Genomic DNA, 98,694 nt, shown 5'->3' on the forward strand with positions numbered 1-98,694 from the left:
TTGCACAATTTTCTGCACTACTGCTATTGATCCAGGAACCTCGTTCCCGAAAGCCAACGCGACATGCTGACCGATGTATTACTGATTATTTTTGCCGGATTGCTGGTGTTGTTAAACGGATTTTTTGTGGCCGCAGAGTTCGGCCTGGTCAAACTCCGTGCAACCCGCGTGCGCGCCATGGCCAAGACCTATGGCTGGCGCGGCCGCATACTCACTCGCGTGCATGGGCAGCTGGATGCCTATCTCTCGGCGTGTCAGCTGGGCATTACCCTGGCCTCGCTGGGCCTGGGCTGGGTAGGCGAACCAGCGTTTGCCGAGCTGCTTACGCCATTACTGCAGGCAGCAGGCATTGAGAGCCCGCGCATTGTCCATCTGGTGGCATTCTCGCTTGCGTTCTTCATTATTTCCTTCCTGCATATCGTGGTGGGCGAGCTGGTGCCCAAATCACTGGCGATTCGCTCCGCTGAAAAGATTGGTCTGTGGACGGCACCTGCGCTGTATGGGTTTTACTGGGTCATGTACCCGGCAATCTGGATACTCAATCACAGTGCCAATCTGGTATTGGGTGTGCTGGGGCTGCAAAGCGCAACCTCCCACGACTCGCATTATTCGGCGGATGAGCTCAAGGTCATCCTGCGCAGCTCGCGTGCCGACGATAAATTCAGCCGCAGCGAGTGGCGCGTGCTGGCACAGGCCATCGACTTCCGTGAGCTGGATGTGGCGGATGTGATGCGCCCCTTCCACGAAGCCGTGGTCTTGCATGAAGGCGACAGCCTGGAAGCCAATCTGCAAAAAATCGTGCAGCAGCGCTACAGCCGCTATCCCTATATGGAAACCTCCGGTGAGGTCATCGGCATCATCCACCTGAAAGACCTGTTTGTGGCCCAGCACAAAGGCCGCCTGGAAGATATCGAAGACCTGGTAAGGCCGATTGCCATGGTGTCGCCCGAGCTGCCTGCGACGGAGCTTTTCAGGCGCTTTCAGCAGGGTGCGCCGCACTTTACCGTGGTGGGTTATGAGGGCAGCCCGCCGGTCGGCTTTGTCACGCTGGACAACCTGCTCAGTGCGCTGGTGGGCGAGATACGCGATGAATTCAGGCAATCGCTCAGCGAATGGACCAAACTGGATGATGGCTCGCTACTGGGCAAGGCCAGCCTGCCCATCCCCACGCTGGAGCGCACGCTGGGCATCGATATAGATTCCAACGCGGCCGATAGCGTCGGCGGACTTATCCTGTGGAAACTGGGGGATTTGCCCGAGGAAGGACAAAAGATCGAGTTCGACCAGTTCAGCATCGTCGTCAAGAAGATGGTGGGGCCGCGCATATTGCTGGTGCGGGTGTACCCCAAATTTGATGATGAGCTGGGGTTGGGTGGCTAACGTGAATATGGCTGGGGAATCAGCCGCCAAGACGTTGGCGTAGCGAACAACAGGCAATAAAAAACGGAGCACTAGGCTCCGTTTTTCACATCAAACCTAATACAGGATTAGGCTTTTTGAATGTTCGATGCTTGCTTGCCTTTAGGGCCATCGATGACTTCGAAAGAAACGCGATCGTTGTCTTTCAGGCTCTTATAGCCGGTGTCGGCAATTGCCGAGTAGTGCGCGAACAGATCGCTGCCACCGTCATCGGGAGTAATAAAGCCGAAGCCTTTAGAATCATTGAACCACTTCACAATACCTGTTGCCATTTTGATACTTTCTAACTAAAAGGGAGGCTCCCCGAAAGTTTGAATAAAAACCATATAAAACAAATTATTAATTCTTAATTACAAACGCCTGAAAAAGGTTTTACGCAGTAATCAGCACCCTGTCAATCAATATTTAAATTTATTTGCCTGAGCGCGAATCAAAAACGGCTTAATAAGTACGACGGCGCGGCACGAATGCACCACGGTTTTCAATGTGACGGAAGGTGATACGGCCCTTGCTGACGTCATAAGGCGACAGTTCCAGCGTCACCTTGTCGCCCGCCAGAATGCGGATATTGTTCTTGCGCATCTTGCCGGCGGTGTAGGCCACCAGTTTGTGACCATTTTCCAGAGTGACCAGAAAACGGGAATCCGGCAGGATTTCGGCGACTACGCCGCTCATTTCAATTAGTTCTTCTTTTGCCATCGCTGACCCATCCTTTTAGTAAATTAAAGTTCGTGTTGTGAAAATGTTGTCGACCGATACAACATCCGGGACAAACACGCGAGGCAAGAAAGCGAAGACATGTGCACCAGAAATGGCAACGCACAAGGAAGACTATTTTTTACCAAGTGCAGCACTATGCGCCAACTTGACTACTTAAGCAATGAAAAAAGCCATGACAGCTTAAATAATCAGCAGCTTAGCCGCATAACCCTTATGTTTTCATGGGGTTTGCGGCGGGCTTGCGCTAGAATGGCGACTGGATTATTGGCCGGACTGATTCCGGCTTTCACTTGACTATCTGACACGCCGCCATGAGAAAAGAAACCTTTATATTCCTGTCCAGTTCCGCTGTGGTCCTGATCATCATCGGCATCATGCTGGAGCTGGGTGTAGCCCAACAACGCGCATCCATCATCACCACCCGCTATGCCCATTGCGAAGAAGCACCTTCGCTGCCTGGCACGCCGTCGAGTGAGGGTTGCCAGCTGGAGGTAAAGGACTATACGAAAAATGGCGACCTGCTGGTTTTTCTGGACAAGGACAACAAGCAGGGCATGCTGCCCAGCAGTGCAGTTAAATCCATCGTGGCGCAAGCTGCACCACCATTCAGCATTTTCCGCAACATCTACCTGTTGATCGGCGTGCTGCTTCTGCCGCTGAGCATTGTCTTATATCTGGTGAGCAAACGCGGAAAATCCCGCGCCTGATGCCCTGCCATGGCAGTATGGGCGCCATTTCATGGCCCATTTAAAGTGGCACGCACTCATCGTCGAAAATCATCTTTAACCTGACTGTCATCAATCTGGCACAAAGTCTGCTTATGCTTAAGCGTCATCCACGTTTAAGCAATGTCAGTTAGGAAGGAGTGATCATGATTATTACCCACACCTATAACGGCTACGAACTTAGCGCTACGTTTTACCAGAAAGCCGAACGTTACTATCCCTCTGTCAGCATCATGGCGCTGCATGACAGCCAGCGAAGCTCTGTCATGGCACCTCCATGCCCGGGCAACGGCTTTGGCAACAAGGACGACGCCTTGATGCTGGGCATTGGGTTTGCGCGAGATGCGGTCGATGGCAAAGTGAAGAACTTTTGCATGGAAAGCCTGCAGTTCAAGAAATCTGCCTGAGCGTCCTGCTCTCACCCTTGCCTGCGACATTATCCGTCGCCGGCTAGCGACTACGCGGAAAAAACCCAACAAGCGGGCTGCCAAAAGGCAGCCTTTGTTTTTTCACTTTAACGATCACGCCTAAGTTAGCATTTTGTAACATTTTTACACACGCTCGAAAAAACTCTTACAAAGCGTTACACCGCTGTCATCGTTAAGCAATAACCCCCCGCTAATATGCATACATGGTTTCAGTTGGTTAAGCATCCAGCAGAAACCGGCTGATCTGGCCATGTCATCCAAACTGACTACAGATCACCTGATTGCTTATCTCTCTCTTCAAGTTGTTTGTTCCACGCCTCCGCCCGGGTTCCCGGGCATTTTTTTGCCTGTCGTCCGCGTAACGAGCCAGGTTAACAATGAAGTTCACATCTTCAAATGGCTCTGTTTATAATTAAAGCCGTTCATCACCCTGGATTCCCATCATCAGCTCGCTCCCCGACCATATCTGGAAAACACTGGCCCTCAGCGCTGACCCGGACAGCTCTGACCGCCCGGTGGTGGCGCTGAGCGTGGATCACGCCAAAGGCCAAAGTGTGCAAACGCACACGCACGAGCGTGGGCAACTGATGTTTGTGGTGTCGGGCAGCATGCGGATTACAACGCGAGAAGGCACCTGGGTAACCCCACCGGGGCGGGCATTCTGGATACCAGCGGGGATACACCACAGTGTTGTCTATCCCCAACCAGCCCGGCTGCATACGGCTTATATCCGCCACGATCTGCTGCATGGCCTGCCCGCACGCTGCCGGGTGCTCAAGCTTTCGCCTTTATTGCGCGAGCTGGTGATACGGGCCGCGGCTTCAGGATGGGAATATACCGACGACAGCCCGCAGGCACGGCTGATGCAGGTGCTGATAGATCAGATTGCAGAAGAAAAAGAAGCGCCACTGTTTCTGCCGGAGGCGCGTGACCATCGCGTACGTCGCGTCACGCAAGCCTTGCAGGAAAACCCCGGCGATACACGGCCGCTGGAGCAATGGTGTCATCTGGCCGGGGCCAGCTCGCGCACGCTGTCGCGCCTGTTCCTGCAAGACACCGGCATGACCTTCACCGCCTGGCGCCAGCAGCTATGCCTGATTAGTGCTGTTGAGCTGCTGCTGGAAGGGCAGAGTGTCACGCAGATTGCCTTGCGGCTTGGTTACGCCAGCACCGGCAGCTTTACCAGCATGTTCAGCCGTGTGATGGGCGCGCCACCCACGGCCTATCTCAATCGCTGGGAACAGGCTTAGCCCGCCTTCTTTTCGGAGGCGGCAGCATCCTGCTTGATCAGCACCTTGGTACCGTCGGCAATGCCATCTGGCGGGTTGTCGATGATCTGATCAGTCGCCGATATGCCATCGCTGAGCTCCAGCGCACTGCCCAAATCCCGGGCGACGGTAATCGCTTTGCGCTTGACGGTGCCATCAGCATCCACCACGGCAACCTGCATGCCTTTCGCATCAAAAATCAGGGCACTGGCAGGGATGCTGAGCCGCGATGCCTGACCTTGCAGATTAAAGCTGACGCGTGCGTAACTTCCTGGCAGCAGCTTGCCATCGGCATTGTTCAGGCTGAGCTGCATCAGGCTGGTACCTGAACCAGCATCTACCGATTGAGAAGCAGACACCACTTTTGCCTGAAATACCTGGCCTGGTTGCTCCGGCACCGTCACATCCGCACTATCCCCCGGCTTGATGCTGCCCAGATAAGCCTGCGGCACACTCACATACAGGCGCAGGCGACGATTGTCAGACACCACAAACAACGCAGGCCCGGTGCCACTTCCGACATTGATCAGTGCGCCGGTATCGGTATTCCGCGAGGTCACCACACCATCGAACGGGGCCACAATCCGCGCAAATGCCTTGGTCGCCACCAGGCGATCGAGATTGGCCTGCGCCGACTGCAACAGCGCCTGCTTGGCAGCATAGTCGCCCACTTTCTCATCCACTTCCTGATGCGATACCGAGTTGGTATCCAGCAAGGATTGCAAACGCTTGGCCGTGATCGCAGCCAGATCGGCATTGGCCTTCGCTGTTGCCACTTCCGCCCGTGCCTGTAACAGTTGCTGATCCAGATCAGGCGTTTCAATTTCGGCAATCAATTGCCCGGTTTTCACGGGCGTCCCGATATCAGCCTTCCAGGATTTGAGATAGCCACTGACACGCGCATACAACGGCGCAGCAGCATAGGCCTCAAATCGTCCGGGCAATTCCAGGGGTTTGCCGCCTGTGATTTCGGTCGCGTTGATCACGCTGACTGAAATCGCTGCCTGCTGCTCGGTCCAGCTCTTGAGCGTGCGTGCGTTCTGCGCACGGGCGGTAATACCAACGATCAATACGCCCAGCAAGACAACGCCGACAATGACGGCGCCTATGCGTAATGAGGGTGGCGTCTTATGAGTTTCAGATGACATGCGGCTCTCCATTTACATGTGGCTGGGACGCAGCAGGTTTAAACCGTGCGTGCACCATGCTAAATACGACAGGTACAAAAATCAGGGTAGTGGTGGTGGCAAACAGCAAGCCACCAATCACGGCACGGCCCAGCGGCGCATTCTGCTCACCGCCTTCACCCAGGCCCAACGCCATGGGCGCCATGCCTATCATCATCGCCAATGCGGTCATCAGCACCGGACGGAATCGTACAAAACCGGCCTCAAGCGCGGCAGCCGTGGCATCGCCCAGCACCTCCAGACGCTCGCGGGCAAAGCTGATCACCAGCACACTATTGGCCGTGGCAACCCCCATGCACATGATCGCCCCGGTCAGCGCCGGAACGGACAACGGTGTAAAGGTCGCAAACAGCATCCAGATAATGCCGGCAATTGCCGCTGGCAAGGCGCTGACGATCACGAATGGATCGCTCCACGACTGGAAGTTGACCACGATGAGCAGATAAATCAGCACGATGGCGCCGAGCAGACCGAACAACAGCCCGTTGAATGAGCGCTCCATGGTCTGCACCTGGCCCATCAGCGCCACGGTGCTGCCTTTCGGTACATCCTGCGCGGTCTCGTCCAGTATCTTGCGGATATCGGCGGCCACGGCACCCAGGTCTCTATCCTGTGTGCTGGCATGCACCTGGATCATGGGCTGGATATCGTACTGGCTGACGATGGCATTGGCCCGATCGCGGGTAAAGGTGGCTACACCACCCAATATCGGCGTGACTTCACTCGCGCTGCCACTCATGGGCAGATTTTCCAGCTTTGAAAGCGAATTCATCTGGTACTGCGGCGTCTGCATCACAATCGGGTACGACACGCCATTGGCAGGATTAAGCCAGTAGGTAGGCGCCACCTGACTGCTGCCGGCCAGATTGACGATGACGTTATTGGTGACATCGCGCGCGGTCAATCCAAGCTCCTGTGCCCGCGTGCGGTCGACATCGATCTTGAATACCGGACTGCTGCGCGACTGCTGAATGCGCGCATCGGCAATGCCGGGCACCTGGCGTATGCGCTCCAGCAGCTTGTTGGCATAGTCAAAATTGGCCTCGCGGTTGGCCCCGCGAATCTGTATATCCACCGGCGCCGGCGATCCAAAATTCAGGATCTGGCTGACGATATCGGCAGGCGGGAAGGAAAAGGTGGTGCCCGGGAACTGCCGTGGCAAGCGCTCACGCAGGGCTTTCACATAGTCCGCCGTTGGCTGGTGGCCTTCTGCCAGCGCAATCTGGATATCGCCATCCTGCGCGCCAATGATGCCGGTATTGTTGTAGGTCAGGTTGATCGAGCTGATCGGCTGGCCGATGTTATCCACCATGGTCACAATCTCATGTGCCGGAATCACCTCGCGGATAGCCGCCTGAATATCGGCAAACTGCGCAGCGGTTTCTTCCAGGCGTGTGCCTACCGGCACGCGCACGTGCATCAGTATCTGGCCGCCATCCACCGCCGGGAAGAAATTGCGGCCGAGGAAAGGCACCAGCGCAAATGACAGCATGACAAAGGCCATAAAGCCAATGACGAACTTCTTGCGGTTGCGCATGGCAACATGCAACCAGCCGTGATACCCCTCGCGCACGCGCTCAAAGCGCGCCTCAAACCCACGCTGAAACCTGACCAGCGGATTGCGTGATGGTGGCAGGGTGGCATGCGTACCGTGCAAATCCGTATGCGGAGCATGTGGCTTGAGCAAGTACTTGGCCATGGTAGGCACCAGCGTGCGCGACAGGATGAACGAGCTGACCATGGCAAAAATCACCGCCTCGGCCATAGGCACAAACAGGAAGCGCGACACGCCTTCGAGCAGGAACATCGGCACAAACACGATACAGATACAAAGCAGCGACACGAATGCGGGCGTCACGATCTGCGCCGCACCATCGAGAATGGCCGGCTCCACCTGCTTGCCTTGTTCCAGGTGCCAGTTGATGTTTTCGATGGTCACCGTCGCATCGTCCACCAGAATACCTACCGCCAGCGCCAGGCCGCCCAGCGTCATGATATTCAGCGTTTCGCCAAAGGCATTCAGCGCAAAAATGGCGCCAAGAATGGACAGCGGAATAGACACCGCAATAATCACGGTAGAGCGCCAGCTGCCCAGGAAAAGCAGGATCATCAGGCTGGTCAGCACCGCCGCAATCGCGCCTTCAAACGCCACGCCCTTGACCGCCGCGCGTACGAAGATGGACTGGTCATTGATAGGCACCGCTTCCAGATTATCTGGCAAGGTTGGCTTGATTTCCTGCAAGCGTGCCTTGACCCCGGAGACAATATCCAGCGTGGAAGTCGCGCCGTTTTTCAGCACCGACATCAGCACGGATTTGGCGCCATCCACGTGCACGATATTGCTCTGCGGCGGGTTGCCATCGCGCACGGTGGCGACATCGCGAATGTACACGGTCGCGCCATTGACCACCTTGATCGGGAAGTTGCCAATATCGTCCATGGCACCCGCAGCATTATTCAGCTGCAAGGTGTATTCCTGCACACCGATTTTCTGCGTACCGACTGGCAAGATCAGGTTCTGGGCAGCCAGCGCATTGGCAACATCCTGCGCTGCCAGGCCACGCGCCTGCAAGGCGGTCGGATTCAAGTCGATTTGCACCTGCCGCGTCTTGCCGCCGAATGGATACGGCACCGCAGCCCCCGGCACGGTTACCAGCCGCGTACGTATGGTATTCAGGCCAAGATCGCCCAGCTGCTGCTCGGACAAGCCCTTGCCGGAAAGCGCAATCTGCAGGATAGGCACCGTGGAGGCGCTGTAGTTGAGGATCAGCGGCGGAGTTACACCCGTGGGCATCTGGCGCAATATCACCTGCGATACGGCCGTCACCTGCGCGTTGGCCGTGGCGATGTTCACCCCGGGCTGGAAGAAAATCTTGACGATGCCAAAGCCGTTATAGGAATTGGCTTCGATGTGCTCAATGTCATTCACCGTCGTGGTAAGCACGCGCTGATACACCGTGGCGATACGCCCTGCCATTTGATCTGGCGGCATGCCGGTGTATTGCCAGGCCACCGCAATCACCGGAATGCGAATCTCCGGGAAGATATCCGTCGGCATGCGCAGCGCAGACAGAATGCCCATTATCAGCAGCAGGATAGCCATCACGACAAACGTATACGGGCGCTTAAGCGCAATCTGAACAATGCTGAACATACGAACTTTCAAAACGCCCGGAGGCGTCTACACAAGTGATCAATAGGAAATACCACGAGAATAATGCCAAGATTCCATGACAGGATGAGCATTACCGCAGCTGAACATTATGCGGATTCAGCCCGTCTCGTGCTTGGGCAATCCTGCCATATTATTCAACTTTTACGCTAACTATTATCGTTACGCGCTGAATTTTGGATGGGGAGTGTTTTATTGCGCGAGGCCGGCCTCTTGCGGAACCAGCTCCTGCGCCATGTCAGGCGACAAGGCCTGCAATTGGCTAAGCAGAGTCAGCATGCGATTGGACTCGCCCTGCTGGCGCGCTATCCGTGCATCCGCCAGCAGGCTGGCGCTATGTCGGGGATTGGCCTGCAGCACCTGCCGGTACAAAGCATCGGCCGCCTTCAAATCGCCCAGGTGCTCTTCAGCCAGCGCCTTGTAGTAGATGGCTTCTACCGTCTGCGGCTCCTGCACCGCCCATTCACTGGCGATTCTCAGCAAATCATCCCATTCCTCGTTTTGCATGGGGATCACTACCCGCATGAGGTAAGGGCGCTGATTTTCAGGCGCATCCCATAAGGGTCTGCCGTTCTGGCTGACATGCTCCGTCTCGGGCGCCTGCAACAATGCCTTGATCCATTTCACCGGCATGCTGTAGTAATAGCTATTACGCCCAGGGCTTTTGAAGGTATTGAGCCCGATCAGCTTGCCTTCACTGTCAAACAGCGCGCTGCCGCTGGCGCCCAGCACAAAGGAAGACGACGTGCGGATAATGGCTGCATCATCCAGCGGATAGAGGGCCTTGATGGTACCGAAGGTGGTTTGCGGTTTGGGTGGCCCGCCGGGGAAGCCGATGGCAAAGACATCCTGCTCGTATTGCAACTGCTCGTCATCGCCGAGCACTACCGGTTTTAATGGCAAATACTCCACGCGCAACACGCAGATGTCGTGACGCCAGTCCTCGCGGACTGACACGGGCGCATAGGTTTCACCCCGGGCCGCCACGTTGATGCCATTCGCATCTGCCAGCACGTGGCAGTTGGTCGCCACCAGATTCTCGGCAACAACCACGCCGGAACCTATGCCATGACCGCCACTTTTGGTCACGGTATGTATTTTGACGATGGATCCTTTAAGCGCAAAAATCAGCTCGGCGGGAGGCTCGGCATCCGCCCAGGATGGCAGGCTGACGAGCGTTAATAGCACGCACAGGGATTGGTAAATTCGCATGGTCGCTCTCCAGCCATACTGCGCATTTCAGGGCATGCACGCCGCTCAACTGGGAGAGCGTGGTTGCAGTCTAAGGGATTATATTTATGTTATGAGGCCGCCCCATCCTGCAATCAACGCATGAGATGAGGCGGCCTTGAAGCCGCTGGCCGCAGAACCGGGGAGACCGCAGCTAGCGACTACATTGTTATGGACTACCTGCTGACTCCCAGGTTCAATTTAAGCGGCACCTGCCCGCTATCCCCGCTCACTGCATCGATAGCACTTTGTGCAAGCCGCGACGGCGCCAGGCCGGCTGATTGCTGCAAATATTGTTGCACACTGGCGGCACGTGCATTCGCCAGGTCTTGCAAGGCACTGTCCGGAATATTCACGCCATCTTTCAGTTGCTGCAGCATGCTGTCATAAGCCGCGGGGTCTTCCGGTTTGGCGATTTCCAGATAATCCTTGAGCTTGCCCAGCACGCCGCGCTTTTTGGCATCCGGACCGCGCTCTTGTGCCAGCTGGAATACCGCCGACTGCACTTTGGGATTATGCAGATCGACTGGACCTGGCTGCTCATTCGGCGCCAGTTTCAGCCCCATGCGCTGCGCCACGTCCCGGCGAATCGCCTGCTCCTGCAGTGCCTTGCGGTCGGCTGCCGCGTCATAGGCGGGAGTCACGGTCAGCGTCAATGCCGGGCGTTTTGCCATGGCATTTGCCACTGCCTGCAATTTTTCCTGCTCGGGGGGCGCCAGCACCGCACTGGCAGGATCAAACACCACCGCCTCCAGCTTGTCAGACTTGATGCCCAGCAAATTGCCGAGCGCACGGAAGGGAGCCGTGGCAATTTTGCCCAGCACATTCACAAACGCTTTCCAGACGACCTTGCCGTAGCTGAACTGCGGATCATCTAGGCTGCCCGATACCGGCAAATTAAGATCGATGATGCCATCACTGTCTTCCAGCAGGGCAATCGCCAGATCCAGTGGCAGATTGACTGCGTCCGGGCTATCCACATGCTCCCCGAGTCGGAGCTTGTTGATGACAAACTTGTTTTCGCCGGTCATCTGCCGCTGTTTGATCTTGTATTCCAGATCCACCGACAGCTTTCCCGACTCAATGCGGCGCCCGGCAAATTTGCCGGAATACGGCGTCAGGCGGTTCATTTCCAGATTGCGGAATGTCAGCTTGAGATCGGTAAAGTCGGTCGCCTTGAATGGCTGCAAGGAGCCACGAATGCGGGCCGAGCCATACTCATCCACCTTGCCGTCCAGCTCCACCTGCGCGGTGGTATTGGCGTCTGTCGACAGGCCATTGATCACGCCTGACAGGCTGTTGATATAGGTACCAAACTGTGGCTTGAGCGAGTAATCCGCAAACTCCAGACGTGCGCGATCTATGCGTACCCGCGAAATGCTGACCGGGAAGGTGGATGAATCCTTTGCACCGGCTGACGCCGTTTTGCTTGTGGCCTTGGCTGGCGCTTTACTTATGGTGGCTGGGGGCGTATTCGCTTTTGCCGTCGCAGGCGGATTCACAGGCTGAGTGCGCATCATGCGCTGCACATTCAGCGTTTTGTCTTCATGAATAATGAATTTGCCCTGCGGCTCCACAATCCGCAGTTCGTCCATATGCAAGCGGTCTGGCCCCAGGCTGAGCTTGAGGCTATCGCTACCCAGGGTTTTCCAGGCGAGGAAGGTCGCGCCGCCGTTTTCTTCGGCAATCGCCAGCCTGTCCACGGCAAAGCCGCCTTTGAATTGCGCACTGAATGCCTGGTCGGTCTTGAGGCCGAGCTGGCCATTCAGCCTGACGGCACCGTCATTCAGCCGCAAGAGGGCGAACTGATTGATATAGGGCGCCAGCGGCTTCAGCGACAGGGCATCCAGACCCAGTTTGAGGTCGGCCTTGAACGGCGTCAGCGTGAGCTTGCCATCCGCATTGAACTGCCCGCCCTGCTTGATCTTGAAGCCAGCCTTGACAGGGATGCTGCGGCCAAGATCCAGCGACACATCCTGCAGCTCTATCCCTGCACGCTCAATATCCAGCACCACCGGCTTGCCGGGCGTGTTGTCTTCCACGTGCACGCTGGCATCCTGCAATGCCAGCCTGGGCAGGCTCAATTTCCAGGCAACGTTTGCTTTTTCTTTGGAACTCGCATGGCTGGATTTATGTTTGACCGGCGCTGATGTGACAGCCGGTGCACTGGCAGCCGGAATGCGTGTTTCCAGCATGGCCTGCCAGTTCAGCGGCTGACTGGTGGAGCGCAAGACCTGGGCCTGCAAACCACTGAGTACTACCGCACCAAGCGTGACCGATTTCGCATCCACGTCGACGGCACCATCGTGCACCTGCAGGCTGGACAATGTAGCTGCTGGCTGAGCATAGAGCGCCGATTTGAGTTGCACCTGCCCTACCCGGCTTTGAATATCCCGTACCTGAAGCTTGCCATCTTTATTCCCCAGCCCCAGCTCCAGATTAAACGCATTGAGCGCCACATCCATGGGGTGCACAAAACTGGCATCGTGGTACTCGGCCCGCCAATCCGCCAGATGCAGATGGGCGATATCGAATGTAAATGGCTGCTTGGCGGCAGCGGCATCGGGAGCCGGGCTGGACCTTGGCACGGGTTCACCAGAAGCGGGGGGTATCAGCGATTGCCAGTCCAGGCTGCCATTAATGCTGCGGGCGGCCTTGATATGCCCTGCATGCAGAACAGCATCCGCCACCTGCAAATGCTGGCGTGCAAGGTCGTAATCGATACCTTGTACATCAATGGCATCGAGTTGAAACAGGGGTGTTTTTGCCTGCTGCAGCACCAGTTTTTGCAGGCCCAGACGCATGTTCTTGAATGTCAGCTCCGTGCCTTTGCGCATAGAAAAATCCAGGCGCGGGATGGCCACAGATACCTGTTTCAGATGCAACTGCGCAGGTCCATGCTGACCTTGCACTTCAGCTGCTACATTTTCAAGCGTGAGGCTGAGGTCCTGCACGATGGCTTCTGGCGTTGGATCCTGCTGATCGGCGCCTTTTACCATGGCAAAGCTGTAGGTCAGCCGGCTTTGCAATTCGCCCTGCGTGAGGCGCACGGGCAGTGCCTGATGTTTGACGATCTGCATCAAGGGCGCGAGCTTGATGCCTTGCAACTCCAGCACGCCCTGCGACACCAATGGATTAAGCCCGATATCGCCCTTCCATTTCAGGCTGCCACCGTCGGCAGGCAATTTCGCCACGATCAGGTAGTCGCCTCTATCTTCAGGCAGGGTAGACAAACCATCCAGTTCCAGCCCCAATGGTTGCAGGGCCAGTTCAAATGGCTGCGGACGGTTGCGTTCCACATAGGCCACATCCCCGCCTTCGATCAGAATATGATCAATCAGCAAGCGCGGCATGCTGGTGGATGGCGTGTCATCCTTGTCTTCATTCAGCCTGGCAATGAGATCCGCCCAATTCAGCCGTCCATCGGCGCCAACCTCAACGGCCACATGGGGAGCGGTCAGGCGAATATCCTTGATACGCCATGCAAAGCGAAACAGCCCGCTGGTTTCAAGATTGATATAGAGACGGTCAAAGCTTGCCAGTGGCGCGCCATTTTTCTGGTTCAGTTTGAGTTGATCGATCGTGAGGATCAATCGCAAAGGATCAAACTTTACGTGCTCAACACTGGCCTGACTGGCCAGCTTGTTCTCGGCAAACCAGGGCAAGATGCGGCGTGCCAGAGGATCTACAGCCAGATAAGCAAACAGCAGGTAGGCGATAATGACGCCAGCAAAAATCTTGAATGGGGTAGTGAGCAGTAGCGTCCTGATTCTGCTTAACATGGCAGTCTCCTTCTTTTTCGGCAGTATAAAACATGCACCGGTCTGGGGCGACCTTGCTTTTGCAGAGGGAAGCGCGCGGCTTGAGGATTCCTGCTCATCGCCGAAAGCGTTGACGCCTGATGCTGGCAACCATAAAATGAGAACCATTCTCATTAAACGCCCACCGCATGTCTGCCCACCATCACGCCACCCTGCACGCACTTTATCGCGACCATCATGGCTGGCTTTCCCATTGGTTGCGAAACAAGCTGGGCTGCACCCAGCAAGCGGCAGACCTCGCCCAGAACACCTTCATGCGTGTACTGCAGTCGCGACAACTCATGCAATTACAGGAGCCACGGGCTTTTCTTACCGTATTGGCCAAGCGCGAACTTTATACCTTCTGGCGACGGCGCGAACTGGAGCAAGCCTATCTGGACGCGCTTGCCCAGCAGCCTCAGGCCAACCAGCCATCTCCTGAAGACATGCTGCTGATTCGCGAAGCTATCGCTGCATTGGATCAGCTATTGAATGGCCTGCCGCCCAAGGTTCGGCAGGCTTTTTTGCTGAGTCGGCTGGATGGCCTTACGCACGTCCAGATTGCTGACACCATGGCCAAATCGGTCGCCACCATTGAGCGTTATATGAAGCAGGCGCTGCTGCACTGCTATCTGGCGGCTCGATGAACAACAGAAAAGCCTTGGCCAGTGAGGCGGTAGATCCCTTGGTGCTGACGGCCATCGACTGGATGGTGAGGCTGGACAATGGTCATGCCCCGGCAGACGTGAAAGCGGCGTTTGAGCGCTGGATAGCGGCGAGCGATCGCCACCAACAGGCCTGGCAGGAGATGACGCGCGCCTTGCAACCAGCCAGTCAATTGCAGTCAACCCAGCATCAGTCACCTGCGCAGCTTGCTGTTATTCGTGAGGTATTAAGCGCGCCAACATCGCCTCAGCGCCGACGCCTGCTTAATGGCATGGCCCTGGTGCTTGTCGGCCTGGGAACCGCTTATCTGCTCAAGCGCTCGCCAACAGGCATGGCGCTGACTGCCGATATCGCGACTAGCACGGCAGAACGAAAAACCGTCATTCTGGGGGATGGCAGCCAATTGACGCTGGATGCCGAGTCGGCCATCGACATTCACTTCAGCGCAGGCAAACGATGGCTCACACTGCATGCTGGCGCCTGCATCGTACAGGTCGCGGCAGATCCGGCTCGCCCCTTCACCGTCGCCACATCTCACGGCTCTGTCACGGCTCTGGGCACTCGCTTCATGGTACGCCGCCAGCCAGATCGCAGCCTCGCCGTGGTGTTGCAGCACAGCGTGCTGCTTGCCGCCGGACCGCACCAGCAAGTCCTGTCAGAAGGCGAGTCCGCCTGGTTCGACAGTAACGGAATTGCACCAGCACGCGAGGACATGCGCTCTTATGCGGCATGGGAAGATGGCGTGCTTGATGTACGCAACCAATCACTGGGCGAAGTCGTGGATGCGCTGCGCGCCTATCGCAAGGACTATCTGCGAGTATCGCCTGCGGCATCGAAACTGCGGGTATTCGGGGTATTTCAGTTGGATGACCCGGAGCGCAGCCTGCGTACGCTGGCGCAAGCCCTGCCTGTACGTATCACGCATTATGGGCCATGGCTGACGCTCATTGATAACCGTTGATTGCAACATTCTGATGTCTTTTTGAGGGGTTTTGCCCGGCTCGCTGGACATGGTGTTTGTAAATCCAAATCACCAATCGCTTCAGGGAGCTATACATGACACTATCTATTTTCAAGCCCAGGCTAATCCCGCTGGCCATCTCGCTAACCCTTGCAGGCATGCCTGCCTGGGCCGAGCCTCACAGTGCCAATCAAACGACGGGCCTGCACGCCACACATCAGTACGATCTGCCAGCGGACAAACTGGATGAAACGCTTATCCGTATTGCCCGGCAAAGTGGAAAGTCCATCGCCGCCGACCCGGCCTTGCTAAAAGGCAAGTCAGCCCCCGCCATTCATGGCGCGATGACTGCCGAGCAAGCGCTGGACAAGGCGCTCTCCGGCAGTGGATTGCAAGCCGTGACAACAGAGGCTGGTTTTAGCCTGAAACCGGTGGTTACAGACGCAGGTGCTGCCGTCGAAACCCTGCCAGAGGTATCGGTGCTAGCGGCGGCGGAACAAACCGCCACCACCGAAAACAGCCATTCCTACACGTCCAACATGGTGTCCATCGGCAAAGGCGAACAGCGCCTGCGCGACATTCCGCAATCGCTGAGCATCGTGACGCGCCAGCGCATGGACGATCAGAACATGACCACCGTGGCAGATGCCATGCAACAAACCACCGCCATGACGGTGGTGAATTACGGCAGTAATACCGCGGGCATTTCCGTACGGGGTTATGGGCTGGACGTGATTCAAATAGATGGCATTCCGGTGCAGGATAGCCAGGGCGCATGGGGAACCAGCTCACTCGACCTGACAACGTACGATCGTATTGAAGTGTTGAGAGGCCCGGCAGGGATGCTGCAAGGAACCGGCGAGCCCGGTGGCACGGTGAATCTGGTACGTAAACGCGCGATGGCAGACTACGCGATCAAAACCAGCGTGCAAGGCGGCTCCTGGGATAATTATCGCGGCGAATTTGACGTGACGGGTGCGCTAGATAGCGAGGGCAAAGTGCGAGGGCGCCTGGTGGCCATGTATCAGGACAAGAAATCCTTCATTGATCATGACTATGCACGCAAACCGCTTATCTACGGCACGCTGGAATTCGACCTGACGCCGAGAACCACGCTATCCATGGGTGCCACCATTACGAGCATGGATTCCCGTCCGACCTTTGGTCTTCCCACTTATGCGGATGGGCGTGTGGCCGATATCAGCCGTTCAACGTATATCGGCTCCGGTTGGGATAACAAGCACGAGAACAGCAACAGCTATTTCCTGGAAGCGGAGCATAAACTCGTCAGTGGCGGAGAGCTCAAGATACGCGCCAGCGCCCTGGAGCGCCGTTACGGTCTTGAAACCAGCGCCTTTGGCGACTCCTATATAGACGCCGCAGGTAACTTTGACCGTGTTTTGCTGGCCAGCAAAGGCAAAACCAGCGATTACGGTCTGGATGCATACCTCACCCAGCCATTCACGGCGCTGGGTAAAGAACATAACCTTCTCGTCGGCCTGAACTCGCGCGTGTTTAATGCCAACACCGCCTATGCCCAGGTGTATGGAGCGACACAAAATATCTTCACTCCAACGCGCAGTGTGGCAAAACCCGATTTTATCTACGAACCTGCCGATGTTTACCAAACCAGCCAAACGGGTATTTATGGTCAAACCCGCTTGCAAGTGCTCGACAACACCAAATTGATACTGGGCGGACGTCTGAGTAACTGGAAAAACGAAAGTAAAAGTTCGGCCGATGGCGATGCCAGCATCACGCATGAGTTCACCCCTTACGCCGGGCTTGTCTTTGATATCAACAAGCAATACTCCCTGTATGGCAGCTATAGCGATATCTTTCAGCCACAAACCGCCTTGAGTGCTGATAAAAAAATCCTGAAACCACGCACGGGAAAACAGTACGAAGTCGGCATCAAAGGCGAATTGCAGGATGGAAAGATTAACCTGCACGCTGCCCTGTTCCGCATTAACGATGAAAACCGCGCCATGACGGATCCTAACAATCCGAATTATTCCATTTCGGCGGGAGAAGTCCGCAGTCAAGGCTTTGAGTCCGAGATTAGCGGTCGCCTGCGCTCAAACTGGGATGTCATGGCAGGCTATGCCTATACCGAAACCAAATACCTGAAAGCGGATGAAGCCAACCAGGGCCTGGTCTTCGCCACCTCCACACCCAAACATAACTTCAAGCTCTGGAATAAATATCGGCTTTCAGAAGCATGGGCCCTTGGCGGTGGTTTGAATATCAGCAGCGGTGTTTATGCATCTGATGGCACCACGAAATGGGAGCAGGGAGGATATACACTGGCCTCAGCCCAGGTCAGCTACCGTATTGATCCGCACTGGGAGTTAAGCCTGACGGGGAATAACCTGTTCGACAAATCCTATTATTCACGCATGGAAGGCTGGTCACGGCAGAGCTATTTTGGCGACCCACGGAATGTGATGTTGACCTTGCGGGGCAATTTCTAGCGCCTAATGCTTGCAATTTAGGGTAATAAAAAGTCGACTGCAAAGCGTGGTAAGCAAGAATTTTTCACAATCTCAACTATGCAATTGACAATCATTCTCAACTGGAGCATGATGAATTCACCAAGACATCATCTCCCGTCAAGGTAAGTCAGAAACTGGCTGGTGACCCTTAAACGCCAGCCAGCTTTCTGATCCTCTTTACTCTCTGGCAAAACACTTCCCGGGTACATTTCCTGTTTAGCACCCGAAAATTCCATTTTTTATCTCATGAAAATCATGAGCCATGTTTCATGAGTTTGTCTCTGCCGCAGGTACCCTGGTCCAGCACATAATGGTTTCGTCAAACGCCCAAGCGTTTAACTCTCCTAAGTTTGAATTTCAACGGTTACAAGGGCTATCAATATGTGGATCAAACCAGAAGTAACAGAGATGCGTTTTGGCTTTGAAGTGACCATGTACGTTTGCAATCGCTAATCTGCCAAAGAGCAGGGACATAACTGGCACATTGTTGCCGGCGTGGAACAGGAGCCTAGGCTCCTGTTTTTTTATCTGAAAAAACGCCATTCTCTTGCATTTTAATTTTCCGAAAACCTGTCTCAGCAAGCTAAAATAAAGAACATTACATAAAAAACCGTTTTATTACTTTAGCTGGAGGATTCTCATGCTGATTCAAAGCCACATCGTTGACCTGCCTACACCCACCGGTGTGATGCGTACCTATGTACACCGTCCTAAAGGCGAGGGTCGCTTCCCGGCTATTCTGTTCTATTCAGAAATTTTCCAGCAGACCGGCCCGATTGAACGCGCGGCCAAAATCATGGCAGGCCATGGTTATGCCGTGTTGGTGCCCGAAGTGTTCCATGAGCTTAATCCGATTGGCACCGTGCTGGCCTACGACGATGCAGGTCGCGACAAAGGCAATGCAGACAAGTCAGCCAAGGATGTCCAAGGCTACGATACCGATAACGCAGCGATGATCAGCTACCTCAAGCAACAAGCGTGGTGCAGTGGTGACATTGGCGCCATGGGCTTCTGCATTGGCGGCCATCTGGCATTCCGTGCAGCCCTTCAGCCTGAGATCAAGGCAACCGCCTGCTTCTACGCCACTGATCTGCATACAGCGGTTATCCCCAACAAACCAGGCCAGCACAGCATGGAGCGCCTGGCCGATATCAAGGGTGAACTGCTGATGATCTGGGGCAAGCAGGACAACCATATTCCGACCGCTGGTCGCGCCGAGGTATATCAAAAACTGACCGAAGCCAACCTGTCCTTCACCTGGCATGAGTTCAATGGCCAGCATGCCTTCATGCGTGATGAGGGCGAGCGCTATGACCCACAACTCGCCAATACAGGCTACCAACTGGCACTGCAGCTGTTTGGCAATACGCTGAAAAAAGCCTGATGCCACCACTGGGCTGGCATAGCAAGCGGTAGAAATTGACAGTCCATAGATGAAAGGCCGGGAAATCCTGAGTGGTTTTCCGGCCTTTTATGCATGGTCACAAGCGCATGTGACATTTTTTGACCACTCCTGATTTTTTGTACTTCCCCTCATGGCGATAAGACATCGGCGCGCCACATACTGAGAAGTTCGAAAAAAAATATTTAAAAATCATTAATTTAATAAATACTTATGCAAAAAGAAGAGCAATTGCTGGTTTGCATAAGTATTCACCGGAAGTGGCTTGCGCTTCGCAAAAATATTCAATGTGAACAATCACAGGAAATTTTAAAAAAATTTGTATATGAAGTGCCGCAAAGCTTGCCAGACTAGGTTAAGATAGGCGCTCCATCCAACAACCTTGATTGAAAACACTATGAACAAACAAGAATTGATTGAAGAAATTGCAACAAGCGCTGGTATTAGCAAGGCTGCCGCTGGCAAGGTGATTGATGCATTCACCAGCAGTGTGACTGGCGCTTTGAAGAAGGGTGACTCCGTAACCCTGATCGGTTTCGGTACCTTCGCAGTTTCGGAACGCGCTGCCCGTACTGGCCGCAATCCGCAAACCGGTAAAGAAATCAAGATTGCTGCACGCAAGGCTCCAGCCTTCCGCGCCGGCAAGGCTTTGAAGGATGCCCTGAACTAAACTGAACCACGGTTCTTTCAGTCAGGTAAAAACGCCAGCATATGCTGGCGTTTTTTTATGGGCGTGATGCATGGGAATTGATCAGAGCTTGCCGGCCGGTTTTGTACACTTCTCTGTCTTCTCGCTTTCGATTTCTTTAGCCAGTCCGTTCTTGTGTTCCACCTCCACACAAGCGCCAATGGCCAGCGGACCATGGTCGTCCTCAAGTTTGGTTTTTTCATTCACCTCAATCTGCTGGTCACCGATCACCCAGACACCCAGGTTGTTATCCGGCTTGCTCTGGATGGTGCCATAGAACTCGGTATCGGCCATGGCGGCCATGGGCAAAGCCAACAGACCTGCGATCACAAGACACGATTTCATCATGGTCTCTCTCCTTATTTATCGGTATGAATGTATTTGTAGGTGTATGCGCTGAGCGATTAAGTTCCACCCAGCGTCAATTGCCGCTCGCGATGTTTAATGAAAATCATGAGGCGTGAATCATGAATGGCAGCAGGGGTTTAATAAAACCGCAGGCGCATACTGCAGTCATACGAATACAGCAAGTTATCGCTGATTCATTACCCGGATGACTTAACCAAACCAATGAGGAGAACTATCATGTGGACCAAACCAGAAGCTACCGAAATGCGTTTTGGCTTTGAAGTAACGATGTACGTTTGCAATCGCTAAACGTTACTCACATCCAGGCGCCCGCTTGTAGCGCCTGATGAGAATAAAAAACGGAGGTTTCCCTCCGTTTTTTTATGGGCGAAAGCTACGTAAGGCTAGGACTGCACGAAACGATCCAGTATGTGCTTGGTCATGCCCTTCGCCAGCTCCTCCTCGCCATAGAACACTGTGCCTACGCCATCTTTTCTGAGCAGGGTAGATTCCTCTTCATTATGGGTGCGCACCACAATTTCAATGCTGGGTTGCAAGGTGGAAGCCGCCTCGGACATTTTGCGGAAATCGATGGTTTCCGGCGTGGCAATCACCAGCATGGACGCATTCTGAATATGCGCCTGCACCAGAACGGCAGGATCTGCGGCATTGCCCGACACGGCAGCCATGCCTTTTTTGCGCAGACCTTCCACAATCTCGCGGTTCTGCTCGGCAATCACAAACGGTATGCCTTGCTCGGTCAATGCCTGGGCAATACGCCGCCCGACACGGCCATAACCCACCAGCACCACCTGGCCTTCAAGCAGCTTGCGTTCGGTGCTCATGGGCAGTTCGGCAAACGGGTCGGTACGGCGATCGAGATGCCGCGCCAGTTTTGAAAAGCTCAGCAGCCATTTTTCGATGGGTTTTGCCAGAGAAAATACCAGAGGATTGAGCGCAATCGAAATCAGCGCCCCCGCCAATACCAGGCTCATGCCCTCGGCGGGCAGGATACCCAGACTCATGCCAAGCCCGGCGAGAATGAAAGAAAACTCGCCAATTTGCGCCAGACTGGCAGCCACCGTCAGCGCCGTATTCAGCGGATAGCGGAATGCCAGCACGATCGCCATGGCGGCAATGGATTTGCCGACAATAATAATCGCGACCACCGCCAGCACGCTGAATGGCTCCTTGACCAGAATCGCGGGGTCAAACAGCATGCCGACCGACACAAAAAACAGCACGGCAAACGAGTCGCGCAAGGGCAGAGATTCTTCTGCGGCACGATGACTGAATTCGGATTCGCGCATCACCATGCCCGCAAAGAAAGCGCCCAGGGCAAAGGACACACTAAACAGCTTGGCTGCGCCAAACGCAATGCTGATGGCAGCCGCAATCACCGCCAGGGTGAATAACTCACGTGAGCCGGTCTTTGCCACATGCCACAGCAACCAGGGCAACAAACGCTTGCCGGCCACCAGCATGAATGCAATAAAAAATGAAACCTGCAACAGGGTAAAGCCTATGGTTTGCCAAAGCGGGGCGGCGCTTTCCACCTGAGCGGTACCGCCCAGTATGCCGGCCAGCGGAGGCATCAATACAAGGACCAGGACCGTGGCAAGGTCTTCCACTACCAGCCAGCCCACGGCGATTTTGCCGTTCATGCTGTCGACGATGCCCCGCGCTTCCAGCGCCTTTAGCAGTACCACCGTACTCGCACAGGACAGCGCCAGGCCAAAAATCAGCCCCTCGCCCAGAGTCCAGCCCCACCAATAGGCCACACTGGCGCCCAGTACGGTTGCCAGCGTCATTTGCACGACCGCACCAGGCAAGGCAATGCGTTTGACCGCCATGAGATCCGCAATCGAGAAATGCAGGCCCACGCCAAACATGAGCAGCATGACGCCGATTTCAGACAATTGGGAAGCGATGCCGGTATCGGCAACAAAGCCGGGCGTGGCCGGGCCAATCAGAATACCGGCCAATAGATAGCCCACCAGAGCGGGCAACTTGATTTTTTCAGCAATAAAGCCGAACACCAGCGCCAGGCCGAAGCCCGCCGCAACGGTGGAGATGAGAGTGATGTTATGGTCCATAGCGCAGTTTTTTGTGAAGATTGTTATTGAACATCACTGCATTGAAAATCAGCTACAGTGCGGTAAGCGGGGCCGCATTTTATCGGTGAAGGATCCCATTGCATGCAAAAAAGCCTGTATTGACCAGCCCGCCAGGCAAAGCACTCGCAGAGCCTTACTCTGCTGTCTTCCCGTTTTTTTATTGATGATGCTTCACTAAAAAGTGATTCCCCAACATAAGGGAGTCTCATCATTAAAAATGGTTCGCATCTAATTCAAGGATTATGAACGATGAATAGCAGGGCGCCCCAGATCATGGCTCTGCCGCGGGCTACCACTGGAAATCTTTGATCAGAAAATCTTCCAGGCCATCATTGTCTTGGGGACGTGCAGACAAAGTCACCACCCGCCCGAGACGCTTGGACTCCCAGGTGAAATCCCCTTTGTAATCACGCCGGATAATCTCGATCATACGCTTGACCACCGCCCGGCGGATATCGCCATCAGGTGGAGCTTCCACCTCGATATATTCGGTGCGCGGATTGCTGAAGTAGCGCCAGCCGCGGAATACAAATTTGGCTCCGCGTGAGCTCATCTGGGTAATCTGGAACACACCGCCGCCGGCTTCCTTCAGGTTGCGCTGAATATTGGCCTCGCGAATCTCGTCCGCTGTCGGTCCACGATCCTTGGCCGCGGCGTCTTCATTCAGGATGGAAGGATCGCCCTGCGCACGTCGCCTGTCCTGCTGCTGTTTGACGTAGCTCATCATGTCGGTCGGCGGAGGCGACATATCCGGCTCCGGCGCAGGCTGGGGTGGAACGCGCCTATCCAGCGGAGTTGGAGCTTGATTGCGTGCAGGCGGCTGCGCCGCCATGACGGGAGGCGATGTGGGTTTGCTTGGCTTGCTTACCGGTTTGCTGACAGCCTTGGGGGGTGCTTTGGGCGCCGGGGCGGGCTCAGGCTCCGCCTGCGTACTGGGTTGCGGCGTCTCCGCAGCTTTGGGCGCCGCCTTGGGGCCCAGCTGCATCACAATCTGGCTGGATTCGGCAGGCTCCGCTTCCGGGCCCGAATCCAGGGGATGAATGATGACGGTAAACAGCAGAATCGCGTGTATCAGCAGCGAAATCACAATCGCGATCAGCGTATTGCGGCTGATACGAATCTGCAGCATGCGATCACCCTTGGGACGTTTATCCCAGGAAAAAGCGGCCGCGGCAGAGGTGGGCAGTTGCGAAGAGGGCTGTTTGTTAATCAACACGGGTTCTTGTGAGCTTGATGCTGGTCTAAATCGCCATATTGGAGCCATGCCACCCGAGATGGTTGCATGAACGACCATAAGCTTAACATCAAGCGTAATAGCGTAATGTTAAAAAAAGTAATCATCACTTAGTGGCAGATGGCGCCATATTCGTTTGCGAGCTTGGGTTCGTGTTGCCTGCTTTTAAAAAAAATCGAAACTTTGCCGCCCAAAAGCCTACTAAAAGGTAACAGGGGAAACTTACAACACCCTGACCATCCCACCATGTCAGGAGTGGCTGAATGTAGATTATCTTTTAAAAACAACAGCAAAAGGGAACTCCATTGCAATTACAACCTCACCATAAAGACATGGGCTCATGCGTTGCCTTGTTTGGCGAAGTATTAGCCGATGTTTTTCCTGATGGCCCTATTCTCGGCGGCGCTCCTTTCAATGTGGCGCGGCATCTGCAGGGCTTTGGTCTCAACCCCGTGATGATTTCCCGCACGGGAAACGATGCCCTGCGCGAAGAATTGCTGGCCGAGATGAACGCCCGCGGCATGGATACCTCGGGTATCCAGTGCGATCCCCAATATCCCACCGGCCAGGTCACTGTGCATATGGATGCCGGTGGTCATCGCTTTGAAATCCTGCCTTATCAGGCATACGACTATATCCACGCGGGTGTGACGCACATGCTGACCATGTCCATCAAGCCTGACCTGGTCTACTTTGGCACGCTGGCCCAGCGCAATATGGAGTCGCGCCTTGCCCTGGATAATTTTCTCAACGACGCCCGCAGCCCGCGCTTTCTTGATCTCAACCTGCGTGCGCCCTGGTATGACAAACATACGGTGCGACGTTCGCTGTTGCGTGCCGATATCGTCAAGATGAATGAAGACGAACTGGGCGCGCTGGCAGTGCTGCTGCGCCTGCCCGGAAAGTCGTTGCCTGAGCTGGCAATGGCGATGCTCAAGCGCTTCAATCTCAAACTGGTGGTGATCACACGCGGCGAGCAGGGCGCGTGGCAATTGAATGCCAGCGGTGAGTTGCAGGAAACCGGGCCACAAGCCATGGCGCAGCCTTTGCAGGATACGGTAGGCGCTGGCGATGCCTTTGCCGCCGTCTATATACTGGGCCATCTGCAGGGATGGGAAGCCAGCCTCACCCTCACCCGCGCCAACCAGTTTGCCAGCGCGCTCTGTGCCATCCGTGGCGCTGCGCCGCATGACCTGGCGTTTTACCAGCCCTTTGTGCAGGAGTGGCTATCATGATCACCGCCAGCGATAGCCCGCTGTATGTATTGATGATCAGCCTGCATGGCTTGATCAGAGGTTACGACCTGGAGCTGGGCCGCGATGCCGACACCGGTGGCCAGATCACCTATGTGGTGGAGCTGTCGCGCACGCTTGCTGCGCACCCCGAGATCGGCAAGGTCGATCTGCTGACCCGTGCCATCCTTGACCCTGCGGTCTCGCCCGAATATGCGCAGCCGGAAGAAGTGCTCTCGGCAGGTGCCCGCATTATCCGCCTGCCCTTTGGCCCCAAGCGCTATCTGCGCAAGGAGCTCATGTGGCCTTATCTGGATGAGCTGGTGGATCGTTGTCTGCATTACCTGCGGCAACAGGGCCGCCTGCCTGATCTGATCCATACCCACTATGCCGATGCTGGCTATGTCGGCCAGCAATTGTCACTGCTGCTGGGGATTCCCCAGGTGCATACCGGTCATTCGCTGGGCCGCACCAAACGTGAACGCCTGCTGGCAAGTGGCCGCAAGCAGCACGCCATTGAACGCCAGTTCAATCTGGAGCGCCGCATTGGGGTTGAAGAAGACATTCTCAAGCACGCCGCGTTTGTGGTGACCAGCACGCGCCAGGAGATCGACTCGCAGTACGGCATTTATCACAACGTTGCCCAGCAACGCTTTGTGGTGATTCCCCCGGGCACCGACACCAAACGCTTCTCACCCCCGGGCAGGCGCAAGATTCAATCTGACCCGCAGCAACAGATAGACCGTTTTCTCAGCGCCCCGGACAAGCCTATCATCCTTGCCATCTGCCGCCCCGACCTGCGCAAGAACCTCAAGGGCCTGGTCAATGCCTACGGACAATCGCAGGAACTGCAGGAAAGGGCCAATCTGGTGATCGTCGCCGGCACGCGTGAAGATATACGCGCCATGGAAGAGTCGCAGCAGCAGGTCATGCAAAACCTGCTGCTGGATATCGACAAGTATGACCTGTGGGGCAAGGTCGCCATTCCCAAGCAGATATCGCAGGATGCGATTCCCGAGCTTTACCGGCTGGCCGCCAGAAGACGCGGTGTATTTGTGAACTCCGCCCTGACCGAGCCATTTGGCCTGACCCTGATTGAAGCCGCCGCCAGTGGCCTGCCCTTTGTGGCACCGGATGACGGCGGCCCGCGCGATATCGTGCGCAATTGCCGCAATGGCCTGTTGGCCAATACCCTGGAATGCGAGGCGATAGGCCAGGCGCTGACCACCGCACTGGCAGACCGCAAGCAATGGCGCGCCTGGTCGGCGAATGGCCTGCTCGGCGTCAAACGCCATTACAGCTGGGATGCGCATGTTGCCAAGTACATGAAGGAGATACGGCAGGTACTGCGCCGCAATCGTAAAGGTGTGCGCCGTCATCACGCGCTGCTGCTGGATTCTGGCAAATCGCAAATGCCCCTGGTCGAGCGCACCCTAATCAGCGATATCGATAACACCCTGCTGGGCGAGCGTGCCTCGCTGCAGCAGCTGATGCAGTGGTTGAGCCGCAACAAGGGCAAGCTGGCGTTTGGCATTGCGACCGGACGGCCAGTTGAAAGCGCGATTGCCATCCTGAAAAAATGGCAGGTGCCGCAGCCGGAAATCCTGATTACCTCGGTTGGCAGCGAGATTCATTATGGCGCCAAGCTGATTCCGGATATGGGCTGGGCCAACCATATTCGCCATATGTGGCGCCGCGATGATCTGCAACAAGCCCTCACCGGCATCCCCGGCCTTACCTTACAAGCCCCGGAAAACCAGCGCGAATTCAAGCTGAGCTATATCGTGGACCCCGAACGCATGCCGACCATCAAGGAGTTGTACCGCCTGCTGGGCGAGCGCAAGTTGCGGGCACAATTAATCTATTCGCACCAGGAGTTTCTCGACATTTTGCCTATTCGTGCTTCCAAAGGGCATGCCATCCGCTACCTGGCCTACAAGTGGGGCTTGCCGCTGGAAAACTTCCTGGTGGCTGGCGACTCCGGCAATGATCAGGAGATGCTGGTCGGCAATACCCAGGCCATCGTCGTCGGCAATTACAGCCCCGAACTGCAGACGTTGAAAGGCATGCACAGCGTGTATTTTGCCTCAAGGCATTTTGCCGCCGGCATATTGGAAGGGCTGAGTCATTATGGCCTGCTGGGCATCCCCATCAGCACAACCCCGCAAATCCCGGATGCGGAAGAGAGCGAGGTGCCCCATGTATGAGCAGGTCTCGCATTCCCTGCTGAATGACATCCTGATCGGCCTGAAGCCCGAGATCAAGAAACACAATCTTCAGCATTTCTATATCCGGCTGGGCGCCAATTTTTACGCCATTTATTCGCTGTTTCATACCTTGTATGGCGAACGGCCGGATTACAAACAGCAATTGGGCAAGCTGGTGGAAACCCTTACGCGGCAATACCTGAATCGTGCACCGCATCTGCGCGAGCAGGATCTGGCGCGGGAAAAAGACCATACCTGGTTCCTGAGCCAGAAATGGGTGGGCTTCGCCATGTATTGTCAGGAATTCGCCGGTGATTTGCAGGGCGTACAGCGTCATCTGCATTTCCTGCAGGACCTCGGCATCAATCTGCTGCACATCATGCCCATCATGGATTGCCCTCAAGGCAAGAGCGATGGCGGGTATGCCGTGCGCGATTTCCGCCAGCTGGATCCGCGCTATGGCGCGCTGGCCGATCTCGATGCCCTGATCAGCAACCTGAAAAAGCGTGACATGCTGCTGGCGCTGGATGTGGTGGTCAACCACACCTCGGACGAGCACGAATGGGCGATCAAGGCACGGCAGGGCGACCCCAAATACCAGGATTACTACTACATGTTCGACAACCGCGAGTTGCCGGATTTATATGAAGAATCGATGCTGGAGGTCTTCCCCGAAACAGCGCCCGGCAATTTCACCTGGAATGCCGAAGCCAATAAATGGGTGATGACGGTATTCAACCAGTTCCAGTGGGACTTGAACTACCGCAACCCGGCAGTGCTGATCGAGATGATCGACATCATTCTGTACTGGGCCAATCATGGCGTGGATATTTTGCGGCTGGATGCCGTGGCCTTCCTGTGGAAAAAAATCGGCAGCAGTTGCCAGAATGAGCGCGAGGCCCACCTGATACTGCAATTGATGAAGGATTGCTGCCAGGTAACGGCTCCCGGCGTGTTGTTTATTGCGGAAGCGATTGTGGCGCCACCCGAAGTGATCAAGTACTTTGGCGAAGATGCCATCAATGCCAAGGAATGCGAGATTGCCTATAACGCCACCCTGATGGCGCTACTGTGGGAAGGCGTTGCCACCAAAAAAGCCTCGCTGCTCAACAAGGGCATACGCAATATTCCCAACAAGCTGGAACGCGCTACCTGGCTTAACTATCTGCGCTGCCATGACGACATCGGCCTGGGCTTTGATGATAACGATATCCGTCAGGCAGGCTATGAACCCTGGGCGCATCGGCAATTCCTGATCGATTATTACACCGGCAACCGTGACGACTCCATCGCCCGCGGCGTCGCCTTTGGCCGTAACGATAAAACCGGCGATGCCCGCATTTCCGGCTCGCTTGCCTCCCTGGCCGGGCTGGAAACCGCGCTGAACCGCCAGGACGAGACCGCGATTGATACCAGCATACGCACCATCTTGCTGTTGCATAGCATCATCCTGTCTTTCGGCGGCATTCCCTTGCTGTATTACGCGGACCCACTGGGCACGCTTAACGATACCTCGTATCTGGAAGACGAACTCAAATACAACGACAGCCGCTGGGTACACCGGCCCCGCATGAACTGGGAAAAGGCTGAACTGCGCCAGCAGCCGGGCACGGTGGAATATCGGATTTTCAATGGATTGAAAAAGTTGATTGCGCTACGCAAGGAACTACCCGCGCTGGCCGATCTGAACAATCGGGAACTGTTTGAGCTGGAAAACCCGCATCTGCTGGTGTATTCGCGCTTTGACCCGCTGAACAGCCAGGCCCGTGTGCTGGTGGTCAACAACTTTGACCATAACGCCCAAGCCATGCCGCTGGAGCAACTGCGGCGCGCCGGTTTTTTCACCCACGGCACCGTGCAAGAGACGATCTCGGCAGATAGCTATTCATGTGCTGAAGACAGTTTGCTCATCCCGCCACTCACCGCGTGCTGGTTCAAGACCTGAACCACACCGCCCGGCGGCCTGATGATGGCACACCATGCTGATCATCGCCCGCCAACACATGCAACAGGAGACACCATGGAACACTATCTCATTCAGCTTGGCATTGAAGACTTTCAGAAATTCTGGGAGATCGCCAAGGTATTTCTCAAGATTGTCCTGATACTGGCTATCGCCTGGCTGGCGATGCGCGTCATCAACCGCATGCTGCTGGCACTGAAAACGCACCTGCTCACGCATGCGCAGGATAACCCGGAAGAGATCAAGCGCGTGCAAACCCTGGGGCGCGTGTTCCGCTACATTGCCACCGTGCTGATTTCCGTGATCACCATCATGGAGATACTGAATGAGCTCGGCGTATCCATTGCGCCTATTCTGGCGGCTGCGGGGGTGGTAGGTGTGGCAGTGGGCTTTGGCGCACAAAGCCTGATCAAGGATTATTTCACCGGCTTTTTCCTGCTGCTGGAAAACCAGATCCGGCAGGGGGATGTGGTGGATGCCGGCGGTAAAAGCGGCTTTGTGGAAGAAGTGACGCTACGCTACATCAAGCTGCGCGACTATGATGGCAATGTGCATTTCATTCCCAACGGCGTTATTTCCACCGTGACCAATATGAGCCGCACCTTTGCTTTTTCCGTGATTGATGTGCGCGTGGCTTTCCGCGAAAACGTGGAAACCGTGATGACGCTGATGCGCGAAGTCGCGCATAATCTGAAAGCGGACCCGGACTTTAATCAGAAAATACTGGATGATCTGGAGATGGCCGGGGTGGATCGTTGGGATGATTCAGCGGTGATCATCAAATGCCGTTTCAAGGTGTTGCCGCTGGAGCAATGGACCGTGCGTCGCGAATACCTGAAGCGCCTGAAGCACGCTTTCGATGATGTCGGTATCGAGATTCCTTATCCTCACCTGACCATTTCGGCGGGCCAGATGCGGGGCGAAAACAGCCCTGCCATGGACAGCATGAATTAAACAGCAGGGGTGTCAGAGATGCGCCGGGAGCTTAATGCGGAAAAGCCAAAACCTCACATGCATTGGGCGCCAGGCGCCAGCAATGTCAGACGCAATCGCCGCTGGCTAGCGTCATCTTGACGATTTCGCGGCGTAGCTCAAGCTCGCGTTGCTGGGTTTTATACAGCGTGGTTTGCGTGAAGCGGTCGGGGATTTCCAACACATTCAGGTACTCCGGCTGAAACGCAGGAGCGGGGATCAGATAGTCAAAACTTGCGGCATGCATGTCAATTCCTTGTGGGATATCGGGTTAATACTCGGGCTGAAATTGTGTTTCAGCGCCATTAAGAGCACACGAAAATCAAAAGATTCCCGCGCACTCGCAGTTTATTTGGAATTTGCGGATAGCAAACCGCCAAACTAAGCTGATATCGTCCAGCAAATTGATTTCTTTAGGGTATTGCCAGATTTATTTGCCTGAGAATGCCTCCGGCAGGCATTAATGCAGCTCATGCAAGTGCAAGCGGCGCAACCGGGGCGCCAGGCGGGCCGTGGCGGCGACGACCGCCAGGGTCATGGTGCCACCAAAAATCACCGAGGGCACCAGCCCCATCAGCCGTGCGCTGACGCCGGACTCAAACGCCCCCAGCTCATTGGATGAGCCGATGAAGATGCCGTTGATGGCAGACACGCGGCCACGCATGGCATCCGGCGTCATCAACTGCATGATGGTGGTGCGCAGCACTACCGAAATCCCGTCAAAGACGCCCGACAGTGCCAGCAAAAAGGCGGCCAGCCAGAAATGCGCCGTCAGCCCAAACAGGATAATGCTGACCCCAAAGCCTGCCACTGCCATCAGCAGGTATTTGCCCGCATGCCGATTAAGCGGATGACGCGCCAGCACGATACCAATGATCACCGCGCCGACCGCAGGCGCGGCCCGCAATATGCCCAGCCCTTCGGGGCCATGATGGTACACATCATGTATGAACGCAGGCAGCATGGCCACCGCGCCACCAAACAGCACCGCGAACATGTCCAGCGCCTGGGCACCCAGCACAATCTGGTTGCTGAAAACAAAGCGCAAGCCTTGTCCTATGCTGGTAAACACCGGCACGCTCTCGGCCGGGGGTGGCTCAACCACCCGGATGCTAAGGATAGCGACCGCGGCCATCACGGCGAATCCGGCAGACACCAGGTAGGCCACGCTGACCGTGGTCCAGCCTACCAGAATGCCACCCAGGGCAGGGCCCATCACCAGCCCGATCTGAAATATGGAACTGCCCACCCCGGCCGCACGGCCAAATTCGCTACGCGGAATCACCAGGGCAAACAAGGCGCTGAAGGAAGGGCCTATAAACGCCCGGGCAAACCCGACACATACAATCGAACCATAAATCCAGTAGGTGGGATTCCCCGGCAGATAGCCTGCGGATACCGCCGCCAGCGTCAGGGCATTCAACATCAGCACGCCCCCTGCCATGGCGCCAAAAAATCGCCGGGAGTGATGGTCTACCGCGTAGCCAGCGAACAAGGCGGTGCAGATATAGGGCACCACTTCGGCCAAGCCTATGAGACCCAATGACAGTGGATCGCGGGTGAGTTGGTAAATATGCCACCCCACGACCACGGCCACGATCTGGTAAGAAAAAATCACCGAAAGGCGGAAGGCCATCAATTTCAGGAAAGAAGGGGTCTTGAGCAGGGGAAATTGGGCAGAATCTGTAGAAGAGGTCATGGCAGCGTTCGGTCTAAAAACGCATTTTACGGGAAACTGGAGCGAAATATGCTTGAAATTCCGTGTGACAGGGCATCACATCAACGCGATAGTCAGGCCACAGGCTGTGCAGAGATAAACATATGCAGCTAACGGTATGGTTTACACCTGTTAACGATTGGGGTTAAATGATGCAACAGCATAATTATAAAAAGAACTTGATGATGTCAGGCAGCGCAAAAGGAGTACTTTTTGGTGCAGTGACGGTGGTGATGTTAGCCATCATCGGTTCTTTTTTTGTACCCCAGCCATGGCTGCCCTGGCTTGATAATCTGCACTGGACCGCCAGCAGTGGCGCATCCCTGGTCCTGGCCTGGATAGGTTACCGCCAGGCATACCCAGAACAGCGTGAGCCGCGCCGCTGGTTCTTGCTGGGCATAGGCTCTTACTTTGTGGGACAGCTGTGCTGGGACATACAGTCCGCCATCGGCTGGAATCCATTTCCCGCACCTGCTGACTTCTTCTATCTGATGCTGGGGCCCTGCTGCATCCTGGGCCTGCTCAGCGCACTCAAGCTGCATCTTTCCCATGCAAAACTCACCGCCGCCAAACTGGACATGGCGGTGATGACCATTGCCGTCATTGGCCTCATTCTGCTTATTTATCTGGGGCGCCCGTCAGATAGCAATGCCCTGCAACTGCTGGTGCTGGTATTTTATCCGGCAGGCTTGCTCAGTGCTGCCTGCTTTGCGCTCTTGCTGGTGCCGTTTTTGCGGTTGCGCTTGCAGTGGGGCTGGCTATTGTTGCTCGGCGGGCTGGCATTGGAGGGCGGCATCTGGATGCAATGGAATCTGAATGTCATCGACCAGGTAAACATAGACGGCTCCCTGCTCAACCATGTTTTTTCCGCTTCTGATTTGCTGCTCGGCCTTGGCGCCATGCACTGGATGGCAACGTCATCGTCCAATCACACCTACATCCGTATCTGCCAGGGCATACAACGCGCGATTCCGTTGATGGCCATGCTGATCGCGATCAGCACCATTTATTTCATGATGATGGATACGACAACGCCTATCGCCAAATCCATTGCCCTGGGTTCCTGCCTGAGCATCATCGCGCTGGCCATGGTCAGGCAGAGCATTCTTCTTGCAGAAAGTGAGCGCCTGCTGACAGCTGAGCAGTTGATAGAAGAGGGGCAAATGCGCTACCAGCATCTGGCGCATCATGACATTCTCACTGGCCTGCCCAATCGCCTGCTTTTTCAGGACAGGCTGACCCATGCTCTGGCCTTGAGTGCGCGCAACAATAATCGGGTAGGCATGCTGTTTATCGATATCGACCACTTCAAGAATATCAATGACAGTCTGGGCCATGTGATAGGGGACGAGCTACTGGTCGCGATCGTGGAGCGCCTGAAACTCCGCATACGCGAACAGGATACGTTTGCGCGCCTGGGCGGCGATGAGTTCGTACTGCTGATCGAGCAATTACAAAATGCCAGCGAAGCCGCCACCATTGCCAGCAATCTGCTGGAAGCGCTCAAAACCCCGTTTCACCTCAGCGGCAATTGTGAGGTTGTCATCAGTGCCAGCATCGGCATCAGCGTATGTCCGGAAGACACCCAGGATGCCACCCAGTTGATACGCAATGCCGACTCCGCCATGTACCGCGCCAAGGATACGGGCCGTAACCGCTATCAGTTTTACACCGAGGAACTGACACAACGCGCGCAGGAAAGGCTGATGACAGAAAGCCGCCTGCGACAGGCCATACGCGACAAAGCCTTTGTCTTGCATTACCAGCCCATCTACTCCAAAGGGGAAGATGGCGGAGCTCCCTCCATTTTCAGCTGCGAATGTCTGATCCGCTGGCAACAGGATGATGGCAGCCTGATTTACCCTGATCTGTTTATTCCCTGCGCAGAAGAAACCGGATTGATTATCCCCATAGGGGAATGGGTACTGGACCATGCCTGCGCTCAGCTTGCCGAGTGGGATACCCGGCTGCCGGACAACACGCTCAGCATGGCGGTGAATATCTCGGCCCGGCATTTTTGCGATGCGAATTTCGTGATGACCGTGCATGAGGTATTGAAACGCCATGCCATTGCACCAGGGCGACTGATCATCGAGATTACGGAAAACGCGGTGATGGACAGAATGGATATCGCCATTCCCACGCTGGAAACGCTGGTTAGAACCGGCGTACGCATCGCACTGGATGACTTTGGCACCGGTCACTCATCGCTAGCCAAGCTGAAAACCCTGCCCATTCATGCGCTTAAAATTGATCGCGAATTTGTGAAGGATATCCCTGACAGTACGGATGATATGCAGCTTGCCGCCAGTATTATCCGCATGGCACAGGGTCTGCATCTGCAAACCGTGGCCGAGGGAGTGGAGACGCAGGAGCAGTATGATTTTCTGGCACAGGCAGGTTGCGACAAATTTCAGGGCTACCTGCTGTCACGACCGGTGACGGCAGAAAAGATTTACACCCTGCTTGCCGCCTCTGCAGAACTGGCGACAGCCTGAGTAATACCGCCAGCACTCACATCCGGCCGATCAACCTGATTCAGGGAAGGCCGACATCCTGGGCAGACAAGGGCCCGTATACCAGCTCATCCATTCCCCAGAAGCCGCCGGTTGCATCGAGGTAATAGGCTCCGCCGTCTTCATCCTGATACAGGGTAAATACATACACCTTGCTGTTGTAATACTTGCCCGGCTCCTGATACACCGGACGCAAGGCTTTTTTCTCACGCATGCGCTTCCAGTCCTGCTTGTCGATGGCAGGCAGTGGCAGCAGAGAGTTGCTGTCTGCCCCGAAAAACGTCTGGTAACGCTGATTGAATGCCGCCTGAACTGCGGCTGCGTCCACCGCCGCGGCACTCATGACATGCATTGCCAGAGATGCTGACAGCACCCAGACTGAGATGGATTTAAGCCGCATTGTTACCGTTTGCCTCTGCCGCACTGGCATCGGTAATTTCACGTATCTCGGGCTCTTCCAGCAAGGCTTCCGCGCCAATCACCTGATTGCGACCGCTGTGCTTGGCCTTGTAGAGCGCGGCATCAGCACGCGGGACGATGGTTTCCGGCCCCTCGCCCGGTAGCCGTTCGGCGACCCCGGCGCTAAAGGTGATCAGCACACGCTCGTTGCGATGCATGAAGAAGTTTTTGGTGAGATCCCGCTGTACGCGCTTCATGATGTCCATGGCCTCATCCTGCTTGGTACTGGGCAGTATGATGATGAACTCCTCGCCACCATAGCGCGCCAGCACATCGGTATTGCGCAGCGAGTATTTAACGATGCGCACCAGATGGATCAAGGCCTGGTCGCCAGTCGCATGACCCAGGTTATCGTTGAGCTGCTTGAAGTGGTCGATATCCATCATGGCGATGCTGAGCGGCGTACCATGCCGGTCGGCCCGTGCAAATTCGCGCTCCATGGCTTCATCCATGCCGCGGCGGTTGAGTGTGCCGGTGAGGTAGTCTTCATGCGCCACTTCGCTGATATGGTCCAGACGGCGCGTCAGCTCATCAATCAGCTTCTCAGCCTCGTCAGCGCGTTGCTGCGCATCCACCAGCGCATCCTTGGAACGCTGTATGCTCAGGCCTATGCTGCGGGTATCGTTGAGCAGGCTGTCGATCACCGAGTTGAGTTCCACCAGATCTTCGGTCGACGTAATGCGGTCGCGATAGCCATTCAGCTTGTTCTGGTACTCACCGGTATCGGTGTCCATCTCAGCCAGTCTGTCCACAAAGATTTCGGCCATCCGCTTCAGCGAGTCCTTGGCTTCAATCAGGCGTGGCTTGATCTGCCCCTGCTTGTACAGCAACTCTTTCAAGCTGCTTTCGGCGTCATAGAGCCGGGTAAGATCCAGCGGTTTTTCGAGGATATCCTGCACGATTTTGGTCTGCCCATGCAGCCATTTATCCTCCAGCACCAGCTCACCCATGCTGTTGTTCAGCAGTCGCAATAACTGCAACAAGGCTTCATGCAGACGGTTCTGCTGATCGCCATGCATCTCCAGGGTAAACAGCACGCTCTTCAATTCTTCGGCAATACGCTTGATCTGGGTTTCATTGGTGGCGGCATTGATATCCTTGACCAGCTGTTTGGCCTTGGCTTCCGGCTCGGGCAGGGAATGCAGTTGCGGAATCAGCACCAGCTCCATGGTACGCACCAGCATCTCACGCCAATATTCGGCGGGCTTTTTGCCATACAGCGACTTGCTGGGAGCAGGGGTGGGCGTTTCGCCTATGGTTTCCGCTTCGCCTTCCAGCACCTGCGGCCCATCACCCGGTACATGATCGGCCACCGAACCCTGGCCCCATGAATTGACCAGGGATTGAATCTTTTGCGGCAAGACATCGGGATCACTGCCGAAGTTGGTCAGCACCCGGTTAAGGCCTTCCTTCTTGCGCGTCAGGGTGACGCCCTTGTGGCTGACTTCCAGCTGCTTCAGCAGGTTGCGGATGACCACGGGCCAGCTGGTTTCATCGCCACCTGCTGCGCCCAAGGGCAATAGCTTGATGAGCTGGTCTTCCAGCCTGGACCAGTCTTTTTTCTCGATGAGCGTAGCGATGGATTGGGCGGCGGCAATGTACTTGGGGCGTTGCTTGCCCGCGTCGTGCAGAACCTTGTCCAGCACATGGGCCAGTTCCAGGGTTTCATTGGTGGATACGACGCCGGCAATCTCGTCATAAACCGTGCGGAAATTATCCGGCGTAGGCGGGACTTTGCGCGAGGCAAGCTGCATCAATGCCTGCCTGGCAATCTCGATGGGGGTCGGTTTTTCTTGCATACTGGCTCGCGCTTAGCTCCATGGCCGATGCCGCAGCACCGGAGTTTCAAACAGCATTCTGGCTTTTGTCAGCATACGCTACCACAACTGTGTTAAATGACGTAAACAGAGCCGCCATTTAACGCCTGTTCATGCATGGGCAGCTTATTTGGCGCGAAAGGTAACCACCAGCACGTCACGATAGGCAGGATGCGCCGGATCGATCTGCTCGACTGGCGTCACGCCATGCATGCAGCGCCTGTCGTTGACGATGGCGCTATCCAGTGGCTTGGTCAGGGTAAAGCTGTCCAGGGTTTTGTGCTCAAGATCATGCATGGTGGTGGTGCCGCTGGAAATATTCACGCGCTTCACCATCATGACCAGCACAAAATCGACACCATCCCGATGTATGCCTTCGGGGGTTGGTTTGCCATGCAGCTCAGCACTGGCTTCAATACGGAATTGATGGCATTCGATATGCCAGGCCTTGTCAGGCAGCATGCGGCTGAACATCTTGCGACAGAAGCGCAGGATGTTACGCATGCTGTTACCCTGCATGATGTGCGCTGGTATGGGCTCAAATTCGCGCGCAACACCGCCATTGAGCGGGTTGTAGTCCAGGCTCTGGTAATGCGGCTGATGCGGCTCGAGCACAATGTCACCACCTTGCGCTGGCGCACTGAGAGTGGCATAGCGACGGCGGCGATATCGTCCACCATCGGCCATATATTGATCCAGCGGCATGGCTTCCCAGCTGGCAGCAAAAGCAGGCCAATCACTCAGGGCATCCTCGGCCTGCGCCAGCAACCACGCTTGCATGGCCTCGCCTGCCACAAAACTGAAGCCCGCCCGGGCTATATTGTCCAACAGTTCGGATTGTCGCAGTAAGGGTGCCACGCGGTATCGCTATCTATGAAATCATGAAAGATAAGCATCTTAGCCGCTTGCAGAGGCAATCTCAACGTTGGCAGAGGCGGATTGGGGTGGTTTGAATAATATACTTGACGAACATAACTAAATAACTAATTATTTAGTTATGAAAACCATCTTGCAGATTCCATCTGAATGGGCAGATACCTCGAAACTGTTCATCGCCCTGGGCGATGAACAGCGCCAGCGCATACTGCTGGCCTTTGAGCCCGATGAGCGCCTCAATATCGGCCAGATCGTGGCTGCCTCGACCTTGAGCCGCACCGCGGTGAGCCACCATCTGCGCGTACTACGCGAAGCAGGCGCGCTGCAAAGCGAGAAAATCGGCAAGGAAGTGTTTTTCCATATTAATAAAAAGATGATGACGGAAGCGCTTGAGGGCGTGCTGGCTTACATCAAGACTACGATCTGAAGGGAGATTTCATGCTGGCCAAGGTATTAAAACTGCTGTGCGGAATAGTATTCCGGGTTGAAGTGCGGGGCAGGCAACATCTGCCGTCGCAAGACCAGGAACAGCAAAAGCTGCTGATTGTGGCTAACCACGAATCGTTTCTTGATGGCCTGCTGCTCGGGCTGTTTTTGCCATTGAGGGCGACCTTTGTGGTGCATACCACCGTATTGCAGAGCCCGCTGTTCCGGCTGATTCTGCGCATGGTGCCGCATCTGGCGGTCGACCCCAGCAATCCACTCGCCATGAAGAAAATCATCCGCCTGCTGGAGGCAGGGGAGAACGTGGTGATTTTCCCCGAAGGCCGCATCACCCTGACCGGCAGCCTGATGAAAGTGTATGACGGCCCGGGCTTCGTCGCCGCCAAAACCGGCGCCACCATCCTGCCAGTACGCGTGGATGGCGCCGCCCGCAGTTACTTCAGCCGCCTTTCCGGTGGCAATTATCCACGCCAGCTTTTCCCCAAGGTATCGCTCACCATTTTGCCAACCACGCATCTCCCTATGCCAGAAGCCGCCAACGCCAGAGCCCGCCGCAAGCTGGCTGGCGAGGGCATGCGCGACATCATGCAGGATATGCTGTTCAAGTCGCGCCCGGTCAAAACCTTGTTTGGCTCGCTGCTGGATGCCATTTCCATTCATGGCCGCCGCACGCGGCTGGTGGAAGACATGCAGCAGATTGAAGAGTCGTATGGCGATCTTTTGAAAAAAAGCCTGGCGCTGGGGCGCCTGAGCGCCAAGATCACCAGCCCTGGTGAAACCGTAGGCGTGCTGATGCCGAATGTGACCAATACCATCTGCCTTATCTTTGGTATGAGCGCCTTCAGGCGCGTGCCCGCCATGCTGAATTACACGGCGGGCAGCTCGGGGCTGCAGAATGCCATCATCGCCGGTAATATCCGCACCGTCATCTCCTCACGCAAATTCATCTCCGCCGCCAAGCTGGAGGAGACGGTAGCAGGTTTGGAAAATGTGCATCTGGTCTATCTGGAGGATTTGCTACCCAGCCTGAGCGGTTGGGACAAGCTGTGGCTGATAGGCTTTGCACTGTGGTTGCCGCGACTGGCCGTGCCGCATGCCAACCCCCACGATCCGGCTGTGGTGCTGTTCACTTCGGGTTCAGAGGGCAAGCCCAAGGGCGTGGTGCATTCGCATCACAGCATCCTGTCCAATATTGCCCAGATTGCCGCCATCATCGATTTCTCGCCTGCCGATAAATTCATGATGGCACTGCCGCTGTTCCATGCCTTTGGCTTTACCTGCGGTGCCATCATGCCGCTGGTCACGGGCAGCAAGCTGTTTGTCTACCCATCCCCGCTGCATTACCGCGTGATTCCGGAAGTGATTTACGACCGTGGCTGCACGGTGCTGTTCGGCACCAGTACCTTTCTGGGCAACTATGCCAAATTCGCGCATCCCTATGACTTCTACCGCTTGCGCTATGTAGTCGCTGGCGCAGAAAAACTGAATGAAGAAGTCCGCAAAGTCTGGGCCGATAAATTCGGCATTCGCATTCTGGAAGGGTATGGCGCCACCGAGTGCGCGCCCGTGCTGGCGGTCAATACGCCCATGGCAAACCAGACCGGTAGCGTGGGCCGCATGCTGCCCGGCATGGAAACCCGGCTGGAAAGCATCCCTGGCATAGAGCAAGGCGGGCGCCTACTGGTGCGCGGCCCCAACGTCATGCTGGGCTATTACCTGTATGACCAGCCAGGCGTGCTGCAAACACCCGCGGATGGCTGGTATGACACCGGCGATGTGGTGGATATTGATGCCCAGGGGTTTATCCGCATTCTGGGTCGGGTAAAGCGCTTTGCCAAAATTGCCGGCGAGATGGTGTCGCTGGAAACCGTGGAGGCCCTGGCACATGCAGCCTCGCCCGAACATCAGCATGCCGCCAGCACACAGCCGGATGCGCAGCGTGGTGAAAACATCGTGCTGTTCAGCACCGATAGCAGCTTGAGCCGCGATAGCCTGCAGGCCGCAGCCCGCAAGCTGGGGAGTCCGGATCTGGCGGTGCCGAAAAAAATCATTACCGTGGAAGCCCTGCCTTTGCTGGGGACAGGCAAAACCGATTACGTGACATTGCGCACCATGGCAGCCGAAGCATGAGCCGAATAAGCCTGCGACCAGCAATAAAGCCCCATTCTTTGTCGATGCGGGCTTAACTCAGCCTTAACAATTTAAGCCATCCATTCAAGCCAACCATAAAAATCAGGGAGTTTGCATGCATTCCACCTCAACCCCATCGGCGATTCCCGCTCGCGGCATGACTGCCGTCCTCATCGCCCAGTTTATTTCTGCCCTGGCGGATAACGCCTTGCTGTTCGCCGCGATTGCGCTGCTTAAATCGCAATCTGCTCCGGGCTGGCAGCTGCCCTTGCTGCAGGAGTTTTTTGTCGTGGCGTTTATCGTGCTCGCCCCTTTCGTCGGTCCACTGGCCGATGCGTTGCCCAAAGGCCGCGTGATGCTGATTGCCAATGGCATGAAGTTCATCGGTGCGGCTGCCATGCTGTGCGGCCTGCACCCCTTGCTGGCTTATGGCATGGTCGGGCTGGGTGCTGCCGCCTATTCCCCAGCCAAATACGGCATCCTCAGCGAGTTGGTCGGGCCCCAACATCTGGTCAAAGCCAATAGCATGATGGAAGGCTCCACCATCGTCGCCATTCTGCTGGGCGCCGTATTGGGCGGCTGGCTGGCAGATCACTCCGTCAACGGAGCGCTGGCCGCCATTGCTGCCTGTTATCTGGTCGCGGCCGTCGCCAACCTCTTCATTCCACGCCTGCCTGCCGCCCATGCCCTGAGCCGGGTATCGCTGCCGGCATTGGTCAGGGATTTTGTCATCGCCACCAGCACGCTACTGAAAAATCCGGACGCGCGCTTTTCACTCATTGGTACTAGCATCTTCTGGGGCGCAGGCAGCACCCTGCGCTTTCTGCTGGTGGCCTGGGTGCCAGTGGCGCTAGGCATTGCCGATCTCAGCACTCCCGCCAACCTGAGTGGCGGTGTCGCCATCGGCATCGCGCTGGGCGCATTTGCCGCCGCCCGCTATGTACAGCTGCATTCGGTGAATCGTGCCTTGCCCGCTGGCGTGCTGATCGGCTTACTGATTGTGGGCTTTGCCTATGTGTCCAATCTTTACCTGGCGATAGCCGCGCTGATACTGATAGGCGCTTGCGGTGGTTTTTATGTGGTGCCGCTGAATGCCCTGCTGCAAGAACGTGGACACGCCACGGTAGGGGCAGGGCATGCCATTGCCGTGCAAAACCTGTTTGAAAATATCTGCATGCTGCTGATGGTAGGCCTGTATACCATCCTGGAAAAAGAAGGTATGCCTGCCATCCATTCCACCGTAGCCGTGGGTCTGGTGGTCTTTGCCGCGATTGGCCTGCTTGCAGCGCAACGACTGTGGCAAAAAAAGTAGGCGCTGTCTGACAGCGATTTCAGCCACGCGCTGAATGTTGAACGGCAGAGGTCCCGTTACATTGAGCGGGTGTAAATACCCCCTCAATTCGCGACTGGAGAATAAATCATGAATAAAATCGTCAGTATCCTCTGCCTCTGTTCCTTCATGCTGTTGACCGCCTGCAATACCATGAGCGGTGCCGGCAAAGACATTCAGAAGGGCGGCGAAGCCCTGGAAAACTCTGCAGACAAGAACAAAGGCTACTAACCCTCCACGTGCATCATGAGGGGATTCTCATGAAAATCATGAGCTCCATTTCATGACTAACACAATGCAAGCCGTTCTACAGGAGCGTACAGTTTGTCTCACGTTAGAAGCATGTGAGTGCATCGGACGAAAACTAAACGAAAGGAGAAACGACTATGTGGACCAAGCCAGAAGCTACCGAAATGCGTTTCGGTTTTGAAGTAACCATGTACGTTTGCAATCGTTAATATTAACGTTGCGATCACATGAACGGGAGCCAAGTGCTCCCGTTTTTATTTGCATGACGTACATCTGCCTGCCTTAACAGCCTGCTGACCAACACTCTTTGCAGCGATAGGAAAACCTCCCTGTTGCCCTCTGCAATCTCCCCCCATCTTCGCTTTGCCGCTAAAATGCCTGAGCAGCATCCCACAATCTCAGGAGATTAAGCATGAACCCTTGCAACCGTTGGCTCACCTTTGCTGGACGAGTATTGCTGTCACTGATTTTCATCATTAGCGGCCTGGGTAAAGTCGCCGCGCCCGATGCCACCATAGGCTATATCAGCAGCGTAGGGGCGCCGTTTCCCGAGGTGGCTTATGCGATCGCCCTGGTGGTAGAGCTGGGCCTGGGCCTGGCATTGCTGTTGGGCTTCAAGGCAAAGTTTGCCGCAGCAGGTATCGCCATTTTTACGCTGGCGGCAGCCTTGCTGTTTCATACGGATTTCAGCAATCAGATACAGCTGGTGATGTTCATGAAAAACTTCACTATCATTGGCGGTTTGCTGCTGATCGTGGCTTATGGCGCGGGTGGCTTCAGCCTGGATAATCGCAAGTAAGCCTCATTCATTTTTTATAAGTAACGCCGCAGGACACGGTCATGACAACGCTATTTATTTCACATGGTGCGCCTACCCTCGCAATGGAACCGGGGAAGACCGGTGAGATGTTGCATCAGCTAGGCTTATCATTGCCGCGTCCGCGGGCGATTCTGGTGGTATCGGCACATTGGGATACGCCAGAGCCGCGCGTCAGCTTTGTCCAGCAACCGGAGACCCTGCATGACTTCAGTGGTTTCCCCAAAGCCATGTATGACATGCATTATCCGGCACCTGGCTGCCCGCCATTGGCAGAAAAAGTGGTGGAGTTGCTGACGGCGGCCCAATTCAACATCCAGCGCGACCCCAAACGCGGACTCGACCATGGCGCCTGGGTGCCATTGATGCTGATGTACCCCGATGCCGATATCCCGGTAACCCAGCTTTCCATCCAGGGCCACCGCGATCCTGCCAGCCACTACCGCATGGGGCAGGCGCTGGTATCGCTGCAGGATAGCGGCGTCATGCTGCTATGCTCAGGGGCCATCACCCACAACCTGCGCCATCTGTTTGAAGTGCAGCGCACCACCAGCTCGCTGGCCTATGTCACGGAGTTTGCCAACTGGGTGGGGGATAAGATTATCGACAAGAACGACGAGGCTCTGCTGAATTATCGTGCGCAGTCGATCAATGGCGTACTGGCGCATCCGGAAGAAGATCACATCCTGCCGCTGTTTGTGGCGCTGGGTGCGGCACGAGGCCCCGCGGTACGTTATCAACCCGAGCACACCTATGGGTTTCTGGCGATGGATGCTTACGCCTGGGCGGCGTAGCCAGAAAACACACCGCAAAAAAACAAAGCCGCTTAAAAGCGGCTTTTTGATTAATCCGACTAATTAAAGTGCTGGAGCCGCCGTTGGCAATGGGAAGCCATGCGGCAACAATACCCAGATTTTACCGCGCTGTTTCATGGCACCCGCTTGCCGCCCCGCATCATTGCCCGCTCCCCAGAAAAAGTCAGCACGCACGCCACCTTTGATGGCACCGCCCGTGTCTTGCGCCATCATCAGGCGATTAAGCGGCTTGCTGCTGTTGGGGTAAGTGGTAGACAGGAAGACCGGCGCGCCCAGTGGCACAAAGCGCGGGTCTATCGCCACCGCACGCTCGGCCAGGATAGGCACACCCAAGGCGCCCAGCGGACCGGGCAGGCCCGGTGGCAATTCACGGAAAAAGACATAACTGGGGTTGCTGTTGAGCAGCTCGCGCAACTTGTCAGGATTGTTGCTCGCCCAGTTTTTGATGCCCTGCATGGACGCCTTGTCCGCGGTCAATTCTCCACGCTGTATCAAGAGCTTGCCTATGGATTGGTAGGGGAAGCCATTCTGGTCGGCATAGCCCACATGCACCTGCTCGCCATTGTCCAGGCGTATCACGCCTGAGCCCTGAATCTGCAGGAAAAACAGTTCGACAATATCGTCCACCCAGAACAGCTCGCGCCCCCGCAAGGGGCCCTGCGGGGATTCAATCTCGCCGCGGTCATAATAGGGAATCAGCTTGGTACCCACCACGCGGCCACGTACGCGCTTGTTGGCAAGCTCGGGGAACAGGCTCGTCAACTCTACCGTAATCAGATCGTCCGGCCGACTGTAAAGCGGATAGCGATAGGCGGCTGTCGGCAGGCGGCTGCCTCGCAACAAGGGCTGGTAGTAGCCGGTAATCAGGCCTTCCTCGGTGCCATCCACATTGGTGGTCTGGTAGACATCAAAGTAGGTTTGCAAGTAACTGCGGATGCTGGCCTGATCGGGATTCACCATGTTCTGGGCAGCGGCGCAGGCAGCTTGCCAGGGCTGGCGTGTTTTCAGGGTGGAGCAACTCTGCAGCCAGGCAGGCCAGGCTTGCACGAGGTTGTCCTGCTCAAGCGCACTTAATGCATCCCAGCTGGAAGGCTTCAGCAGGCCGTAATCTGGAATCTTGGGCGCTGTTGGTTTTTCCGGGGCGGGCTTGGGCTCTTCCGGCAAAGGAATCGGCAATGCGGGGCAATCGCACGCAGGCTTGGGACTGGGCTGAGCAGGCTTTTGCGGCTGGCTGCCGCAGGCGGTCAGCAATAAAGCCAGTAAAACAATCAAACGAGCATGCATGCGTAAACCTTAATGCAGAACGCGGGGGGTGGAAAGGGTAAAGGCGGGAATCTCGGCTTCGAATTCGGTGCCGTCTTCCGCCACCAGCTGATAGCTACCACGCATGAATCCGACCGAGGTACGCAGCACGGTGCCACTGGTGTACTGGAATTGCTGACCAGGTTTCAGCGTCGGCTGTTCGCCCACCACGCCCGGGCCACGCACTTCCTGGACCGACTCATCGGCATCGGTAATGACCCAGTGCCGGCTGATGAGCTGGGCGGTTTCGGTGCCGGTATTGATAATGGTCACCGTGTAGGCAAAGGCATAGCGTGGTTCGGCTTCATCGGACTGATCCGGCAAGTAGGCACTCACCACGCTGACGGTAAACTGGTAACGGCGGGATGACTCCACGCTTATCCAATCATGCCGGTGGTAGGGGAGCTGGGCGTCGCCGAGTAAAGTTTTTTCGGCATGCGCCCGGCCAGATAAGCTTCACGCCCGGCTTCCACGGCTTTTTTCATGGCACTCGCCATCAATACTGGATTGTGCGCACCGGCAATCGCGGTGTTCATCAGAATGCCCTGGCAGCCCAGCTCCATGGCAATGGCTGCGTCCGATGCCGTACCCACACCCGCATCCACCAGCACGGGCACCTTGGCGTTTTCAATGATGATCTGCAGATTCCAGGGATTGAGGATACCCATGCCAGAGCCAATCAGCGAGGCCAGTGGCATGACTGCACAGCAACCGATTTCTTCGAGCTGCTTGGCGATGATGGGATCATCCGAGGTGTAGACCATGACGTCAAAGCCTTCTTTCACCAGGGTCTCGGCAGCCTTCAGGGTTTCAACGACATTGGGATACAGCGTGGTCGGGTCGCCCAGTACTTCCAGCTTGACCAGTTTGTGGCCATCCAGCAGCTCGCGCGCCAGGCGTAAGGTACGCACTGCATCGTCCGCCGAGTAACAGCCGGCGGTATTCGGCAGGTAAGTGAATTCTTCCGGCGGCAAGTATTCCAGCAGGGAAGGTTCGCCAGCATGCTGGCCGATATTGGTACGGCGGATCGCCACAGTGATGATTTCGGCACCGCTGGCATCAATCGCCGCACGGGTTTCGGTAAAGTCCTTGTACTTGCCTGTGCCCACCAGCAGTCGTGACTGATAAGCCTTGCCAGCAATATTAAGTGTATCCATAACGCGTTAACCGCCTCCTACAGCGCCTACGATTTCAAGTTTATCCCCGTCCTTCAGGGCTGTTTCGGCAAACAGGCCGCGTGGCACGATGTCGCCATTACGCTCTATCGCCAGACGCTTGCCCGTGAGGCCCAGGGTTTGCACCAGCTCAGCCACCGTGAGGGTTGCCACATCGAACTGCCGGGGATTACCGTTGATCGTCAGATGAATCAATTGAATTACAGCCTACTCTTTAGTAAAACCGGGATAGGGGGACCGCTGTTTAAAAAACCGCGAAGAAACGCTATTTTACGTAGGTTCATGGGCAATTAGCAAATCATCCACACTCGCATCCGCCCCTTGGGCGATCGCTTGAACAACAGCACTTTTAGACACGTGCTGCATTGTTTGTTCATCGGTTTTTTCGATTAAGCTTGAACAGAATAGTCCATGCATTACACGAGTAATTGGCTTGACGCTATATCCCCAAGGATATAGTCTTCGCCAGAGTTGGGGCGCATCGAACGCTCCTTCATGACAACAGACCAAGGCCCAAACATCAACGTGTCTCAATCGCCCTCTTCGAAGTCTGCCGCATTATTTCAGGAAGCGCTCAACGCTGAAGCGAGACAGGACTATTTTGAGGCCTTGAGCAAATACACTGCCTCGCTCTCCCTCGAGGGCAATCAAGTCCCCACCTGGGTGCGTATCGGCAAGATCTTCCTGCGCACCATGAAATACCAGCAAGCGCGCGAGACCATGGAATTTGTGCTGGGCATGGATCCGCACAATGTGGATGCCATTTACGGCCTGGCGATTTCGTATTTTTACCTGGGCAAGCTGGAAGAAGCCCGCGCCTTTATTGATCAGGCCGTGCAGATGCAGCCGGATAACGCGACCTACGCCATAGACCGCGCCAATATCTACTCCATCAGCCAGCCCGACCCCGAACGCAAGCGCCAGCTTTACCAGGCCTGGGGCCAGCGCTTTGCCGACCCGCTGGCCCGTCAGAGCCCGCCACTGCTGAATAACCGCAACCCGGATCGCGTGCTTAAAGTAGGCTATGTATCCGGCGACATGCGCGACCATGCCATCGCTTTTTTCATGGAGCCCGTCTTCCGGCATCATGACCCGTCACAAGTCGAAGTGCATGTGTTCTCCACCGCGATGCAGGAGGACGACACCACCGCCCACCTGAAGTCCCTGGTGCCACACTGGCATGATGTGTCCAAGCTGGACGACGATGCCTTGTTCAAACGGATACGGGCCCTGCAGATCGATGTGCTGGTTGACCTCTCCGGCCATACCTACGGTCACCGCCTCTACGTATTCGCCCGCCGCGCCGCGCCTGTGCAGGTGACCTGGCTGGGCTACATGGGCGGCACGCTGGGCATGCAGGCCATGGATTACCGCTTGACGGATTACAGTGCGGATCCGATTGGGCATGAATCCTATTACCTGGAAAAGCTGTATCGCCTGGCATGCATGGCCAGCTATATTCCGCCAGCCCATGCCCCTTTGGTGGAAATCCCACCCATGCTGCAGGGCAATCCGCCCACCATCGGCTGTCTCAACAGCTCGCGTAAAGTCACCGATCACATGCTGCGATTATGGAAACGCATCATGGAACGACGCCCTGACATCCAGCTTCTGCTGCATGTGCAGGAAAACACCATCGACGATGCCATCCACACCATAGAGCCCCGTCTGGTCGAACTGGATATGCCGCTGGATCGGATTATCGTCTCGCCCATGGTCCCGCTGGATGAGTTCATGGAACGTGGGAGCCTGGTGGATGTAGCGCTGGATACTTCGCCTGTGTCAGGTGGCACCACCACCCTGCATACACTCTGGATGGGCTTGCCGGTGGTAACGCTGGATGCAGACGAAGCTGTCTCTTCCGCCACCGCATGCACCCTGACCGGCCTGGGGTTCAGCGACTGGATCGCCCAAAGCGATGACGACTATATCGAGATCATACTGAGATTACTGGATAACCCCGAGCAGCTTGCCTCCATGCGAAGCGTTATTCGCGCGCGCATGCTGGGCAGTGTATTGATGGATTACCAGACACGCTGCACCGAGCTGGAAACAGCCTATCGCAGGCTTTGGCATAACTACCTGCTGGGTGAACACCTGTTTCAGGACTTTCAGGTGGCGACCCCCGCGCAGGAAGAAAAAATGGCGGCCTTGCGGGCCAGTGGCAGCCCTGCCAAAGGATAATGCATGTCCCATCCCCAAGGCATCCCATTACTGGTTCCCCAACTGCCCGACCGGCTGGCACTGCAACCCTTTCTGGACCGGATAGATCTTAGCCGCCACTACTCCAATTTTGGTCCCTTGGTACAAGAGCTGGAACAACGTCTGGCAACAGACTATTCCACCCACGCATCGCTGCCCCTTGAGGTGGTGACCGTGAGCAGCGCAACCGCGGGACTTGAGCTGGCACTGAGCAGCCTGGAGTTACCGCCGGGGTCACGTGTGCTGGTGCCGGCACTCACCTTTGTCGCCAGCTTGACCGCCATTTTGCGCGCGGGTCATCTGCCGGTGATTTGCGATATTGATCCAGACAACTGGTTATTGACCCCAGACATTGCGGACGGCTGCATGCGGGAAAGCGATTGCCAGGCCGTCATTGCGGTGGCGACCTTCGGCCAGGCGCAGGACACGCGAGCCTGGAGTGCATGGCAGCAGCGCCATGGCGTAAGGGTGATAATCGATGCGGCAGCGGCCTATGGCTCACAATGGGTAGAGGCGGTGGATATTCCGGTCGTTTTCAGCATGCATGCCACTAAATCGCTGGCGGCAGGGGAAGGCGGCTTTGTGGTGACGGGCCAACCCGGTCAGCGCCGCATGATCAAGGAATTGAGCAATTTCGGCATTAATCTCAGTCCGGATACGGATCATCCGGTGGGCCACCTCAGTTACGCCGGCACCAATGCCAAACTATCCGAATATCACGCAGCCGTCGGACTGGCCAGCCTGAATAGCTGGCAAACCCAGGCGGACCTGCGGCATGCCGTGTTTCTGCAATACCGGGAAACCCTGCAACAAGCGTGCGGTGATGCATTGATCTGGCAACAGGGGCCGGCGCCCGCCGCTCCCACGACATTTAGCGTGCGGCTGGGTAGCAGTGGGCGTCGCAGCAAGCTTGAGCAGCTATGCGCCGTCAGCAGGATCAGCACGCGACGCTGGTATCAACCCTTGTTGCATCAGCATGCGGCCAAGGTGGGCCCGATTGTGCACCTGCCCACCCCCACGGCAGAAGCGGTAAGTGCAGACCTGATTGGCCTGCCATTTTTCCCCATGCTAACCAGGGGGCAAATGGCAGAAGTGAGCCAGCATGTGGCCATGGCGGTGACCGCATGAGCCTGCCAATCAAGCACATCCACGGCCAGGGTTTTAATGAAACCGAACGCTTTGCGTCGACGGGCATGGCCTTCAAAGGCACGTTCCACAAGGCAGCCGCTCAAATACCCCTAAATAAATCCGGTATATTGTCGATAACAAATTTAAAGACGACAATAAATTCAGACTCTTCCTTCTCACTCTATAAATCGTATAAAGGTCGCTATGAGCACAATTGAAACATTCATCGAAAAATTCAATGAAGCAGTGGATTTTCAGGAGCCTGTTGAGGTATCGGCAGATACCAGACTGGAAACCTTGCCCGAATGGGATTCGCTCGCAGCGCTGGGGGTAATCGTGATGTGCGATATGGAATACAAAAAAACCATCACCGGCAATGATCTTTCCAACTGCCAGACCATCACCGATATTTATAAATTGGTTGCCTAAGCCATGGCTCAATCCGTCCTCCACAATGTCCGCTACCGTGGACTTACCACATGTGTCCCGGAACGTGCTTTCTCCAATGTGCAGGATTGTCCGCCGGAGCAACGCTCTGAACGTGAACGCCTGGTTCGCAATATTGGGATAGAAACCCGTCGGGTTTGCCTGGAGGGCGTGGTATTTTCCGATTTGGCCCTGGTCGCTGCTGAAAAACTGATTGCCGGCCTGGGGTGGGAAAAGTCATCGATTGACGCCCTGATTGTGGTGACGCAATCGCCGGATTATCCGATTCCCGCCACGGCGATCATTCTGCAGGACAAGCTTGGCCTGCCACATAGCACCATCGCATTTGATATCAACCTGGGATGCTCAGGATACGCCTATGGCCTGTTTACCCTGGGCTCCATGCTGTCTGCCCATGGCTTGAAACGCGGCATCATGCTGGTGGGCGATAAATCCTCCAACCCGCTGTCGCTGGACAACGGCCTGCTCTCGCTGTTTGGCGATGCTGCTACCGCCACCGCCCTTGAGTTTGATGAAACCGCGCAACCCATGTATTTCAATATGGGGAGCGATGGCAGCGGCCATAAAGCCATCATTATCGAAGCCGGTGGTCAACGCGTGCCCATACAGCCGCACCATCTGGAGCGCCTGCCCGGTGCCGATGGTATCTCGCGCAAGGGCACTGACGTGATTCTGGATGGCCCTTCCATTCTCAATTTCTCGATACGCGAAGTACCTGTCTCGGTCGCACAACTGGTTGAATTCTCGCCATTCAGCCTGGAAGACATTGATTATTTTGTTTTCCATCAGGCCAACCGCATGATCAACGAAACCATACGTAAAAAACTGGGCCTGCCAGCCGAAAAAGTCCCCATGTCGCTCAAGGATTTTGGCAACACCAGTTCGGCATCAATTCCAGTCACCATCAACACGCGCCTGCAAGAAGCGCTGGCCCAAGGCCCTCAGCGCCTCTTGCTGTCTGGGTTTGGCGTCGGATTATCCTGGGCATCCTGCATTCTGAACATTGAGAACGCCTATCTTCCACCCTTGATTGAAATATGAGCGAACTCAACCTTGAAGCATTCAGCCTGCATGGCAAGCGGGTATTGGTTACAGGCGCTTCGTCCGGATTAGGACAAGCCGTGGCGATTGGCGTCGCCGCCGCTGGCGCCCAGGTAGTGCTCACCGGACGCGATAGCGCACGCCTGGAAGAAACTCGCGCCGCCATGACGGGTGAAGGCCATATCTGCGTGGCAGCTGACCTTACCAGCGCCGAGCAGCGTGCAGCCCTGGTAAGCCAGGCGGGCGTGATTGATGGCCTGGTACATAGTGCAGGCACAGCCGCCGTTCGGCTATTCCGCCAGATTGATGAAGACTTCATCCACCGCGACTTCAGCATCAATCTGGATGCACCCTTGCTTCTTACCCAGCAATTGCTTGCCAAGAAACAAATTGCCCAAGAAGGCTCCATCGTTTTCATAGGCTCCATTGCCGCCCATATAGGCACCAAAGGGTCCAGCATCTACTCCGCCAGCAAGGCTGCATTGCGTCCCGCAGGGCGTGCCCTTGCTCTGGAAGTGGGGCCCAAACAACAGATACGCGTGAACTACATGGCGGTGAGCTACATTGAAACGCCTATGCTGAAACGCCTGGCTGAACAAGGCATGGGCGGCAGCATGGCCACCGTGACCGAACCACCCTTGGGGAAAGGCGTGCCGGAAGATGTCGCCAACAGCGCCGTGTTCCTGCTCGCCCCGGCTTCGCGCTGGATTACGCGCGCCACCCTGTATGTGGATGGCGGCCTGACTTGCCAGATTAGTGCGCAATAATCATGACCCAGATCAACAATCCTTTTTCCATGGCGAACAAACGCATTCTGGTCACCGGCGCCTCATCGGGCCTGGGCCGACAGATTGCCATTTCTTGTGCAGCGGCTGGCGCCACCCTGATTATCTGTGGCAGAAATCCGGAGCGCCTGCAGGAAACCCTGAGCCAACTGGCAGGCAGCGGTCACGTCACCATACTCGGCGACTTGACCACTGATGACGCCATCACCGCCACCGTCGAGCAGGCTGGCAACATCGACGGCGTGGTGCATTGCACCGGTATTTCCATCCCCATGCCAGCCCGCATGGCCAAACGCGAATTCATAGAGCGCCTCTACAACATCAATGTGTTCACGCCGCAATTGCTCACCAACCAGCTGCTGGCGAAGAACAAGATCAACAAGGATGGCGCCGTTCTCTTCATGTCCTCCACAGCAGCCGTGCGAGGCGTACACGGCACCAGTATTTATGCCGGTACCAAGGCGGCCCTGATTGCCGCCGCCCGTTGCCTGGCACTTGAAACCGCCAAACGCGGCATCCGGGTGAACTGCCTGGCACCCGACCTGGTGGAAACCCCCATGCTGCATGGTTCCGGCGCCAATATGCCTACTGGCGAATGGCTGGATCAGCAGCGGGCCATTCACCCTCTGGGTCTAGGGACGCCGGAAGATGTTGCCAATGCCGCCATTTTCTTTCTCTCGCCTGCCAGTCGCTGGATCACCGGTACCACGCTGATCATGGATGGCGGGATCACCCACTGATGATGAGCTGACCTAGCGCATGAAAAATTTAATCATTATTGGCGCCAGTGGGTTCGGTAGAGAAGTATTGATGATGGCCATTGATAACCCATCCCACCAGCTGGATTGGGTAATCAAAGGCTTTCTGGATAACCGCCCCGGCATTCTGGATGGCTTTGCAACCCACGCGGCAGAATTGCCTGACGCCATGGACTATAGCGAAGAAAAACGGCTGCGTTACCGGCGTGATTACCCGGTGCTGGGGGATCCCTTGAGTTATGTACCAGAAGCAGACGATGTGTTTTTGTGCGCCATAGGCAACCCGGCGGATCGTCGAAAATATACGGAACCCCTGATTGAAAAAGGCGCACAATTTATCCGGCTGGTCCATCCGCTGGCAGCGGTCTCCACCTTTGCCGCGATTGGCAAAGGCAGCATCATCGGCCCTTATGCCAGTTTGTCGCCGGATAGCCGCATCGGCCAGCATGTGACCGTCAGCAGCTACACCGCGATTGCCCACGATACCGATGTGGCAGACTGGGTGGAAATCGGCGCCCACTGTCTGATTGCAGGGAATGTAAGCATTGCCAGCGGCGCCCGCATTCATCCAGGCTCGGTCGTTACTGCCAAATCCCGTATAGGGGAAAATGCCGTCGTCGCGGCGGGCAGTGTTGTCTTCAAACATGTTTCTGCCAATACCACGGTTATCGGAAATCCAGCCCATCGATTCGACTGGAAACCGGAAACCAATAGCGAAAGCAAAGCCCTATGAGCGCATTACCAAAACCCGATAACGCCACCCAGCTGGCCCGCGATAACCTGCTGAAGATCCATGCCCGTTGCCAGGAAGACCGGCATGCCTACTTCCCGGAAACGGCCGGGGAATTGATCAACAATACCGCCGAATTGCGCGTGATTGTCTTCAGTACCCGCGGCCTGGGCTTTTGCCAGCAGCTGGACCAGATTGAAGCAGCGGTGCGTCTGAAAGGGGGACGCATTGAAGCCTTGGTGCATGATGTAGATGACAAGGACAACCTGCAAAATCCGCATATCGCCGGATATACCCAGCTGACCGCCGATACTTTTTTTGCCAATCCGGAAGTATACAAAGGCTGCCTGATTGTTGACCGCACCTGCACCTGGTATCCGGGCATCCGCTACAAAGTCCGGCTCAAGCAAGCGGGCTTTACCGTATTGCGCGTTGAGCAATTCCTCAATGCACCGGGGCTGGAAGCCGCGGGTGGCTCTTATCGCCTGCATGCGGATGTCATGCTGGAGCGCTTTGATGAGTTCCTGGCGCTGGAACGCCACTGGATCGATGATCTTTCGCTGCAGACTTACTACTACACGCTCGCCGCCTTCATCAGCATGAATCACCAGTATTTTGCTTTCCACTGCGGTGATTATCGCCAGCGTTACTTTTCGCCAGACATTGATCTCAAGTTCAATGCACAGACCGTCTATGCCGACTGCGGCTCACATGATGGTCAGGAAGTCCTGATTTTTGCCGAGCGGGTTAAACACCAATTCAAGGCAGTACACGCCTTTGAGCCCGACCACACCAACTTTATCAATCTCTCCAACAATATCGCCAACTACACGGCACGTCATGGCGCCAAGCCAATTTACTGCCATGAGCTCGGGGTGTTTGATCGCAATGCCTATCTGTATGCAGAAGGTTATGACTCTGGTGTCACCATCACCGATCAGGCGTCTTCCTCCGGTTTTGGCCTGCATGTATGCCGCCTGGACGATATGCTGGACGAGCTGACCCACTTGCGCCTCGAGATTGAGGGGGCTGAACTGGAAGCCCTGCACGGCGCCAACCAGCTGATTTTGAAAAACCGGCCGACCCTGACCGTATCTGCCTATCACAAGGCGACCGATTTCCCTGATCTGCTCAAGTACATAGAAGAAACCGGGCTGGATTATCAGTTATCGCTCCGTCACCAGTCCCTGGAGCCGGGCGTGTTATGCATCTACGGCGTGTGATCTTGCCTCAAGAGGATATCGTGCCAGCATGCGCCCCTTATTAAGCCCACAGCATTACACGTCGAAAGCATGGTTCGACACGGAGCTAAAGACGATTTTCAATCGTCTGTGGCTACTGGCTGGTGTTACCCCCATGCTGCAAAAGCATCTTGATTATCGAACGCTCACCCTCGCTGGCAAGCCTGTCGTGCTGCAAAACCATGGCGGGGTAATACGGGCGTTTTCCAATATCTGCCGTCATCGCATGGCACGCATACAGTCAGAAGAGTTTGGCAACCGCGGCCTGGTGTGCCCTTACCATCACTGGTGTTATAACCAGGATGGCCAGCTTACGCATACGCACAAAGATCCCAAGGTATTCAATTTTGCCGCGGAAGAAACGGAAGACATCCGGCTCGCGCAATACCCGGTAAAAGTGATTGGCAGCCTGATTTTCGTCAATCTCAGTGAAGATCCTTTGCCGATGGAAGAGCAGTTTGATGCGCACACCGTATCGCTACTGGAGACCTATACCGGACAAATGGATTCTGCGTTCATTTACACGCGGTATGAAGGTGACTTCAACTGGAAAACCGGCATGGAAAATATCAAGGATGCCTTGCATGTGCCCTGCCTGCATAAATCCACCTTTCCCAAGCATTTTCGGGTCGATATTCCCAGTGACCCGTCCATTCAGGGCAAGGATGCCATTTACCAGTCGCAGAACGCCAGCTTGCCGCAAGCCACCACCATAGGCGGCATTGCCATGCAATCCGCCCCCGAGCTGGACTGGCAAACCCTGGTCACGCACCTGGATAGCAAGGGGCGCTACCAGACCTTCCATCTGTTCCCCAATGTCAACCTCATGATCGTGGATGGCACCTCGTTTGCGATTCAAACCTATAACCCACTCGCTGCTGACAAAACAGAAATGCACATGATGGTGGCACTCACCCGCCCACTGGCAGACTTCCCGCACAAGCCGGTGGTGCTGTGGGAGCACTTGCTGAGTGACATGACGGTTTTGCAGGAGGACATCGAGTGCCTGGAAGCTTTGCAGCGCAATCTGGCGTTCAGCGATAGTGATTTCATCCACGGAGCTTATGAAACCGGCATTCTTGATTTTCATGCTGCCTATCTGGCCCAGACAGGCGCCTCCGAGCCCACCCCTGCCCGATGAAAAAACTGCTGATTTTTGGTGAAAGTGCCTCACTCGCCCGCCTTGTCCATGAAATAAAGCACGCGGCTTTATACGACATCGTGGGTATCGTGGTCGAGAATGCCACCACGGCAACGCGACATGGCATCCCGCTGTATACCCTGGCCACACTGCCTGCCTTCGACAAGCAAGACGTCAGTGCCTTTATTGCCGGGGATGAGCAGCATCTCAACCAGCAACGGCTGGCGGCTTATATGGATGTCAAACGGATGGGCTATGCGATTGCGGCCATCTGCAGCTCCACGGCGTCAATCGCAGATGGCGTGAAGCTGCGCGAAAATGTCTTCATTGACCATGGCGCCCGCGTTCTCGCCCCCGCCAATATAGGCGCCAATACCTGGATTATGCAGGGAGCCCAGATTGATGCGGATGCCAAGATTGGCAGTTCGTGCTGGATAGGCGCGCAGAGCGTCATTTCAGAAGGCGCCAGCATAGGCAAGAACTGCACCTTGGCTCAGGGCGTCGTCATTGGCCCCGGCGTGGTGTTACCCGCATGGTCCACCATCCATTATCCAACCACGCTGACGGCATCGCCCCCAAACGCCGTGTTCCTGGATGCGCGCTTTCGGGCCCCGGTCTATTTTTTCCAAAAATAATGACGCCTCTTTCGACACGCTAACCGCTCCGATGACAAACGCCCCTCACATCTATTGCGATCCTGCCATTTTTGCCCGCGAGCAAGCCGAGCTTTTCGCCCAGCAATGGCTATATGCGGGATTGACGCATGAGCTGGCAGCGCACAACGATTTCGTGCGGGTAAATCTGGCCGGGCGTGATGTCATCATTCAGAATCTTCATGGCGATCTGCATGCCTTTATCAATGTCTGCAGCCACCGGCATTCCATCATTCATGACACCCCCTGTGGCAATCGGCCATTGACCTGCCCATACCATGGCTGGCACTACAACGCAGAAGGCACCCCGGTCGGCATTCCATGCAAAAAAGCGTTTCCTGCCGTCACCGCCAATCCTCAGGCCTTCAATCTGCAAAAACTGGAAGTAGCAAAGGCGGGTGATTTTGTGTTCGTGCGCATGAACCCGGGAGACTCCGACCTGCCCACGTTTCTGGGGGATGCCTATGATTTCCTGACCAAGGTATCGGCGGGGCTCGATCAATGTATTGATACCCACGAATCCCATATTCAGGCGAACTGGAAAATCGTGATCGAAAACTCCCTGGAGGGATATCACGTCCCCCTGGTGCATCGCTCCAGTCTGGCAAAAGCCACCGAAATACAGTTCAGCCAAGAGAATGAAGACTCGCTGGAATTTATGCCGCCGACTGGTCACAGCTCCGTCAATAACAAGGCGAATAAAAAGTGGCTGGAACGCTGGTCACGCTACCAGAACGACATAGGCCAATGGCCTTTTATGTTCGAGCACTACGTACATAGACTGGTATTTCCCAATCTGACCGTTACCTCTTTTCTGGGGTACAGTTTTCACGTCCAGCATTTCCGCCCGAATGGCGTTGACTCCACCACCGTCTATTCCAAGATATTTTCTGCCAAATTCGATAATCAAACGCCACGCGGCAAAATCATCATGCAGTCCATCATGAAGGAAAACATACACTTCACCCATCTTATCTTTCAGGAAGACAAGCTGGCATGTGAGCGCACCCAGCAAGGGTCGGCACAGGCTACACGCCCATCCATCCCTGGCGAGATCATAGAACAGCGGGTTTCCGATTTCCGGAGGACATACGCGCGCTTGCAACCGCTCGAATAACACTGATGCTGTAGCGGCTTGCCTGGCCCCAGACAGGCTATGTAAGGATTCTCCGACAATTAATTCAGTCCGCTCCGACTACCTCCCTGCGCTCGCGCCCTCTAATCTGAACACTCACCAAGCAGTATTTCTCTCTCATTAAAAGCAAAGGAGATCAGCATGAACTGGGACCAAGTAGAAGGTAACTGGAAACAACTGAAGGGCAAGGTGCGTCAACAGTGGGGCAAGCTCACCGACGACCAGTTTGAACAGATCAAGGGCAACCGCGAAATGCTGTCAGGCAAGTTGCAGGAGCTCTACGGCATTTCCAAGGAAGAAGCTGAAAAACAGATTGAAAGCTTTAGCCGGGACTCTACCTGGCATTAAGCCGTAAGGAGCATGCATGCAGACTCATCATCTGATTCGCCATGCCAGCCTGCTCCTGTTGCTGATTGGCGCGGTCGCCCATGCGGCCCCCATCAGCAAACCCAACTATGAAGCGGGCAAAGTGCGGGTGCAGGAAGCTTATCAACAAGAGAAAGCCCTGTGCGACCACGTTAGTGGCAATGACAGCGAAGTCTGCCTTGAGCAGGCGCGGGCCAACCGCAATATTCAGCTCGCCGAGCTGGAAGCGCAGTTCAAAGGCAGCCAGGTGGCTTGGATAGAAGCCGAGCAGGAAAAAGCCGAGTCCAATTACAACGTCGCCAAGCAAACCTGCCAGGGCATGATAGAAGAAGACACCAAGCGCGTATGCATCAGCAAGGCAAGGGGTGAGCGCGACAGTGCATTTACCGCCATCGCCGCCGAACGCATGCCCGACAACCGTACCGAAGCCCAGCTGGATGATGCCCTCAAGAAATGTTCAGCCTTGAGTGGCAACGAACAGAATGCCTGTCGCGAACAGGCAAAAAAACGCTACGGCAAAAGCTGAGTCCGTGATCGTGGAATACACGTCAAGCGTGAGCCCAGCCGATAAATATGCAGGATTCGTTTGCAACGACACCAGCCCGCCATTTAGAATACGACCCCATGCGGGCGTAGTTCAATGGTAGAACGCTAGCTTCCCAAGCTCGATACGCGGGTTCGATTCCCGTCGCCCGCTCCAGTTTTTTGCCCCTCACATGCCAGAACAACTGGCTGCTGCCCCACCCAATATTCCCTCGACTACACGCTTGAAGACACCATGGTTGTGCCTGTCACCAAGCATTTGATATTGGCAGTGGCTTTGGCCAGCTCTCTCAGCAGAAGCTTGTAGGTATCCAGATCAAACATCAGATCCGCCTTTGAGCTGGCGAGGCTGTGCAGGCTGGCTTCATCGTCAACGCTACCCAGCGCACACCAATGCTCAAACACATGCAGCTGGCTTTGCCCGGTGAGGGGATTTCGCTCATGAATGCCGATCTTGCCCGGGTAGGGCCAGGTTTTCATGCGATGCGCGGCAAGCGCCTGCTGCAGACGCAGGTAATGCAGTTCTGCCGCTTCCTTGCCTGCGCATACTCCTTTGCATTTGCGAAGCTGGTGGGAAAAGCAGGGGCCTTTGCCGCTTTCCAGACCCAGCACTTTGGGGCAGAGAGCATGGTTCTCTGCAATCTGCCGCAACACCTCTACCGCTTGGCGCTTGCTGCGAAAGGTGCCAAACAGTTGCCCGAGCTCTGGCGGATCAATCTCTTCTTCACGTACCAGTGTAAGCAGGGGTCTGGCGTCATAACTGGCTGCCAGTCGCCAGGAGCATAGCTGCCGCTCCCGACGTAACCGGCGGTTGTAGATGGGCTGGCGTTCTTTTACCAGACGCGACTCCAGCATCAGGGCACCAAACTCACCTGCGGTTTCTATCCACTCAATATGCTTGACCTCTTGCGAGATGCGCATCTCCTTGGTGGAGGCATGATCACCACTGAAATGCGACAGCACACGACTGCGGATATTGATGCTTTTGCCGATGTACAAAGGCAGCTGGTTATCGCCATAAAACAGATAAACGCCGGGGCCTTCGGGAATATCGTCCAGGATGCTGGCGTCAATCCCGCTAGGCAGGGTATGGCCTTTGAGCAACTCGCGCGCGGCTTGTGCGATGACTACGGGGCCCAACTCCGCTTCCGCCGCACGAAGAAAATCCACCAGCGCCACAACATCGCCCATGGCGCGATGGCGGGCGCCGCATTGCAGGGAGTGGCGCTCGATGATGCTATCCAGACTGTGGCTGCGGTGTTGCGGGTAAAGTTTGCGCGACAGCTTGACCGTGCACAGCACTTTTTGCCGCAGGTCTATGCCGATGCGCTTGAATTCATTTTTAAGGAAGCCGTGATCAAAGCGGACATTGTGTGCGCACAGCACGGCGCCTTCGAGATGGTCGAGCAGCTCACCTGCCACTTCCTTGAAGTGCGGAGCGGTTGCCACCATGCCATCGTCTATGCCGGTCAAGCGTTGAATAAACGGCGGAATGGCGGTCTCGGGATTCACCAGCGTTTGCCAGCGACTGACTTCCTGACCGTTTTCAAAGCGGATGAGGGCGATTTCGGTGATACGGTCCACCAGCGGCGTGGCGCCAGTGGTTTCCAGGTCGAGCAATACGTAAGCAGGTAACATCCGGGCGAGCTAATCCTTATTCAATACGGTCGGCAGAAGTCTCGGGCAAGCCCAGCTCCTGGCAGGCGAGACGTTTGGCGGTTTTGATCATCGAGTCTGAAAACATGGTGATGTCGGCATCCGCCAGGGCAATTTGCTGGTATTTCTGCAAAGCCACATCAAACGGCGCCTGGTTGATCATCTCGATCAGCTGCATGTAGCGGTCGCGTTGCCTGGTGTCTTTGCTGCCGGTTATCTGCAAGTGGATGTTTTCCAGATGCATGGAAAAATAAGCCACAAACTCCAGCTGAAAGCTGTTTTGTATATCGGTCATGAAAGATTGCGCATATGCCCCACCACGGCTAGCGTAGCGGCTGGTGAACAGTGGTGGCAATGAGATTTCACCAGCGCAGGCAAGTTCAGCATGCTCAGATTTCGATCATGTCGAAGTCTTCCTTGCGGGCGCCGCATTCCGGGCACGTCCAGTTGGGGGGCACGTCTTCCCAGCGCGTGCCGGGCGGAATGCCATCTTCCGGACAGCCTTTTTCTTCTTCGTACAGCCAGCCGCAAATATTGCACATCCATGTTTTCATGGGCTTTTCTCCTCGTTTATTGTTAGCGGGTAATTTAAGTTAAAATAGCATTCTTGATAGCAGAACCAGCGCACTGTCAGCGCCTCTAAGCATCTCACCGCCCACCTTGATACGGTCAACACCCGGAACCAACACCATGAATCTGATGCCCCCTACCGTGATGACCTTTGCCGCTACCGATCCCAGCAGTGGCGCAGGCTTGCAGGCTGATCTGCTGACATTGGCCAGCATAGGCTGCCACCCGCTTTCTGTTGTAACAGCAATTACTGTACAGGATACCGTGGGCGTCGAAAATGTCATGATGTTTGATGCCGACTGGGTCAATGACCAGGCGCGCACTATCCTGGAAGACATGCAGGTTTCCGCCTTTAAAATCGGCATGCTGGGTAGCGTGGAAAATGTCGCCGTCATTGCCGAAATCGTGGCTGATTACCCGGATGTGCCATTGTTGATCGACCCGGTTTTATCCTCTGGCCGCGGCGACGAACTGGCGAATGAAGAAATGCAGGCAGCGATGATAGACCTGCTATTCCCCCAGGCCACCATGATTACGCCGAATAGCCTGGAAGCGCGTCGCCTGGCATTTCATGATGATGATTCCGATGCCATCGAACATGCCTCGCTGGATGAAAGCGCCGACCGCCTGCTCGGCATGGGCTGCGAATATGTGCTGATTACCGGCACCCACGAGCGTTCACAGGAAGTCATCAATACGCTGTACGGCGAAAGCGGCCTGATCAAGGCCTATAACTGGGAACGCCTGCCGGGCAGCTACCATGGCTCCGGCTGCACCCTGACTTCCGCGATTGCGGCCTGCATCGCTCATGGCTTGTCCATTGAAGAAGCCATTCTGGAAGCACAGGAATACACCTGGAAAACCCTGAAATACGGATTCCGTCCGGGCATGGGCCAATACATTCCTGATCGCATGTTCTGGGCAAGGGATGAAGAGGATGACGCCAATTAAAGGGCTGTACGCTGTCACCCCGGACCTGGACGATACGGAGCGCCTGTGCGAGATAGTCATCGAGGCTATTCTCGGCGGTGCGACCCTGGTGCAATACCGCAACAAAGAAGCCGGGCACGTGCTGCGCATTGCGCAGGCGCAAGCCTTGCTCGCCATCTGCAGGCAGCATGGCGTACCCCTGATCATCAATGATCATGTGAAGCTATGCCTGGCGCTGGATGCTGATGGCGTGCACATCGGCGGTACCGATGGCGATATTGCGGCCACGCGCCAACGCATCGGCAACAAGCTGCTGGGCGCCTCCTGTTACAACCGCATTGACCTTGCCTTGCAAGCGCAAGCTGCTGGCGCAGACTATGTCGCGTTTGGTGCCTGTTTCAGTTCGCAAACCAAACCGCAGGCGCCAGAAGCGGCCCTCAGCCTGTTCAATATGAATCCGGCATTGACCGTGCCCAAAGTCGCCATCGGCGGCATCACGCTGGACAACGCGCCTCAGGCCGTTGCCGCCGGTGCCGACATGCTGGCGGTGATTGGCAGCCTCTGGGGATCCTCCGATATCCGCCGTACCGCGCAACAATTTTCCCGACTTTACAATGGACCGAGCTCATCATGACCTCTCGTAACCAGCAACTCTTCGAACAATCCCAAAAACTCATTCCCGGCGGCGTCAATTCGCCCGTTCGTGCTTTTCGCTCTGTCGGCGGCACGCCGGTATTTTTCAAGCGCGGCGCTGGCGCCTGGCTGTGGGATGAAGATGACAAAGCCTATGTGGATTATGTGGGCTCCTGGGGCCCTATGGTACTGGGCCATGCCCATCCGGAGGTGATCGAGGCCGTGCGCACGGCGGCGGGTGACAGCCTGTCGTTTGGTGCGCCAACCGCGCGCGAGCTGGATATGGCCGAGCTGGTAAGCAAGCTGGTCCCCAGCATGGAGCAGTTACGGCTGGTCAGCTCCGGCACCGAAGCCACCATGAGCGCCATTCGCCTGGCGCGTGGCTTCACTGGGCGCAGCAAGATCGTCAAGTTTGAAGGTTGCTATCACGGCCATGCCGATGCCCTGCTGGTGAAGGCGGGCTCCGGCCTCTTAACCTTCGGTACGCCAAGCTCGGCAGGCGTGCCACCTGAAGTCGCCGCGCATACGCTGACGCTGGAATACAACAACATCACTGCCGTCGAACAGCTGTTTGCGGAGATTGGCAACGAAATTGCTTGTGTGATCGTAGAGCCAGTTGCGGGCAACATGAATCTGATCGCCCCGGCAGCCGGTTTTCTGGAAGCATTGCGGGCGCAATGTACCCAGCACGGTGCAGTGCTGATTTTTGATGAAGTGATGACCGGTTTCCGCGTGGCGCTGGGTGGCGCACAGGCGCGCTATGGCATTACCCCGGACCTGACAACACTGGGCAAAGTCATCGGTGGCGGCCTGCCCGTAGGGGCTTTCGGCGGTCGACGCGACATCATGCAGTGTCTGGCGCCCGTTGGCCCGGTTTACCAGGCAGGCACTTTATCTGGCAACCCGGTGGCGGTTGCTGCGGGCATGGCCACGCTGAAACTGATACAGGCACCTGGCTTCCACGCAGCGCTGGAAGCCAGCACCCAGCGTTTTGTGCAGGGCCTTGCAAATGCAGCAAAAGCGCACGATATTGAATTTAGTGCACAAAGTGTGGGCGGGATGTTCGGCCTGTATTTCAGCGCCGAGGTGCCGCAAAGCTATGCTGACGTGATGCAGTCTGACAAAGAAGCCTTCAACCGCTTCTTCCATGCCATGCTGGATGAGGGCGTTTATCTGGCACCTTCAGCGTTTGAGGCTGGGTTTGTATCAGCAGCGCATGGCGACAAGGAAATCGACCTCAGCATCGCCGCTGCAGAAAAGATTTTTGCCAGCTGGAAAAAGTAAGCCGCTTTCACTACATAGGGTTTCATGCTTTTTTAGCCCTATGTGATTGAACTTATAACCCTTTAACGGTAACATTGAAGGTTCCGCTAAATATTTTATGGCCCAGCGATAATTTCGGCCACGCAGGACAGCAAGCACCAATAAAAAACTCCACGAACCCCCTCGATTAGCGCGACGGGATGAGGGAAGAACAAGGCGCCCGGTTCTAATTAGTGCCTTACAAAGATGCAGCAGTGTCGAAAGATGAGATGGAGACATGAGTTTGGTAACGCGAGTGAATACGCCAATGAATGAAACAGCAACAGTGACGAACCCTGAAATGCAGGGCCTTTACAATCCGGGCAATGAACATGACGCCTGTGGCGTCGGCATGATCGCGCACATCAAGGGCAAAAAGAGCCACAAGATCGTGGAGCAGGGCCTGCAGATTCTGGCTAACCTGACCCACCGTGGCGCCACCGGCTACGACCCCAAGCTGGGCGACGGTGCTGGCATCCTGATTCAGTTGCCTGATGCCTTCCTGCGCAAGGAAGCCACCAAGCTCAATATCACGCTGCCTGCCGAAGGCGAGTACGCCTGTGGCATCGTGTTTCTGCCGCAATCGCAAAACGGCCGCGAAGCCTGTGAATCGATCATTGCCCGCATCGTGCACGAAGAAGCCCAGACCCTGCTGGGCTGGCGCGATGTGCCCCGCGACAACAGCAATATTGCCGATCAAGCGCGTGCGGTTGAACCTGTCATGCGTCAGGTATTCATTGCGCGCGGCCCGGCCACAGCCGACCAGAACGCCTTCGAGCGCAAGCTGTTCGTTATTCGCAAACGTGTTGAACATGCCGTTCGCGCCCTGAAGCTGGAAGACGGCAACCAGTTCTACATTCCTTCCTTGTCCTCACGCACCCTGGTTTACAAGGGCATGCTGCTGGCAAATGAAGTCGGCATCTATTACCAGGACCTGCAGGACGAGACCATGGTGTCCGCCCTGGCACTGGTACACCAGCGTTTCTCGACCAATACCTTCCCAGCCTGGGATCTGGCGCACCCATTCCGCATGATTGCCCACAATGGTGAAATCAACACCATGCAAGGTAACGTCAACTGGATGGCGGCCCGCCACGAATCCATGCGCTCCGCCCTGATGGGTGAAGACCTGGAAAAACTGTGGCCACTGATCGTGGAAGGCCAGTCCGACTCCGCTGCATTCGACAATGCACTGGAATTGCTGGTCGCTGGTGGCTACTCATTGCCGCACGCCATGATGATGCTGATTCCTGAAGCCTGGTCCAGCAACACCCTGATGGACGAAGACCGTCGCGCTTTCTACGAATATCACGCTGCGCTGATGGAGCCATGGGATGGCCCTGCCGCCGTGGCCTTTACCGATGGCCGCATGATAGGCGCCACGCTGGACCGTAACGGCCTGCGTCCCGCCCGTTATCTGATTACCGATGATGACCACGTCATGCTGGCATCCGAAATGGGTGTGCTGACCTTCCCGGAAGAAAAAATCGTCAAAAAATGGCGTCTGCAACCGGGCAAGATGTTCCTGATCGACATGGAACAAGGTCGCATTATCGACGACGCTGAAGTCAAGCAAAGTCTGGCACAAGCCAAGCCATACCGTGAGTGGATTGAAAAATCCCGTTACTTCCTGGGCGACCTGCCCAAGGTAGAAACCAAGCTGGAGCTGAATGCCAACCTGCTCGACCTGCAACAAGCCTTCGGCTACACGCAGGAAGACCTCAAGTTTGTATTGCAACCCATGATCACCAATGGTGAAGAGGGTGCGGGCTCCATGGGTAACGACAGCGCTCTGCCGGTGCTGTCCAACAAGCCCAAGCCACTCTACACCTACTTCAAGCAACTGTTTGCGCAGGTTACCAATCCGCCTATCGACCCGATCCGCGAAGAGCTGGTCATGTCGCTGGTCACCTTCATTGGCCCCAAGCCTAACCTCTTGGGTATTGATGAAACCAACCCGCCTATCCGCCTGGAAGCGAGCCAGCCTGTATTGACGCTGGACGAGCTCGAACAGCTGAAAGCGATCGACAGCCTGACCCAGGGCCGTTACCGCACACTGACACTGGACATCACCTATGCTGCCGCACAAGGCAAGCAAGGCATGGCTGCCGCGATTGAATCCCTGTGCAAAGCTGCAGCGGATGCCGTGCACAACGGCTTCAACCTGCTGATCCTGTCTGACCGTCAGGTAAGTCCTGACCGTATCGCCATCCCGGCATTGCTGGCCTGTTCTGCGACGCACCAGTCTCTGGTACGCGCTGGCTTGCGTACCAATACCGGCCTGGTCATCGACACCGGCTCTGCCCGCGAAGTGCATCATTTCGCGCTGCTGGGCGGTTATGGCGCCGAAGCAATCTGCCCATGGCTTGCGTTTGAAACCATCAGCAACATGATGAGCGCAGAAGGCAAGGGCGGCGACATCAAGGAAGGTCACAAGAAATTCGTCAAGGCGATTGGCAAGGGCCTGCACAAGGTCATGTCCAAGATGGGCATTTCCACTTACCAATCCTACTGTGGCGCGCAGATCTTTGAAGCGATCGGCCTCAATAGCCCGTTCATCGCCAAGTACTTTACCGGCACAGCCACCACCATTGAAGGCATAGGCCTGAATGAAGTGGCCGAAGAAAGCCTGCGCCAGCATCAATCCGCGTTTGGTAACGACCCGGTTCTGAGCAATGCGCTGGAAGCGGGCGGCGAGTACGCCTTCCGTGTACGCGGTGAAGAGCATATGTGGACGCCTGATTCCATTGCCAAGCTGCAGCATGCCACTCGCACCAACAGTGCCAGCACTTACAAGGAATACGCCAAGCTGATCAACGATCAGACCCGCCGTCACATGACGCTGCGCGGCCTGTTCGATATCAAGTCAGCTGGCGCCCCTGTGCCGCTGGAAGAAGTGGAACCCGCCAAGGAAATCGTCAAGCGCTTTGCCACTGGCGCCATGTCGCTGGGCTCCATCTCCACCGAGGCCCATGCCACCCTGGCTATCGCCATGAACCGCATTGGCGGTCGCTCCAACACCGGCGAAGGTGGTGAAGATCCCAAGCGTTTCATCCCGGTGGCCAAGGCCAGCTCGCTGGCAGAAGTGCTGGGCAAGGATCGCATTGAGAAAGACGTGCCCATGCTGGCAGGCGACTCCCTGCGCTCCAGCATCAAGCAGGTGGCGTCTGGTCGTTTCGGTGTTACCGCAGAATATCTGGCGAATGCCGACCAGATTCAGATCAAGATGGCGCAAGGTGCCAAGCCGGGCGAAGGCGGTCAGCTGCCAGGCCACAAGGTTAGTTCCTATATCGCCCAGTTGCGCTTCTCGGTGCCAGGTGTTGGCCTGATTTCGCCACCACCACACCATGACATTTACTCGATTGAAGATCTGGCTCAGCTGATCCATGACCTCAAGAATGCCAATCCCAAGGCTTCGGTATCGGTCAAGCTGGTATCGGAAACCGGCATCGGCACCGTTGCCGCCGGTGTAGCAAAGGCAAAATCTGACCATATCGTGGTTGCAGGTCATGACGGTGGTACCGGCGCATCGCCGATTTCCTCCATCAAGCATGCCGGCACGCCATGGGAACTGGGCCTGGCCGAAACACAGCAGACCCTGGTGCTGAACCAGTTGCGCGGTCGTGTGGTTGTTCAGGTAGATGGCCAGATGAAAACCGGTCGCGACGTCATGATAGGCGCACTGCTGGGTGCCGATGAATTCGGCTTTGCCACGGCACCGCTGGTGGTTGAGGGCTGTATCATGATGCGCAAGTGTCACCTGAACACTTGCCCGGTCGGTGTGGCTACCCAGGATCCGGTCCTGCGCCAGAAATTTACCGGCCAGCCTGAGCACGTCGTGAATTACTTCTTCTTCGTTGCTGAAGAAGTACGTGAACTGATGGCCAGCATGGGTATCCGCAAGTTTGAAGACCTGATCGGCCGTGCTGATCTGCTGGATATGCAAGCAGGCATTGACCACTGGAAGGCCAGTGGCCTGGATTTCACCAAGGTATTCCACCAGCCCAAGGTTGATGAAACCGTGTCTCGTCGCAACAACGAGACGCAAGATCACGGCCTGGTAAAGGCGCTGGACAACAAGCTGATTGCCCAGGCAGGCAACGCGCTGGAAAAAGGCGAGAAGACCGTCATCGAGACAGCTATCGTCAATACCAACCGTACCGTGGGCACCATGCTTTCGCACGAAATTGCGCGCCGTTATGGCCGTGCTGGCTTGCCTGACGACACCATCACCGTGAAGCTGAGCGGCACCGCAGGGCAGAGTTTTGCTGCCTTCCTGACGCAAGGCATCACCTTCGAACTGACCGGTGAAGGCAACGATTACGTGGGCAAGGGCCTCTGTGGCGGCCGCATTGTGATCAAGCCGCCCAAGGCGTTCCGTGGTGTACCGGAAGACAACATCATCGCGGGTAATACCGTGATGTATGGCGCCACCTCCGGCCAGAGCTATTTCAATGGCGTGGCAGGCGAACGTTTCTGTGTGCGCAACTCGGGTGCCACCGCGGTAGTTGAAGGCGTGGGTAACCATGGCTGTGAATACATGACGGGCGGTACAGTCGTTGTGCTTGGTCAGACTGGCCTTAACTTTGCAGCGGGTATGTCGGGTGGCGTAGCTTATGTGTACGACATCGATGGCATGTTCGCCAAGCGTTGCAACATGAGCATGGTCAGCCTGGAAACCGTGGAAGCCGCGGGTCATGCGCCTGCTGGTGCCGGTCACCACATGGGTCAGCACGACGAAGCCACGCTGAAGTCACTGATTGAAAAGCACGCCGAATACACCGGTAGCAGCCGCGCGAAGGCAATACTGGCAGATTGGGATCAGGCACGCGCCAAGTTCATCAAGGTGCTGCCTAATGAATACAAGCGCGTTCTGAATGAACTGGCTGCTGCAGAAAAGAAGGAAGCCGCATAAATGGGCAAAGTAACAGGATTTATGGAATATGGCCGTCTGTCCGAGGCCAACCTGCCAGTCAATGACCGGGTCAAGAATTACAAGGAATTCGTTCTTCACCTGAGCGATGACCAGGCCAAGACTCAGGGCGCTCGTTGCATGGATTGCGGCATTCCGTTCTGTATGAGCGGCTGCCCGATCAACAACATCATTCCTGATTGGAACGACCTGGTGTATCGCCAGGATTGGCGCAATGCGATTGACGTGCTGCACTCCACCAATAACTTCCCCGAGTTTACCGGCCGTATCTGCCCGGCACCCTGTGAAGCGGCCTGTACGCTGAACATCAACGCTGATGCCGTTGGCATCAAGTCGATTGAGCACGCCATCATCGACAAGGCTTGGGAAAACGACTGGGTGAAGCCTCAGGTTCCTGCCAGCAAAACCGGCAAGAAAGTCGCCATCGTTGGCTCCGGCCCGGCAGGCCTGGCAGCGGCACAACAACTGGCCCGCGTAGGCCACGACGTTGTGGTGCTGGAAAAGGAAAGCCGCATTGGTGGCCTGCTGCGCTATGGCATCCCTGACTTCAAGATGGAAAAAAGCCATATTGATCGCCGCATGGAGCAAATGCGCGCGGAAGGCGTTGAATTCCGCACAGGTCAGAATGTGGGCGAAAACGTCAGCGCTGAGCAGCTGACCAAGGAATTTGATGCGGTCATTCTGGCGGGCGGCGCCGAATATCCTCGCGACTTGCCAGTGCCTGGCCGTGCGCTGGACGGTGTGCATTTCGCCATGGATTTCCTGACGCCACAGAACAAAGTGGTCGCAGGCGATACCATCCCCAACCAGATCATGGCAACCGGCAAGCATGTCGTCGTGATTGGTGGCGGTGATACCGGTTCCGATTGCGTAGGGACTTCCAACCGTCATGGTGCAGCTTCCATCACACAATTTGAACTGATGCCACAACCGCCTGAAAAGGAAAACAAGGAACTGGTATGGCCGAACTGGCCGCTCAAGATGCGCACTTCCAGCTCCCATGAAGAGGGCTGCGATCGCGACTGGTCCATCACTACCAAGGAATTGATTGGTGAAAACGGCAAAGTCGTCGCACTCAAGGGCGCACGCGTAGAGTGGAAAGACGGCAAGATGGTCGAGATTCCAGGTTCCGAATTCACCATCAAGGCGGATCTGGTGCTGCTGGCCATGGGCTTTGTCAGCCCGGTACAAAAGGTACTGGACGCATTTGGCGTTGAGAAAGATGCGCGCGGCAATGCCAAGGCAAGCACCGATGGCGAAGGCTGCTATGCAACCTCGTCTGCCAAGGTATTTGCTGCTGGCGACATGCGCCGCGGTCAATCCCTGGTGGTATGGGCCATCCGCGAAGGTCGCCAATGCGCGCGCGCTGTGGATGAGTTCCTGATGGGATCATCCACCCTGCCAAGATAAGGCTAACCAGGCATGACACAAGGGGATACCGCTGGTATCCCCTCATTTTTTTGAAAAGCCCCCACCATGACAGCTCTCAAGAACGACACCTTCTTACGCGCACTTCTGCGGCAGCCTACCGATTACACCCCCGTCTGGATGATGCGCCAGGCTGGACGCTATCTGCCGGAATACCGTGCCACGCGCAAGAATGCCGGCAGCTTCCTGAGCCTGTGCAAAAACACCGACTTTGCCACCGAAGTCACCATGCAGCCATTGGATCGTTATCCGCTGGATGCCGCCATCCTGTTTTCCGACATCCTGACAGTCCCCGATGCGATGGGGCTGGGGCTGTATTTTGTCGAAGGCGAAGGCCCGAAGTTTGAACGCCCGGTGCGCGACGCCGCCGCGATTCACAAGCTGCATGTGCCGGACATCGCCGCTGATCTCGGCTATGTCACGGATGCGGTCAGCCAGATACGCAAAACGCTGGATGGCCGCGTACCGCTCATCGGCTTCTCCGGCAGCCCATGGACACTCGCCACCTATATGGTCGAAGGCCAGGGCGGGACCGACTTCCTCACCATCAAGAAAATGGCGTATGCCGAGCCTGCGCTACTACACCATTTGCTGGATATCACCGCGCAAACCGTCACGCTTTACCTCAATGCCCAGATTGAAGCGGGCGCTCAGGCCGTGATGATTTTTGACTCCTGGGGTGGCGCGCTCTCGCATAACGCATACCGCGAATTCTCCCTGGCTTACATGGAAAAAATTGTCGCGGGCCTGATCAAGCAACGCGACGGCAGCCCTGTGCCCAGCATCGTATTTACCAAAGGCGGCGCCCTGTGGCTGGAAGCGCAAGCGGCCATCGGTGCGGATGCATTGGGATTGGACTGGACGGTGGATATTGGTGAGGCAAGAAAGCGGGTAGGCGGCCAAGTGGCGCTGCAAGGCAATATGGACCCGGCCATCCTGCTCTCGACCCCGGAAGCGATTGAAAAGGAAGTCGCCAGCATACTGGCGAGTTACGGTCATGGTCACGGCCATGTGTTCAACCTCGGCCACGGCATCACGCAGCATACGCCCCCAGAAAATGCGGAAGCTATGATCAAGGCCGTGAAAGCCCTAAGCCCGCAGTACCACGTTTAAATCAAGAAGACGCCCTGGGTTCCTGCTAACGCGGCAATGCCGTGACAAACAAGCGCTAGAACTCCAGGGGGTCTACATCGACCGTCCAGCGCAGCTTGCTGGCTAATGGATGGGAGCGCAATTGCGGTACCAGCTGTCGCAATAATTGCTGAATCTGCAAACGGCTTTCGCCTTGCATCAGCAAGTAAGCCCGCTCCATACCCTTCAACTTTTCCATCTGCGGCCGCACGGGATCATACGTAAGCACATGCTCACTCAGCTGCCTTGCCAATACCAATGCATCATTCAGAAAATCCTGCACTAGTGAATACTGATTGGCCTCAGCACGCAGCAGGGCTAGAAAAGCATAGGGCGGAAATTGCGCCAGCTGCCGTTCCTGCAGCTGCGAATCTGCGTATGCCACATAATCGTGCTTACGCAGGGCATTGAACAGATTGTGCTCGGGGAAGGTGGTCTGTATCAGCACTTCACCTGGTTTGTCAGCCCGACCCGCCCGGCCAGAGACCTGCATCAATTGGGCAAAAAGGCGCTCCGCCGCACGAAAGTCCGGACTGAATAGGGCGCTATCGGTATCCACCACCCCCACCAGTGTCAGATTGGGAAAGTCATGGCCTTTGGCCAGCATCTGGGTGCCCACCAGGATATCAATCTCATCGGCGTGCACCGCCTGCAGGATATCTGCAAGGGCTTCCTTGCGCCGCGTGCTGTCGCGATCCACGCGTTGAATGCGTGCCGTGGGGAACAGGCGCGCCAGGGTTTCTTCCAGACGCTGCGTACCATGGCCGGTAGGGTGCAAATCGGCATTGCCACAGCTTGGGCACTGCCGCACGATTTTCTGCTCATGCCCGCAGTGATGGCATCGCAAGCGGCTCTGCCGCAGATGCACCACCAGCCGGCTGCTACAGCGGGTGCATGAGGCTATCCAGTGGCAGGCATTGCACAACAGCACTGGCGAATAGCCACGCCGATTGATGAACAGCAGGCTTTGCTCCTTGCGCTCCAGGCGTTGGCGCAGCGCTTCGATCAGAGCGGGCGATAACCCATCCTGCAATTCAATGCGATTGGTATCGATGCAACCGATACGGGGCAACTGCGATTTGGCGACAGCCCGGTTTTGCAGCGTCAGCAAGCCATATTTGCCGGTTTGCGCGTTGTGCCAGGTTTCCAGGGATGGCGTTGCCGAGCCCAGCACGATGGGCACTTTTGCCCGTTGCGCCCGCACCATGGCCACATCGCGGGCATGGTAGCGCATGCTGTCCTGCTGCTTGTAAGAGCCATCGTGCTCTTCATCCACAATCACCAGCCGCAGCTTGGGCAGAGGGGTAAATACCGACAGGCGGGTGCCCACCACGATACGAGCAATACCAGACTGGGCCAGACGCCAGTTCTGCAAGCGCTCGGCCTCGCCCAGATTGCTATGCAATGCCACCATGGGCAGATGCGGCAAACGGCTGCGAAAGCGCGCTTCCAGCTGCGGGGTCAGATTGATTTCAGGCACCAGCACTAGCGCCTGACCATCATTGTCCGCCAGCATCTGTTGCAGCCACTGCATGTAAACCTCGGTTTTGCCACTGCCGGTGATGCCATGCAGCAGCCATGCCTTGAATCCCTCGCTGGCCTGCATGCGCTTCAGGGCAGCGGTCTGGTCTTCGTTCAATGGCGGCGGCGGTACGGCGGCTGACACCGAAGCCGACAACCCTGCCAGCACTTCATCCGCTTCTACCCAGCCAGACTCCTGCAAGCCCTGCATGGCGCCGCGCCAACTGGCAGAAATCTCTGGCAACGCGCTTTCATGCAACACGCCATGCTCACCCAAGGCGGCATATAGCTTGCGCTGGATAAGCTTGCGCCGGGGTAATTGCTCAATATCGGCGGCCAGGCCCACGGCAGACAGGCGAAAAGCATATTGCTTGCGCGACACCGCAGGCTCGGTCTGGCGTAAACGCCCAGGCAAACTGGCCAGCAAAGCCTGCCCAAGGGGGTATTGGTAATAATCCGCACAAAAGCGCAACAGCGCAAAGGTATCCGGATCCAGCGGTGGTTCATCAACAAACGCCGTTTCGATCGCCTTCAGTTTGGCAGAAGGCACCTCGCTCACCGCACTCTTGCCCACCACAATGCCAATTTGCCGCCGACGGCCGAAGGGCACCACCACGCGCTGCCCTACAGCGACATCAAAGCCGCCGTCCAGGTAATCAAACAGGCTGTCGATAGGCACATCCAGTGCGACTTGCAGGATGCCCATGGGAGATGGGGTAGGGATCATTGAAACAGATATTGAATCGGGTGGTGAGCGTTGTTGGTCAATGGGTTAGAATAGCGACTTTCGTCATATTGTATAGACTTCACTCTCTTGAAAGCACATCTTACCGAATTACTGACCCAGGCCGCAAAAAGCCTGGGGGTCGATAGCGCAAGTCTTTCGATTCAGCTGGAACGCCCGAAGTCTGCCGACCACGGCGATTTTGCCACCAATCTGGCCATGATGCTGGCCAAACCTCTGCGCCAGAACCCACGCGCCATTGCGGAGAGCCTGATCCAGGCACTGCCTGCCTCTGAGTATGTTGCCAAGGTGGAAATCGCTGGCGCTGGCTTTATCAATTTCTTCCTGAATGGCCAGGCACGCCATGGCGTGATTGCGCAGATACGCGAGCAGGGTGAGCGTTTCGGCCACAATAACGCAGGGCAGCAGCGCAAGGTACAAGTGGAGTTTGTCTCGGCCAACCCCACGGGGCCATTGCATGTCGGCCACGGCCGTGGTGCGGCAGTCGGTGACTGTCTGGCACGGCTGCTGGCAGCCAATGGCTGGGATGTCACGCGCGAATTCTATTACAACGATGCTGGGGCGCAGATCGACAATCTGACCAAGTCCGTCCATGCGCGTGCGCAAGGGCTCACCCCCGAGCACCCGACTTTCCCTGAAGAAGGTTATCGCGGCGAATACATCATCGACATTGCCAAGGCTTACCTGGCAGGCGAAACCGTGGTGGCAGATGACCAGCAGGTAACTGCCAGCGGTGACGTCAATGATCTGGAATCCATACGCCGCTTTGCCGTGGCTTACCTGCGGCATGAGCAGGATCTTGATCTGCAGGCATTCCAGATCAAGTTTGATGTGTTCTCACTGGAATCCAGCCTCTATACCGAAGGCAAGGTGGAAAGCACGGTACAAGCCCTGATCAACAGTGGCCACACCTATGAGCAGGATGACGCGCTCTGGCTCAAGACCACCGACTTTGGCGACGACAAAGACCGCGTCATGCGCAAGCGTGAAGGCGGGTATACCTATTTTGTGCCTGACGTGGCCTACCACGTGGAAAAATGGAAACGTGGTTTTGAGCGCGTGATCAACGAGCAGGGCGCCGATCACCACAGCACCATTACCCGTGTGCGCGCAGGTTTGCAGGCACTCGATATCGGCATTCCGCAAGGCTGGCCAGATTATGTCCTGCACCAGATGGTGACCGTGATGCGCGGTGGCGAAGAGGTCAAACTTTCCAAGCGTGCGGGCAGCTATGTCACCCTGCGCGACCTGATCGAAGAGGTAGGCTGCGATGCCACGCGCTATTTCCTGGCTGCGCGTCGGGCCGATTCACAACTGGTATTCGACATCGATCTGGCACGGGCACAAACCAACGACAACCCGGTGTATTACATCCAGTATGCGCATGCCCGTATCTGCAGCGTGCTGGGGCAATGGGGCGGCGACGAAAGCAGCTTGGTTGGCGCAGACCTTAGCCGTCTGGATGCACCGCACGAGGCAGCGTTGCTGCAGCGTCTGGATGAGTTCAGCGATGTTGTGAAAAATGCGGCAGATGAACTGGCTCCGCACATGGTCGCCAATTACCTGAAAGAGCTGGCAAGCGATCTGCACAGCTATTACAACGCACAGCAATTCCTGGTAGAAGATAGCGCACTCAAGCTCGCCCGTATGGCTTTGATCAGCGCTACACGCCAGGTATTAAAAAATGGCCTTGATCTTCTGGGCGTGAGCGCTCCGGAAAAAATGTAAGCCATATAGAAAGCAAGCAAGGAGATAATGTGAGCAGAGATTACAAACCCCGCAGCGCCCCATCCAGCAAGAGCGGCAGCAAGTCCAAGGGCAGCCCGTTCTTTTCCGGTCTGCTGGTTGGGCTGGTTCTGGGCGTTGGCCTGTCGGTCGCAGTAGCGATCATGGTTAAAGGCAGTGACAGTCCGTTTGTCAGCCGTGCTCCGGAAAAAGCGCCAGAAGAAACCGCCAAGGCAGATACCAGCGCCTTGCCCAAGGCCGAAAAGAATGCCGATACCCCTGAAAAGCCACGCTTTGATTTCTATACCATCTTGCCTGGCAGCGAAACCCAGGTAACGGAACAGGAAATCAAGCAGAAACAGGCGGCACCAGAAGCCACCAAAGTGCAGGAAAGCTACTTCCTGCAAGTGGGCGCGTTTCAGACCGAGCAGGAAGCCGACAACATGAAGGCCAAGCTGGCCCTGCTGGGGCTGGAAGCCATCGTGCAAACCGCCACCATCCCTAACAAGGGGGTATGGCACCGCGTGCGGGTTGGCCCGTTTGCCAATGTCGACCAAATAAATAAATCCCGTGAAGAGTTGGTACAGAACGGATTTAAGGTTGACCTGATCAAAGTGAATAGCAGTACGCCTGGATAAAGCCTGTCAGCCGCAACCAGCTTAATGCGTTAGTCGATTACAACTTACATCAACAAGGATTCGAATCATGAAAAAATTCCTGGCGGCTTTGCTGCTCCTGGTTTCCACCCATGTCATGGCAGCAGACCCGCAAGCCGGCACCGATTACAACCTGACGGTGCAAAGCATCCCCAGCGATAGCAACGGCAAACTCGAAGTCATTGAGTTGTTCTGGTATGGCTGCCCGCACTGCTATCAGATGGAGCCTGCCATCAACGCCTGGGTAAAGAAGCTGCCAGCCGATGTGGTGTTCAAGCGTATCCCTGGTGTGCCACGCCCTGACTGGGCGCCCATGGCCAAAGCCTATTACGCCATGGAATCCCTGGGCGTACTGGAAAAACTGCATAGCCCTTTGTTCGAAGCCATCCACAAGCAACATGCTTTCCGTCCTGACGACGAAAAAGCCTTTGTAGACTGGCTGGTCAAGCAAAGCGGCCTGGATCGCAAGAAAGTAGAAGAGGCCTATAACTCCTTCTCCACCAACACAAAAATCATGCGCGCCATTCAGGTATTCCGTGCTTCAGGCGCAACTGGCGTTCCGACGCTGATTGTGGATGGCAAATACATCACCTCCAGCAGCATGGCCGGTGGCAATGACCAGGCTTTGCGCGTGGCTGATTTCCTGATCGCCAAGGCCAAGCAGGAACGCGGCGGCAAGTAATCAAGCCCGTGAGTTGCACGCCTTTTTCACAGCCCGCCACGGCTCCCGCCCGGCGGGCTGATACTTTAAACGTCTTCATTACAGGCGCATCCAGCGGTATCGGCATGGCGCTGGCACAGCACTATGCCGGGCTGGGGGCGACACTGGGCCTGGTGGCGCGACGCGCGGAGCCCTTGCTGGCATTCCGCGATCAGTACGCTGGCGCTTGTGAAACCTATGCGGTGGATGTGCGCGATGCTGATGCCTTGGCACATGCCGCCACTGACTTCATGAGCAAGCATGGTGTACCCGATATCGTCATTGGCAATGCCGGCGTCAGCCGGGGCACGCTCACGGCGATCAAGGAAGACAGCACGGCATTTGCCGCCGTCATGGCGATTAATGTGCAAGGCCTGGTACATACCTTTCAACCGTTTATTAGCGCCATGCAGCAGCGTGGACAAGGCCAGCTGGTGGGCATTGCCAGTGTAGCCGGAATCCGGGGCCTGCCAGGGGCAGGCGCTTACAGCGCCTCCAAAGCGGCCGCAATTGCTTATCTGGAAAGCCTGCGAATCGAAATGCTGCCGCATGGGATTGCCGTGACTACGATTGCACCAGGCTATATCCGCACCCCCATGACCGATATAAACACCTATCCCATGCCGTTTTTGATGGATGTGGACGTGGCCGCCAGTAAATTCGCGCAGGCGATTGCCGCCAGAAAACGCTTTGTGGTGATTCCCTGGCAGATGGGCTGGGTCGCGCGTTTGCTGAGAATATTGCCGTGCTGGCTGTGGGATGGCCTGATGCGCCGTGCCCCGCACAAGGCGCGGATAGACGTGGAATAAATAGGTGCAGTGATCGCCTTAACGCATGCCTAGGGCGTAGTGAGCATCAAGCGATGCCCAGCAACTCCGGCCTGAGCTGCTTTAATTCTTCCAGCAGCATCGGTTTCCCCAGGAAAAATCCTTGTGCCATGGTGCAGCCTTTTTCACGCAAAAAGGCGAGCTGACTGGCACTCTCTACCCCCTCTGCCACCAGCTCCAAGTGCAGCGCCTGGGCAATGCGGATAATCGCATTGACCAGCTCGGCCCTGTCTTGCTGCTGCACCACATCCTGCATGAACAAGCGGTCAATCTTGACCTGACGTACCGGGAACTGCCCCAGATAACTGAGCGCTGAATAGCCCGTGCAAAAATCATCGATCGCGATGGTAATACCCATGGCCTTGAAGGCATTGAGCACCGCCATGACATCGGGATTTTCTTCCAGCAGCAGACTTTCGCGGATTTCAAGCTTCACCCATGCGGGTAAACAACCGGTTTTCTCCAAGAGGCGGCTCACCGCTGCCAGCAAGTCGTTATAGAGAAACTGTCGCGCGGAAAGATTGATGGCGACGGTGAGTTTATCGTTGCGTAGCCGATTCAATTCGACGATGGCGTTAAAGGCATTTTCCAGCACCCATTCGCCAATTTCGACAATCAATCCGCTTTCTTCCGCCACCCCTATAAAATCATCCGGCGGCAACAGGCCACGCAGCGGGTGGTTCCAGCGAAGCAAAGCTTCTGCGCCCAATAGCTTGCCCGTGAGGAGATCCATCTGGGGCTGAAAATGCAGGACAAACTCGTTGTTGCGCAATGCCTGCCGCAACGACGTACCAATCGCAATGTATTCCGACGCTTTTGATCCCAGATCATGACTGTAGAACTGGTAGTTGCTCCGCCCCATGCTCTTGGCGTGATACATCGCCGCGTCGGCACATTTGTACAATGCCTCCTGATCCTCCCCATCAAGCGGATAAGTGGCAATGCCAACGCTGGTTGAGATAAACAGCTCTTTGCCCTGAATGTGGAAGGGCTGCGCAATCACCTGCACAATTTTATTGGCAATGGTGGCCAGATCGTCCGGCTTGCGTATATCGGGTAACAGAATGGCAAACTCGTCGCCACCCATGCGCGCGACGGTGTCATAGGTGCGGATGGCCATCTGCAGGCGATCCGCCGTGGCGCACAACAACTCATCGCCAACCAGGTGCCCCAGACTGTCGTTAATGCTTTTGAAATGGTCGAGATCGAGCACCATCACGCCAAACTTCTGTTTGCTCCACTGAGCCTCCATCAGCACCTGGCTGATGCGGTCATTGAACAGGGTGCGATTGGGCAGATTGGTGAGTGAATCATAGTAGGCAAGATAGTAGACTCGCTCGCGATAGGCCACCAGTTCGGTAATATCGCGCTCCACCGCCAGAATATGTTGCACCTGCCCCTGTTCATCCAGCTCCGGCACAATGCGGATATGGGAATGCCAGGTTTCTCCTTCAGGGGTAGTGCCGGTCATTTCCATGAATCCCGGCTGACCGGTAGCGACCACATCCAGTATTTTCTGTTCGTATTGAGAAAAAACAGTGCCGCCAGGGTATTCGGAAGGTTTTTTACCGAGAATGGCATCGCGCTCCATGCCCAGTTTTTCCAGTTTGCGATTATTGACGAAGATGCGCCTGGCGTCGCGGTCAAATCGGGTAATCGCATCAGGGGTATTATCAATGAGGGTGCGCAGCTCAATTTCGCGATGCACGATCTCCAGCTCGTTCAACTTGGCCTCTGTCACATCACGCGCATAGCCCACAATACCCTTCAGTTCGTCATTCACACGCACTGGCGATTTGTAGATTTCCATCCAGCGTTGGCGACCATGCTGGTCTTTCACCTGGTCCACCGCATGCCAGGGCTTGCCGCTTTCGAGCACTACCTGATCACTGGCAATATGCGCTTTGGCAATTTCCTCCGGAAAGAGATCAAAGTCGGTTTTGCCATCCACATCCCGGGTAGACGCGGCCTGCGCCCACTCGGCATAGGCCGTATTGGCTGCCAGCAGGTGACTTTGACGATCTTTCAGCCAGACCATGAAGGGGAAATTATCGATAAGTGCACGCTGATATTCATCGCGCAAACGCAAGGCATTCTCGGCGGCCCGCCGTTGCGAAATATCCCGTGTAATGCTGAGCACACTGACCACATCGCCATTTGCATCGAACTCCGGGGCTATCTGCAATGACTTGCAGACATACTGCCCATCATCGGCTACCCACTGCAATTCGATATTGCCGGGCTTGCGTGAGCGCATGATCTCTTGCAGCTGACGTTCGTATTCTGCGGGCGTCGTCCATGCCTTGCCCCACACCTCAGTGGGCTTTTTGCCCAGCGCTTGGGTTAAGGGTATGCCATACACCTCTTCATACGCCTGGCTGATAAAAATCCGACGACAGTCCCGGTCATAGCGGATAAAGATATCCGGGGCGTGCTCGACGAGATCACGAAATTTAGCCTCACTCGCTTCCAGTTGGTCCTGCAGGTTCTTGCGTGTTGAAATATCCCTGACCAGCGCGAGGTTGTAAGCGGTTCCCGCGTATTCAAAGTAATTGGCATTGATTTCTACCGGCAGGAGTTTGCCTTGCCTGGTAAGGTGCCGGCTTTCGAATGTGAGCGAAATTTCTGCTGTGAGCGCTTGCCAATGATCACGCCAGACCATTTGGTCCACAGTGGGATCAATGTCAGCGACCCTCATGGCAAGCAAATCCTGTTGACTATAGCCCAGGGTGCGACAGCATTCCTGATTGACGTAGCGGATTCGGGAGGAAGCATCGATCAGGAATATAGACTCCGTCACCTTATTGAGAGCGAAGCTCAATATGGCGGGAATATCCACCGCGTCCCCTGCATCAGTGTGTATTTCAAGCCTGCTCATGTTTAGTGCGCCACTTGCCCTGATTGTCGTTCTGCTGGCGCTCGCGCTAGCACTCTTTATTGGGCCTATCCCAATGACAAGATATTCCTGCCCTCCATCCAGGCAAACCGCGATTACCGGGGTATATGCATGCCTGATCCCGAAGATGGCGATATAAAGCCTATTCTGCTGGATGAGCCTTGGCAATACATCTGCCAATAATGATCGCGCTATAAACCAAAGTGCATCGTTTAAAGCCGGGCATATCTTATTCAGCAAGCAATCTGTATGCCGATCATTGTGAGCTGATCTGGGGAAGATGAACTAAAGCGTCCTTGATACTGGATCAACGTACGGGCAGTATTCCTGAGCTGATTGCCCAATGTTGATCCAGCATGCGAGATGAGACGGAAGCAAGCTCCGTGGTGAGACTATTCCACCGTGACGGATTTGGCCAGGTTTCTGGGTTTATCCACATCCGTGCCTTTGAGCAAGGCAGCGTGATAAGCCAGTAGCTGCACGGGGATAGTGTGAAGAATAGGGGATAGCACGCCCACATGCCGTGGCGTGCGGATGACATGCACGCCCTCACTTTCCGTGAAGTGGCTATCTGCATCGGCAAACACGAATAATTCGCCGCCGCGCGCTTTCACTTCCTGCATATTGGATTTCACCTTTTCCAGCAGCACGTCATTCGGTGCAATGACGACTACCGGCATATCGCGATCTACCAGGGCCAGTGGGCCGTGTTTCAATTCGCCGGCAGGGTAGGCCTCGGCGTGGATATAAGAGATCTCCTTGAGCTTGAGAGCGCCTTCCAGGGCGATGGGGTAATGAATGCCACGACCGAGAAACAGGGCGTGCTGCTTGTTGGCAAAGAACGTGGCCCATTCGCGGATCTGCGGCTCAAGATTAAGCGCGTACTGGACGCTGCCCGGCAAATGACGCAAAGCATCCAGATAATCCTGTTCCTGGCCGTCTGCCAGGCGACCATGCTGCTTGGCCAGCGTCACAGCCAAGGTAAACAAGGCCACCAACTGGGTGGTGAATGCCTTGGTGGAGGCGACGCCAATTTCAGCGCCTGCCCGTGTATACAGAATAAGGCGCGATGCGCGTGGGATAGCACTTTCCTGTACATTGCATATTGCCAATGTCAGCGTATGACCCAGGGTTTTGGCATGCTTCAGCGCTTCCATGGTATCCAGCGTTTCCCCTGACTGTGAAATGGTCACGATCAGCTGCTTGGGGTTGGGAACGGATCGGCGATAGCGGTATTCACTGGCGATCTCTACCGAGGTGGGGACCTGTGCAATGCTTTCCAGCCAGTACTTGGCTGTAAGTCCCGCATAATAACTGGTCCCTGCCGCCAGTATCAGTACACTCTCTACCTCGGCGAATACTTCTTCCGCTCCCTCACCAAACAGAGCAGGCGAAAAGCTGGCATCGTCTATCAGCGCTTCTATCGTATCTGTCAGCGCCCGGGGCTGTTCGTGTATCTCTTTTTGCATGAAATGCGAGAAGGGGCCCAGTTCCATGGAAGCCAGGGAAACGTCGCTCATATGAACTTTGCGGTCTACCACCTGCCCGGCGCCATCATAGATAGTCACACCATCCTCACGGATCTCGCCAACATCGCCATCTTCCAGATAGATAACGCTACGGGTCACTGACAATACCGCCGACACATCGGAAGCGATGAAGTTTTCGCCTTGACCAATACCCACCAATAATGGGCAACCCTGGCGGGCGCAAATCATCAGCTCTGGTGTGTTGATAGAGATAACGCTGATTGCAAAGGCTCCGGTTAACTCCTTTACCGCAGCCTGTACTGACGATAGTAAAGACTTACCTTGTGCATGGTGGTAATGCACCAGATGGGCAATGACTTCGGTATCTGTCTGCGATTCGAAGAGATAGCCCAAGGCGCTCAAGCGCTGACGTTGCTCATCGTGGTTTTCAATGATGCCATTGTGCACAACGGCGATTTCGCCTTTGGATACGTGCGGGTGGGCATTGGATTCAGTAACACCACCATGTGTAGCCCAACGCGTGTGCCCAATGCCTACAAAGCCGCTCAGCTGTTGCGCATTGGCTTTGTTCTGCATTTCACTCACCCGGCCCACGGCGCGTACGCGCTGTATGCCCTGATTCAGCACAGCAATACCCGCTGAATCGTATCCACGATATTCAAGCCGACTCAAGCCTTCAATCAATATTGGCACTACATTGCGTTTGGCTACTGCACCTACGATACCGCACATGACTTGCTTTCCTTGTGGTGGGTTACTTCTTGATTTTTTCCGGGCGTTTCCAGCCGCTGACCGTGACTTGGCGACCGCGCGCGACTGTGAGCTCGCCCGCTGGAGCGTCTTTGCTGATGGTAGAGCCTGCCCCTATAGTGGCGCCTGCGCCTATGGTGACGGGTGCAATCAGCTGCGAATCCGAGCCGATAAAGGCATTGTCGCCAATCACCGTGCGGAATTTGTTAACACCATCGTAATTGCAGGTAATGGTACCAGCACCGATGTTCACCTGTTTACCTACGGTGGTATCGCCTACATAGCTAAGATGATTGATTTTGCTACCCACATCGACTTGAGCGTTTTTGAGTTCAACAAAATTGCCGACATGCGTCTCGTCCTGCAGAACCGTGCCAGGACGCAGGCGCGCGTATGGGCCAATCTTGGCTTGCTTGCCGATCTCAGCGTCATCAATATGAGTAAAAGCCGCAATAGCGGTGTCAACGCCGATGCTGGCATTGCGGATAACGCAATATGGTCCAATCCGCACGCCATCGGCCAGGTGTACCTCACCCTCAAACACACAACCGACGTCAATGATAACATCACGCCCAACGCTCAGCTTCCCGCGTATATCAATTCGGGCCGGGTCGCTCAGGGTAACCCCTTGCTGCAGCAATTGCGCAGCCTGTTGCTGTTGATAACAGCGCTCAATCGCCGCCAGATCTGACTTACTGTTTATTCCTGTAATTTCTGGCTCATTGGGTGCCAATACACCACCAACAGCGATGCCTTGCTGGCTTGCCATGCCGACTATGTCGGTCAGATAGTATTCGCCTTGGGCATTGTCATTACCCAGGTTTTTCAGCCATTCCGACAATGCATGATTGTCCACTGCCATGATGCCAGTATTGATTTCATTGATTTGGCGCTGCTCTTCGCTGGCATCCTTGTGTTCAACAATCGCCACCACCTCATCCTGCGCATTCCGCACGATACGACCGTAACCTGAAGGATTAGCCTTGGCAAAGGTCAGTAAAGTCAGCTTGGCTTGATTCTTCAGCAGTTCCTGGCAAGTCTGCACGCTGATCAATGGCACATCGCCCAGCATGATCAAGGTTTTGGCTTCAGGGTCAAGAAAAGGCAGAGCCTGCATTACCGCATGGCCCGTGCCCAATTGCTCAGCCTGCTGTACCCAGTGAATGCTTTCATCACGAAACTGATCAGGCACTGCATCGCCGCCAAATCCATAGACCACCAGAATCTTGCTGGGAGAGAGTTGCTTGGCGGTTTCAATTACATGCGCCAGCATCGGTTTGCCAGCGACGGGATGCAGGACTTTAGGCAAGTCACTATGCATGCGGGTGCCTTTACCCGCGGCCAGTATGAGTATATTCAGCATGGTGGAGTGTGATTTCTGATGTTTCAAGTATAAACAAAAAAGGCAGCCAGAGGCTGCCTTTCCGTGAGCTACTCGCGTTGCTCTTTAATGCGACTTCTTGCGCAGACGCTCAATGGCATGGAGCTGTGCCATGGCTTCTGACAGTTCAGCCTGGGCGCGGGCATAATCGATTTCAGAAGCATTGTTTTTCATTGCTTCTTCTGCTGCTGCCTTGGCTTCAGCGGCCTTGGCTTCGTCCAGATCATGACCACGAATCGCAGTGTCAGCAAGGACAGTAATAATGCCAGGCTGCACTTCCAGCATGCCGCCAGAAATATAAATCGCCTGCTCTTCAGCCTCGTTTGCCACCTTGACGCGCAACACGCCAGGCTTGATCGTCGTAATCAGCGGAGTGTGGTTGGGATAAATACCAACCTCACCCAGCTTGGCAGGAGCCACCACGAATTCGGCTTCACCCGAAAAAATGGAAGCTTCTGCGCTGACGACGTCTAGATGTATTGTGGATGCCATATTTAAGTTTCCTTAAGACTAGCTTAGTTTAAGGTTTTTGCCTTTTCTACGGCTTCTTCAATCGCGCCTACCATGTAGAACGCTTGTTCTGGCAGGTGATCGTACTCACCATCCACAATCGCCTTGAAGCCCTTGATGGTGTCTTTCAGCGTTACGTATTTGCCTGGAGAACCAGTAAACACTTCAGCTACGTGGAAAGGCTGAGACAGGAAGCGCTGAATCTTACGTGCACGAGCCACTGCCAGCTTGTCTTCAGGAGACAGTTCATCCATACCCAGAATCGCGATAATGTCACGCAGTTCCTTGTAGCGCTGCAGGGTTGATTGCACAGCACGTGCCACGTTGTAGTGCTCTTCGCCCACGATCAATGGATCGAGCTGACGTGACGTGGAGTCCAACGGATCAACAGCAGGGTAGATACCCAGCGCTGCAATATCACGGGACAACACAACGGTGGAGTCCAAGTGCAAGAAGGTGGTAGCTGGGGATGGGTCAGTCAAGTCATCCGCAGGTACGTAAACGGCCTGAATCGAGGTAATGGAACCCACCTTGGTGGAGGTAATACGCTCTTGCAGGCGGCCCATTTCTTCAGCCAAGGTAGGTTGGTAACCCACAGCAGAAGGCATACGGCCCAGCAACGCGGATACTTCGGTACCAGCCAGGGTATAACGGTAAATGTTGTCAACGAAGAACAGAATGTCGCGGCCTTCGTCACGGAAACGCTCCGCCATGGTCAGACCAGTCAGCGCTACACGCAGACGGTTGCCTGGTGGTTCGTTCATCTGACCGAACACCATGCCTACCTTGTCCAGAACGTTGGAATCCTTCATTTCGTGGTAGAAGTCGTTACCTTCACGGGTACGCTCACCTACACCGGCAAACACCGACAGACCGGCGTGTTGCTTGGCGATGTTGTTGATCAGTTCCATCATGTTCACGGTCTTGCCTACACCGGCGCCACCGAACAGACCCACTTTACCGCCCTTGGCAAACGGACATACCAGGTCAATCACCTTGATACCGGTTTCCAGCAAGTCAACGGAAGGGGAGAGCTCTTCAAATGAAGGAGCCTTCTGGTGGATGGAACGACGCTCATCACACTCAATAGGACCGGCTTCATCGATAGGGCGACCCAGAACGTCCATGATACGGCCCAAAGTGCCGTGACCAACGGGAACCTGAATCTGGTTGCCGGTGCTCTTCACCTTCATGCCGCGGGACAGACCATCGCTGGAACCCATGGCAATGGTACGAACCACGCCATCACCCAGTTGTTGCTGAACTTCCAGCGTCAGACCAGCTTCTGCTGTGGAGTTCTCTTCATCTAAAACAAGTGCCTCATATACCTTAGGCATTTGGTCGCGTGGGAATTCAACGTCAACCACCGCACCAATACACTGAACAACTTTACCTTGACTCATCTTGGTATCCTCAATCTTTATCTTAATTCGTTACACCGCTGCTGCTTTAAACGGCAGCCGCACCACCGACAATTTCTGAAATTTCTTTGGTAATCGCAGCTTGGCGGGCCTTGTTGTAAACCAGTTTCAGCTCGCCGATGACGTTCTTGGCGTTGTCGGATGCGGCCTTCATCGCTACCATCCGGGCGCTTTGCTCGGATGCCATGTTTTCGGTAACAGCGTGATATACCAGCGACTCGATGTAACGCGTCAGCAACTCATCAATGACTTCACGTGCTTCAGGCTCGTAGATATAGTCCCAGTGGCCTTGTGCGGTGCCCATCTGCTCACCGTTCAATGGCAGCAATTGCTCCATGACCGGCTCCTGTTTCATCGTATTGATGAAACGCGTAAAGCAGATGTGCAACTGGTCGATTTCACCAGCCACATAGGCGTCCAGCATGACCTTGATCGTACCGATCAGCTTTTCCAGGTGAGGAACATCACCCAAGCCAGTGATATGCGACTTCACGTTGGCACCTACACGGTTCATGAAACCGAACCCTTTGTTGCCAATCGCGCTTACCGCAATACCCTTGCCAGCCGATTCCCATGCTTTCATCTGATTCAGCGACAAGCGCAGCACGTTGGTATTCAAACCACCGCACAAGCCCTTGTCCGAGCTGACCACAATCAGCCCCACATTCTTGACTTCAGCGCGCTGAATCAGAAAAGGGTGCTTGTACTCAGAGTTTGCATGAGAAAGGTGAGCCGCCACATTGCGGATCTTTTCAGCGTAAGGACGACCAGCCCGCATCCGCTCCTGCGCTTTGCGCATTTTGGATGCGGCGACCATTTCCATCGCCTTGGTGATCTTGCGTGTATTTTCAACACTCTTGATCTTGGTACGAATTTCTTTGCTACCGGCCATTGTCTCGTCTGCCTGTCTCGTGAATACTTAAATCGCCAAAGGCTTAGTAAGCATTCGTTGCTTTGAAGTCTTTAATTGCGGCTTCCACAGCCTTCTCGTCGTCACCGCCAAGATCCTGGGTAGTTTCAATCTTATCCAGCAGGTTCTTGTACTTGGACTTCAGGAAAGCATGCAAGGCGGATTCGAATGCCAGTGCACGGGCAACCGGCACGTCATCGAAGTAACCCTTGTTGGCTGCCAGCAAGGTCACGGCCATGTCAGAGATGTTGAGCGGGGCGTATTGAGCCTGCTTCATCAACTCGGTCACCAGGCGACCACGCTCGAGTTGCTTGCGAGTGGTTTCATCCAGATCGGAAGCAAACTGCGCAAACGCTGCCAGTTCACGGTATTGAGCCAGTGCCAGACGAATACCACCGCCCAGCTTCTTGATAACCTTGGTCTGCGCTGCACCACCTACGCGGGATACCGAAATACCAGCGTTGATCGCAGGACGGATACCAGCGTTGAACAGATCGGTTTCCAGGAAGATCTGACCATCGGTAATCGAAATTACGTTGGTAGGAACGAACGCGGAAACGTCACCAGCTGCAGTTTCAATGATAGGCAGAGCGGTCAGGGAACCTGTTTTGCCCTTGACTTCACCGTTGGTGAACTTCTCTACGTAATCTTCGTTCACGCGAGCTGCACGCTCAAGCAGACGGGAGTGGATGTAGAACACATCACCTGGATAAGCTTCACGGCCTGGTGGACGACGCAGCAACAGGGAAATCTGACGATAGGCCCAAGCTTGCTTGGTCAAGTCATCATACACAATCAGTGCATCCTGACCGCGGTCACGGAAGTATTCACCCATGGTGCAACCAGCGTATGGTGCCAGGAATTGCAGGGCGGCAGAGTCAGAAGCAGAAGCGGCTACAACAATGGTGTATTCCATTGCGCCGTGCTCTTCCAGCTTGCGTACCACGTTGGCGATAGTCGAAGCCTTTTGGCCGATCGCAACGTAGATACAGGTCATGTTCTGACCCTTTTGATTGATGATGGCATCAACGGCAACAGCAGTCTTGCCTGTCTGACGATCGCCAATGATCAGTTCGCGCTGACCACGGCCAACTGGCACCATGGAGTCGATAGACTTCAGACCGGTTTGTACTGGTTGCGAAACCGACTTACGGGCAATAACGCCAGGAGCAACCTTTTCAATCTTGTCTGTCAGCTTGGCATTGATGGGACCCTTGCCATCGATAGGCTGGCCCAATGCATTCACCACGCGACCAACCAGTTCAGGACCTACTGGCACCTCCAGAATGCGACCTGTACATTTGCAGATGTCGCCTTCGGTAATCTTTTCGTAGTCACCCAGAACCACGGCACCCACAGAATCACGCTCCAGGTTCAAAGCCAGACCGTATGTGTTGCCAGGGAATTCGATCATTTCACCGGCCATCACATTGGAAAGGCCATGAATACGAACGATACCATCAGTCACCGAGATAACCGTACCTTGAGTACGCGCTTCGGCACTGGTGGAGAAATTCTCTAACCTGCTCTTAATCAGCTCACTGATTTCTGATGTAGATAACTGCATAATTCTCTCCTAACCTTTCAGCGTGTAGGCCAACTGTTGTAATTGGCCACGTACGGATGCGTCTATTACCGTATCGCCGACTACAATCTTGATGCCGCCTAATAATTCCGGATCCACTTTAACGCTTGCTTCGACCTTCTTACCAAACTTGGCTTCCAGACGCTTCACCACGCCGGCAATATCGGCGTCGCTAGGTTGGGATGCGGCGGTAATTTCAGCTTCAAGCACGCCTTCATCTTGCGCTTTCAGTTCATCAAACGCAGCGGCGATGTCTGGCATGACAGCCAGGCGACGATATTCCACCAGCAGCTTGATCAGGTTAGTTACCTGGTCATCGATTTTGCCGCTGGCCACGGTCAGTACAGCCTTTTCAATATCAGCTGCATTGACCTTGGGATCATCGATATAAGCCTTCATCTGCTCATTCGCTACGACTTGCGCAACGAAATTCAGCATGTCAGACCAGTTCGCGAGTGCGTTCTTTTCCTTTGCCAAGCGGAAAGCCGCTACGGCATAAGGTCTTGCAATGGTTATCGCTTCAGCCATGATCTTCCTACAGCTCGTTAGCGATGGTGTTCAGCATGTCTGCGTGAACCTTGGCATCGATTTCCTTGCGCAGGATTTTTTCCGCACCGGCAACAGCTAATGCTGAAACCTGAGCGCGTAAACCTTCCTTCGCACGGTTAACTTCCTGATCGATTTCTGCCTTGGCACCAGCAAGGATGCGATCACCCTCAGCTTTAGCGTTGTTTTTCGCTTCTTCGATGATGTCAGTTGCACGCTTTTCAGCCTGCGCGATGATCGAAGATGCCTTCAGCTTTGCCTCTTCAACAGCAGCAGTCGAACGCTGCGTTGCGGCTTCAAGCTCTTGTTTACCACGTTCACCTGCAGCCAGACCATCCGCGATGGTCTTTTGACGCGTCTCAATAGCCTTCAAAAGAGGAGGCCAGACAAACTTCACTGTGAACCAGATCAGAATGGCAAAGGAGACGGCCTGCGCAAATAGTGTCAGGTTGATGTTCATATTTGCTCCCGAGCTGTTAGTTCAATCCGCTTATTAACTATCAAACGTTATTGAGCAACAACGGCAAGGAGTGGGTTTGCGAAAGCAAACATCATAGCCAGACCAACACCGATAATGAAAGAAGCGTCGATCAGACCCAGCAGCAGGAACACTTTACCTTGCAGAGCTGGAATCATTTCTGGCTGGCGAGCTGCACCTTCCAGGAAGCTAGCACACATGATACCGATACCTACGCAAGCGCCAGCTGCGCCAAGACCAATGATCAGACCGATACCAACACCGGTGTATGCTTGAATCATGGCTAAAAGTTGCAAGTTCTCCATTTAATTTCCTTTCGGCTTTCGAGAGTTGTAGTTGATTAAAACGTTTAAAAACTTAGTGACTTTCATGCGCCATCGAAATGTAGACAACGGTCAGCATCATGAAGATAAATGCCTGCAGCACAACGATCAGAATGTGAAAGATCGCCCAGCCAGCGCCCAGCAATGCACCAAAGAAGGTACCTGCCAAGCCCGTTGCCGCCCACATACCCAGCAGCAAGAAAATGATTTCACCCGCGTACATGTTACCGAACAGACGCAGTGAGTGAGAAAGAGGTTTGGAAATGTATTCGATGAGGTTGAACGCCAGATTGGCTGGCCAGATCAGGGGGTTGGTACCAAAGGGGGAACAGAAGAGTTCGTGTATCCAGCCCCCCAGGCCTTTGACTTTGATACTGAAGAAAATCATCAGCACCCAGACCGACAACGCGAGTGCAAATGTTGCATTGATATCGGAAGTAGGGACGCTACGCCAGTGGTCAAGGCCGATTAGATGATAAAACTTGGCCATGATGTCGACAGGCAGGAAGTCCATGGCATTCATGAACAGGACCCATACAAACACCGTCAGTGCCAGCGGCGCCAGAAATACATGACGGTTGCCGTGGAAAATACTTTTGACCTGATCATCAACGAACTCAACTGCAAGCTCAACAAATGCCTGACGCTTGCTAGGTACGCCAGAAGTAGCGCCACGCACTACCCACCAAAGGAAGCCAAACACGACCACACCCAGGATGGCTGACATGATCAGGGTATCGTAATGCAATACCCAGAAGCTGCCGTCGCCTACGGACTTGGCATTGAATGACAGATGGTGACCGATATATTCTGATGGGGTAAGTTTTTCTGCAGCCATTGCGTCAACCTAAAGGTTATTCTTTTCGTTTAAAGTAAAAATTGCTGCTCCCGACATGATGGCCGCTGAGCCCAAACCAAAAATCAAGGCCAACGGTATCAAATTTCGGTAGAGCGTGAATACAAGCAACAGTGCGATGGCAATCACCGCGATTTTGATGACTTCTGCCACCAGTAAATTAGCCAATGCGGAACCTGCCGTATTTTTAGCAGCGCTGGATTGCAGTTTTTTTGCGGCAGCCAAACTACCCAATATGGCGGCGCCACCACCTGCCAACGCCGAAAGGGCACCATGCAAACCGATGAGCAAGTAAGCCACCAGTGCAACCAGGGCAGTCGCCACTACCTGCCTTTTTATCATCTGACTGAGCACTGCATCCATACGACGTAACCCTGCATTAGCATCTTATGTGCCAGACACGCTGCGCCTGACCATAAAAACCCAAGATTTTCTTGTTTAATCAGCTGCAAGTCAAGCTAAATTACGACTAGCCTGCTTTCAGACGTTTTAGAAAATCATCCAGCTGATCCAGATTGGCGTAATGGATTTTCACAAATCCGGCACCTTTTTTGCTCGCTTTGATTTCAACCTGTGCACCAAGGGATTGCGAAACCTCCTCCTGCAAGGCAAGCACATCACGATCTACCGTTTTTTCAGGCTTGGCTTTTGGCTCACTGAGCATCTGCTTTACCAGGCGCTCAGCCTCACGCACCGACAGGCTTTTCTGGGCAATATGCTCAGCCACTGTAATTTGTTTCACCTCTGGCAAGGTGAGGAGGGCACGCGCATGCCCCATATCCAGCTTGCCTATCATCAGCATCTCCTGCACATTGCCATGCAGGTTTTGCAGCCGCAACAGATTGGTAACAGCGCTGCGTGACCGGCCAACCGCCTGAGCGGCAGCCTCATGTGTCATGCTGAACTCTTCAATCAGGCGCTTGATGCCATTGGATTCTTCAAGAGGATTCAGGTCTTCGCGCTGAATATTCTCGATCAGCGCCATTGCCAGCGCGGCTTCATCCGCAATTTCCCGCACCAGCACAGGCACTTCTTCCAGACCAGCCAACTGGGCCGCGCGCCAACGACGCTCACCGGCAATAATTTCGTAATGCTCATCGCTCAACAAACGCACGACGATAGGCTGCATGATGCCTTGCGCTTTGATCGAGTCAGCCAAACTGGAGAGTGACTCCTGATCCATATGTGTCCGCGGCTGATATTTGCCGGGCTGCAGTTGCCCGACCTTGAGGGAACGCAAGGTATCGGCATCGCGTACCGTTTCCATATCGCCTGACAATAATGCATCCAGGCCGCGCCCCAGACCTTTGTGTTTTACCATGGGAATTCCTTAACTTACAGCCGGACTGGCAGTCGGCTTACGATTGATGATTTCACCTGCAAGAGCGAGGTAGGCTTTTGCCCCTTTGGAGGCTTTGTCATAGAACAGCACAGGAACGCCGTAGCTAGGGGCTTCAGCCAGCCTGACATTACGCGGGATCACGGTTCTATAGACTTTGTCGCCAAAATGCTTGGCGAGCTCGGCAGATACCTGCTGGGCCAGCATATTGCGGTTATCGAACAAGGTACGCAACAAACCTTCGATTTCCAATGTTGGATTTAGATAAGCCCGTACTTTTTTGATGGTGTTAACCAGATCCGACAAACCTTCGAGCGCGTAGTACTCACACTGCATGGGGATCATGACGGCATGCGCTGCTGTCAGTGCATTCACGGTGGTCAAACTCAGGGAAGGAGGGCAGTCAATCAACACATAGTCGTATTCGCCATCCAGCAATGCCAGCGCATTTTTGAGACGTACCTCGCGGGCGATTTCGCTTACCAGCTCGACTTCGGCACCTGCCAGATCGCGATTGGCCGGGGCGACATCAAATCCGCCCTTTTCCGAGCGCTGGATAACCTCTTTCAGGGATTTCTGCCCGATCAGCACGTGGTATACCGTATTTTTAACAGCGGACTTATCGATACCACTACCCGTCGTCGCATTTCCCTGAGGGTCCAAATCGATCAACAGCACACGGCGCTTGGTCGCCGCCAAGCTGGCTGCCAGGTTAACGGAAGTCGTGGTTTTCCCCACGCCACCCTTTTGATTCGTTATCGCTAAAATCCGCATTATTTAAGCCGTTCTGCTAAGAGGTGTGAATTTCATTTCCCGGGCAGGCAAGGTCACCAGATGTCGCTGCGCATCCAGACCCGGTACAAGCAAAGTAGTCACCTTGGCTTCTGGCATGCCTATTCCTTCTAACTCTTCAACCGGATTTACGCCTTTCATTGCAAGCCATTGACCACTTTCTGCTATCAAATGGCGCGTCAATTTAATAAACAGGGCAATTTCTGAAAAGGCGCGTGAAATCACAATGTCGTAAGCTTGCGAAGGCCGATGCTGCTCGACCCGACCGGCTATCACCTCCAGATTGGCAATGCCCAATTCAGCCTTGGCCTGCCGCATGAAACTGGCTTTTTTTTGCACGGCATCAATGGTGGTGACTTTCAGATCCGGCATGCAAAGCGCGAGTATGATGCCAGGCAGACCAGCGCCGCTGCCCACATCTAGGAGACGCGATGGTGATAGCGCCTGAACATGAGGCAATACCGATAGACTATCAAGCAAATGCAAGGTAACCATCTCATCTGGATCCCGCACAGCAGTGAGGTTGTGGACCTTGTTCCACTTTTGCAAAAGCGCCAGGTAATCAAGCAACTTCTGCTGTGTCGCCTGTGAAACGTCCCATCCAGCATTTGCTATGCCTGAGGCTAGTATTTCCGCCTGACTCATGCGGCGACGTCCGACTTTTTGCTACGATTGCGACGCTTGAGATGCACTAGCAGCAAGGAAATAGCTGCTGGGGTTATCCCCGAAATGCGACTCGCCTGCCCAACCGTTTCTGGCTTTTGTGCATTGAGCTTCTGCTGAGCCTCAATGGAAAGCCCATGCACTTCGCGGTAATCCATATCGGCAGGGAGAGGGGTATCCTCCTGACCGCGCTGACGTTCAATTTCATCGGCCTGACGGTCTATATAGCCTTGATATTTGGCAGCTATTTCAATCTGCTGACGTACTTGCTCATCCTGCTCACCATCCCCTTCTGCCAGCGTGAGCAAAGCCTCATAACTCACTTCCGGGCGGCGCAAAAGCTCGAACATCGAATACTCTCGATCGATTTGCTTTCCCAACACTTTTTCCATGACATCCGCACTTACCTGGCCCGGATGCACGTATGTTTTACGCAGTCGCTCCTGTTCGCGCAGTATGGCTTCCTGTTTGCGGGAGAAGGCCTCCCAACGCGCATCATCTACCAAACCTATCCTGCGACCGGCTTCGGTCAAGCGCATATCGGCATTGTCTTCACGCAGCATCAACCGGTATTCTGCGCGGCTGGTAAACATACGGTAGGGCTCACTCACACCGCGGGTAATCAGATCATCTACCAAAACCCCAAGATAGGCTTGATCACGCGCTGGGCACCAACTGTCTTTTTCTTGCGCATAAAGTGCCGCATTTGCACCCGCCAACAGCCCCTGAGCAGCGGCTTCTTCATACCCGGTAGTACCGTTAATCTGGCCAGCAAAGAACAAGCCTTGCACAGCCTTGGTTTCCAGCGAATTTTTTAAACCTCGCGGGTCGTAATAATCGTATTCAATCGCATAGCCAGGCCGCAAAATATGCGCATTTTCCAGGCCTTTTATAGATCTAACCAATTGATATTGAATATCAAAAGGCAAGCTTGTCGAGATGCCATTTGGATAGATTTCGTTGGTCGTCAAACCTTCAGGCTCGAGGAAAATCTGGTGAGATTCCTTGTCGGCAAAGCGGTGGATTTTATCTTCGACGGAAGGGCAGTATCGCGGACCCACGCCTTCAATAACGCCAGTGTACATCGGTGAACGATCCAGACCGCTGCGTATGATGTCATGCGTGCGTTCATTCGTGCTGGTAATCCAGCAGGGCAGTTGGGCAGGGTGTTGACTGGCGTTGCCCAGAAAGGAAAACACAGGAACTGGATCATCTCCAGGCTGCTCAAGCATCACACTGTAGTCGATGGTGCGCCCATCGATGCGTGGCGGGGTGCCTGTTTTCAAGCGTCCAGCCGGCAAACCAATTTCTCGCAACCTGGCTGCCAAGGAGACTGCTGGCGGATCCCCGGCACGGCCAGCCTGATAGTTGGCCAATCCCACATGCACAAGACCAGCCAGAAATGTGCCCGCCGTCAGCACTACTGCTTTGGATTCAAATCGCAAGCCTAGCTGGGTGACTACACCCGCAGCGCGGGTTCCATCCAGAATAATATCGTCAACAGCTTGTTGAAATAGCCACAGATTAGCTTGATTTTCCAGACGACGGCGAATGGCGGCCTTGTACAGCACACGGTCAGCCTGTGCACGAGTAGCCCTGACCGCAGGGCCTTTGCTTGAGTTTAGGATGCGAAACTGAATGCCGCCTTCATCGGTTGCGGCCGCCATAGCACCGCCCAGCGCATCCACTTCCTTCACCAGATGGCCTTTGCCTATGCCACCTATGGACGGGTTGCATGACATTTGGCCTAAGGTTTCGATATTGTGGGTAAGGAGCAAGGTTTTTTGCCCCATACGTGCGCTAGCTAGTGCGGCTTCGGTGCCAGCATGACCGCCACCAACCACAATAACATCAAATTTTTCAGGGAATTGCATGAGAATCCGAGAGTTGCAAATATGCTCGCAATGATACCGCATTCGCACATGCAATGTCAGGATGTTTCACGTGAAACACAAATGAATCATTTGTGAATGCGATATATCACCATGATACTAAAGATATTTTTGATTTATTTAGAAAAAATCTACTTACCTATGCAGAAACGGCTGAAAATTTCGCCCAATAGATCATCCGGTGTAAATTCCCCCGTAATTGAACTCAAGGCGTGCTGAGCAAGGCGCAACTCTTCCGCTAATAATTCTGGCTGCTCAAGATATACAGCTGCGTTTTGCAAATGGCCTTGCACCATTTGCAAGGCTTGCAAGTGACGAGTGCGTGCCATAAAAATACTTTCACCCGCGGGTTGCCAACCTGCAATCTTCAGCAAATGTGCCTTAAGGGCATCAAGCCCCAAGCCCAGCTTGGCCGAGATATACAGATGCAGCTCACCCTCGTGCTCTCGCTGGCGAGGCTGCTCCGAATGCAGATCAATTTTGTTGTGGACCCATATTTTGGGTAAATTCGCTGGCAATCGCTCTAGAATCGATTTTTCTGTCTCGGTAATACCATGGGCTGCATCAACCAATAATAATGCGGCATTCGCGTTTTCTAGAGCTCGCCATGTTCGCGCAATTCCCTGCTTTTCGACTTCGTCTTCGGTTTCGCGGAGGCCGGCGGTATCAATCAGGTGCAGGGGAACACCTTCAATTTGCACCACATTCTTTATGGTGTCACGGGTCGTACCAGCAATAGGGGTAACAATCGCGACTTCTTCTCCAGCCAATTGATTCATCAAACTGGATTTACCGACATTCGGCTGACCTACGAGTACTACCTGTATTCCTTCGCGCAGCAGATTCCCTTGGCGTGCCCCTTTGAAAACCAGTTCAAGTGCATCGGTAATGTTTTGCAGTTTTTCGGCAACACGGCCCTGACTTATAAAATCGATATCCTCATCGGGAAAGTCCAGGCAGGCTTCTACGTACATGCGCAGATTAATGAGCGACTCGAGAAGATCTTGAATATAGCGGGAAAATTCGCCAGAAAGAGAACGAACAGCACTTCGGGCTGCTTCTGCAGTAGCGGCATTGATCACGTCAGCAACTGCTTCAGCTTGTGCCAGATCAAGCTTGTCATTCAGGAATGCGCGCCGGGTAAACTCGCCGGGTTCAGCCTGACGTGCGCCCAATTGCAAGCAACGAAGCAGTAGAAGCTGCATGAGCGCGGGGCCGCCATGGGCCTGCAACTCAAGCACATCTTCTCCCGTGTAGGAGTGAGGCCCTGCGTAAAAGATAGCGATGCCGCTATCGATTAGTTGGCCACCTGCTTCTTTAAATGGCAGATAGGCAGCATGTCGGGGGGGAGGGCAGTGGCCCAGCACCGCAGCAGCAATCTGTGCGGAGGCCGGGCCGGAGATGCGAACCACGCCTATTCCCCCGGAACCAGGGGCGGTGGCAATGGCGGCTATCGTATCAACGACGGCCATTTCCTTTTTTCTTCAGCGCAGTAGCACGCTCCGTACTACGATTGATATGCCATTGCTGAGCAATCGACAACACGTTATTTACCAGCCAGTACAGCACCAGACCTGCCGGGAAGAAGAAGAAGAAGACGCTGAATACGATAGGCATGATCATCATGACCTTGGCCTGGACCGGATCCGTAGGTGTCGGGTTCAAGCGCGTCTGGATAATCATAGTAGCGCCCATGAGGATAGGCAGCACGTAGTAAGGATCGATAGCGGAGAGGTCATGTATCCACAGCATGAAAGGAGCATGCCGCATTTCCACACTACCCAACAGTACCCAGTAAAGCGAGATAAACACAGGAATTTGCACCAAGATGGGCAAGCAGCCGCCCATCGGGTTGATCTTCTCTGTCTTGTACAGCTCCATCATGGCGACTTGCATCTTTTGGCGGTCATCGCCGTATTGCTCTTTCAGGCGTTGCAAGCGAGGTGCAAGTTCACGCATGTGCGCCATGGAGCGATAGCTGGCTGCAGAGAGAGGATAGAATGCGAGCTTGATCATGACGGTAAGCAGGATAATCGCGACACCCCAGTTGTGCACCACGCTCTCAATCTTGGACAGAATCCAGAATAGAGGGGATGCAATGATCGTAAGCCAACCGTAATCCACCGTGTATTCAAGACCGGGGGCAACTTGCTTCATGACTTCCTGATTTTGTGGGCCGGCGTAATAGCGGGCTTCAACCTCGGCGCTAGCTCCCGGAGCAATCACACCGATATCACTTTTGGTACCAATAGAATAGATATTGTCAGCCAGCTTCTTGCTGTAAAACTGACGTGTCACGCCTTCCTTGGGAATCCAGGCACTCACGAAATAGTGCTGCAACAGCCCAACCCAGCCATCACTGGTAGTCTTGGACAAGTCGTTCTTGCCCATATCCTTGAAGGATAGCTTTTTAAATTTGTCAGCTTGGGTGAAATAAGCTCCACCGGTAAAAGTAGGCATCATGTGTGAGCCCTGATTGGACTCCGTGTCATGCACCACCTGGTAGTAAACCGTAGGATCAATCGGGCTGGCGCTTTCGTTATGAATTTCATAACGCAGATTGATGACATAGCTGTCACGGTGGAAGGTATAGATTTTGTCGACCTTGACGCCATCAGCACTCGCCGCCGTCAAACGTACTTCAAGCGTATCGCTACCCGCTGCCAGTTGGTAATTGCTAGCTTCGGCAGTAAATACCGTTTTGTGATTAGGCAAGCCCTGACCAATCAAGCCACTCTGCGCAACATAGACCATAGGAGCCGCACGGTCATCCAGCAGCACAAAGTTTTCTGTCGTGGAATTATCAGCACGGTGCTTCAGCAACTCCAGACGACGCAAATCTCCGCCAGTAGTGTCGATGACCGCTTTATAAACATCCGTTTCCACTTGAATACGATCTGCTGTTTGCAGACGGAAACCGGACTCTTTAGGCATATCAGCCGCCGCTTTGGCGCCTGGTAATTTTTCAGCATGGGGAACACTATTGTCGGTGGCCGCTTCAGCTGTCACCGTCTCGGGCGGCGGCGTATGCTCGCGTTGCCACGCATCCCACAACATCAGGATAGAGAAAGAGAAAATAACAAATAAAATCAGACGCTTGGTATCCATAACTCACTTATCTTAATGTTGAAATGCATGAATGACTTGCTTGATTTCCTGCAAATATCAGGGCACAGGATCATGCCCACCTGGATGCCAGGGATGGCATTTTCCGATACGACGGACACCGTAGGCTAAGCCGGATAAAGCACCGTGCTTATTAATCGCCTCTATCGTATATTGAGAACATGTCGGGCTGAACCGGCACTGTTGCCCAAAATAAGGGCTTAAAGCTACCTGGTAAAGCCGAATGATAGCGACCAAGGCTTTCGCCAGTAAGCTCATGACATTGATTTCCGCTTTTCGATCTGTTTCCCCAGTTTTTGCAGCAATTCGCAAAACTCACCAACAAGGCTAGGGTAATCGCCTGGTTCATAGGCCCGCTGGACTCGCACGACCAAATCCAGAGAAGCAATATCGTGCTGATGTAGCCGAAACTGCTCTCGAAGAACGCGCTTCATGTAATTTCTGTCTACAGCGCGTTTGGCTATTTTCTTGCCTACAATCAGGCCAAGCCTTGGCGTGTCCAGGGAATTATATTGGTAATGTATGGCGAGATAATGACCGGAAATACGCTTGCGGAAATTAAAAACGGATGAAAAATCATCCGTTTTAATAATTCTAACTCGGCTAGGAAAACCAAACTTTGGCGTAGCCAAAACTGGATTAACCGATATCGTCACACACTTATACAGCTAGACGAGCACGACCCTTGGCACGACGCGCTGCAATTACTGCACGGCCACCACGGGTTTTCATGCGCACCAAGAAACCATGAGTGCGAGCGCGACGAACTTTCGAAGGCTGGTATGTACGTTTCATTGTGAATCTCCGACTTCTGTGCGTTTCTAAACAAAGGGCGTAATTTAACCTGATATAACAGCACCCTGTCAATGTTTATTTCAAGTTAATCCTTATCCACATTTGCTTATGGATTGCTTGTGGATAAGTTTAA

General features: G+C 55.1%; 88 protein-coding genes, 1 tRNA gene and 1 pseudogene. 47 read left to right on the forward strand and 43 right to left on the reverse strand.

From position 1 onward, the window contains the following. Positions 1-63 precede the first annotated feature (63 nt). Entirely contained in the window at positions 64-1,380 is a 1,317-nt protein-coding gene (locus MPQ_RS13090) for a hemolysin family protein (RefSeq protein ID WP_013443446.1), read from the forward strand. Positions 1,381-1,487: 107 nt separating this feature from the next. On the opposite strand, the gene MPQ_RS13095 is transcribed toward MPQ_RS13090, so the two are convergent. Further along, on the reverse strand, positions 1,488-1,691 hold the full coding sequence (locus MPQ_RS13095; RefSeq protein ID WP_013443447.1) for a cold-shock protein: 204 nt from the start codon (positions 1,689-1,691) through the stop codon (positions 1,488-1,490). A gap of 169 nt (positions 1,692-1,860) precedes the next feature. Further along, positions 1,861-2,118, reverse strand: a complete 258-nt coding sequence (infA, locus tag MPQ_RS13100; protein WP_013443448.1) for a translation initiation factor IF-1 — start codon at positions 2,116-2,118, stop codon at positions 1,861-1,863. Positions 2,119-2,450: 332 nt separating this feature from the next. Between infA and MPQ_RS13105 the strand changes: the two genes are divergently transcribed. From MPQ_RS13105 to MPQ_RS13115, 3 genes are all read left to right on the forward strand, one after another. After that, positions 2,451-2,846: a hypothetical protein gene (locus tag MPQ_RS13105; protein WP_013443449.1), complete on the forward strand. Its 396-nt coding sequence runs from the start codon at positions 2,451-2,453 to the stop codon at positions 2,844-2,846. A 164-nt stretch (positions 2,847-3,010) separates the two neighbouring features. Continuing rightward, the gene (locus tag MPQ_RS13110; RefSeq protein ID WP_013443450.1) at positions 3,011-3,271 is read left to right on the forward strand and encodes a hypothetical protein; all 261 of its coding nucleotides are present in this window, start codon (positions 3,011-3,013) and stop codon (positions 3,269-3,271) included. 539 nt (positions 3,272-3,810) lie between these two features. Beyond that, positions 3,811-4,542, forward strand: a complete 732-nt coding sequence (locus MPQ_RS13115; protein ID WP_369750518.1) for a helix-turn-helix transcriptional regulator — start codon at positions 3,811-3,813, stop codon at positions 4,540-4,542. Here MPQ_RS13115 and MPQ_RS13120 read toward each other — a convergent pair. The 4 genes from MPQ_RS13120 to MPQ_RS13135 all read right to left on the reverse strand — a co-directional run bounded on the left by MPQ_RS13120 (position 4,539) and on the right by MPQ_RS13135 (position 13,931). Next, positions 4,539-5,708 (reverse strand): efflux RND transporter periplasmic adaptor subunit, encoded by a 1,170-nt coding sequence (locus MPQ_RS13120; protein WP_013443452.1) that lies wholly within the window; start codon positions 5,706-5,708, stop codon positions 4,539-4,541. The genes MPQ_RS13115 and MPQ_RS13120 overlap by 4 nt on opposite strands. Next, a complete protein-coding gene (locus MPQ_RS13125; protein ID WP_013443453.1) occupies positions 5,698-8,901 on the reverse strand; it encodes an efflux RND transporter permease subunit in 3,204 nt (1,067 codons plus the stop codon). The genes MPQ_RS13120 and MPQ_RS13125 overlap by 11 nt, the downstream gene beginning before the upstream one ends. Positions 8,902-9,111: 210 nt before the next feature. Beyond that, a complete protein-coding gene (locus MPQ_RS13130) occupies positions 9,112-10,131 on the reverse strand; it encodes a serine protease (RefSeq protein ID WP_013443454.1) in 1,020 nt (339 codons plus the stop codon). Between the two features lie 194 nt (positions 10,132-10,325). Then, positions 10,326-13,931: a DUF748 domain-containing protein gene (locus MPQ_RS13135; protein WP_013443455.1), complete on the reverse strand. Its 3,606-nt coding sequence runs from the start codon at positions 13,929-13,931 to the stop codon at positions 10,326-10,328. Positions 13,932-14,098: 167 nt separating this feature from the next. Between MPQ_RS13135 and MPQ_RS13140 the strand changes: the two genes are divergently transcribed. From MPQ_RS13140 to MPQ_RS13165, 6 genes and pseudogenes are all read left to right on the forward strand, one after another. Then, positions 14,099-14,596, forward strand: coding sequence for a sigma-70 family RNA polymerase sigma factor (locus tag MPQ_RS13140; protein ID WP_013443456.1), 498 nt, complete (start codon positions 14,099-14,101; stop codon positions 14,594-14,596). Continuing rightward, entirely contained in the window at positions 14,593-15,576 is a 984-nt protein-coding gene (locus tag MPQ_RS13145; RefSeq protein WP_013443457.1) for a FecR family protein, read from the forward strand. The genes MPQ_RS13140 and MPQ_RS13145 overlap by 4 nt, the downstream gene beginning before the upstream one ends. Before the next feature lie 95 nt (positions 15,577-15,671). Continuing rightward, positions 15,672-18,050, forward strand: a complete 2,379-nt coding sequence (locus MPQ_RS13150) for a TonB-dependent receptor (protein ID WP_013443458.1) — start codon at positions 15,672-15,674, stop codon at positions 18,048-18,050. A gap of 402 nt (positions 18,051-18,452) precedes the next feature. Then, the gene (pqqA, locus tag MPQ_RS13765; RefSeq protein WP_013443459.1) at positions 18,453-18,524 is read left to right on the forward strand and encodes a pyrroloquinoline quinone precursor peptide PqqA; all 72 of its coding nucleotides are present in this window, start codon (positions 18,453-18,455) and stop codon (positions 18,522-18,524) included. A gap of 187 nt (positions 18,525-18,711) precedes the next feature. Continuing rightward, complete coding sequence (locus MPQ_RS13160; RefSeq protein WP_013443460.1) at positions 18,712-19,455, forward strand: dienelactone hydrolase family protein; 744 nt, start codon at positions 18,712-18,714, stop codon at positions 19,453-19,455. Between the two features lie 397 nt (positions 19,456-19,852). Continuing rightward, positions 19,853-20,143, forward strand: a pseudogene (locus MPQ_RS13165) (HU family DNA-binding protein); the annotation flags it as partial. Between the two features lie 81 nt (positions 20,144-20,224). On the opposite strand, the gene MPQ_RS13170 reads toward MPQ_RS13165, so the two are convergent. Next, on the reverse strand, positions 20,225-20,509 hold the full coding sequence (locus tag MPQ_RS13170; protein WP_013443463.1) for a DUF5666 domain-containing protein: 285 nt from the start codon (positions 20,507-20,509) through the stop codon (positions 20,225-20,227). Between the two features lie 237 nt (positions 20,510-20,746). Here MPQ_RS13170 and pqqA (MPQ_RS13770) point away from each other — a divergent pair, with 237 nt between their 5' ends. Continuing rightward, positions 20,747-20,818: a pyrroloquinoline quinone precursor peptide PqqA gene (gene pqqA, locus MPQ_RS13770; protein ID WP_013440845.1), complete on the forward strand. Its 72-nt coding sequence runs from the start codon at positions 20,747-20,749 to the stop codon at positions 20,816-20,818. Between the two features lie 95 nt (positions 20,819-20,913). Here the strand turns inward: pqqA (MPQ_RS13770) and ybaL are convergent, their stop codons facing one another. Together ybaL and MPQ_RS13180 are read right to left on the reverse strand one after the other, a co-directional pair. Further along, positions 20,914-22,605, reverse strand: coding sequence for a YbaL family putative K(+) efflux transporter (gene ybaL / locus MPQ_RS13175; RefSeq protein ID WP_013443464.1), 1,692 nt, complete (start codon positions 22,603-22,605; stop codon positions 20,914-20,916). Positions 22,606-22,915: 310 nt separating this feature from the next. Further along, entirely contained in the window at positions 22,916-23,842 is a 927-nt protein-coding gene (locus tag MPQ_RS13180) for a hypothetical protein (RefSeq protein ID WP_013443465.1), read from the reverse strand. 350 nt (positions 23,843-24,192) lie between these two features. On the opposite strand from MPQ_RS13180, the gene MPQ_RS13185 reads away from it, so the two are divergent. The 4 genes from MPQ_RS13185 (at position 24,193) to MPQ_RS13200 (ending at position 30,216) form a co-directional block, all read left to right on the forward strand. Continuing rightward, positions 24,193-25,095, forward strand: coding sequence for a carbohydrate kinase (locus MPQ_RS13185; protein ID WP_013443466.1), 903 nt, complete (start codon positions 24,193-24,195; stop codon positions 25,093-25,095). Continuing rightward, positions 25,092-27,299 carry an HAD-IIB family hydrolase gene (locus MPQ_RS13190; protein ID WP_013443467.1) on the forward strand — a complete coding sequence of 736 codons (2,208 nt, stop codon included), beginning with the start codon at positions 25,092-25,094 and terminating at the stop codon, positions 27,297-27,299. Before MPQ_RS13185 ends, MPQ_RS13190 begins: the two co-directional genes overlap by 4 nt. Continuing rightward, complete coding sequence (locus MPQ_RS13195; protein WP_013443468.1) at positions 27,292-29,244, forward strand: alpha-amylase family protein; 1,953 nt, start codon at positions 27,292-27,294, stop codon at positions 29,242-29,244. The genes MPQ_RS13190 and MPQ_RS13195 overlap by 8 nt, the downstream gene beginning before the upstream one ends. 75 nt (positions 29,245-29,319) lie before the next feature. Further along, complete coding sequence (locus tag MPQ_RS13200; RefSeq protein WP_013443469.1) at positions 29,320-30,216, forward strand: mechanosensitive ion channel family protein; 897 nt, start codon at positions 29,320-29,322, stop codon at positions 30,214-30,216. An 85-nt stretch (positions 30,217-30,301) separates the two neighbouring features. Here the strand turns inward: MPQ_RS13200 and MPQ_RS13205 are convergent, their stop codons facing one another. Then, complete coding sequence (locus tag MPQ_RS13205; RefSeq protein WP_013443470.1) at positions 30,302-30,481, reverse strand: hypothetical protein; 180 nt, start codon at positions 30,479-30,481, stop codon at positions 30,302-30,304. A gap of 213 nt (positions 30,482-30,694) precedes the next feature. Further along, positions 30,695-31,933 (reverse strand): MFS transporter, encoded by a 1,239-nt coding sequence (locus MPQ_RS13210; RefSeq protein WP_015831206.1) that lies wholly within the window; start codon positions 31,931-31,933, stop codon positions 30,695-30,697. Between the two features lie 251 nt (positions 31,934-32,184). Between MPQ_RS13210 and MPQ_RS13215 the strand changes: the two genes are divergently transcribed. Continuing rightward, a complete protein-coding gene (locus tag MPQ_RS13215; RefSeq protein ID WP_238525320.1) occupies positions 32,185-34,449 on the forward strand; it encodes a bifunctional diguanylate cyclase/phosphodiesterase in 2,265 nt (754 codons plus the stop codon). Between the two features lie 40 nt (positions 34,450-34,489). On the opposite strand, the gene MPQ_RS13220 is transcribed toward MPQ_RS13215, so the two are convergent. The 3 genes from MPQ_RS13220 to MPQ_RS13230 all read right to left on the reverse strand — a co-directional run bounded on the left by MPQ_RS13220 (position 34,490) and on the right by MPQ_RS13230 (position 37,601). Further along, positions 34,490-34,810, reverse strand: a complete 321-nt coding sequence (locus MPQ_RS13220; protein ID WP_013443473.1) for a hypothetical protein — start codon at positions 34,808-34,810, stop codon at positions 34,490-34,492. A 46-nt stretch (positions 34,811-34,856) separates the two neighbouring features. Next, positions 34,857-36,725, reverse strand: a complete 1,869-nt coding sequence (locus MPQ_RS13225) for a GGDEF domain-containing protein (RefSeq protein ID WP_013443474.1) — start codon at positions 36,723-36,725, stop codon at positions 34,857-34,859. Between the two features lie 144 nt (positions 36,726-36,869). After that, positions 36,870-37,601, reverse strand: coding sequence for a 2OG-Fe dioxygenase family protein (locus MPQ_RS13230; RefSeq protein ID WP_041362458.1), 732 nt, complete (start codon positions 37,599-37,601; stop codon positions 36,870-36,872). A 139-nt stretch (positions 37,602-37,740) separates the two neighbouring features. Here MPQ_RS13230 and MPQ_RS13235 point away from each other — a divergent pair, with 139 nt between their 5' ends. The 7 genes from MPQ_RS13235 to MPQ_RS13260 all read left to right on the forward strand — a co-directional run bounded on the left by MPQ_RS13235 (position 37,741) and on the right by MPQ_RS13260 (position 43,383). After that, complete coding sequence (locus MPQ_RS13235) at positions 37,741-38,046, forward strand: helix-turn-helix transcriptional regulator (RefSeq protein ID WP_013443476.1); 306 nt, start codon at positions 37,741-37,743, stop codon at positions 38,044-38,046. Positions 38,047-38,057: 11 nt separating this feature from the next. After that, on the forward strand, positions 38,058-40,193 hold the full coding sequence (gene aas / locus MPQ_RS13240) for a bifunctional acyl-ACP--phospholipid O-acyltransferase/long-chain-fatty-acid--ACP ligase (RefSeq protein WP_013443477.1): 2,136 nt from the start codon (positions 38,058-38,060) through the stop codon (positions 40,191-40,193). A gap of 115 nt (positions 40,194-40,308) precedes the next feature. Then, positions 40,309-41,505, forward strand: a complete 1,197-nt coding sequence (gene lplT / locus MPQ_RS13245; RefSeq protein WP_013443478.1) for a lysophospholipid transporter LplT — start codon at positions 40,309-40,311, stop codon at positions 41,503-41,505. A gap of 108 nt (positions 41,506-41,613) precedes the next feature. Further along, positions 41,614-41,754 carry an entericidin A/B family lipoprotein gene (locus tag MPQ_RS13775; protein ID WP_013443479.1) on the forward strand — a complete coding sequence of 47 codons (141 nt, stop codon included), beginning with the start codon at positions 41,614-41,616 and terminating at the stop codon, positions 41,752-41,754. A gap of 155 nt (positions 41,755-41,909) precedes the next feature. Next, positions 41,910-41,981, forward strand: coding sequence for a pyrroloquinoline quinone precursor peptide PqqA (gene pqqA, locus MPQ_RS13780; RefSeq protein WP_013440845.1), 72 nt, complete (start codon positions 41,910-41,912; stop codon positions 41,979-41,981). A 203-nt stretch (positions 41,982-42,184) separates the two neighbouring features. Next, positions 42,185-42,571, forward strand: a complete 387-nt coding sequence (locus MPQ_RS13255; protein ID WP_013443480.1) for a DoxX family protein — start codon at positions 42,185-42,187, stop codon at positions 42,569-42,571. A 41-nt stretch (positions 42,572-42,612) separates the two neighbouring features. Continuing rightward, a complete protein-coding gene (locus MPQ_RS13260; RefSeq protein ID WP_041362460.1) occupies positions 42,613-43,383 on the forward strand; it encodes a class III extradiol ring-cleavage dioxygenase in 771 nt (256 codons plus the stop codon). 63 nt (positions 43,384-43,446) lie between these two features. On the opposite strand, the gene MPQ_RS13265 is transcribed toward MPQ_RS13260, so the two are convergent. Genes MPQ_RS13265 through thiS form a run of 4 tightly spaced genes read right to left on the reverse strand, consistent with a single transcriptional unit; the run spans position 43,447 to position 46,076 of the window. Then, entirely contained in the window at positions 43,447-44,688 is a 1,242-nt protein-coding gene (locus MPQ_RS13265) for a murein transglycosylase A (protein WP_013443482.1), read from the reverse strand. A gap of 9 nt (positions 44,689-44,697) precedes the next feature. Next, positions 44,698-45,081 carry a Co2+/Mg2+ efflux protein ApaG gene (gene apaG, locus MPQ_RS13270; protein ID WP_013443483.1) on the reverse strand — a complete coding sequence of 128 codons (384 nt, stop codon included), beginning with the start codon at positions 45,079-45,081 and terminating at the stop codon, positions 44,698-44,700. A 2-nt stretch (positions 45,082-45,083) separates the two neighbouring features. Next, a complete protein-coding gene (locus MPQ_RS13275) occupies positions 45,084-45,863 on the reverse strand; it encodes a thiazole synthase (protein WP_013443484.1) in 780 nt (259 codons plus the stop codon). Between the two features lie 6 nt (positions 45,864-45,869). After that, positions 45,870-46,076, reverse strand: coding sequence for a sulfur carrier protein ThiS (gene thiS / locus MPQ_RS13280; RefSeq protein ID WP_013443485.1), 207 nt, complete (start codon positions 46,074-46,076; stop codon positions 45,870-45,872). 300 nt (positions 46,077-46,376) lie between these two features. On the opposite strand from thiS, the gene MPQ_RS13285 reads away from it, so the two are divergent. From MPQ_RS13285 to MPQ_RS13355, 14 genes are all read left to right on the forward strand, one after another. Beyond that, a complete protein-coding gene (locus MPQ_RS13285) occupies positions 46,377-48,065 on the forward strand; it encodes a tetratricopeptide repeat protein (RefSeq protein ID WP_049821949.1) in 1,689 nt (562 codons plus the stop codon). Between the two features lie 3 nt (positions 48,066-48,068). Continuing rightward, on the forward strand, positions 48,069-49,211 hold the full coding sequence (locus MPQ_RS13290; protein ID WP_013443487.1) for a DegT/DnrJ/EryC1/StrS aminotransferase family protein: 1,143 nt from the start codon (positions 48,069-48,071) through the stop codon (positions 49,209-49,211). Between the two features lie 204 nt (positions 49,212-49,415). Beyond that, complete coding sequence (locus tag MPQ_RS13300; protein ID WP_013443488.1) at positions 49,416-49,640, forward strand: acyl carrier protein; 225 nt, start codon at positions 49,416-49,418, stop codon at positions 49,638-49,640. A gap of 3 nt (positions 49,641-49,643) precedes the next feature. Then, a complete protein-coding gene (locus MPQ_RS13305; protein ID WP_041362464.1) occupies positions 49,644-50,699 on the forward strand; it encodes a ketoacyl-ACP synthase III in 1,056 nt (351 codons plus the stop codon). After that, on the forward strand, positions 50,696-51,466 hold the full coding sequence (locus MPQ_RS13310; RefSeq protein WP_013443490.1) for an SDR family NAD(P)-dependent oxidoreductase: 771 nt from the start codon (positions 50,696-50,698) through the stop codon (positions 51,464-51,466). Before MPQ_RS13305 ends, MPQ_RS13310 begins: the two co-directional genes overlap by 4 nt. A gap of 2 nt (positions 51,467-51,468) precedes the next feature. Then, positions 51,469-52,224, forward strand: a complete 756-nt coding sequence (locus MPQ_RS13315) for an SDR family NAD(P)-dependent oxidoreductase (protein ID WP_013443491.1) — start codon at positions 51,469-51,471, stop codon at positions 52,222-52,224. 19 nt (positions 52,225-52,243) lie between these two features. Beyond that, positions 52,244-52,975, forward strand: coding sequence for an acetyltransferase (locus MPQ_RS13320; RefSeq protein ID WP_013443492.1), 732 nt, complete (start codon positions 52,244-52,246; stop codon positions 52,973-52,975). Continuing rightward, on the forward strand, positions 52,972-54,195 hold the full coding sequence (locus MPQ_RS13325; protein WP_013443493.1) for an FkbM family methyltransferase: 1,224 nt from the start codon (positions 52,972-52,974) through the stop codon (positions 54,193-54,195). The genes MPQ_RS13320 and MPQ_RS13325 overlap by 4 nt, the downstream gene beginning before the upstream one ends. Before the next feature lie 28 nt (positions 54,196-54,223). Continuing rightward, complete coding sequence (locus MPQ_RS13330) at positions 54,224-55,354, forward strand: aromatic ring-hydroxylating dioxygenase subunit alpha (RefSeq protein WP_013443494.1); 1,131 nt, start codon at positions 54,224-54,226, stop codon at positions 55,352-55,354. After that, positions 55,351-55,989 carry a DapH/DapD/GlmU-related protein gene (locus MPQ_RS13335; RefSeq protein WP_013443495.1) on the forward strand — a complete coding sequence of 213 codons (639 nt, stop codon included), beginning with the start codon at positions 55,351-55,353 and terminating at the stop codon, positions 55,987-55,989. The genes MPQ_RS13330 and MPQ_RS13335 overlap by 4 nt, the downstream gene beginning before the upstream one ends. A 31-nt stretch (positions 55,990-56,020) precedes the next feature. After that, positions 56,021-57,124, forward strand: a complete 1,104-nt coding sequence (locus MPQ_RS13340; RefSeq protein WP_013443496.1) for an aromatic ring-hydroxylating dioxygenase subunit alpha — start codon at positions 56,021-56,023, stop codon at positions 57,122-57,124. 159 nt (positions 57,125-57,283) lie between these two features. Continuing rightward, a complete protein-coding gene (locus MPQ_RS13345) occupies positions 57,284-57,490 on the forward strand; it encodes a CsbD family protein (protein WP_013443497.1) in 207 nt (68 codons plus the stop codon). A 16-nt stretch (positions 57,491-57,506) separates the two neighbouring features. Further along, positions 57,507-58,034 (forward strand): hypothetical protein, encoded by a 528-nt coding sequence (locus tag MPQ_RS13350; protein WP_013443498.1) that lies wholly within the window; start codon positions 57,507-57,509, stop codon positions 58,032-58,034. A gap of 100 nt (positions 58,035-58,134) precedes the next feature. Next, positions 58,135-58,208, forward strand: a tRNA-Gly gene (locus MPQ_RS13355). A gap of 59 nt (positions 58,209-58,267) precedes the next feature. Here the strand turns inward: MPQ_RS13355 and MPQ_RS13360 are convergent. The 3 genes from MPQ_RS13360 to MPQ_RS13370 form a co-directional block, all read right to left on the reverse strand. Next, positions 58,268-59,689, reverse strand: coding sequence for a 3'-5' exonuclease family protein (locus MPQ_RS13360; protein ID WP_013443499.1), 1,422 nt, complete (start codon positions 59,687-59,689; stop codon positions 58,268-58,270). Positions 59,690-59,705: 16 nt separating this feature from the next. Next, positions 59,706-60,002 carry a hypothetical protein gene (locus MPQ_RS13365; protein ID WP_013443500.1) on the reverse strand — a complete coding sequence of 99 codons (297 nt, stop codon included), beginning with the start codon at positions 60,000-60,002 and terminating at the stop codon, positions 59,706-59,708. Between the two features lie 94 nt (positions 60,003-60,096). After that, positions 60,097-60,261 carry a rubredoxin gene (locus MPQ_RS13370; protein WP_013443501.1) on the reverse strand — a complete coding sequence of 55 codons (165 nt, stop codon included), beginning with the start codon at positions 60,259-60,261 and terminating at the stop codon, positions 60,097-60,099. 136 nt (positions 60,262-60,397) lie between these two features. Here MPQ_RS13370 and MPQ_RS13375 point away from each other — a divergent pair, with 136 nt between their 5' ends. The 6 genes from MPQ_RS13375 (at position 60,398) to hemE (ending at position 70,616) form a co-directional block, all read left to right on the forward strand. Further along, positions 60,398-61,228 carry a hydroxymethylpyrimidine/phosphomethylpyrimidine kinase gene (locus tag MPQ_RS13375; RefSeq protein ID WP_013443502.1) on the forward strand — a complete coding sequence of 277 codons (831 nt, stop codon included), beginning with the start codon at positions 60,398-60,400 and terminating at the stop codon, positions 61,226-61,228. After that, positions 61,215-61,841 carry a thiamine phosphate synthase gene (thiE, locus tag MPQ_RS13380; RefSeq protein WP_013443503.1) on the forward strand — a complete coding sequence of 209 codons (627 nt, stop codon included), beginning with the start codon at positions 61,215-61,217 and terminating at the stop codon, positions 61,839-61,841. The genes MPQ_RS13375 and thiE overlap by 14 nt, the downstream gene beginning before the upstream one ends. After that, complete coding sequence (gene hemL, locus MPQ_RS13385; RefSeq protein WP_013443504.1) at positions 61,838-63,124, forward strand: glutamate-1-semialdehyde 2,1-aminomutase; 1,287 nt, start codon at positions 61,838-61,840, stop codon at positions 63,122-63,124. The genes thiE and hemL overlap by 4 nt, the downstream gene beginning before the upstream one ends. 256 nt (positions 63,125-63,380) lie before the next feature. Beyond that, positions 63,381-68,057 carry a glutamate synthase subunit alpha gene (locus tag MPQ_RS13390; RefSeq protein WP_049821915.1) on the forward strand — a complete coding sequence of 1,559 codons (4,677 nt, stop codon included), beginning with the start codon at positions 63,381-63,383 and terminating at the stop codon, positions 68,055-68,057. Then, entirely contained in the window at positions 68,058-69,485 is a 1,428-nt protein-coding gene (locus tag MPQ_RS13395) for a glutamate synthase subunit beta (protein WP_013443506.1), read from the forward strand. A 66-nt stretch (positions 69,486-69,551) separates the two neighbouring features. Then, positions 69,552-70,616, forward strand: coding sequence for a uroporphyrinogen decarboxylase (hemE, locus tag MPQ_RS13400; RefSeq protein ID WP_013443507.1), 1,065 nt, complete (start codon positions 69,552-69,554; stop codon positions 70,614-70,616). A 55-nt stretch (positions 70,617-70,671) separates the two neighbouring features. Here the strand turns inward: hemE and MPQ_RS13405 are convergent, their stop codons facing one another. After that, positions 70,672-72,882: a primosomal protein N' gene (locus MPQ_RS13405; protein ID WP_013443508.1), complete on the reverse strand. Its 2,211-nt coding sequence runs from the start codon at positions 72,880-72,882 to the stop codon at positions 70,672-70,674. Positions 72,883-72,969: 87 nt separating this feature from the next. Here MPQ_RS13405 and argS point away from each other — a divergent pair, with 87 nt between their 5' ends. From argS to MPQ_RS13425, 4 genes are all read left to right on the forward strand, one after another. After that, positions 72,970-74,628: an arginine--tRNA ligase gene (argS, locus tag MPQ_RS13410; RefSeq protein WP_013443509.1), complete on the forward strand. Its 1,659-nt coding sequence runs from the start codon at positions 72,970-72,972 to the stop codon at positions 74,626-74,628. A 29-nt stretch (positions 74,629-74,657) separates the two neighbouring features. Beyond that, positions 74,658-75,263, forward strand: coding sequence for an SPOR domain-containing protein (locus tag MPQ_RS13415; RefSeq protein WP_013443510.1), 606 nt, complete (start codon positions 74,658-74,660; stop codon positions 75,261-75,263). A gap of 67 nt (positions 75,264-75,330) precedes the next feature. Continuing rightward, positions 75,331-75,963, forward strand: coding sequence for a thiol:disulfide interchange protein DsbA/DsbL (locus MPQ_RS13420; protein WP_013443511.1), 633 nt, complete (start codon positions 75,331-75,333; stop codon positions 75,961-75,963). An 8-nt stretch (positions 75,964-75,971) separates the two neighbouring features. After that, a complete protein-coding gene (locus tag MPQ_RS13425; protein WP_013443512.1) occupies positions 75,972-76,790 on the forward strand; it encodes an SDR family oxidoreductase in 819 nt (272 codons plus the stop codon). Positions 76,791-76,836: 46 nt separating this feature from the next. Here the strand turns inward: MPQ_RS13425 and MPQ_RS13430 are convergent, their stop codons facing one another. The 21 genes from MPQ_RS13430 to rpmH form a co-directional block, all read right to left on the reverse strand. Beyond that, positions 76,837-79,686, reverse strand: a complete 2,850-nt coding sequence (locus tag MPQ_RS13430; RefSeq protein WP_049821916.1) for a bifunctional diguanylate cyclase/phosphodiesterase — start codon at positions 79,684-79,686, stop codon at positions 76,837-76,839. 410 nt (positions 79,687-80,096) lie between these two features. Continuing rightward, entirely contained in the window at positions 80,097-81,926 is a 1,830-nt protein-coding gene (gene glmS / locus MPQ_RS13440) for a glutamine--fructose-6-phosphate transaminase (isomerizing) (RefSeq protein ID WP_013443514.1), read from the reverse strand. Positions 81,927-81,948: 22 nt separating this feature from the next. Then, positions 81,949-83,307, reverse strand: a complete 1,359-nt coding sequence (glmU, locus tag MPQ_RS13445) for a bifunctional UDP-N-acetylglucosamine diphosphorylase/glucosamine-1-phosphate N-acetyltransferase GlmU (RefSeq protein ID WP_041362470.1) — start codon at positions 83,305-83,307, stop codon at positions 81,949-81,951. An 84-nt stretch (positions 83,308-83,391) separates the two neighbouring features. After that, a complete protein-coding gene (locus MPQ_RS13450) occupies positions 83,392-83,817 on the reverse strand; it encodes a F0F1 ATP synthase subunit epsilon (RefSeq protein WP_013443516.1) in 426 nt (141 codons plus the stop codon). Positions 83,818-83,840: 23 nt separating this feature from the next. Beyond that, positions 83,841-85,238, reverse strand: coding sequence for a F0F1 ATP synthase subunit beta (gene atpD / locus MPQ_RS13455; RefSeq protein WP_013443517.1), 1,398 nt, complete (start codon positions 85,236-85,238; stop codon positions 83,841-83,843). A gap of 46 nt (positions 85,239-85,284) precedes the next feature. After that, a complete protein-coding gene (atpG, locus tag MPQ_RS13460; protein ID WP_013443518.1) occupies positions 85,285-86,148 on the reverse strand; it encodes a F0F1 ATP synthase subunit gamma in 864 nt (287 codons plus the stop codon). 43 nt (positions 86,149-86,191) lie between these two features. After that, positions 86,192-87,733 (reverse strand): F0F1 ATP synthase subunit alpha, encoded by a 1,542-nt coding sequence (gene atpA, locus MPQ_RS13465; protein ID WP_013443519.1) that lies wholly within the window; start codon positions 87,731-87,733, stop codon positions 86,192-86,194. A 9-nt stretch (positions 87,734-87,742) separates the two neighbouring features. Beyond that, positions 87,743-88,279 carry a F0F1 ATP synthase subunit delta gene (locus MPQ_RS13470; protein WP_013443520.1) on the reverse strand — a complete coding sequence of 179 codons (537 nt, stop codon included), beginning with the start codon at positions 88,277-88,279 and terminating at the stop codon, positions 87,743-87,745. Positions 88,280-88,286: 7 nt separating this feature from the next. Next, the gene (locus MPQ_RS13475) at positions 88,287-88,757 is read right to left on the reverse strand and encodes a F0F1 ATP synthase subunit B (protein WP_013443521.1); all 471 of its coding nucleotides are present in this window, start codon (positions 88,755-88,757) and stop codon (positions 88,287-88,289) included. 47 nt (positions 88,758-88,804) lie between these two features. Beyond that, a complete protein-coding gene (gene atpE / locus MPQ_RS13785; protein WP_015831243.1) occupies positions 88,805-89,080 on the reverse strand; it encodes a F0F1 ATP synthase subunit C in 276 nt (91 codons plus the stop codon). 52 nt (positions 89,081-89,132) lie between these two features. Beyond that, positions 89,133-89,936, reverse strand: a complete 804-nt coding sequence (gene atpB, locus MPQ_RS13485) for a F0F1 ATP synthase subunit A (protein WP_013443523.1) — start codon at positions 89,934-89,936, stop codon at positions 89,133-89,135. Positions 89,937-89,945: 9 nt separating this feature from the next. Then, positions 89,946-90,317 carry an ATP synthase subunit I gene (locus MPQ_RS13490; RefSeq protein WP_013443524.1) on the reverse strand — a complete coding sequence of 124 codons (372 nt, stop codon included), beginning with the start codon at positions 90,315-90,317 and terminating at the stop codon, positions 89,946-89,948. 106 nt (positions 90,318-90,423) lie between these two features. Further along, positions 90,424-91,275, reverse strand: coding sequence for a ParB/RepB/Spo0J family partition protein (locus MPQ_RS13495; RefSeq protein ID WP_013443525.1), 852 nt, complete (start codon positions 91,273-91,275; stop codon positions 90,424-90,426). A 9-nt stretch (positions 91,276-91,284) separates the two neighbouring features. Then, positions 91,285-92,067, reverse strand: a complete 783-nt coding sequence (locus MPQ_RS13500; protein ID WP_013443526.1) for a ParA family protein — start codon at positions 92,065-92,067, stop codon at positions 91,285-91,287. Positions 92,068-92,070: 3 nt separating this feature from the next. Continuing rightward, positions 92,071-92,730 carry a 16S rRNA (guanine(527)-N(7))-methyltransferase RsmG gene (gene rsmG / locus MPQ_RS13505; protein WP_041362473.1) on the reverse strand — a complete coding sequence of 220 codons (660 nt, stop codon included), beginning with the start codon at positions 92,728-92,730 and terminating at the stop codon, positions 92,071-92,073. Then, on the reverse strand, positions 92,727-94,622 hold the full coding sequence (mnmG, locus tag MPQ_RS13510; protein WP_013443528.1) for a tRNA uridine-5-carboxymethylaminomethyl(34) synthesis enzyme MnmG: 1,896 nt from the start codon (positions 94,620-94,622) through the stop codon (positions 92,727-92,729). Before mnmG ends, rsmG begins: the two co-directional genes overlap by 4 nt. A gap of 149 nt (positions 94,623-94,771) precedes the next feature. Further along, positions 94,772-96,112, reverse strand: a complete 1,341-nt coding sequence (mnmE, locus tag MPQ_RS13515) for a tRNA uridine-5-carboxymethylaminomethyl(34) synthesis GTPase MnmE (protein WP_013443529.1) — start codon at positions 96,110-96,112, stop codon at positions 94,772-94,774. Beyond that, on the reverse strand, positions 96,099-97,748 hold the full coding sequence (gene yidC / locus MPQ_RS13520; protein WP_013443530.1) for a membrane protein insertase YidC: 1,650 nt from the start codon (positions 97,746-97,748) through the stop codon (positions 96,099-96,101). The genes mnmE and yidC overlap by 14 nt, the downstream gene beginning before the upstream one ends. A 57-nt stretch (positions 97,749-97,805) precedes the next feature. Continuing rightward, positions 97,806-98,024 carry a membrane protein insertion efficiency factor YidD gene (gene yidD / locus MPQ_RS13790; protein WP_015831249.1) on the reverse strand — a complete coding sequence of 73 codons (219 nt, stop codon included), beginning with the start codon at positions 98,022-98,024 and terminating at the stop codon, positions 97,806-97,808. Beyond that, entirely contained in the window at positions 98,021-98,422 is a 402-nt protein-coding gene (gene rnpA, locus MPQ_RS13525) for a ribonuclease P protein component (protein WP_238525322.1), read from the reverse strand. Before rnpA ends, yidD begins: the two co-directional genes overlap by 4 nt. Positions 98,423-98,426: 4 nt before the next feature. Further along, a complete protein-coding gene (gene rpmH, locus MPQ_RS13795) occupies positions 98,427-98,561 on the reverse strand; it encodes a 50S ribosomal protein L34 (protein ID WP_045751845.1) in 135 nt (44 codons plus the stop codon). Positions 98,562-98,694 lie beyond the last annotated feature (133 nt).

The sequence above is a fragment of the Methylovorus sp. MP688 genome (genome assembly GCF_000183115.1).
GTDB lineage: Bacteria > Pseudomonadota > Gammaproteobacteria > Burkholderiales > Methylophilaceae > Methylovorus > Methylovorus glucosotrophus.

What these genes read in the sequence shown, in the direction of transcription:
- MPQ_RS13090 (WP_013443446.1), top strand. Translation starts at nt 64, where the DNA reads ATGCTGACCGATGTATTACTGATTATTTTTGCCGGATTGCTGGTGTTG.
- MPQ_RS13095 (WP_013443447.1), bottom strand. Translation starts at nt 1,691, where the DNA reads ATGGCAACAGGTATTGTGAAGTGGTTCAATGATTCTAAAGGCTTCGGC.
- infA (WP_013443448.1), bottom strand. Translation starts at nt 2,118, where the DNA reads ATGGCAAAAGAAGAACTAATTGAAATGAGCGGCGTAGTCGCCGAAATC.
- MPQ_RS13105 (WP_013443449.1), top strand. Translation starts at nt 2,451, where the DNA reads ATGAGAAAAGAAACCTTTATATTCCTGTCCAGTTCCGCTGTGGTCCTG.
- MPQ_RS13110 (WP_013443450.1), top strand. Translation starts at nt 3,011, where the DNA reads ATGATTATTACCCACACCTATAACGGCTACGAACTTAGCGCTACGTTT.
- MPQ_RS13120 (WP_013443452.1), bottom strand. Translation starts at nt 5,708, where the DNA reads ATGTCATCTGAAACTCATAAGACGCCACCCTCATTACGCATAGGCGCC.
- MPQ_RS13125 (WP_013443453.1), bottom strand. Translation starts at nt 8,901, where the DNA reads ATGTTCAGCATTGTTCAGATTGCGCTTAAGCGCCCGTATACGTTTGTC.
- MPQ_RS13130 (WP_013443454.1), bottom strand. Translation starts at nt 10,131, where the DNA reads ATGCGAATTTACCAATCCCTGTGCGTGCTATTAACGCTCGTCAGCCTG.
- MPQ_RS13135 (WP_013443455.1), bottom strand. Translation starts at nt 13,931, where the DNA reads ATGTTAAGCAGAATCAGGACGCTACTGCTCACTACCCCATTCAAGATT.
- MPQ_RS13140 (WP_013443456.1), top strand. Translation starts at nt 14,099, where the DNA reads ATGTCTGCCCACCATCACGCCACCCTGCACGCACTTTATCGCGACCAT.
- MPQ_RS13145 (WP_013443457.1), top strand. Translation starts at nt 14,593, where the DNA reads ATGAACAACAGAAAAGCCTTGGCCAGTGAGGCGGTAGATCCCTTGGTG.
- MPQ_RS13150 (WP_013443458.1), top strand. Translation starts at nt 15,672, where the DNA reads ATGACACTATCTATTTTCAAGCCCAGGCTAATCCCGCTGGCCATCTCG.
- MPQ_RS13160 (WP_013443460.1), top strand. Translation starts at nt 18,712, where the DNA reads ATGCTGATTCAAAGCCACATCGTTGACCTGCCTACACCCACCGGTGTG.
- MPQ_RS13170 (WP_013443463.1), bottom strand. Translation starts at nt 20,509, where the DNA reads ATGATGAAATCGTGTCTTGTGATCGCAGGTCTGTTGGCTTTGCCCATG.
- ybaL (WP_013443464.1), bottom strand. Translation starts at nt 22,605, where the DNA reads ATGGACCATAACATCACTCTCATCTCCACCGTTGCGGCGGGCTTCGGC.
- MPQ_RS13185 (WP_013443466.1), top strand. Translation starts at nt 24,193, where the DNA reads ATGGGCTCATGCGTTGCCTTGTTTGGCGAAGTATTAGCCGATGTTTTT.
- MPQ_RS13190 (WP_013443467.1), top strand. Translation starts at nt 25,092, where the DNA reads ATGATCACCGCCAGCGATAGCCCGCTGTATGTATTGATGATCAGCCTG.
- MPQ_RS13195 (WP_013443468.1), top strand. Translation starts at nt 27,292, where the DNA reads ATGTATGAGCAGGTCTCGCATTCCCTGCTGAATGACATCCTGATCGGC.
- MPQ_RS13200 (WP_013443469.1), top strand. Translation starts at nt 29,320, where the DNA reads ATGGAACACTATCTCATTCAGCTTGGCATTGAAGACTTTCAGAAATTC.
- MPQ_RS13205 (WP_013443470.1), bottom strand. Translation starts at nt 30,481, where the DNA reads ATGCATGCCGCAAGTTTTGACTATCTGATCCCCGCTCCTGCGTTTCAG.
- MPQ_RS13210 (WP_015831206.1), bottom strand. Translation starts at nt 31,933, where the DNA reads ATGACCTCTTCTACAGATTCTGCCCAATTTCCCCTGCTCAAGACCCCT.
- MPQ_RS13215 (WP_238525320.1), top strand. Translation starts at nt 32,185, where the DNA reads ATGTTAGCCATCATCGGTTCTTTTTTTGTACCCCAGCCATGGCTGCCC.
- MPQ_RS13220 (WP_013443473.1), bottom strand. Translation starts at nt 34,810, where the DNA reads ATGAGTGCCGCGGCGGTGGACGCAGCCGCAGTTCAGGCGGCATTCAAT.
- MPQ_RS13225 (WP_013443474.1), bottom strand. Translation starts at nt 36,725, where the DNA reads ATGCAAGAAAAACCGACCCCCATCGAGATTGCCAGGCAGGCATTGATG.
- MPQ_RS13235 (WP_013443476.1), top strand. Translation starts at nt 37,741, where the DNA reads ATGAAAACCATCTTGCAGATTCCATCTGAATGGGCAGATACCTCGAAA.
- aas (WP_013443477.1), top strand. Translation starts at nt 38,058, where the DNA reads ATGCTGGCCAAGGTATTAAAACTGCTGTGCGGAATAGTATTCCGGGTT.
- lplT (WP_013443478.1), top strand. Translation starts at nt 40,309, where the DNA reads ATGCATTCCACCTCAACCCCATCGGCGATTCCCGCTCGCGGCATGACT.
- MPQ_RS13775 (WP_013443479.1), top strand. Translation starts at nt 41,614, where the DNA reads ATGAATAAAATCGTCAGTATCCTCTGCCTCTGTTCCTTCATGCTGTTG.
- MPQ_RS13255 (WP_013443480.1), top strand. Translation starts at nt 42,185, where the DNA reads ATGAACCCTTGCAACCGTTGGCTCACCTTTGCTGGACGAGTATTGCTG.
- MPQ_RS13260 (WP_041362460.1), top strand. Translation starts at nt 42,613, where the DNA reads ATGACAACGCTATTTATTTCACATGGTGCGCCTACCCTCGCAATGGAA.
- MPQ_RS13265 (WP_013443482.1), bottom strand. Translation starts at nt 44,688, where the DNA reads ATGCATGCTCGTTTGATTGTTTTACTGGCTTTATTGCTGACCGCCTGC.
- MPQ_RS13275 (WP_013443484.1), bottom strand. Translation starts at nt 45,863, where the DNA reads ATGGATACACTTAATATTGCTGGCAAGGCTTATCAGTCACGACTGCTG.
- MPQ_RS13285 (WP_049821949.1), top strand. Translation starts at nt 46,377, where the DNA reads ATGACAACAGACCAAGGCCCAAACATCAACGTGTCTCAATCGCCCTCT.
- MPQ_RS13290 (WP_013443487.1), top strand. Translation starts at nt 48,069, where the DNA reads ATGTCCCATCCCCAAGGCATCCCATTACTGGTTCCCCAACTGCCCGAC.
- MPQ_RS13300 (WP_013443488.1), top strand. Translation starts at nt 49,416, where the DNA reads ATGAGCACAATTGAAACATTCATCGAAAAATTCAATGAAGCAGTGGAT.
- MPQ_RS13305 (WP_041362464.1), top strand. Translation starts at nt 49,644, where the DNA reads ATGGCTCAATCCGTCCTCCACAATGTCCGCTACCGTGGACTTACCACA.
- MPQ_RS13310 (WP_013443490.1), top strand. Translation starts at nt 50,696, where the DNA reads ATGAGCGAACTCAACCTTGAAGCATTCAGCCTGCATGGCAAGCGGGTA.
- MPQ_RS13315 (WP_013443491.1), top strand. Translation starts at nt 51,469, where the DNA reads ATGACCCAGATCAACAATCCTTTTTCCATGGCGAACAAACGCATTCTG.
- MPQ_RS13320 (WP_013443492.1), top strand. Translation starts at nt 52,244, where the DNA reads ATGAAAAATTTAATCATTATTGGCGCCAGTGGGTTCGGTAGAGAAGTA.
- MPQ_RS13325 (WP_013443493.1), top strand. Translation starts at nt 52,972, where the DNA reads ATGAGCGCATTACCAAAACCCGATAACGCCACCCAGCTGGCCCGCGAT.
- MPQ_RS13330 (WP_013443494.1), top strand. Translation starts at nt 54,224, where the DNA reads ATGCGCCCCTTATTAAGCCCACAGCATTACACGTCGAAAGCATGGTTC.
- MPQ_RS13335 (WP_013443495.1), top strand. Translation starts at nt 55,351, where the DNA reads ATGAAAAAACTGCTGATTTTTGGTGAAAGTGCCTCACTCGCCCGCCTT.
- MPQ_RS13340 (WP_013443496.1), top strand. Translation starts at nt 56,021, where the DNA reads ATGACAAACGCCCCTCACATCTATTGCGATCCTGCCATTTTTGCCCGC.
- MPQ_RS13345 (WP_013443497.1), top strand. Translation starts at nt 57,284, where the DNA reads ATGAACTGGGACCAAGTAGAAGGTAACTGGAAACAACTGAAGGGCAAG.
- MPQ_RS13350 (WP_013443498.1), top strand. Translation starts at nt 57,507, where the DNA reads ATGCAGACTCATCATCTGATTCGCCATGCCAGCCTGCTCCTGTTGCTG.
- MPQ_RS13360 (WP_013443499.1), bottom strand. Translation starts at nt 59,689, where the DNA reads ATGTTACCTGCTTACGTATTGCTCGACCTGGAAACCACTGGCGCCACG.
- MPQ_RS13365 (WP_013443500.1), bottom strand. Translation starts at nt 60,002, where the DNA reads ATGACCGATATACAAAACAGCTTTCAGCTGGAGTTTGTGGCTTATTTT.
- MPQ_RS13370 (WP_013443501.1), bottom strand. Translation starts at nt 60,261, where the DNA reads ATGAAAACATGGATGTGCAATATTTGCGGCTGGCTGTACGAAGAAGAA.
- MPQ_RS13375 (WP_013443502.1), top strand. Translation starts at nt 60,398, where the DNA reads ATGAATCTGATGCCCCCTACCGTGATGACCTTTGCCGCTACCGATCCC.
- thiE (WP_013443503.1), top strand. Translation starts at nt 61,215, where the DNA reads ATGACGCCAATTAAAGGGCTGTACGCTGTCACCCCGGACCTGGACGAT.
- hemL (WP_013443504.1), top strand. Translation starts at nt 61,838, where the DNA reads ATGACCTCTCGTAACCAGCAACTCTTCGAACAATCCCAAAAACTCATT.
- MPQ_RS13390 (WP_049821915.1), top strand. Translation starts at nt 63,381, where the DNA reads ATGAGTTTGGTAACGCGAGTGAATACGCCAATGAATGAAACAGCAACA.
- MPQ_RS13395 (WP_013443506.1), top strand. Translation starts at nt 68,058, where the DNA reads ATGGGCAAAGTAACAGGATTTATGGAATATGGCCGTCTGTCCGAGGCC.
- hemE (WP_013443507.1), top strand. Translation starts at nt 69,552, where the DNA reads ATGACAGCTCTCAAGAACGACACCTTCTTACGCGCACTTCTGCGGCAG.
- MPQ_RS13405 (WP_013443508.1), bottom strand. Translation starts at nt 72,882, where the DNA reads ATGATCCCTACCCCATCTCCCATGGGCATCCTGCAAGTCGCACTGGAT.
- MPQ_RS13420 (WP_013443511.1), top strand. Translation starts at nt 75,331, where the DNA reads ATGAAAAAATTCCTGGCGGCTTTGCTGCTCCTGGTTTCCACCCATGTC.
- MPQ_RS13430 (WP_049821916.1), bottom strand. Translation starts at nt 79,686, where the DNA reads ATGAGCAGGCTTGAAATACACACTGATGCAGGGGACGCGGTGGATATT.
- glmS (WP_013443514.1), bottom strand. Translation starts at nt 81,926, where the DNA reads ATGTGCGGTATCGTAGGTGCAGTAGCCAAACGCAATGTAGTGCCAATA.
- glmU (WP_041362470.1), bottom strand. Translation starts at nt 83,307, where the DNA reads ATGCTGAATATACTCATACTGGCCGCGGGTAAAGGCACCCGCATGCAT.
- MPQ_RS13450 (WP_013443516.1), bottom strand. Translation starts at nt 83,817, where the DNA reads ATGGCATCCACAATACATCTAGACGTCGTCAGCGCAGAAGCTTCCATT.
- atpD (WP_013443517.1), bottom strand. Translation starts at nt 85,238, where the DNA reads ATGAGTCAAGGTAAAGTTGTTCAGTGTATTGGTGCGGTGGTTGACGTT.
- atpG (WP_013443518.1), bottom strand. Translation starts at nt 86,148, where the DNA reads ATGGCCGGTAGCAAAGAAATTCGTACCAAGATCAAGAGTGTTGAAAAT.
- atpA (WP_013443519.1), bottom strand. Translation starts at nt 87,733, where the DNA reads ATGCAGTTATCTACATCAGAAATCAGTGAGCTGATTAAGAGCAGGTTA.
- MPQ_RS13470 (WP_013443520.1), bottom strand. Translation starts at nt 88,279, where the DNA reads ATGGCTGAAGCGATAACCATTGCAAGACCTTATGCCGTAGCGGCTTTC.
- MPQ_RS13475 (WP_013443521.1), bottom strand. Translation starts at nt 88,757, where the DNA reads ATGAACATCAACCTGACACTATTTGCGCAGGCCGTCTCCTTTGCCATT.
- atpE (WP_015831243.1), bottom strand. Translation starts at nt 89,080, where the DNA reads ATGGAGAACTTGCAACTTTTAGCCATGATTCAAGCATACACCGGTGTT.
- atpB (WP_013443523.1), bottom strand. Translation starts at nt 89,936, where the DNA reads ATGGCTGCAGAAAAACTTACCCCATCAGAATATATCGGTCACCATCTG.
- MPQ_RS13490 (WP_013443524.1), bottom strand. Translation starts at nt 90,317, where the DNA reads ATGGATGCAGTGCTCAGTCAGATGATAAAAAGGCAGGTAGTGGCGACT.
- MPQ_RS13495 (WP_013443525.1), bottom strand. Translation starts at nt 91,275, where the DNA reads ATGGTAAAACACAAAGGTCTGGGGCGCGGCCTGGATGCATTATTGTCA.
- MPQ_RS13500 (WP_013443526.1), bottom strand. Translation starts at nt 92,067, where the DNA reads ATGCGGATTTTAGCGATAACGAATCAAAAGGGTGGCGTGGGGAAAACC.
- rsmG (WP_041362473.1), bottom strand. Translation starts at nt 92,730, where the DNA reads ATGAGTCAGGCGGAAATACTAGCCTCAGGCATAGCAAATGCTGGATGG.
- mnmG (WP_013443528.1), bottom strand. Translation starts at nt 94,622, where the DNA reads ATGCAATTCCCTGAAAAATTTGATGTTATTGTGGTTGGTGGCGGTCAT.
- mnmE (WP_013443529.1), bottom strand. Translation starts at nt 96,112, where the DNA reads ATGGCCGTCGTTGATACGATAGCCGCCATTGCCACCGCCCCTGGTTCC.
- yidC (WP_013443530.1), bottom strand. Translation starts at nt 97,748, where the DNA reads ATGGATACCAAGCGTCTGATTTTATTTGTTATTTTCTCTTTCTCTATC.
- yidD (WP_015831249.1), bottom strand. Translation starts at nt 98,024, where the DNA reads ATGAGCTTACTGGCGAAAGCCTTGGTCGCTATCATTCGGCTTTACCAG.
- rpmH (WP_045751845.1), bottom strand. Translation starts at nt 98,561, where the DNA reads ATGAAACGTACATACCAGCCTTCGAAAGTTCGTCGCGCTCGCACTCAT.